Genomic DNA, 111861 nt, shown 5'->3' on the forward strand with positions numbered 1-111861 from the left:
AAGAACGTGATGATGCCGGGATACGGCTGGCGCATGCCAACCTTTAGCATGTTCTCGAAAAGCAAAAGGTAAAGAGCCGCCATCGCGGTGCCCAGCAGCACGGGGGAGTCCCACACCGCGCTCCGTTGTCGCCATAACCAGCCGAGTGTCCCGAGCAGCAGCACAATCAAGGGCAACATGGCGATGAAGCCGAAGTTGTACAGCGCGTCGAGCCAGTAGTTGTGCGCGCTCGGGTGTAGCACACGGTCGGGCGGCGTCGCATGCCCCAGCAGAAACGCCCTCGGTGTTTCAACGATGCCCGCCGCATAGAAACGCCAGTGCGTCATGCGGGTCGCGCCAGCCGCGGGCGATGTCGTCTCCGCTCTTTCAAGGTACGGCGCCAACTTGTTGTGCCATTGCAGGGTATCCCGAGGCCCGTTTTCGTCGCTCAACGACCGCGACAGCACGCCCGTTTCGGACAAAGCGATGTAAGCCACTGCGACCACTGCGGCAAGGCCCATGGCTACGCCAGCGCGGCGGTCGATGCGAACCCGCCGTAGGTGCGTTAACGCAAAACACAACAGGCAAACCGCGGTGCCTAGCACCGCGCCCCAGGAAAGTGAAGCCACGACATAGACCATCGCTACGGGCAGCAAGATCGCCAACCCGACGCGGTACTTGAGGCTGGCACCCCACAAAGACTGGCTTGTCATCATCAACAGCGCGACGATGACCATGGGGACGTACTGGAGGTGCTGGTAAATGCTGAAGAAAAACACCTTCGGGTGCAGCAGCGTGTAGCCCTGAAGCCAGGTGGCAAGCAGTTGGGCGGGGAGGATCAGCAGCAACACCCACAGCGCGGTGCGTTCAAACACGGTGGCCGGTGTACAGGCGCCAAACATCTGACCGAGGACCAGGCCAAACATCGGCAGGAGAAACTGGGCCAGCAGAATCAGCTTGGCCCCCTGTTGCGCGGGATTGCCTTGCGCGACCGTGAGTGAGGTGGTCACGAAAAGCAGTGCCGTAAAGAACAGCACGGCCATGCTGGTGCGTGCGGCGGTGTACTTGCCCAGCAGCGCGATACCCGAAAACAGGGCCAGGATCGACAAGGGCAGCGGCAGTTTGAGGATGCTTCCGCCGGCATCGAACACGAACGCCGGGTCCCGGAACAAGCCGCCTTTGATCTGAACGAAGACGGGGACGAGCAGCAGGAACGCAATACACCATGGGACGATGCGCGATTGCGTCAAGGAGGCGCTTCGCTGCCGCAAGCCCACGCCAGCAAGGAACGCCAGGCTGAGGCATCCGCTCAATCCATACAAGCCCGCGAGCGCACCGGGTCCCAGGACGTAGAAGAGGAACGGGACGCAAGTGGCGATCAGCACATTGGCCAGCAGGTCGGGGCCGAAGACGTCATCGCCGCCAGCTTGCTGGATGAGGCGGGTCCGAATGGCCGCTGCCACGCTCATGAGTGCCCCACCCGCGATCGATAGGCCCACGGTGATCCAGAACAGGGGCGCACGGCCCATGCCGTTCAACCACGCCGGTTGCATCCACGCGACTGCGCTCAAACCCAGGCCCGCCAGCAGCATGGTGGTCGGAACCAGCAGCAGCCACTTGGGCAGCTTGTTGCTGCCATAGCGATGGGCCAGGGTGGGTGCCAAGGCCTGCCCGTAGATGGTTGGAATCAGGCCACCGATGGCGAAGGCGGTGAAGAGGTCGCCCGCCGCCGCCTTGCCGGCGAGCAACACGATCGAGATACGAAAGACATAGACGCTGGTGCCGATGATGGCCGTGGAGCCAAAGTGGGGCAGCAGAGTCTTCAGCGAGAAGCGCTCCCCGTCTTTGCTGAGGGAGAGCTGCGCCTGGCGTGTCGCGAGGAGCGGAGCAAGGGCCCAAGGCAATGCGCAGAGCGCGAGGCTCCAGTCAAGAACGAGTGGCAGCAGGCACAGCATGAACGCGCCGGACTCCGCCATGATGGTTTGGCCGGGGATGGCGAACCGATGCTTCTGCTCGTGGCGTGCCAGGCCGATCTCGCCGAACCACTCCGATGCCCGCCGAAGGATGAGCACGACGGCCAGTGCAGCGCTTGCATCGCCGACCCCAACGCTGAGCACATAGGCTGTGGCGGACAGAGGCACAAGCAGCCACAGACGCGTTCTTAGCAGGCGCGCCGCTGCCGACCCGGAACCATCGGCAAGAATCAGGTTGCGCGCGTTGGCGGAAAACGCATAGAAGAGCGCAAGCGTGGCGCCTTGGACAAGGCCGATGTTGGCAGCGATCTCCGAGTGGCCGGCGACGCCGAACACCAGGAGCAGTGCCGTCATCGAAAACGAATTCAGCAAGGCGGCCATCGGAAAGATGAGCAGCGCACGTCGCGGTGCGTTGCCAGCGGTGGGTTTACCAGCAGACTCCATCGTGTTGATTGGTTAGCGAGAGACGTGAGGCGGTTGCATCCAACGCCGCGCCATCCAGTCCGCCACGGCAATAAGCAGCACGTTCAGCAATACCGTGCCAAAGAGCAGGTGGGATTGACTTGGAACATAGCCAAAACTCGCGTACCGAAAGGCCACGACCTGGGCCAGCAAGGAGCACAGCACCCAGTTTTGACCAGCCAACCGATACGACAGGAACTCGAACAGCGCAGCCACCAGTCCGAGCAGAAAAAGCCCGGCGAACAAGAAGGCCATCGAGCCGGGGTAGTAAAAGAACGCGATGACGCCGGGAAGGGATACGAAATGGTGCTTGGTCTTGTCGATCGCCGGCTCGTTATAGGGTGAATCGATGAAGTAGCGGTCGAAGAGACTGAGCTGGCCCTCTTGAAATTTTTCTTGCCATGCTTCCTTCCATAGGGACCAGCCCAGTCGCTGGGAAGAGGACACGGCCATCACGCCCTCAATGCCAACCCACCGATCAATGAACAGAGGCCCTGTCATCTTCTTCGCGCTTTCGGCAAAGTCCTTGGTGTCGTAGGCGAGCGTGGGCGTTGAGGACTTCGCCGTGGGAAGCTCGTAAATTTCCCCCAACACGCTGCTGGCGCGCAGGTAGTTGACGCTGAGCACGGACGCCGCAAACAAGGCCGCGAATGTGATCGACGCCACGGCCACGGTGCGCAGCGGCAGGCGCAGGTTCATGCCCAGCACGGTGCGCAGGCCGCCGAGCCCTAGGGCGGCGGAATTGAGGACCATGCCGCGGCTGAGCAGAGAGACATTGGACGTAAAGCACTCCATCAAAGGCGGGAAGATCGCCACCATGGACACGTTTCGCTGAAGTTCAATCTCAAACCGGATGATCAGCGCCGCCATCGAGGACAAGCCGAATTGCAGCAACCACTTGTAGATGCCGTTTAAACCAAACGGCAGCACCGTTTGCGTCACCATACCCCTCTGGTAGATGCCCAGCACGATGTTGCTGACACCAACGCCGAGCACCAGTACCACGAACAGCGCAATGCAAGTCTTTCGGTAGGTCCGGTAGAGTTCGAACAGCCCCTGACCAGTGCATGAAAGTGGTGTCGCGGGGTAATGAAAGAACCGCTGCCTGACGAAGCTGGCCAACAGCAGACCACCAAAACCCCACGAGGCCACCGTCAGGGCATGATCAAATGCGGCGCCCGAACCGTCAAAGGCGCCGACCGATTCATGAAACTGACCCGCGGTGAAAGCCACGCGCAGCGACAGCTTCAGCCAAAAGCCCAGCCACAGGAAGATGCCGATGAAGGTGTCGAAATAGATGGCCTGGCGACGAAACCCGATGAATAGCAGCGCGTTTGCTGTCAGCGTGAACACCGCGTAGACGATCCAGTGGCCCTCGTAGTGGGTACCTGCCACAAGAGCCAGCCCCAGGCAGGCCAGGGCGAACAACGAGGCAAAAATTCGGATCATGGGTATTCAGGCTCCCGACACGGTGCAGCGCAAATGCGCTCCCTGGCGCTGTCTTCGGCCGTGATGAGAACGGATTTTACGTGGGGGGTCACTTGCTGGCGGACTGCGGCGGCGTGGTTGCGCCTATGACCTCGCTCAAGAAGGCCGCGCCGGACAACACGGGCCGCGGCGCCTGGTTCTGCCGCAAAAAGCGGCTCACGGCGCGCGCGATGGACAAAGGTGAGTTGGGGTCGAACGACTCGGCGGGTGTGACTACGTCGCGCACGTAGTCTTTCTCGGATGCGAGGATGGGCAGACCCCGTTGCGCCGCTTCAATGAGCGGAAGCCCGAACGATTCCAGCGTCGATGGGTAGATCAATGCGCGCGATCGCTGGTAACAACGCGCCATGTCGGTGGGGGCCACTGTGCCGAGGTTGGTGATCCTCAGGCCATGGCGCTCTTGCGCTTGTTGCAGATGGTGGAGCAGCGCCGTGTGTTTTTTGGGGTCCAGCGTCAGGCACAGAGAGGGGAACGCGCCCTGTGTTCCAAGCAAGGTCCACGCATCAATTAACTGACGGTGGTTCTTGTGAGGCTCGCCAGAGGCCACATAGATGAAGTCAAATTCAGGCGGCTCGACCCGGCCGGGGTCGGGCGTCGATGGGGTTTCGGTCGGGATGAACGGGAACACGCGAGCCACAACGCCGGTTTCTCGCAGGAGTTCATCCGCCATGGACGCGGTCTGCACGTAGACCTGCATCGCTGCTGTGTCCAGGCGCTGAGAAAACCAATATCTCTCCAGCCTGATGCGCCAGCGATCCCGCCAAGCAAATGCGCGCAAGTCCCGTTGTCCAAAGAGGTAGCGGTTCTGCAGAAACACGACCACCCGCCCCTTGTTGCGAAACAAGGGGGGCAGGTTGCCAAAACACAGCACCGTGTCGCCGGGCTGACTGAGCCGCCGGACGCGCCTTTCGGCGTTCCATCGCCCCAGCAAAGTGGGCCGAAAGCGCTCGAGGACGAGATTCGGCGGCAGGCTCGAGGTGTCTAGCCGCGCATCAAGCAACGCAATGCTGTCCTGCGCGGCGGCGGCGTTCAGCACGGACAGCAGCAAGGTGCGTCCGCCGCCATGATGAACGTTGGGCGCGTGAACGATCAGCGTCACGCGGTCTCCTTGGGCCTGGCAAGGACCAGCAGGGTTTCCCCCCCCATCAGGCGCGCGCCCAGGTCGTGATTGACGGCGTAGACCGCCCGACGCAGCAGGCCCGCGAGCCGGGTTTTGAACGATCGGCGGGGGGCATTGAGCGAAGCGCCGGTGTAGCGGGCCTCCACGACTTCGTAGCCGCATTCCTCGAGCATGGCCAGGGCCAGCCCGCGCGTGAAGTAGTGCAGGTGACCGACTTTGCGGCGCACGTGCAACAGGGGGCGCTCGCGCAGCACGCTGATGGCCGAGAGGTCAAGCGGGATGTGGAACACGGTCCACGCAGTTCGCTCGCGCAGGCCCGCGAGAAAGGCGAAGGGATCTCCCAGGTGCTCGAGCACGTCGAGCATCAACGTCAGTTCGGGCGTAGGGCCGTCGCTGGACAGGTAGTCACCCAGGGTGAAGCGGATGCCATCGGCTCGGCGCTGCTCCCACAGCGCGGGCAAACCGGGGGCGATGTCGAAACCCTGCAGATCGGCCTGCGGCAGTTGGGCACGCAGCGCAGACAGCACGCCGCCCGCGCCGCAGCCCACCTCGACCACGCTGGCCGGCGCCAGGCCGTGGCGCGCCAGCAAGGCGAGGACCTGCTGGGCCTTCCAGGGCGAATCGGCGCTGTCCCAGTCGGGGTTCTGCTGCGCGTAGTCGCCTTCGGTGTAGCGGCGGGTGACGGGGTCGTGGCTCATGGGTTTCGGGCGGAGAGGCCGGAGCGCAGGACCCACAACAATCGGTGACCTGCGCGATTGAACAAGGCATTGCTTAGCAGGCGCAGCGCCCGCACGGACAGCACGCGCGACCAGGATTGGGACCATGCCGCACGCACGGAGCGGGCCGCCGCGCCCCAGCGGCCCGCTCGCAAATGCAGTTGCGCGCTGATGAGGTGCGCATGGGCCAGCGCTTGCGCTCCCTGGGCCACGATGTCTGGCGCCACGCCCGGCGTGCGCAGCAGGCTCTCGATGATGGTGACGGGCTCGGCGGCGCGTTGTGGCGTGGTGGGCGCGAACGACTGGGAATGGTCATGCACCCGGAAGCCAGCCAGCGGCCGCTCGACGTGAACGAAGCGCCCCCGCAGCCCCAGGCGCAGCCAGAAATCGTAGTCGGGCATCTGCCGCAGGGCGGGATTCCACGGGCCGGTCGCCTCATAGGCATCCCGGCGGAAGAAGGCGCCCGGTCCGGGCGGGCATACCACGTCGACGAACATGGCACGGTAGTCGTAGGGAGGTGCCTTCACCTGCCGCACGGGGCGCGACTGCGGGTCGAGCAGGTGGTAGTCGCAGTAGGTCGCCACGGCCTGCGGGTCGGCCTGCAAGGCGGCCACCGCGGCGCTCACCGCGCCCGGGGCCAGCGTGTCGTCGGCGCTCAGGTAGCCGAGGATGGAGCCTTTGGCCATGGCCCAGCCCTTTTCCAGCGTGCGCGCCTGCCCCATGTTGGCGTGCCGTTCGCGCACGAAGTCGCCGTCCATGCGCGCCAGCACCTCTGGCGTATGGTCGGTCGATCCGTCATCCAGCACGATCAACTCCAGCGGCGCGTGATCCTGCGCCAGCACGCTGCGGATCGCCTCGGCCAGGTAGTCGCCGTGGTTGTAGGCAGGGATGACGATGGATACCAATGGGGCGGACTGACTCACTTCGGGGCTCCGTGTGGCAAGACCTTCCATTCGCCAGGACGGGTTTCGACGCATTGTGGCGGCTGTGCCGTCACGGCCGGCGGCACGCGATACACCACGACATTGCCGTATTCGACGACGTGGTGCACGGGGGCCTGCGCTTGCAGCAGGCGGCCGAGCAACTCGCCGTGGGAGTCGCGCTCCACCACGATGTATCGAAAGCCGCCCGCCTGCAGGGCCGCCAGCACGTCGTTGGCCTTGCGCACGCCCTCCTTTTCGGCCCGGCTGGCCTGGCATTGCAGCTGGTCTGGACGCAGCCAGTAGCCGTAGTAGGCGGCCAAGAACACACGCTCGCCGGGCTGGCCCTCGGTGGCCAGGGCGGATAAGGGTTTGCAGGACTCGCTGGCTTTGAGGCAGCGCTCGGCTCGGTGGGTCAGCAGCAGGTAAAGATTGTGCGGGCCCGAGCGGACCTTGCTGACGGTGAAATAGAGTGCCAACGCCAGCAGGCCCAAGGCGCCCAGGCGCAGCCACCAACGCCGATCGGCCAGCGCCGCCTCCGCAGTCAGCGACGCCAGGGGCGCGAACAACAGGAGCGTGGCGAGTATGTAGCGCGGCGCGAGCACCGAGGGCCGTATGAGCGCCCAGGCCAGGGTGGACAGCAGGGCGGCCAGGGTCACGGCGATCACGGGGCTGTCGAGCAATGGCTCATCGCTGGCGCGGCGCCGGCGCACGAACCAGGTCAGTGCGGGCAGGCCCAACAACAGCAGGGAGACGCCACCGCCCTGCATGGGGTAGTCGCCGAACACCAGCGCGTAGGGATAGGTCAGCAGGATTTCTCGAGTCACCTCGGGGCTATGCCACACCTGATTCAACCAGGCGCCTGCTTCGCCCATGCCCAGGAAGGGCGCCAGGGGTGCGCCGTACAACACCCCGTTCTTGAGGCTTTGGGGCAGCCAGGCCAGCGCCGCCCAGGCGCCCAGCACGAGGCCGGTGCGCAAGAGGCCGCGGGTGTCATAGGCCCGTTCCTGCCCGCGGTGCTGCCACATCAGCAGCACCAGCATGGCCACACCCAAGCTCAGCACGTACGAGAACTTGGCGACGGTGGCGCTGCCGGCCATCAAGCCGGCCCAGGCCAGGGCGCCTGTGCGCCCATTCGCCGGTGTGTCGCTCAGCAGCCAGTACAGGGCAGCCAGGCCGAAGGCAGCACCGAACAGGTCCACCTTGCCGTCGAACACGTACAGCGTGAAGCTTGACGAGGAAATCAGGATGGTCCAGGCCATCCAGCGCGCCACCAGGCCACCGCCGCAGCGGCGCACGATGCCCGAGAGGAACACCCCGCAGGCCAGCGCCACCGGCCAGACGAAGAACTTGGCGGCGGCCGTGCCTTGCCAACGCATCAGCACGGCATAGTGCAACTCTGCTGGCAGGCCGATGCTGGAGAAGGGCTCGTAGGTACCGCGCATGGGCTCGAGCACGCCGCTGCTGGCCATGATCTGCGCGTAGGCGAGGTAGAAGGCCTCGGCGTCGCCCGTGGGCGGCATGGTGAGTGCCGCCAGTGCCAGGCACAAGAAGAACAGCACCACCACCGCGGCCAGGCCGCGCATCGGCCAGTTGAGGCGCCAGACGCTGTCCCAGGCCTCGCGCAGCATCGCTTGGGCTGGTGCGAGGCGCGGGCGGCTGAGGAACAAGGCCAGCCAGCCCAGGGCCAGCGCGACACCGACCGGCACGGGTCGCAACTGGCCCATGAGACCCAGCACGGTGAACACCGCATTGAAGGCCATCAAACCCGCCAGGAACTGCGTGGCCAGGTCCACCCACGCGTCCGAGGTTTGGGTCGCTGGCCGTGCGGGACCAAGCCGGCCCAAGGCCCATTGCACGGCCCGACCCGCCCCTACGCAGGCCAGGGCGTGCGCGGTGGTGACCGGCACCGCCAGCAGCAGCGTGGCCAGGGTGACGGTGGGGTGGGCGCTCATGGTTTGTCCTCGGGGAGGCGCTCGGACGCAAGGTCCGGCGCTTCGACGTCGCGCGGCGACGCCACGGCCGGTCGCGCCAGGAAGCACAGCGCGCCGATCAGCGAAGACCCGAGCAAGGTCACCAGGTGCAGCAGCACGACGAAAGCCAAAGCCTGGGGGCCGTGCACCTGCAGCATCCCCAAGGCCGCCACGCCAAAGAACTCGTAGGTGCCCACGAAGCCGGGGGACGCCGGCACCATGGTGCCAATGGCGATCAGCAGCAGCACGAACAAGGCGTTGCCGGGTGCCAGGTCGAGACCCAGCGCGCGCGCGGTGAGCCACACCAGGGAGACCTCCAGGGTCCAGATGGCCAGTGTGAGCAGCAGGAAGCCAACGAAGCGCCCTGGGCGAAAGCCGCCCGCGATACCCGCCAGCGCGGATTGCAGGATCTCGCGGGCGCGCCCCGCGGCGCGATCGGGCAGGCGCCGCAGCAGCCGCGCGTGCAACCAGGGCAGGAAGCGTTCGCCCATGGTGTGAGCGGCCGTGAGTGCGGCGATGGCCGTGGCGGTGATCGCGGCCACCACCACGCCGGCCTGCTTGAGCCAGGCCGGGATCGCGGGGTAGGACAGCAAAACCAGCGACAGCAGCGCCAGCATGAACGCCAGGTCGACGGTGCGTTCAACGACCAGGGTGGCAAACACCTTGGTTCGCGACATCCGCTCGGTGCGGCCGAGCTCCAGCGCGCGGGCCAGGTCGCCAGCGCGCGCCGGCAGCACGTTGTTGAGCAGGTAGCCGATCATCAAGGCGCGAAACCCTGGCCACCAGCGCACCGGCGGATCATGCTCGACCACCAGCCGCCAGCGCTGGGCGCGCAGCGCGAAAGACGCGATCAGCAGCAGTGGCAGGGGCGCGAGCACCCAGGCGTTCGCGTGCGCGAGCGTGCGGACCACCGCCCCCAGGTCGAAGTTGCGCATCAACCAGATGATCGCGACCAGGCTCACCGCCAGGCCGGCCATGGTCAGGGCGTGTTGTCTCCAGCCTCTCATGACCTGCCTTGCCGCTGGACCAGTCCCTTGAGCAAGGACGCCATGTCGCGGGCGACCTTGGGCCAGTTCATCTGCTCCTGCACGAAGCGGCGTCCGCCGGTGCCCACGCGGCGGCGCAGGGACTCGTCGCCCAGCAAGGCGCGCAGACGCTGCGCGATGGCGGATGGGGCGGGGTCGGTGCATTGCACCAGGTGCTCGCCGTCGACCAGGGTGGCGGTACCCAGCAGATCGAGCGGCGTATTGACCACCGTCGGCACGGCCAGCAGCATGGCCTCGATGGTGGCCGTGCCCATGCCCACGTAGCGCCCGGTGAGCGAGGAGAACAGCAGGTCGGCGGCCTGCATGTGCGTGAGCACCTCGTCGTGTGGTCGCTCGCCCAGGAACTCGACGCGCTCGCCCAATCCCAGGCTGTCCGCCAGGCGCGGCGCCTCGTCGTAGTAGACGTGGCCCACGATGCGCAGCTTCAGCGTGGGGAACTCGGGCGCCAGTTCGGCGAAGGCCTTGACCAGGGGCACGAAGCTGCGCTGTTCGCTGACCGCGCCCACACCGAGTATGAGGCCTCGGTACGCGTGGTCATTGGAATACCGCGCCAGCGCCGCGCTGTCGCCCGCCACGCCGTAGTTGACGATGTGCGTCTTGCGCAGCACGCGCTCGCCCTGCACGTCCGACAGGTACTGGCGGATCTGCGTGTCCCAGGCCACCACCGCGTCGCAGAACGGAAACACGCCCCGCCCGCAGATGAGCCGGTCGAGGCGGTTGAGCAGGCGGTCGCGGCGCGGGTTGAGCGACTGCAGCTGCGTGCCGACCGAGCAAACCAGTGGTGCGCGCACACGCCAGGCGGCGAATGCGGCGGGAAATGCGATGTCCAGGTAGTGGTTCACCAGCAGCACCGCATCGGCCTGGAAGCGGCGGGCGATGCGCGCCAGCCGCCACCAGTTGAGCGGGTTGGGGGCACACAGCTGGTAGTGCTTGAAGAAGCCGGCCAGCGGCAGGCGCCAGGCCGGCAGGCGATGCACGGACAGCCCGTCCTCGACGGCGTGCGACGGCGAGGCGCCCAGCGTGACGATCTCCACCGCATGCCCCTGGCGCTGCAGTTCGGTGGCCAGGTTCTGCGTGTAGAAAGCGGTGCCGGTGCGCATCGGCGGATACATGCCGCCCACCACGAGGATCCTCATGCCGCGGGTCTTTCCCGCGCGGGCACGCCGGCGACCACGGCCCCGGCTGGCACGTCGCGCACCACCGCGCTGCCCAATCCCACGAGCGCAGCTTCGCCGATGCGGATGTCTTCGCGCACATTGCAGCCGCAGCCCAGGTAGGCGGCCCGTCCCACGTGCACACGGCCGGAGAGGTTGACGCCGCTGGCCAGGATGCCGAAGTCTTCGACGCACACGCCGTGGTTGAGCACGCAGTTGGCCAACACCGTCACGTGGCGGCCAAGTCGTACGTGAGCCAGGAGCACCACGTTCGGGTAGACGATGCAAGCTTCTCCGATCTCGGCGCTGCCGGCCACGACAGCGCGTGGGTGCACCAGGCTGGCAAAGGGCAGGTCCGCCAGTCCCTTGGCTTGCAGCAGTGCCTCGCGACGCGTGTTGCTGCGCGGGCTACCCAGGCAATCGACCAGGCGACCGTTGCCCAGCAACTGCGGTGCGTCGCCCAAGCCGCCGAGCACCGGCACGCCAAAGCGCGACGAGCCGCGCGCCAGGGCGTCGTCGAGCAGGCCGCGCACGCGGTAGCGCGGGGCTTCGCGGTTGATGTCGTCGACGATGGCGAGCACGTCGGCACTGGTGCCGCCGCCGCCCACCAGCACGAGGTCGATCAGGTCATCAGATGGCATTGCTGCGGTACCAGTCGGCCGTCCGGCGAATGCCTTCCTCCAGGTCGACCTTGGCCTTGAAGCCCAGCAGCTCCGCGGCCTTGCGGGTCTCGGGGATGCGCAGTTCGATGTCGGCCGACAGCGGGGGCTTGAACACGATCTCGGACCGCGAGCCGAGCACGCGGCAGACGGCCTCCGCGAGGCCGAAGATGGTGGTCACGGCGCGCGCATTGCCGACGTTGAAGGATTCACCGATGGCCTCGGGCCGCTCCAGCGCGAGCATCAGGGCATCGACCATGTCGTCGACGAAACACCAGGCGCGGATCTGAGAGCCGTCACCGTAGATGGAGATAGGCTCGTTGCGCAGCGCCTTGCGAATGAAGATCTGGATCGCGCCCTCCCCGGTCTGGCCCGGGCCATAGATGTTGAAGGGCCGCAGCGTTACCACGGGCATGCCGTGCTCGCGGAAGTAGGCGTGCGCCAGGTGCTCGCCGGCGAGCTTGCTGACCGCATACACCCAGCGCGCCTCGCCGGCCGAGCCGGCGACGGCGTGGTTCTCTTCCGTCACGCGGTAGGCCATGCTGCCGAAGACCTCGGAGGTCGAAAACTCGATCACACGGTCCTTCACGCCCGCTTCCTGCGCCGCGCGCAGCACGTTGGCGGTGCCGATCATGTTCACTTCCATGGTCTTCACGGGCGACTTGATCACGGTGTCGATGCCGGCGATGGCGGCCGCGTGCACCACGATGTCGGCACCCGTGACCACCCGTTTCACCGACGCGGGGTCGAGGATGTCGCCCTGCACCAGCGACACGTTGGGGTGCTGTGCGCCACCGGTGTGCTGGATCGTGTTGCGCGCCAGGTTGTCGAACAGCGTCACGCGGTTGCGGTCGGCCAGGCGGCCGGCCAGGGTGGAGCCGATGAAGCCGGCGCCGCCGGTGATGACGATGTGTTTTCCCTCGATGGCCATGCTGGTCTTTCTAAAGCGAGCGTTGGCGGGCCAGGGCCCGCATGATTTGTGAAACTTGGTGGCGATCGGCAGCGTCCGTGCCCAGCGCCACGGCCAGGCCCAGACACAGGCACCACAGGGCGCCCTTGCTGGCCAGTGTGGCCGGGTCCCACAGCGTGGGGGTGGCCGGCCAGGCCATGCCCATGAGCACCAGTGCCACAACCAGTGCCAGCGAGAAGGCGATTCTGGGCGCCCGGTAAGGCACGGTGAACCAGGGACGACCCAAGACCAGGTAACCTGCAAAAACGAAAGCGGGCGCGATCGTAGCAGCGAGGGCTGCGCCGAGCAGCCCGAACCAGTGCGTGAGCAGCAGCGCGGCGGCCAGGTTGACCAGCGCGCCTGCCACGTTCAAGAAGGCCACGCGGCCGGTGCGCTCTCCCAGGAACAGGCCGGGTGCGAAGACGTAGAGCGTCGAGAACATGGCGCCCAGCGTCAACAGAGGCAGCACCGCGCTGCCTCCATGAAAGGCTGGACCGGTCAGCGTGCCCATGATCGGCCCTGACAGCAGGGCGATGCCGCCCACAAGTGCCACCATGGCCACCAGATACCAGCGGCAGATGCGTCCGAGCGTGACCGCCGTGCCGGGTTCGCGCCAGTGGCGAAACACCAATGGCGACAGAGCGGCCTGCAGGCCCACGGCCAGGATCGACACGACCGAGGCGAAGCGCGCCGTGACCCCGTAGACGCCCAGGGCCTCCAGCCCCAGCAGTTCGCGCACCACGATGCGATCGATGAACAGATTGCCGAACACCGCCGCGCCCGACAACACCAGGGGCAGCGAGTAGCGCAGCATGGTGCGCAGCCGATGCACGTCGAACACGCGTGACAGCAGGCCGCCTGCGCGCGATAGCGACACCCCCGCCCCCAGCAGTGCGCCGGCCAGCTGTCCCCAGAACACGCCGGCAACGCCCAGGTCCTGCACCGTCACCAGCCAGATGCCCACCAGCGCGCTGCCCAGCGCATAGGCCATGGCGGCGGCGACATAGGAGCCGGGCCGAAACTGCCAACGCAACAGGTCCTGCACGATCACGAACACGCCGTTGACGGCGATCGCGCAGGCGGCCAGTACAAGGGTCTGAGGCGGAGCCTGCCCCGCGAGCAGCCACTGGGCCAGTCCGTCGGCGAAGGCGGTGACAGCCAGCGCGAAAACGGCATAGGCCAACGCGGCAAAAGCGACCGCCGTGCTGGCCAGTGCGCGCCGGGCGGACTCATCGGGCGCGTCGGCGATGTAGCGCGCCATGCCTTGCGATATCTCGAGCGCGATCGTCAGGTTCACCAGCGCGCCCGCGATGGCGACGGTTTCCACGACCCCGTACTCGCCCGAGCCCAGCGCCCGCGAGTACACAGGGATCAGAAAGATCTGGAGCCCCCGGACAAGCAGGGTCGAGAGGCCGTAGAGGAGGGTGTCCCGGCCGAGTCGCTGCAGGCCCATCGTGGTCCGTTCAGTGCCGCGTCTCGCGCACGAACGCCATCAGCATGTCGCGCAGCGCTGGGTTGTGCTCAAGCAACAGGGCTTGTTCACCGTGTCGGGCGACGATTGCCTGCACGATGGCGCGGATGCGGTCGCCGGACAGGCCGCCACCCAAGTGATATAGGTTGCGATGTGGGTCGTTCCACCACGACTCGGGAGCACGGCATTCGAGCAATTGCAGGTACTTCGCCGCCACGCTTCTCGGGGTCCAGGCCTCTAGCACGAATCGGCGCATCTCCTCACCTACCTGGCGCCGGTACTCCGCATCCACCACCAGCCTTTCGATCGTGGCCTGCATCTGGTCGGGCGTGGTGAAGCAGGTCGGCGGAATGGTTTCTGGGGGCATGTCACGGCGCACATTGGCCGCGTAGTAGCCCCCCATGACCACCGGCTTGCCGAAGCGGGCCGATTCCGTCGCAAAGCCCGCCATGGGGGTGTCCGCCCACTGGCCATCCACCACGAAGTCGCAGGCCTGAAGTTCCTCCAGTACGCGCAGGTGCGGTTGCCCAGTCATGACGATGAAGTCGATGGGCAGGCCCCGTTCGATCAGCTCTTCGATAAGGCGGCGCGTGATGCGGGTGCCGCGGCCGACCATGTCGGAGGTCGCGTGCAGGATGCGCACCCGGCCGTCGGGCGTGCGTGGCTCGGGCAAGCGTGTGTCCGGGGGCGAGAACGGAATGCCCACAGCCGCAAAGTTGACGAATGGCTTGTCCAGCAGTTGAGCGAACCCGGGGCCACAAACCACGGTGTGCGCATGGCGTTCGATCCATCTCACGTCGCGGTGGCGAACCGCGGTCGCGGACACATAGGCATCGATGAGCTCGTCGTCGAGCGGCGGCGGGTCGAGGTCGGTCTGCCGCGTGGCGGCGTGTCGCTCCTGGTAGAACGATCCGTCGAGGTAGGCGGGGCGCGCGTCGGTGCCATGCAGCACATAGATGACCCGGCGTCCCAGCCAGCGCAGCACAGGCAGGTCCCAGAACCTGAAAAAACTGGAACCGCCGCCCATGATGAAGACATCAAAACGCCGCACCGCCCACACGAACAGGATCACCCGTGTGAGCGTCACTGGCACCAGCCAGGCCCGGCGCCGCCAGTGCGCCGCTTCGGGCACCGCTACGCGTCGCTTAACGAAGAAACGCGCCAGGCGAGCCGGCCAACCCATGTCCTGCGCTTCGTCGTAGGCGAACCGGTGGGCCTGGATGGGGATGTGCACGCACTCGATACCCAGTTCTGCAAATCCTTTGCGCAATTGGGCGTAGTAGCCGGATACCTCGGTCAACCCCAGGAAGATGCGCGGAGCGCGCTGGTGCGTGGACGGAGAACGGCTCATCGCTGTGTGCTCTCCGATCTTGCGTCGTCTGGCGGGGGGGCGTTGTCGTCCATGACCAACTGCACGCGCTCACCTTCGCGGGTGATCGTGCGCCCGATGCGGCGTGCTGGCACCCCAGCCACGATGGTGTTGCTGGGCACGTCGGAAGTCACGACCGCTCCGGCCCCAACCACGCAGGCATTGCCGATCGTCACGCCTTTCAGAATCACGGCGTGCGAGCCGATGAAGCAGTGATCGCCGATCGAAACGGGGGCGTAGTCATAGGGCTCCACGCCGCCCGACAGGCACCAGCGCACCGAGTCGTGCGTGAGGATCTGCGTGCCGACCGAGATGGAACAGTGCCGGCCGATGCGGATGCCCGCCGTGCCATCGATGGAGCAGAAGGGTCCGATCCAGGTGTGGGCTCCGATGTCGACTTTGCCCGCCAGCGTCGTGGAGTTGTAGATGGTCACACCGTCTTCGCCGCTCCAATACTTGCCGCGCTCCTTCCACTCGAAGAGGTCTTCGTAGAAGGGGTTGATGCGCTGGTAGGTGGCGTGTGTGTGATCGCGCAGTTTGCCGTGCAGCGAGCGCAGCGTGTCGAGCAGCCGCTTTTCCTCGTCGCTCAGGTCCATGCCATGTCTCCTTCCAGATCCATTGCCGGGCTGTGCTTCAGCGCATGTTGGGCCGCTTCGGCGAGGCTCATGCCTCCCAAACGGGCCCGCGCCATCACCTGGCCCACCTTCACGCCGGCGGCGAACAAGTCCATTACCGAATAGGGCCCCAACTCGGATGGCATGTACGACATGAAACCGGGGGGAGCCATGCGTTCCGGGTAGACCGAGATGCCGTGGGCCTCCAGGTGGTCGCGGTCCACGCGGCCGGACACCACGCCAACGCCCGTGGTGTTGGCGGCAACGAGTTGCTGCGTATCGATCAGGCCTGAGGGCCCCACCAGAAGCCGGTGGTCCGCGTGTTCGGCAACGATGATGTAGGTGGCCCACTGCGCGGCTTGCGCGGCCTCGGCCGGTGAGCAAGTGGGCGCGATGCGCCGGCACGCGATCCCGAGGCGCTGGAAGCCGTCTTCCATGGGTTGTGCCAGCGTGTACTGATCGCCTATGACGAGGATGCGGTCATCCGCTACCGAGGCCTTGTGGCTCATGGCGAGGTGCATGGCGGTGAGAAAGCTGTAGGGCCGCAGATCACAGGGTGCCTCGTGTTCGTTGGTGCCCATGATGAGGATGCCGCGCTGCCGCGCGACATCGAGGTCGATCTCGCCGGGACGTAGCTCCCATGGCTCCCACATCAGGGGCAGCACGGCGGTGGGCTTCATGCGGTTCAGGAACGCCGCGTCGAAGGGGCGCAGGTGCCCGCTGTTGGTGACGATGTCGGCGGCGGCGATGTCGTGGTCCGATAGGCTGGTGCGGAACTCCCAGCGTTCATCGAGCCCTGCCGCGGCATAGACCGCCCGCATGGAGGCTTCGACTTCCTGCGTGCTGGCGTACCGGCTGTTGCGGCAATAGGCGATCACGCGTTCGGCGCCGCCGAGCAACGCCATCATGGGGTTGAACAGGTACGTGCCTGAGGCCGCTTCGGTCAGGATGGTGAGGCCACGGCAGTCGATGTCGTATTTCTGTACGAGCTGCTGCGCATACTTTTTCGCGCGCGCGGGTGGAATGGGCATGGGCGGGGCAGGGATCAACGAAGCAGGGAGGACAGCCAGGTGCGCGCGCCATCGCCGTCGAACCGCAGTCGCCGCAAGGCATTCGGGTCGCCGGCGTGCGGGCGGGACGCGCCGTAGCGATCAAGGCTCTCGGCATTCAGGAACAGATGAATGGGGTGGAAGTTGTAGACACGCAGTCCACCACCGCTTGCGAGAAGCTCGGTGTCCAGATGGAAGCTCACCGCTGACATGGCGCGCTGGAACAGAAGGCCATCGTCCGCGAAATGCACCGGCGCTTCCACCAGGCCATTGAGCTGGCGAAAGGGGTGGATGTTCGCATCGCCGAACATGAGGTAGTTGCTCAGGTGCGTGACGCCAGCTTCTCGGTAGAGCTCCAGCCAGCGCCCGGAGGTGGTCATGGCGTGGCTGCGCAGCACCTTGGCCTCGGGCACTACGCGTGCCAGGTCCATCACGATATCGCGGGCCGAGCGCAGTGCCTCGCCACTGAGCAAGGGGTCGAAGTTGGGATGCAGCCCCAACTCGAACAGGGGATTGGCCCGCAGACGCGCCAGCAAGGGTGTGTCGTGTGTGACGAAAAAGCACGCCTTGATGGCCGCCCGCTCTATCAGGTCGATGGTGTCTTCGAGCACGGCGTCGTGCGCCCAGTCGATGTCGATAGACAGCACGCGCTTGCCAGTCCAACTGCTCGCTCGCGCGGGATCAATGTCGCGGAAGTGGATGAACTCAGCCATCGGAATACGCCAGGCCGATACCGTCGCGGCCGAATCGGTTGCCGTTGTAGAGCATGTAGAGCCGATCGCCGTGACGGATCACTTCCATCTTGTCGATCGCTTCGCTGTCCCATCCGCTCTCGCTCACTTGCAGGCAGTGGTCCGCTTGGCGCGTCCAGGTCACCCCGTCCAGGCTTTCCGCGTAGCCGCATCGGTAGCCGACATCGCGTCGTTTGACGGGGAACCACGCACGGTAGCGGCCGTGGTGCTCGTCGATAGTCATGCGCGAGATGTTCGTCTCGTCGTCTTGCAGCGGCAACGCCACTTCACCCGAGCGTGTCCACTCGATGCCGTCTCGCGAGCGGGCGATCTTGATGTCGTACCAGGAGCTAGCCCCCCCCGCGGTGAACTCGAACTTGAAGCCGGAGAGGTAGTACATCAACCACTCGGGGCCTTGGCGGATGACGGTGCCACCAGACACCATCCAGGGGTCGAAACGGCTGCGTTGTAGGATGGGCGCGGGGGAGTGTTTTCTGAACGTCTGTCCACCATCCCGGCTGATGGCCAGGCCGATGGCAGCATAAAACAACGGATCTTTCTTGCCGGTGTTCCAGCCCAGGTAGTAAAGGTAGAGGTCGCCGTTGTCGGCGCACGCGATACTGCAGGCCTGTACGCCGTGGTCGTCGAAGAGCCCCCAATCGCCAGGCACCAGCACCGGTTCGCGCGCGGGGTTCGAGGTCACTCCGGTCGCCAGGTCGATGTCGAAGTGGCCCACATGGGCGCGGTTGTTCTCATCGCGCGAACTGAAAAAGATGCGGTACCGGCTACCGCCGAGAGGTAAACGCGTGGGCAGCGCCGCGTGGCTGGCCTGCCAGGGCAGTGTGGAATCGGGCCGGTAGATCAGCCCTTGCTTGGTCCATTGCATGGCGCTTGCGCCTTCCTTCCTGTCAGGAGCGGCCGTACAGGTAATTCGACACCCCCTGAACCTGCCCACCCACCATTTCGTGAATGCGGTGAACGGCCAGTTGGCGATAGCCGAAGCGACGCATGTGGGCGCTCAAGCGTGGCTCGAGCGCGTCCTCGGTTTCGATCAGCACTTGGCGCAGTCCGCCCGATTGCAGGAGTCCCTGGGCACCCTCGAGCACAGCAAACTCGGCGCCGTCCACGTCCACCTTGAGGTAGTCAGGGTGGGGCAGGCCATAGCGCTCGATTAGCGAGTCGAGGGCGTCGGCCAGGCAGGGCTGCGCGTACATCACACCGCGTTCCACCAGGCCAGCGCGTTGATCGGCACCACTGAACTTTCCATGTGCGCCCTCGTAGGGCAGATCCGGCGAGACCAGTTCGATCAGTGCGGGCCGGTCGGACAGAGCCAACTGCAAAGCGGTGAAGGGGCGTTGAATCCGATCCTGGTTCAGCACGCGGTTCTTGCTCATAAGGCCAAAGTTGAGCGCGTCCGGCTCGAAGGCCACCACCGTGCTGGCGCGCGCGATGGCTGCATACAGGGCGAACAGGCCGTTTGATGCGCCCACGTCGTAGAAGCAGGCGCCTGCGGGAAAGGCATCCATCCAGGCAATGGTGTCTGGCTCGATGTCGAAGAAGCGCTCGGCGACGATGGCCGACAGCCTGTTCGGCGTGGCCAGGCGCATCGACCCGGTCGGCAGGGAAACTTCCATGTCCTGCGTCAAGGCGGGGCCGCGCAGGAGGTCGACGGGGTCATGGGCTCGCAGGCCCAGGGCGTCAAGCCGTTGGGACATCGCTCGCCAGGCCAGCCCGGCCACGAGGATGCGGCTGAAGCTGTGCTGCCGCTCGAGCGCTTGCTCGGCCGAGCAGATGGTGATGCCCTCGTGCATGCCGCCGGCCTTTCCGTCATCGATGATGCAGATGACGGGGAGGTCGGGCCGCTCGCGCTTCAGGGTGTCGAACACGAACCGGCCGACAGCACCAAAGCCGTAGAGCGCGATCGGCCCGGGAGGAATGGCGCGCAGGTCGGTGATCATGCGAAGGCGGCCTTGAGCTGCTCCGGCGTCGGAAAGTCCGGCGTGACCAGTTCCTGCTCGGGGCGGTAGACGGCGTAGGGGTGAGGCATGCCGCGATCGATGAAAGTCGACTCAGCGGCGTCGTTGTATCGCACGTGGATCGACCATCGGATGGCCTGCGTCACGTTGTTGCCCGAGCGGTGCACGGCGAAAGCCGAGAACACCACGAGATCGCCGGCCTTGACTTCGACCGGAACGAAGGCCTCGGCTGGCGCGACCGAGTTGGGAATGTGCCGATACCAGGTGTCTTTCTCGGTGGGGGCCAGGCCCTGCAGGTGGCTGCCGGGGATGAATTCGATGGCGCCCAGGCTCACGTCGATGTCGACGAGTGGTACCCAGATCACCACCGAATTGAGGCTGCCCTGCATGCTGCGCCAGTCCTGATGAGACGGCGTTTTGTAGTGTCCTTCGATCTTGGCCAAGTGGCGCGAGTTGAAGTAGATGATGGGCTTCACGCACACGATGGGCATGGTCAGACCCAGGCGCTGCAGCAGCTGGGTGATCCGCTCGGATACGACGAAGCGGTGCATGCCAAGGATGTGCTGCGCCGCGCGCGCGGCGCCGATGAAGTCCTGGTAGTTGGCGTTGAACAGCGCATAGAGTGCGTCTGCGAACCCCTGCTCGCCGTGGCCCTGTTCCACGATGCGGTTCTTGCCAAACATTTGCCGAAACACGGCCTGGGCTTCCTGGCGGATGGCGTTGACCTCCGCCGGGTCGACGGCATTGGGAAGGCAAACGAACCCGTCGCGCTTGTAGGTATCGATGATGTCCATGGGGCGTTTGTGGACCGGGGTCCGTGGAGCAAAGGGGGAGCGTGCTTACTTGCGGACAAGGATTGTCCACTCATACAGCGGATAGTCGTGCAGCAGCGCCACCTGGCGCGAGTAGTTGCGCTTGCAATGGTCGAACCAGAACAAGGGGTCGCCGTAGAACAGGTGGGGCTCTTGCCAGTCCACGTAGGTCGACAGCAGATTGAAGGCGAAGCCCTTGCGCGAATGGCGGTGCATTTCGTCGAGCTTGCCCAGGATGAACCGCTTCCACTCGTCTTCGCTGGCTTCGAAGCGCACGTTGAAGGTGCCCGAGACAAATGTGTAGTCGGCCTCGGTCTCTAGCGTGGTGCTCTGACGCAGGTCCAGTTCGCCCTGGAACCCGCCGAGGCGGGCGCGAGCGGTGTCGAGCATCTTTTCGCTGAGGTCGTAGCCGTGATAAGCGCTGACCTTCATTCCCCGCTCCAACAAATGGTCGAGGTGCGCGCCATAGCCACAGCCATAGTCGTTCACGCTGAAAGGCTGGGCGCCGGCGTCGACGACCGAAGTCAGCTTTTCAAACCGCAGGCGCTGCGACTCGGGCGTGTTCCAGCCCACGGCCGTGGAGACGGGGCCATTGCGCTCGAGGTTGTCGCTGTAGAGCTCGCTGATGCGAGACAGAGGCTTGGACAGGTCCACTCAGAACTCCAGTTGGTCGCTCGTCTTGGGGAAGGCCTTGGTGGCACTGGGCACGAACACCTCGCGTTCGCGGGTATCGCGAGCAATAACGGCGCCCGCGCCGATGAGGTTTTCGGCGCCGATGCTCAGGCTGTCATGCAGCGTCGAGTTGACGCCGAGAAAACTGTTGTCACCGATCTTGCAGGAGCCGGACACCACCACATGCGACGAGATAAAGCAGTGGTTGCCGATGCTCGAGTGGTGACCGATGTGGTTGCCGCTCCAGAGAATGGTGTTGTTGCCGATCTGCACGTGGGGCTGAATGACGTTGTTCTCGAAGATGAACACGTTCTCGCCGAAGCGGTTGCTGCTCCAGGTTTTGACGTTGGGGGCGATGAAGGAGGCGAAGGAATAACCCCGGGCCTTCAGTTCCTCATAGGTCGCTTGCCTGAGTTTGTTCATCTTGCGGTAGCCGATGGCCACGAAGACGTCGACCGCACCCGGTGGGTGGTGACGATCGAGCTCCTCGACCGTCACGATGGGCAGTCCGCCGAACGTGTCTTGGTTCTTGTATTGCGCGTGGCAGGCGAAAGCGCGCACGCGGTAGTCGGTGTACTCGTGGAAATAGTCGCGCACCACCTCGGCGAACAGCGCGGTGCCCACGACGACCATGTCTTTCATGTTGTCTCCTGGTTCGCCCCGGCAGACGCGAGGGCGGAAAACGGCAAAACGTAGAAGCCGGGGTACTCGCGCAACAAGGTCTCGCGCGTGGCGTTTCGTAGCCCGGCCGAGCGCAGCCGGGTGAAGTAGTGGTAGCGGATGTCCTGGGTGCCCCACTTCTTCTTGAAGGCATACACGCCGTCCTGCGTCAACCAGGTGCCACCCCAGTTCCACTGGCGATAGCCTGCCGCCATGGCGTCCACCATGGCGTCGTGGATCAGAAGGGGCAGGGCTTGGGAGGACCGGTGTTGCTCAACCACGCAGGGCGTGAAGTACTCCACCGTCTGATTGCCGTAGAGCAACAGCAGCGCGGCCACGCGCTCGCCATCGAGTTCGGCCAGGTAAATGGTCCACGCGTCGCGTGGCAGCCACTGGGGAATCTGCTGGAAGAAGCCGAGTCGCTTGGGCAGCCCGCCGATCGAGCGGATGTTCTGGTCATGGGTGGCGTGCAGGAACGCAATGGCCTCGTCCGACTGGGACTTCGAGACCGTCAAACCGCTGCGCTGGGCCTTGCGGATGTTGCGCGGGCGCGGGTCGTCGAACATGGCCATCAGGCTTGCCGGCTGCCGGTCCTCGGGGAAGACCGTGAACTGCCCGATGCGTTCGTCTCGCAGGTCGTGCGGCAGATGGGCCTCATAGAGCGCATGGTCGGCGACCAGTGGGTTGGTGATCAAGGTGGAAGCCACGGCGCCCATGTTCTCGCCGAAGGCGTCGAAGGCGCGCACCACGGCCAGCCAGGCCTGCTGATCGCCATCGGGGACGATGGCACCGCCGTTGCTGCCGTAAAAGGCAAGCGAGTTGACCACAGGGCCCAAGGCGCCGTGCTTGACCAGCAAAGGCAAAGCCGCGCGCAGGCCCGAGGCATCCTGCGCGGTCAGCCAGTAGGGGATGGATTGTGTTTCTGCCGCTACCAGGCCGATGTAGCCGGGGCTGGCGTAGATCAGCGTGCGCGGATCGCGGTAGACGAAGGCCTCGATGGCTTGGTCGCCCGGCCCTTCGATCAGTTGGGTGTGAAGGGCGCTCATGGCAGGGTCGTGGCGAGCCATTGCTCGACGTTGAGCAGCGACCAGATCAGCAGGCGCCGGTTCTGGCGTCCTTCGAGGTGCTCGTTGACGAGACCCGCGACGGCGTCGCGATCGAGCAGGTCGTACAGGCGGGAGTGCCCCCCGAGCAGCTTGCGGCGCACGAAGTCGATGCTCTCGCCTTTGAACCAGCTGGCATCGGGCGAGGAAAAACCCTGCTTCTCGGCTTGTGTGACGCTGGGGGGGATGTGGCGCGCCATCACGTCGCGCAGGATCTGCTTGCCGTCGCGGGTCTTCTCGAAGTACTTGACCGCCTTGCCGCCCGGCTCGTTCTCATTGATGCGCACCACCTCTGCCAGGTTGTTGAGCTTGAGGTTGACCGGGCATTGCATGGCGAAGTCGACCAGGTCGTTGTCCATGAAGGGCACGCGCGCCTCGAGCCCATGCGCCATGCTCAACTTGTCTTCCACAACGAAAAGACCGTGCAGGAAGGTCTTGGCCTCGAAGTACAGCGAGTGGTTGATGTAGTCCTCAGGCCGGTCGAGTTCGTTGTCGTGTGTGAGGAAGACGTCGCGGAAGATGTCGCGCGTCCAGACGTGCTTCACGTCGCTCCAGATCGGCGCGAACACCTTGGAGAGGACCGTATTGGGAATGAGCCGGTGCCAGAACACGTAGTACTGGTCGATGTAGTGCTCGAAGTCCTGGTTGACCACCGCGCGGTAGTAGCGCCATGGATAGCCGCCGAAGAGCTCGTCGCCACCGCCACCAGACAGCACCACCTTCACGAATTTGCTGGCCAGTTGGGCGGCATAGAAGTTGGGGTAGCTCTGCCCCACGCGGGGCTCTTCCAGGTGCCAGGCCAGCCGTGGCAGGCACCGCTCCATGTCGCCAGCCTTGAGCACCATCTCGTAGTGCTCGGTCTTGAAGCGCGCCGACATGGCCTCGGCCTTGACGCGCTCGTCGAAGGCCAGCTCGATGCCCGAGGCCGAACTGAGGTCGAAGCCGCAGGTGAAGGTCTTGAGGTTGGCGAAGGACTGGGCGGCGACCGCGGTGATCGAGCCGCTGTCCATGCCGCCCGACAGGTAGGCGCCCAGTTCGACGTCGCTCACGAGCTGGCGGTTGACGGCCTGGCGGAACAGGCGATCGAGTTCTTCCAGGTATTCCTCGCGCCGGCCCGGACGGTCGGGTTCGCGAAAGCGGTAGTCCCAGTAGCGCGTGCGCTCCAGCGGCGCGTTCGGCTGGCGCAGGTCCAGCGTGGCATAGTGGCCCGCGGGCAGCAGCTGTACGTCCTGCAGCAGGGTGCGGTCGGTGAAGATGTTCTGGAAGGTCAGGTATTCCAACAGCGCTGGCTTGTCCAGTTGGCGCTGGAAGGCGGGATGGGCCAGGATCGCCTTCTGCTCCGAGGCAAACAACAGCCGTCCATTCTGCTGCGCCACATACAGCGGCTTGATGCCGTAGCGATCGCGCGCCAGCAGCAGCCGGCGTTCCTTGCGGTCCCACAGGGCGAGCGCGAACATGCCGTTGAGCCGGACCAGGCCCTCGGGCCCCCAATGGGCCAGGGCGTGCAGCAGTACCTCGGTGTCGGACTGCGAGCGAAACCAGTAGCCCGCCGCCTGAAGCTCGGCGCGCAGCTCGCGGAAGTTGTAGATCTCGCCGTTGTAGGTGATGACGTAGCGGTGGTCGGCGCTGATCATCGGCTGGTGCCCGCCAGGCGACAGGTCGATGATGGCCAGGCGCCGATGCCCGAAGCCTACCGGTCCTTCTATCCAATGGCCTTCACCATCAGGTCCGCGATGGGCAATGGCATCCGTCATCCGTTGCAGGATGACCGGAGACACCGCGTCACCGGAAAGTTCGATGAGACCCGCAATGCCACACATCAGGGATTCGAGCTCCGGACCTGGTCGATCACGTAAGCCTGCTCGGCTTCGCTCATGCCGTGGAACAGGGGCAAGGAGATGCTGCAGTCGTTGGCGGCCCAGGCCTGGGGAAAGTCCGCCGGCGAGAGCTGGTACTTCTCGCGGTAGAACTGCAGCATGTGCACCGCATGGGTGGCCGGGCGGGTGGAGATGCCCGCCTTGAGCAACCGGTCCATCCAGTCGTTGCGGCGTGCGTTGACCCGGGGGATGGACTCGCGCGTGACCGGCTCCGGCTGAAACAGGCAGGGGTAGCTTTGGTAGCCGTGCGTCATGTTCTGCACATGGGCCGGCGTGCGCAGCCAGGGCAGGCCCGCAAAGGCCTCGTCGTAGACCCGCGCCAGCCGTTGGCGCTCGGCCACGATGGCCGCGGCGCGGTCCATCTGGGCCGAGCCAAGAGCGGCCTGGATATCGGTCATGCGCTGGTTGTAGCCGGCGTCCGGGTGGTCGGCCAGCAGGTAGGGGCGTGGGCCCAGGTGGCGCTGCAGATCGCTCATGGCCGCGCCATGGTCGCGCAGACGGCGCAGGGTCACGGCGAGCCCGTCGTCGTCGGTGGTGACCATGCCGCCTTCACCGGTGGTGATGGCCTTGCGCGGGTGGAAGCTGAAGGCTGCGGCGTGGCCGAAGGTGCCGACGTGGCGATCGCCGATGCGGCTGCCGAAGCCGCAGGCCGCGTCTTCCACCACCCACAGCTGGTGCGCGCGCGCCAGGCGGTTCACCCCGTCCATATCGGCCGGCAGGCCGAACAGGTGCACCGGCAGGATGGCGCGCGTGCGCGGCGAGATCTTGGCCTCGAGGTCGGCCAGGTCCAGGTTGAATGTCTCCAGGTCGATGTCGCAGAACACCACCTTGCCGCCCAGGTGCTCGACCACGTTGGCCGTGGCGATCCAGGTGAACGCCGGGACGATGGCCTCGTCACCCGGGCCGAAGCCCAGGGCCGCCAGCGCCAGGTGCAAGCCGGTGGTGCAGGAGGTCACGGCGATGGAGTGCTTGGCGCCGGTGAAGGCGCTCCATTTCTCCTCGAACTCGCGCACCTTGGGGCCCTGCACAAGCCAGCCGCTGCGCAGCGGCCCGAGCACGCTCTGAATTTCTTCCTCGGTGAGTTGGGTGCGCGCGATGGGCACCTGCATGGCGGCGGTGGTGGTGTTCATGGGGTCCTCTTGTGGGTCAGGCGGGCAGTCCGACGGCGGCGCGGCGGGCGGCGACTTCGGCCTTGTGGGCGGCTCGCCAGTCGATGAGTTTGCGCAGGCCTTCGCGCAGCTCGATGCGCGCAGTGAACCCGATCTCGCGCGTGGCCTTCACGGGCGAGCCGATGCGGTTGCGCACCAGCGTGGCCTGACTGCGGGGCGCATAGCGGATGGGCTGCTTGCAGCCGGTGAGCTCGATCAGCATTTCGGCGAGCTCTTTGAGCGAGGTGCGCTGACCCGTGCCAACGTTGTAGAAGCTGTCGACCGCCTCGGCCTTCATGGCGCAAAGGTTGGCCAGACCACAGTCCTCGACCGCCACGAAATCGAAGGCCTCGGAGCCGTCGCCCATGATGGTGGGGCTTTCGCCTTTGTCGATGGCGTCCAGCATCTTCATGATCACGGCGATGTAGGCGCCGTGGTAATCCTGGCGCGGACCATAGACGTTCATGTAGCGCAGGCCCACGAAGTTCAGGCCGTAGCGGTGGTGGAACGAGCGCATCATGGCCTCGCCCGCGATTTTGGTGGCGCCGTAGAAGTTCTGGTTGTTGAACGGATGGTCTTCGGTCATGGGCTCTTCGATGGCGTCGCCGTAGACCGATGCCGACGAGGACCACACCAGGCGCTTGATGCCCTTGGCCACGCAGGCTTCCATCACATTGAAGGTGCCGCGCACGTTCACGTCGAAGGCGGTGCGCGGGTACTCGTGGCACTGCAGCAGCCACAGCGCGGCCAAGTGGAACACGCCGTCGGCGCCGTCGAACGCCGACTGCAGGATGTCCGTTTGCATGATGTCGCCACCGGCCTCGTAGATGCGCACGCGCGGGTCCTTGAGTGCCTCTGCCAGGTTCTCGGCGCGACCACGCACGAAGTTGTCGTAGATCACGATTTCCTTGACGTCTTCGCGCAGTAGGTGGTCGACCGTGTGGGAGCCGATCAGGCCGGCACCGCCGACCACCACGAGTTTCTTGCCTTGGATGTCCATGATGGGTTTCTTGAAGTTCAGGGTTGGGTGGACGCGCAGGCGTCCTGAAGGGCTTCGATCACGCGGTCCTGCACGGCTTCGCTCAGATCGGCGGACATGGGCAGGCTCATGACGCGATCCGCCGCGAAGTCGCTGGCCGGTGTGGGGTGGGGCGGGCACAGGCCGGCATAGGCCGGCTGGCGGTTCAATGGCATCGGGTAGTGCACCGCCGTGGGCACGCCACGCTGTTCCAGTTCTTTTTGAAGCGCAGCGCGCTGCTCCACGAACACGGTGTACTGCGCCCAGACGCAGCTTCGGTCGGCGGGGCGGCCGAGCAGACCGATGGGCAGGCCGCTGGCGCGCAGCACCTGGCCCCAGCGCTCGCCAAGGGCGAGGCGCCGTTCGATCTCCCAGTCGAATCGCTCGAGCTTGGCCAGCACGATGGCGCACTGCAGCGTGTCCATGCGCCCGCCCACGCCGATGCGCGTGTGCACGTAGCGGCGCGATTGGCCGTGCACGCGGATCTCGCGCAGGGCCTGGGCCAGGCCGTCGTCGTTGGTGAAGATCGCCCCGCCATCACCGTAGCAGCCGAGGGGTTTGCTGGGGAAAAAACTGGTGCAGCCCAGAGTGGAGAGGTTGCCGCTGGGGCGGCCACGGTAGGTGGCGCCAAAGCTTTGCGCGGCGTCCTCGATCACCGCGATGTTGCCGTGGCGGGCCGCCACGGCGTTGATGGCGTCCATGTCCGAGGTCTGTCCATACAGGCTCACGGGCATGATGGCTTTGGTGCGGCTGGTGATGCGGGCCTCGATCTGGGTGGCGTCGAGGTTGCAGGTATCCGGCTCGATGTCCACGAACACGGGGGTGGCGCCCGCCAGGACGATCATCTCGGCCGTGGCGGCGAAAGTGAAAGGCGTGGTGATCACCTCGTCGCCGCGCCCGATGCCCAGGGCCATCAGGCCCATCAGCAAGGCCTCGGTGCCGCTGGAGACGGTGATGCAGTGCCGCGCGCCCGTGCGCTCGGCCAGTTTTTCCTCCAGCTCGCGAACCTCCGGCCCCATGATGTACTGGCCGTGTTCCAGCACGGCGTTGATGCGCGCCTGGATCTGCGGCTGCAGCGCGCGGTACTGGGTCTTGAGGTCAATGAAAGGAATGCTCATGGCGAGGGTTCCCGGCTGAGTTGCCGCCCGCTGAGGCGGTATTGCGTGCCCGTGTGCGGGCAGGTGTGGTGGCCGCTGCCCTGCAGGGGCAGCGGAATCGGTTCGCCGTGCTCGCTCATCCAGCCCACCTGGCGGGCCGGCACGCCTACCATGAGGGCGTAGGCGGGAACGTCGCGCGTGACGACCGCGCCCGCACCCACGAAGGCGAACTCGCCGATCGTGGTTCCGCACACCACGGTGCAGTTGGCGCCGAGCGTGGCGCCGCGGCGCACAAGGGTGGGACGGTACTCGTGCTTGCGCTCGACCAGCGCGCGCGGGTTGTGCACATTGGTGAACACCATGCTGGGTCCGCAGAACACCCCTTCTTCCAGGGTGACGTTGTCGTATACGCTCACGTTGTTCTGGATCTTGCAGCGGTCGCCGATCTCGACCCGGTTGCCCACGAAGACGTTCTGGCCGAGCGAGACGCCGCGGCCGATGCGCGCGCCCGCGCACACGTGCACGAAGTGCCACACGCGCGAGCCGTCGCCGATCGTCGCGCCTTCGTCGACGACCGCGCTCGGGTGGACGCTCACGCCGTTCAAGCGGACCGTCCTTTCAGGAAGGGGTGGCCTTCACCGGCGCGCGCCGCCGTGGGGGGGCTGTTGCGGATGGTGTCCACCACTTCGATGCAGGGACGGGCGTCAGCCAGGCCGTAGCCCCGGCCCGCCAGCACCTCGCGGTAGCTGGTGGTGTGTAGGTCGGTGAAGCCCTCGGAAAACTCGAGCTGCTCACCGCTGATGTCGATGTTGCGGAAGGTGGTCTTCTTGCCTTTCACCTCGGCCGGGAGGTCATCGGCGTCGATGGACAGGAACCAGCGCACCCGAGCGCGCTCGTACTCCAGGTAGCCCGCGGCCTTGGCCTCGGCGTTGAGATGCACCTCGTTGCGCAGCGCAGGACCGAAGACGAACTGCAGCATGTCGTAGAAATGCACACCAATGTTGGTGGCCACGCCGAAGGATTTGCGCGGGTCGCCTTTCCAACTTTCCATGTACCACTTGCCGCGCGAGGTGATGTAGGTCAGCTCGACGTCGAACTTGTTGTCGCGGGGCGCAGCCGCCACTTTTTCGCGCAGCTTCAGGATGGCGTCGTGGTGGCGCAACTGCAGGATGTTGTAGACACGACGGCCGGTCTCGCGCTCAACCTCGGCCAGCTCGTCGATCAGGGCCGGCGTCGGCACCAAGGGCTTCTCGCAGATCACGTCACAACCCAGCCGCAGTCCAGCCGCGATGTGGGCGTGGTGCAGGTGATTGGGCGAACAGACGCTCACATAGTGCAGGGCGGTGGCCGGGTCGCGCCGCAGGCGGTAGGCGTGCTCCAGGAAGCGCTCGAAGTCGGTGAAGAACTCGCTCTGGGGCGAAATGCTGTCGATGATGCCGACCGAATCGTTGATGTCGTACGCGACAGACAGGCGGTGACCAAGGTCCTTGATGGCGCGCATGTGCCGCGGGGCGATGTAGCCGGCGGCACCGATGAGGGCAAAGTTTTTCATGGAGTGGGGGCTGTGGTTGGCGCGGGGCTCACAGTCGGAAGACACTGAAGCCGGCTCGCGCCGCTTCGTGCCGGTCGTACAGACTCTTGAGGTCGCCCAGCACGGGCTGCGCGTCCGGGCGACACAGGTGGGCCAGCTGCGTCGGGGTCATCTCACGGAACTCGCGATGACCCACGGCCACGATAAGGCTGTCCACGGGTTCCTGCGCCCGCAGTTCGCCGAGCTCGATGCCGTACTCGTCGCGCACCTCCCGCGCGTCGGCCCACGGGTCGGTGACGACCACCTTGACGTTCCAGCCCTGCAGTTCGCGCACCAGGTCGGCGACCTTGCTGTTGCGGATGTCGGGACAGTTTTCCTTGAAAGTGATACCCATCACGCCCACGGTGCTGCGCGGCACGTCGATGCCGTTGCGAAGCATGCGCTTGATGACGTTGCGCGCGGCGTAGCGCGCCATGTTGTCGTTGATGCGACGCCCGGCCAGGATGACCTGCGGGTTGTAGCCCACCTCTTCGGCCTTGTGCGTCAGGTAGTAGGGATCGACACCGATGCAGTGGCCGCCGACCATGCCCGGTCGAAAAGGCAGGAAGTTCCACTTGCTGCCGGCAGCCTCGAGCACCTCCAGCGTGTCGATGCCCAAGCGCTCGAAGATGACGGAGAGTTCGTTGACCAGGGCGATGTTGAGGTCGCGCTGGGTGTTCTCAATTACCTTGGCTGCCTCGGCAACCTTGAGGCTGGTGGCGGGGAAGGTGCCGGCCGTGATGATGGAGCGGTAGAGCGCATCGACCGCGGCGGCGGCGGCAGGCGTGGAGCCGCTGGTGATCTTGCGGATCCTGGTCAAGGTGTTGACCTTGTCGCCCGGGTTGATGCGCTCCGGGCTGTAGCCGCAAAAGAAATCCTGGTTGAAGCGCAGGCCCGACAGGCGCTCGAGCACGGGCACGCAGACCTCTTCGGTGCAACCCGGGTAGACCGTGGATTCGTAGATCACCAGGGCACCAGGCCGCAAGGCCTTGCCCACGGTTTCGCTGGCCTTGATCAGCGGCGTCATGTCGGGACGGTTGGCTTTGTCCACCGGCGTGGGCACGGTGACGATGAACACGCCGGCCTGTTCCAGTTCCGCAGGGTCACAGCTGTAGCGCAGCTGGTGGGCGTCGCGCAGTTGTTCCTCGCTGCACTCGCGTGTGTGGTCGCGACCGGCTCGCAACTCGGCGACGCGGTGCTCGTTGATGTCGAAGCCGAGCACCGGACGCGAGCGACCGAATTCCACCGCGAGGGGCAGGCCGACGTATCCCAGTCCGATGACGGCGATGAGCTTGTTGTCCAGATTCATGCTGATGGGGCGAGAGGGTGTTCTGCCTGATCCAGGCCGGGGGCTGCGGCGTCCTTGGCCGACAGGATCGGCGGGCCATCCAGTGGCCACGCGATGCCCAGGGTCGGGTCATTCCAACGGATGCTGCGCTCCGCCTCGGGCGTGTAGTAGTCGCTGGTCTTGTAGAGGAAGTCCGCGCTCTCGCTGGTCACGAGAAAGCCGTGCGCGAGTCCCGGGGGGATCCACAGCTGGCGGTGATTGTCCTCGCTGAGCTCGAGTCCCACCCACTGACCATAGGTCGGTGATTCCCGCCGGGTATCCACCGCCACATCGAACACGCTGCCGCGCACCACGCGCACCAGCTTGCCTTGCGCATGCGGGGCCACCTGGTAGTGCAGGCCGCGCAGCACGCCCTGGGCCGAGCGCGAATGGTTGTCCTGAACGAAGCGCACGTCCAGGCCCGTGGCCTCGTTGAAGGCCTCCCGGTTGAAGCTCTCCAGAAAGAAGCCGCGCGAATCGCCGAACACCCGGGGCTCCAGAATGAGCACGCCGGGGATGGCGGTGGGGGTGACCTTGAGTGAGGCGCTCATGCCGGCGAACCTCCGTACACGCGATCCTCCAGCAACCGCATCAGGTACTGCCCATAGCCGTTCTTGCTCAAAGGCTCCGCCAGCCGCCGCAGCTGCGCCGCATCGATCCACCCGTGGCGCCAGGCGATTTCTTCCGGGCAGGCGATCTTCAAGCCCTGACGGTGCTCCAGCGTGGCGATGAACTGCCCCGCGTCGAGCAGGCTGTCGTGCGTGCCGGTGTCCAGCCAGGCGTAGCCGCGCTGCAGGATGCGCACGTTGAGTTGGCCGCGCTCCAGGTAGGCCTGGTTCACGGCGGTGATTTCCAGCTCGCCGCGCGCGCTGGGCTTCACCGAGCGTGCGATGTCGACCACCTGGGCGTCGTAGAAGTACAGCCCGGTGACGGCATAGCTGCTCTTGGGTTTGGCGGGCTTTTCTTCGATGCTCAGGGCCTTGCCCTGTTCGTCGAAGGCCACCACCCCGTAGCGCTCGGGGTCGGTCACGTGGTACGCGAACACGGTGGCGCCGCTGGCCTGGGCGTCCGCGCCGCGCAGCAGGTTCGCCAGGTCGTGTCCGTAGTAGATGTTGTCGCCCAGCACCAGCGCGCTCGGGCCATCGCCCACGAAGTCGGCGCCGATGATGAAGGCCTGGGCCAGGCCGTCGGGGCTGGGTTGCACCGCGTACTGCAGGCGCATGCCCCAGGCGCTGCCGTCGCCCAGCAGCTGCTGGAAGCGCGGCGTGTCCTGCGGCGTGCTGATGATCAGCACCTCGCGAATGCCGGCCAGCATGAGCGTGCTCAGCGGGTAATAGACCATGGGCTTGTCGTACACCGGCAGCAGTTGCTTGCTGATGGCCAACGTGGCCGGGTGCAGGCGGGTGCCCGAGCCGCCGGCGAGGATGATGCCCTTGCGTCGCGTGTGGTTCATGCCGTCCCCAGGTGCTCCACGAGCATACGCCGCACGCCCGCCTCCCAGGCGGGCAGGCTCAGCCCGAAGGCCTCGCGCAGGCGGCGCGTGTCCAGGCGCGAGTTGAGCGGGCGTCGGGCGGGCGTCGGGTAGTCGGCGGTGGCGATGGCCTCGATGTCGCGGACCTTCCACGGCAGCTCGGGCCGCAGCGCGCGGCCTTGTTCGATGGCGTAGCGCGCCAGCCCGTGCCAGCTCGTCTCGCCGGCCGCGGCCACGTGGTAGGTGCCCGCCAGGGTAGGCTTCGCGAGCAGCGAGCGCAGGGCGTGCGCGCTCACGTCGGCCAGCAGTTCGGCGCCGGTGGGCGCGCCCACCTGGTCGGCCACCACACGCAGTTGCTCGCGCTCCTGCGCGAGCCGCAGCATGGTGCGCGGGAAGTTGGCGCCGCGCGCCGCGTAGACCCAGCTGGTGCGCAGGATCAGGTGGCGCGCGCCGCTCGCGCGCACGGCTTCTTCGCCCGCGAGCTTGGTGCGGCCATAGACGCTCAGCGGCGCGGTGGCGGCGCCCTCGTCGCGCGGCGCATCGCCGCTGCCGTCGAAAACGTAGTCGGTGGAGTAGTGCAGCAGCCAGGCGCCGCGCGCGGCGGCGGCGCGCGCCAGGGCGGCGGGCGCCTCGGCGTTGATGGTGTGCGCCAGCGCGGGCTCGGCCTCGGCCTTGTCCACCGCCGTGTGGGCGGCCGCGTTCACGATCGCGTCGGGCGCCACGCGTTCGACCAGGGCGCCCAGGCTGTCGGGGCGGGCCAGGTCCACCGCGCCGGCATCGCTCGGGTCGCGGTCGAAAGCGAACACCTCGCCCAGCGGCGCGAGGCTGCGGCGCAGCTCCCAGCCCACCTGGCCGTTGGCGCCCAGCAGCAGGATCCTCACGCGGCCCCCTGGTACTGCGCCTGCACCCAGTCGCGGTAGGCGCCGCTCTGCACCTCGGCCACCCATTCGGGGTGGTCCAGGAACCAGCGCACGGTCTTGCGGATGCCGCTGTCGAAGGTTTCGGCCGGGCGCCAGCTCAGTTCGGATTCGATCTTGCGCGCGTCGATGGCGTAGCGCCGGTCGTGGCCGGGGCGGTCTTTCACGTGGGTGATCTGCGTGGCGTAGGACTGCCCGTCGGCCCGTGGGCGCAGCTGGTCGAGCAGGGCGCAGATGGTCTTCACGATGGCGATGTTGGGCTGCTCGTTCCAACCGCCCACGTTGTAGGTCTCGCCCACGCGGCCGGCCTCGAGCACGCGGCGGATGGCGCTGCAGTGGTCGCCGACGTAGAGCCAGTCGCGCACCTGCAGGCCGTCGCCGTACACGGGCAGCGGCTTGCCCGCCAAGGCATTGACGATCATCAGCGGGATCAGCTTCTCGGGGAAGTGGAACGGGCCGTAGTTGTTGCTGCAGTTGGTGGTGAGCACCGGCAGGCCGTGCGTGTGGTGCCAGGCGCGCACCAGGTGGTCGCTGGCGGCCTTGCTGGCGCTGTAGGGGCTGTTGGGTTCGTAGGGGTGCCGCTCGGTGAAGGCGGGCGCGTCGGGCGCCAGGCTGCCGTAGACCTCGTCGGTGCTCACGTGCAGGAAGCGGAAGGCCCCGCGCTCGGCCTCGGGCCGCGCGAGCCAGTGCGCGCGCACGGCCTCCAGCAGCCGGAAGGTGCCCACCACGTTGGTCTGGACGAAGTCCTCGGCGCCGTGGATGGAGCGGTCCACATGGCTTTCGGCCGCGAAGTTGATGACCGCGCGCGGCCGGTGCTCGTCCAGCAGGCGCGCCACCAAGGCCGCATCGCCGATGTCGCCGCGCACGAACACGTGGCGCGCATCGCCATCGAGGCTGGCGAGGTTGTGCCGGTTGCCGGCGTAGGTGAGCTTGTCGAGGTTGAGCACCGGCTCGTCGCTGCGTGCGAGCCAGTCCAGGACGAAGTTGCTGCCGATGAAACCGGCGCCGCCGGTGACCAGGATCATTCGAATCGCCTCCCTGTGCGGTGCCGGGTCATCACCGCCCGCCCTGCCGCGTGTTCAGTGGCCGTGCGCCACATGCTCGCCCGCGGCGAGCCTGTAGACCGTGCCGCAGTAAGGGCACATGGCCTCGCCGGTGGTGGCCACGTCCAGGTAGACCTTGGGGTGGCTGTTCCACAGCTTCATGTCGGCCAGCGGGCTGGGGCAGAACACCCCACCGTGCGCGTTGAGGTCCTTGGCCTTGAGTTCGATCACCGCCTTGCTCATGCTGTGCTCCGCTCAGACCTTGGTCAGCCAGTGGGCGTACTTGGGGTTGCGGCCGTTCACGATGTCGAAGAAGGCGCTCTGGATCTTCTCGGTGATGGGGCCGCGCGAGCCGCTGCCCAGTTCGATGCGGTCGAGTTCGCGGATTGGCGTGACCTCGGCGGCGGTGCCGGTGAAGAAGGCCTCGTCGGCGATGTAGACCTCGTCGCGCGTGATGCGCTTCTGGACGATCTCCAGCCCCAGGTCCTTGGCGATGTGGAACACCGTGTTGCGCGTGATGCCGTTGAGCGCGCCAGCGGAGAGGTCGGGCGTGTAGATCACGCCGCCCTTGACGACGAAGATGTTCTCGCCCGCGCCTTCGCTGACGAAGCCGGAGGAGTCGAGCAGCAGGGCCTCGTCGTAGCCTTCGTCGGTGGCCTCGGTGTTGGCCAGGATGCTGTTGGTGTAGTTGCTCACCGCCTTGGCCTGCGTCATGGTGATGTTGACGTGGTGGCGGGTGTAGCTGCTGGTTTTGACGCGGATGCCGCGCTTCATGCCTTCGTCGCCCAGGTAGGCGCCCCAGGCCCAGGCGGCCACGCTCAGGTGGATGGTGTTGCCCTTGGGGCTCACGCCCAGCTTCTTGTCGCCGATCCAGGTGAGCGGGCGGATGTAGCCGCTCTTGAGGCCGTTGGCGCGGATCACGTCCTTCTGCGCCTCGTTCACCTGCTCCACGGTGAAGGGGATCTTCATGCGCAGGATCTTGGCGCTGTTGAACAGGCGCTCGGTGTGTTCCTGCAGGCGGAAGATGGCCGTGCCGTTGACCGTGTCGTAGGCCCGCACGCCCTCGAAGGCCCCGCAGCCGTAGTGCAGGGTATGGGTGAGCACGTGGATCTTGGCGTCGCGCCAGTCCACCAGCTGGCCATCCATCCAGATCTTGCCGTCGCGGTCGGACATCGAGGGAACGGGTGCGCTCATGGGTTTCCTTGGGGTATGGGGGGTATTCGGGTCAACCGGCGATTTTACGGCGCCGCCCGGGGCGCTGGGCCGGCGGGGGCGTCCGTCTCGGGGCGCTTCAGACCCCAGTCCTGCAGCTTGCCGTGGGCGAACCGGGCCTGCACGGAGGCGCCGCCCGGGTCCGTCCAGCGGTAGACCTCGGGCTGCTCGCCTTCAGGGGAGGCCAGCTCACCCAGGGCCCGGGCCAGGCCGATCACGCCGATCAGGGGCATGCCCGCGTGCAGGCGCGAGTTCAGCATCACGGCGCTGTCCACGTGGCCGATCGGGCGCTGGGCGGCGCGGCGCATCACCGCCATCAGGCGCGTGAAATGCAGCAGCAGCCACAGGACCAGGCCGCCGCCGACGGCCGCCACGCCGGCCCAGCCGAACTGCCAGTGGCCCCAGAACAGGAGTGCGGCGCCGATCAGGGCCATGGCGATGCGTCGAAGGTTCATGTCGTTCCAATGTCCGTTGCAGGGCGCGCGATCCGCCGCGCGCGCGTCATTCCAGCCGGCGCACCAGATCCAGCGCCTCTTCGATGCGCTCGACCCCATGCACGGTGAGGCCGTCGAAGGCCTTGTCGTTCTTCTTGGGCAGGTTGGCCTTGGGGACCACCGCCACGGAAAAGCCCAGCTTGGCCGCCTCCTTCAGGCGCTCCTGCCCGCGCGGCGCGGGCCGCACCTCGCCGGCCAGGCCCACCTCGCCGAAGGCCAGGAAGCCCTTGGGCAGCGGCTTGCCGCGCAGGCTGCTGGTGATGGCCAGCATCACGCCCAGGTCGGCCGCGGGCTCGCTGATGCGCACGCCCCCCACGGCGTTGACGAACACGTCCTGGTCCAGGCAGGCCACGCCCGCGTGGCGGTGCAGCACGGCCAGCAGCATGGCCAGGCGGTCGCGCTCCAGGCCCACGCTCAGGCGGCGCGGGCTGGGGCCGCCGCTGTCCACCAGGGCCTGCAGCTCCACCAGCAGCGGCCGCGTGCCCTCCAGCGTGACCATCACGCAACTGCCCGGCACCGGCTGGGCGTGCTGCGAGAGAAAGATCGCGCTCGGGTTGCTCACGCCCTTGAGGCCTTTTTCGGTCATGGCGAACACGCCGATCTCGTTGACCGCGCCGAAGCGGTTCTTGATCGCGCGGATCAGTCGGAAGCTGCTGTGCGTATCGCCTTCGAAATAGAGCACGGTGTCCACCATGTGCTCCAGCACGCGCGGGCCGGCCAGTGCGCCTTCCTTGGTCACGTGGCCCACCAGCACGATGGCCGTGCCCGAGGCCTTGGCCGCGCGCGTGAGGTGGGCCGCGCACTCGCGCACCTGGGCCACCGAGCCCGGGGCGCTGGTGAGCTGGTCGGAATAGACGGTCTGGATCGAGTCGATCACCGCGATGGCGGGCTTCTCGGCGTCCAGCGTGGCCAGGATTTTTTCCAGCTGGATCTCGGCCAGCACCTGCACCTGCGAACCCTCGATGCCGAGCCGGCGCGCGCGCAGCGCCACCTGGGCGCCGCTTTCCTCGCCGGTCACGTAGAGCGTGGGCAGGCCGGCGCGCTGCAGGCTGTCGAGGGCCTGCAGCAGCAGGGTGGACTTGCCGATGCCGGGGTCGCCGCCGATCAGCACCACGCCGCCCTCGACGATGCCACCGCCCAGCACGCGGTCCAGCTCCTCGTGGCCGGTGGGCGTGCGCTGCACGTCCCGGGCCTCGATGCGCGACAGCGGCATCACCTCGCTGGTCTTGGCCAGCGCCGCGAAGCGGTTCTTCGGCGGCGCGCCGCCGCCCTCGGCCACGCCTTCCACCAGCGTGTTCCAGGCGCCGCAGTGCGGGCATTTGCCCAGCCAGCGCGGGCTGGTGCCGCCGCACTCGCCGCAGGTGTAGATCGTCTTGTCCTTGGCCATGAGGCCGGGACTATATCGGCCCGAAGCCCTCGACCAAGGCGCGCGTGATCTCGGCCGCGCCGGCGGTGCGGCAGCCGCTGGCGTTCTGGCCCGACCACAGCGGCGTGAAATCGCTCTTGCCCTGTTTCTCCCAGTGCGCGCGCAGTGGGGCGATGGCCGCGGTGGCCAGCGGGAAGGCGGGCGCGGCCGGGTTCAGCGGGCCGAGCTCGCGCATCACCCGGTTGGGCACGCCGCGCGCGGGCCGGCCGGTGAACAGGGTGGTGAGCTGGGTGTGGCGCGCGGCCTCGCTCTGCAGCACGGCGCGGTGCAGGGCGCTGGTGGTGGCCTCGGGGCTGCACAGGTAGGCCGTGCCCACCTGCACGCCGTCGGCGCCCAAGGCCATGGCCGCGCGCACGCCGGCCGCGTCGGCGATACCGCCGGCCGCGATCACCGGCACGCGCACGGCGGCCTTCACCTGCGGCAGCAGCGCGAAGGTGCCGGTCTGGCGCGTGAGATCGTGGCTGAGGAAGTGGCCTCGGTGCCCGCCGGCTTCCAGGCCCTGGGCGATCACCGCGTCCGCGCCGTGGGCTTCCAGCCAGACCGCCTCGTCCACCGTGGTGGCCGAGCTCAGCACCACCGAACCCCAGGACTTCACGCGCGCCAGCAGCTCGGGCGCGGGCAGCCCGAAGTGGAAGCTCAGCACGCGCGGCCGGAAGGGTTCCAGCGCGTCGGCGGCGGCCGCGCTGAAGGGCAGCCGGCCCGGGCCGGCCGCCAGCGTCGCCGGGTCCAGGCCGATCTCGGCGAAGTAGGGCGCCAGCGCCGCGCGCCAGGCCGCCTCGCGCGCGGCGTCGGGCTCGGGCGGCGTGTGGCAGAAGAAGTTGACGTTGTAGGGCCGCCCGCTGGCGGCCAGCAGGTCCAGCTCGCGCCGCATGGCCTCGGGCGCCAGCATGGCGCAGGGCAGGGAGCCCAGGGCACCGGCCTCGCCCGCCGCCAGCGCCAGGGTCGCACCCTGCGCGCCCGCCATCGGCGCCTGGATCAAGGGCCAGCGCGTGCCCAGCAGCTCGGTGAGTCGGTTCATGGTGCGAGTGTAGGCAGGCGGCAATGTCCCCAGGGCCCGTGCGCGGTCCGGGGCTCAGGCGCCGCCGCGCTCCAGCAGCTCGGCGAACGCCTGCGCGGCGGGCGAGAGCGAGCGGTCGCTCTTGAACACCACGGCGGTGTCGCGCTCCACCAGCGGGCGCACCAGGCGCCGCGCCACCAGTTCGGGGTGCAGCGCGGGCGCGAATACGCTGCCCGGCACCACGGCCACGCCCAGGCCGGCGGCGGCCAGGGCCACCGCGGTGGTGAGCAGGGAGACCTCGTGCGCGATGCGCAATTCCACCCCGGCCGCGCGCGCCGCCGCGTCGATGCGCCGCCGCACGCCGTAGCCCGGGCGCACCGCGATCACCGGCCAGGCCGCCAGCTGCTTCCAGGTGAGTGGCCGGTCCGCGGCAAAGCGCGGGCCGGCGGGCGCGATCGCGGCCAGGTGATCGCGCAGCACCACGCGCTGCGACAGGCCGGGCGTGGGCCCTTCGAGCGTGCCCAGGCCCAGGTCCACATGGCCCGCGAGCACGCGCTCGGCGAACTCGCCGGGCGCGCAATCGTCGATCTGCAGTTCGATGCCGGGGTAGCGGTCCAGGTAGCGGCGCACGGCCGCCGGCAGCAGGGTCTGCGCCACCGTGGACGTGGCCGCGATGCGCAGGCGCCCGCGCTCGCCGCGCGCCAGCGCCGCCATGCCGCCGCTCAGGGCCTGCATCTCGGCCAGCGCGCGCCGCGCGTAGCCGATGGCCTCGACCGCGGCCTCGGTGCGGCGCAGGCTGCGCGTGCTGCGGTCGAACAGGCGCACACCCAGGCGCGCCTCCAGCTCGCGCAGCAGAACGGTCACGGCCGGCTGCGTCAGCGACAGGGCCTCGGCCGCGGCCGAGAGCTGGCCGCTGTCGTACACCGCCACGAAGGCGCGCAACTGGCGCACCGAGGGCAGGCTGCCGAGGTGTGCGGGTTTTTTATGAATCGCCATTGAAGTTTCATTTTTCACGCGGCGCGCGAAGGCCTGTAATTGTCGGCTTTCGTCTGTTGAATGGAGACCAGCATGACCCAGACCCTGCGTGCGCAGGTGCTGATCGTGGGGGCCGGGCCGGTGGGCCTGACGCTCGCCATGGACCTCGCCCAGCGCGGCATCGCCGTGTTGGTGGCCGAGACCCGCCACCGCGGCGAGCCGCCCAATGTGAAGTGCAACCACGTGTCGGCGCGCTCGATGGAGATCTTTCGCCGCCTCGGTGTGGCCGGCGCGCTGCGCGAGGCCGGTCTGCCGGCGGACTACCCCAACGACGTGTCCTATCGCACCAGCTTCACGGGCGATGAGCTTTCGCGCATCCCCATCCCCGCGCGCCAGAGCCGCTACACGGCCACCGGCGGCCCCGACACCTGGTGGCCGACGCCCGAGCCGCCGCACCGCATCAACCAGATCTACCTGGAGCCCGTGCTGTTCGCGCACGCCGAGCGCCAGAGCGGCCTGCGCATCCTCAACCGCACGCGCATCGACGCCGTCGCGCAGGACGAGGCCGGCGTGCGCGCCACCGGCGTGAACCTGGACAGCGGTGAGGCCATCGAGCTGCGGGCCGACTACCTGATCGGCTGCGACGGTGGCCGCTCCCTGGTGCGCAAGAGCATCGGCGCCAAGCTCTCGGGCACCGACGAGGTGGGCCGCGTGCAGTCCACCTACTTCCGCGCGCCCGCGCTGCTGGGCCTGGCCAAGCACGGCCCGGCCTGGGCCACCTTCTCGCTCAACCCGCGCCGCTGTGGCAACGTCTACGCCATCGACGGGCGCGAGACCTGGCTGCTGCACAACTACCTCAAGGCCGACGAGGCCGACTTCGAGTCCGTTAACCGCGACTGGGCGATCCGCGAGATCCTGGGCGTGGGCCCGGACTTCCAGTACGAGATCATCAGCAAGGAAGACTGGATCGGCCGCCGCCTCGTGGCCGACCGCTTCCGCGACCGCCGCGTCTTCATCTGCGGCGACGCCGCGCACCTGTGGATCCCCATGGCGGGCTATGGCATGAACGCCGGCATCGCGGACGCGATGAACCTGTCGTGGCTGCTGGCCGCGCACCTGAACGGCTGGGCCGGCGAGGCCATCCTCGGCGCCTACGAGCGCGAGCGCCAGCCCATCACCGAGCAGGTTTCGCGCTTCGCCATGAACCACGCGCTGGCCCTGCAGGCCCAACGTGAGGGCGTGCCCGCGGGCATCGAGGACGCGGGCGAGGCCGGTGTGGCCGCGCGCGCCCGGGCCGGTGCCGCGCTGTACGAACTCAACGTGCGCCAGTACTGCTGCGGCGGCCTGAACTTCGGCTACTTCTACGACGACTCTCCGCTGATCGCCTACGACGGCGAAGCCGCGCCCGGCTACACCATGGACGGCTTCACGCCCTCCACCGTGCCGGGCTGCCGCACGCCGCACGTCTGGCTCGACGACGGCCGCTCGCTCTACGACGCGCTCGGCCCCGACTACACCCTGCTGCGCCGCGACCCCGGCGTCGACGTGCGCCCGCTCGAGGACGCGGCGCGCGCGCGCGGCGTGCCGCTGCGCGTGCTGGACCTGAGCCCGCGCGAGGCCGGCGCGCTCTACACGACCGCGTTGCTGCTTTCGCGCCCCGACCAGCACGTGGCCTGGCGCGGCGACGCGCCGCCCGCCGATCCGCTCGCGCTGATCGACCGCCTGCGCGGCGCCGCCGTGCCCGCCTGACACCATTCACCCCCAAGGAGACAAGCCATGAACCGCCGCCACGCCCTGACCCAGCTCGCCGCCCTGTGCGCCGCCAGCGCCGCGCCCGCCGCCTTCGCGCAGGCCGACAAGCCCATCACCATCGTCGTGCCCTACGCGCCCGGCGGCACCACCGACCTGCTGGGGCGCATGCTCGCGCAGCAGATGTCGCCCCTGCTGGGCCGCACCATGATCGTGGAGAACAAGCCCGGTGCCGGCAGCGGCGTGGGCGCGGCCCAGGTGGCGCGCGCCGCGGCCGACGGCAACACCCTGCTGGTGGCCACCAGCACCACGCTGGCCATCAACCCCTGGCTCTACAAGCAGCTCGCCTACGACCCGGCCAAGGACTTCGCGCCCATCGGCATGATCGGTGCCGTGCCGCTGCTGGTGGTGGTGAACCCCTCGCTGCCGGTCAAAAGCATCGCCGAGCTGGTGGCGCTGGCCAAGTCGCGCCCCGGCGGCCTGGTCTACGGCTCGGCCGGCAACGGCAGCCCGCACCACCTGGGCGCCGAGATGTTCAAGGCCGCCACCGGCGCCAACCTCAAGCACGTGCCCTACCGCGGCAGCGGCCCGGCCATCACCGACCTGCTCGGCGGCCAGATCGACCTGATGTTCAGCGACATCCCGCCCGCGCTGGGCCATGTCAAGGCGGGCAAGCTGCGCGCCATCGCCGTCACCTCGGCCAAGCGCCAGCCCGCCGTGGCCGAGGTGCCCACCATCGCCGAATCGGGCCAGGCCGGCACCAAGGACTTCGAGGCCGTGGCCTGGCAGAGCCTGGTGGCGCCGGCCGGCACGCCGCCCGAATTCATCAACCGCTGCGCGCAAGCCCTGGGCAAGGTGATGCAGGACCCGGCGCTGCGCGCGCGCCTGGAAGGCGACGGCTTCGAGCCCGTGAGCGCCGCCATGAGCCCGGCGCAGCTGGCCGCCTACGTGCGCAGCGAGACCGAGCGCTGGGGCAAGGTGGTGCGCGCCTCGGGCACCACCATCGACTGACGGCCCCGGCTCGGGAAAACCCCAGAACGGGCTGGGGTAGGCGGATCGGGCGATTTCATTTAACATGTTAAATAAATCGCCATGGACCCGATCGACAAGACCTTCACCCACCGCAACCTCCCGCGCCTGCTGCTGCAGGCGCGGGAGGCGGTGATGCAGCACACGCGGCCCAGCCTGCGCGAGCACGGCCTGAGCGACCAGCAGTGGCGCGTGCTGCGCGTGCTGGGTGAACACGCGCGCGACCCCGCCGGCATCGAAACCGGGCGCATCGCGCGCGAGGCATTCCTGCTGGGCCCCAGCCTCACCGGCGTGCTCACGCGCATGGAGCGCGACGGACTGATCGCGCGCGAGCGCTGCAGCCAGGACGCGCGGCGCACCGTGGTGCGCGCCACGCCGGCGGGCCTGAAGCTGGTGCGCAAACTGTCCGCCACCATTGAGGCGCACTACGCCTGGCTGGAGGAGCGATTGAGCAAGGCGCGGCTCGCGCAGCTCTATGTGTTGCTGGACGAGGTGATCGCCCTCGAAGGCGACGTGGACGACAACCTGGATGAGGAGGCGGCATGACTGCCCATGGATGGGTGCCCCCGGGCACCGTGTACGGCACGCTGCTGAACTTTCGCGGCGAATTCGCCCACTGGCAGCCGCGCATGGGCGACAAGCCCTATGGCGGCGCGCCCAAGGCGCCCGTGCTGTACGTGAAGACGGCCAACACCTTCGCGCCGCATGGCGCCAGCGTGGCCCTGCCGGCGGGCGAGGTGGTCGAGGCATCGGCCAGCCTGGGCCTGCTGATCGGCGAACACGGCGCGCCCACGCACGCCCTGCTGGTCAATGACCTGAGCCTGGCGCACGAGAGTTACTACCGCCCGCCCATGAAGTTCCGCAACCGCGACGGCTTCCTGGGCCTGCCGCTGGAGCCCACGCCGCTGGCGGCGCTGGGCGGCATCGGGGGCCTGGCCGCGCTCGAGCTGGAGCTGCGCCTGCACGGCGTGCACCAGCAGACCACCGCGCTCAAGGACCTGGTGCGCGACATCCCCACGCTGCTGAAAGACGTCGGCGAATTCATGACCCTGCGCCCCGGTGACGTGCTGCTGATCGGCAGCGAGGTGCTGGCCGACGGCACGCGCCCGCGCGTGGCCGCCGGCGACGCGGTGGAAATCAGCGCACCGGGCCTCAAGCCGGTCCTGCAGCGCTTCGTGGCGGAGGAGGCGAGCGACGCCGGGCCGCCCCCCGTCGCGAGGGCCCCCTCGGGGGGCAGCGGCAGCGCCTTGGCGCAGAGCGTGGGGGCACGATTCTCATGAAAAGAGCCCGCATCGCCTGGGCCGGCGCGGTTCACGACGCCATCGAGCGCGACGGCCAGCTGGAGCTGCTCACGCCCGCCTTCAAGGGCCGCCGGGTTGCCGCCGACGAGGTGGTCTGGCTGCCGCCGCTGGCGCCCGTGCCGCGCCCGCGCACCGTGTTGGCCCTGGGCCTGAACTACGCCGACCACGCCAAGGAACTCGCCTTCAAGCCGCCCACCGAACCGCTGGCCTTCGCCAAGGGCGAGGCCTCGCTCATCGGCCACCGGGCGTTCACCGTGCGCCCGGCCGGCGTGGCGTTCATGCACTACGAGTGCGAGCTCGCGGTGGTCATCGGCCGCACCGCGAAACACGTCAAGCGCGGCGACGCGATGGACTTCATCGCCGGCTACACCGTGGCCAACGACTACGCGATCCGCGACTACCTGGAGAACTGGTACCGCCCCAACCTGCGCGTGAAGAACCGCGACACCTGCACGCCCATCGGCCCCTGGCTGGTGGACGCGGCGGACCTGCCCGACCCCATGAACCTCGCGCTGCGGACCACGGTGAACGGCACCGTCACCCAAAGCGGCAACACCCGCGACATGGTGTTCGACGTGCCCACGCTGATCGAGTACTTCACGTCCTTCATGACCCTGCAGCCCGGGGACCTGATCCTCACCGGCACGCCAGACGGCGTGGTCGACTGCCAGCCCGGCGACGTGGTGATCACGTCCATCGAGGGCGTTGGCGAACTGCACAACACCATCACCGCCCCCACGCTTCCCTAGGCCAGCCCCCATGACCATTCAGCATCTCATCAACGGCAAGGCCGTCACCAGCGCCGCCACCTTCGAGACCATCAACCCCGCCACGCAGGAAGCCCTGGCCGAGGTCGCCGCCGGCGGCGAGGCCGAGGTCAACGCCGCCGTGCAGGCCGCCAAGGACGCCTTCCCCGCCTGGGCGGGCCGTCCAGCCACCGAGCGCGCGGCCATCATGCGCAAGCTGGGCGAGCTCATCGCCAGGCACGTGCCCGAGCTCTCGCGCACCGAAACCGACGACACCGGCCAGGTGATCTCGCAGACGGGCAAGCAGCTGGTGCCGCGCGCGGCCGACAACTTCAGCTACTTCGCCGAGATGTGCACGCGCGTGGATGGCCACACCTACCCCACGCCCACGCACCTGAACTACACCCTGTTCCACCCGGTGGGCGTGTGCGCGCTCATCAGCCCCTGGAACGTGCCCTTCATGACGGCCACCTGGAAGACCGCGCCTTGCCTGGCCTTCGGCAACACGGCCGTGCTGAAGATGAGCGAACTGAGCCCGCTCACCGCCGCCCGCCTGGGCGAACTCGCCCTGGAGGCGGGTGTGCCGGCGGGCGTGCTCAACATCGTGCACGGCTACGGCAAGGACGCCGGCGAGCCGCTGTGCTCGCACCCCGACGTGCGCGCCATCAGCTTCACCGGCTCCACGGCCACGGGCAACCGCATCGTGCAGAGCGCGGGCCTGAAGAAATTCAGCATGGAGCTGGGCGGCAAGAGCCCCTTCGTGGTCTTCGAGGACGCCGACCTGGACCGCGCCCTGGACGCCGCCGTGTTCATGATCTTCAGCAACAACGGCGAGCGCTGCACCGCGGGCAGCCGCATCCTGGTGCAGCAGAGCATCTACGCCGACTTCGCGCAGAAGTTCGCCGAGCGCGCGAAGAAGATCGTGGTGGGCGACCCGCAGGACGACAAGACCATCATCGGCCCCATGATCAGCAAGGCCCACCTGGCCAAGGTCAAGAGCTACATCGAACTGGGCCCGAAGGAGGGCGCCACGCTGCTGTGCGGCGGCCTGGACCGCCCAAGCTACGCGCCCGAACTGCCGGGCCGCGTGAAGGCCGGCAACTATGTTTGGCCCACGGTGTTCGCCGACGTGGACAACCGCATGAAGATCGCGCAGGACGAGATCTTCGGCCCGGTGGCCTGCCTGATCCCGTTCAAGGACGAGGCGCACGCCATCGAGCTGGCCAACGACATCCAGTACGGCCTGTCCAGCTACGTCTGGACCGAGAACCTCGGCAAGGCGCACCGCGTGGCGGCGGCCATCGAGGCCGGCATGTGCTTCGTCAACTCGCAGAACGTGCGCGACCTGCGCCAGCCCTTCGGCGGCACCAAGGCCTCGGGCACCGGCCGCGAGGGCGGCACCTGGAGCTACGAGGTGTTCCTGGAGCCCAAGAACGTCGCGGTGTCGCTGGGTTCGCACCACATTCCCCACTGGGGCATCTGAGATGGCGCGCGCGGTTGCCGCGCGCGCACACGGCACAAGGAGACAGCCATGGGCAAGTTAGCACTGGTCGCCAAGATCACCCACGTTCCCTCCATCGTCCTCAGCGAGATCGATGAAGGCCCGCGCAAGGGCACGCGCCAGGACGCGATCGACGGCCTGAAGGCGATCGGCCAGCGCTGCCGCGACATGGGCGTCGACACCTTCATCGTGTTCGACACCCACTGGCTGGTGAACGCCAGTTACCACATCAACTGCGCCAAACACTGGCAAGGCAACTACACCAGCAACGAGCTGCCGCACTTCATCAGCAACATGCCCTACGCCATCCCCGGCAACCCGGCGCTGGGCAAGCTGCTGGCCAAGGTGGCCAACGAGTGGAAGGTGGACACGCTCGCGCACGACGGCACCACGCTGGCGCCCGAGTACGGCACCCTGGTGCCCATGCGCTACATGAACCCCGACCAGCACTTCAAGGCGGTGTCGGTGTCGGCCCTGTGCATGGCCCACTACCTCAACGACAGCGCGCGCCTGGGCTGGGCCCTGCGCCGCGCCATCGAGGACGAGTACGACGGCACCGTCGCCATCCTCGCCAGCGGCTCGCTCAGCCACCGCTTCGCACAGAACGGCCTGGCGCCGGAGTACGCCTTCAAGCTCTGGAGCCCCTTCCTGGAAACCATGGACCACGAGGTGGTGCGCATGTGGCAGAGCGGCGAATGGAAGGCCTTCTGCGAGATGCTGCCGGAGTACGCGGTCAAGGGCCACGGCGAGGGCTTCATGCACGACACCGCCATGATGCTGGGCGCGCTGGGCTGGAGCGAGTACGACGGGCATGGCGAGGTCATCACGCCGTACTTCGGCGCCTCGGGCACGGGCCAGATCAACATCGTCTTCCCGGTCACGCCGGTCACGGGCAAGGCCATTCCGCAGCCCCAGGCCTCCTCGGCCCAGGGCTTCCAGGCCGTCTCGCGGCTCTGAGGGGCGACGCCATGCCCCACCTCGTCATCCTCTACAGCGGCAACCTCGACCGACCCGAGGCCGAGGGCGGCTCCGACATGCGCGCGCTGTGCCGCGCCCTGGCCGACGCCATGCTCACCATCCACGACGAAGGCGGCCGCCAGGTCTTTCCCACGGGCGGCACGCGCGTGCTGGCCTTCCCGGCCGCGCACTGGGCCATCGCCGACGGCGGCGACGCGGGCGAGGCCGCCGGCATGGGCCGCGACTACGCCTTCATCTACCTCAACCTGCGCATGGGCCGCGGGCGCAGCGCCGCCGTGCAGAAGCGCTCGGGCGGCGCGCTCGAGGCCGTGGCGCGCCAGCACTTCGCCGAGCAGCTGAGCCGCCGGCCCATCGGCATCACCGTGCAGGTCGACGAAGGCCCCGAGGTCTTCGACGCCAAGATCAGCTCCCTGCATCCCCTCTTCACGCCCCTGCGATCGACCTGACCATGCTCGACGACGCCACCCTCCAGCAACTCGCCGCCGAACTCGACGAGTCCGCGCGCACGCGCACGCCGCTGCGCCACTTCTCGCAGCGCTTTCCCAGCATGACCATCGACGACGGCTACCGCGTGGGCCGTGCCTGGGTGGCGCTGCAGCGCGGGCGCGGCGACCCGGTCATCGGCCACAAGATCGGCCTGACCAGCCGCGCCATGCAGATCTCCAGCCAGATCGACGAGCCCGACTTCGGCACCCTGCTGGGCTCCATGAAGCTGGTGGCGCGGGCGGGCGAGGAGCTGGAGATCCCGGTGAACCGCTTCCTGTCGCCGCGCGTGGAGGTGGAGCTGGCCTTCGTGCTCAAGCGCGCGCTCTCGGGCCCGGTGACGGTGGAGCAGGTGCTGGCCGCCACCGAGTACGTGACGCCCGCCATCGAGATCATCGACGCGCGCATCGAGCAGTTCGACCGCGACACCAAGAAGCCGCGCAAGGTCTTCGACACCATCAGCGACAACGCGGCCAACGCCGCCATCGTCATCGGCGAGGGCGATGCCCGCTACCGCGCGGACCCGCTGAGCACCGACCTGCCCTGGTGCGGCGCCGCGCTCAAGCTCAATGGCGCGGTGGAAGAGACCGGCCTGGCCGCCGGCGTGCAGGGCCACCCGGCCATCGGCATCGCCTGGCTGTCGGAAAAGCTCGCGCCCTGGGGCGAGACCCTGCAGCCCGGGCAGATCGTGCTCGCTGGCTCCTTCACGCGCCCCGTGCCGGCCAAGGCCGGCGACCGCTTCGAGGCCGACTACGGCCCGCTGGGCGTGTTGCGCTTCCGCTTCGTCTGATTTTTTTGCCATGCAAACCCCCACCAACGTTTTCAAGCAGGCCCTGGCCGAGGGCCGCGCGCAGATCGGCCTGTGGGCCGCGCTGGCCAGCGCCTACAGCACCGAACTCATCGCCGGCACGGGTTACGACTGGCTGCTGCTCGACGGCGAACACGCGCCCAACGACGTGCGCAGCACGCTGGCCCAGCTGCAGGCCGTGGCCAGCGCCCAGCACGGCTTCGGTGACCAGCGCTCGCACCCGGTGGTGCGGGTGCCCGTGGGCACCGGCGATGTGGGCACCGCGCTCATCAAGCAGTACCTGGACATCGGCGCGCAGACCCTGCTGGTGCCCATGATCGACACGCCCGAGCAGGCCGCCCAGGTGGTGGCCGCCACGCGCTACGCGCCCCAGGGCGTGCGCGGCATGGGCAGCGCCCTGGCGCGCGCCTCGCGCTGGCAGGCGCACGCGCGCTACGTGCACGAGGCCGATGAACAGGTCTGCGTGCTGGTGCAGGCCGAGACCGTGACGGCCATGAAGCACCTCGACGCCATCGCCGCCACGCCGGGCGTGGACGGCGTCTTCATCGGCCCCGCCGACCTGAGCGCGAGCATGGGCCACCGCGGCAACGCCGGCCACCCCGAGGTGCAGGCCGCCATCGCCGACGGCATCCGCCGCATCCGCGCCGCGGGCAAGGCCCCGGGCATCCTGGCCACCACCGAGGCCGGCGCGCGCCAGTGGCTGGACGCCGGCGCGCTGTTCGTGGCCGTGGGCGCCGACAGCATGCTGCTGGCGTCCGCCGCCGCGCAGCTGCTCGCCCGGTTCAAGGGCCCGGTGGAGCAGGGCCCGAACACCTACTGATCCCCACCCCGAACCACACAGCAGAAGGAGACAAGACATGAACGCCGCCCTGCAAACCAGCACCGTGCTGCCACCCGGCATGCACGCCGACGAGTGGGCCGCGCGCCTGGAGCTCGCCGCCTGCTACCGCGTCTTTGCCATGCTGGGCTGGACGGAGATGATCTACAACCACATCACGCTGCGCCTGCCCGACAGCGTGACCGGGGGCGAGAAGCACTTCCTCATCAACCCCTTCGGCCTGCACTACAGCGAGGTCACGGCGAGCAACCTGGTGAAGATCGACCTGCAGGGCAAGGTGCTCGACGGGTCCACCCACCGCATCAACCCGGCCGGCTTCGTGGTGCACGCGGCCATTCACGACGGCCTGGAAGGCGCGCACTGCGTGATGCACACGCACACCACGGCCGGCGTGTCCGTGGCCTGCCTGAAGGACGGCCTGCAGCAGACCAACTTCTACACCGCGCAGCTGCACGGCCTGGTGGCGTACCACGACTTCGAAGGCATCACCATCCACGCCGACGAGGGCCCGCGCCTGCTCCGGAGCATCGGCGACAAGCCCGCGGTGATCCTGCGCAACCACGGCCTGCTGGCCTGGGGCGGCACGCTGCCGCAGACCTTCGCCATCCTCTGGACGCTGCAGCGCGCCTGCGAGATCCAACTCGCCACCTTCAGCATGGGCGGGCCGCAGGCCGCGATCCCGGTGTCCGAGGCCATCGCCGCCAAGTGCACGCGCGACTCCTTCCAGTTCGACCCCAAACACGGCGCCGGCCGCGACGTGTTCGACGCCCTGGTGCGCCAGGTCGACCGCATCGATTCGAGCTACCGGGCATGAGCGACACGATGAACCTGCGCACCGAGATCCGCAGCGTGGCCATTGTCGGTGCCGGCGCCATCGGCGGCTGGCTGGGCACGCGCCTGGCGCGTTCGGGCCGCCCGGTCAGCGCGCTGGCGCGCGGCGACACGCTCGCCGCGCTGCGCGCGCACGGCCTGCGTCTGCAACAGGGCGGCGAGCTGCTGCAGGCGCCGGTGCGCGCGTCCGAGCGGGCCGACGAACTCGGCGCGCACGACCTCGTCATCCTCGCGGTGAAAGCGCCGGCGCTGCCCGGCATCGCGCCCGCCATCGGGCCCTTGATCGGTCCCGGCACGGTGGTGCTCACGGCCATGAACGGCGTGCCCTGGTGGTTCTTCGAAGGCTTCGGCGGCGCCTTGCAAGGCACGCCGCTGCCCGTGGTGGACCCGGGCGGCGCCATGGCGCGCGCCGTGCCCGGCCGCCATGTGCTGGGCGGGGTGGTGCACGCCAGTTGCTCGCTCGACGCGCCCGGCCTGGTGCGCCACCACTTCGGCAACGGCCTGCTGGTGGGCGAGCCTTCCGGCGAGCCGAGCGCGCGCGCCCAGGCCGTGGTGGCCGCGCTGGGCGAGGCCGGCGTCGAGGCCAAGCTGTCGCCGCAGATCCAGAAAGACATCTGGTACAAGCTCTGGGGCAACATGACGGTCAACCCGGTGAGCGCCATCACCGGCGCCACCACCGACCGCATCCTCGAAGACCCGCAGGTGCGCGGCTTCATCAGCGCGGTGATGCTGGAGGCCAAGGCCATCGGCGCAAGGCTGGGTATCCCCATCGACCAGCAGCCCGAGGACCGCCACGCCGTCACGCTCAAGCTCGGCGCCTTCAAGACCTCCATGCTGCAGGACGTGGAGGCCGGGCGCCCGGTGGAGCTCGACGCCCTGGTGGCCGTGGTGGCCGAACTGGGCCGCCTGACCGAGGTGCCCACCCCCTTCACCGAGGCGCTGCTTGGCTTGGCGCGGCTGCGCGCGCGCACCCTTGGCCTGTACCCGGAAACGGCGTAACGCGCGCCGGCAGGGTTAGTCCGCTGGCGCGGCGGGCGGGCGTGTTTCCAGAATGGGTGCATGCCCGCCATCTGGTCCTTCGATGCCCCCGCGCCCGGCCAGGCCCTGAGCCCGGCCGCGGTCTCGGCCCTGCTCGACTGCGCGAGCGCGCCGCCCAGCGCCGCGCGGCTGCTGCGCGCCATCGACACGGTGGTGCCGGTGGAATACCTCTCGCTCGTCAACTTCCGGCGCGACACGCCCGAGCTGATCGAAGGCAGTTCGCGCCATCCCCCCGAAGGGCAGGGCCGTGACGTGGTGGCCGAGTGCTTCGCCATCTACCGCCGCAGCTACTGGCGCGCCGACGCGGTGATGCGCCTGGCCGACCGCGTGTCGCAGCGCCCGGCGCGCGAGGTGGCGGTGCTGCACTGCCGCGCCGACGAGTTGCCGGTGGCGGGCTGGCGCAACGAGATCTACAAGCGCGAGCGCCTGACCGAGCGCTTCACGCTGCTGCACGCGCCGGCGCGCGGGGCCGTGCAGGCCATCCACCTGTACCGCGACGAGCGCCAGGGCCTGTTCCGGCCCGATGAGATTCAGCGCCTGCTGGGCCTGGCACCGCTGCTGCGGCAGGCGCACCAGGCGGCCCTGAACGCCGACGGCGTGGCGGCGGACCGCGAGGCGCAGCTGGCCTTGTCACAACAGCGCCTGGCGCGGTTGGTGCCGGCACTGTCGCCGCGCGAAGCCGAGGTGGTGGCGCGCATCGCCCACGGGCTCAGCGCGGACGGCATCGCGGCCGCGCTGGACGTGGCGCCGTCGACCGTGGTGACGCTGAGAAAGCGGGCCTACGCCAAGCTCGCCGAGGCGGGGCTGCCGGCGGACCGGCTGCGGCTGGCGCGCTGGCTGGGCTGAAAAGGCGCCGCCTGCCAGCGGCGCGGGGTGGGCATCTGCAATCCCCCGTCCATCCCCTTCGAAGGGGACAGGCCGCCCCCCGGCGCCACCTAGCATGGCTTTCCCATCCCCACGAGGAGGAGACAAGGCCATGTGGCTGCGCAACTGCTGGTACGTCATCGCCTGGGACCACGAGATCCCGCCGGCCGATTCCCCCACCCTGTTCACGCGCACCGTGCTCGGCGAGCCGGTGCTGGTCTACCGCACGCAGGCCGGCGAACTGGTCGCCCTGGAGGACCGCTGCTGCCACCGGCACGCGCCGCTGTCGGTGGGCCGGCGTGAAGGCGATTGCGTGCGCTGCGGCTACCACGGCCTCAAGTTCGATCGGATGGGCCAGTGCGTGGAAGCCCCGGGCATCGAGATCATCCCGGCCAAGGCGAAGGTCAAGCGCTACCCGCTGGTGCTGCGCAACAAGTGGGTCTTCGTGTGGATGGGCGACCCCGCGCTGGCCGAGGACGCGCTGCTGCCCGACAACTTCAGCTGTGACTCGCCCGACTGGCAGAACCAACCCGGCTACCTGCACTACGACACGCCTTACCTGCTGATCTGCGACAACCTGCTCGACTTCTCGCACCTGAGCTACGTGCATGAGAAGTCGCTCGGCGGCTCCACGCGCATCGCCCAGGCGCGCCCCAGCATCGAGCCCGTGCCCGGCCCGAACGCCGATTGGCCGCAGCTGGGCATCAAGGTCTCGCGCCTGGTGAACGACGTGCCGGCACCGCCCTTCTACCAGCGCTTTCGCCGCTTCGACACGAACCTGGACCGCTGGTTCGTCTACGAATTCCTGCTGCCCGGCACCTTGCTGATGCACTCGGGCGGGCGCCCCACGGGCAGCGCGCCCGATGCGACCGGCCCCTCGGTGCGCCTGCATTCCTGCCAGACGCTCACGCCCGAGACGGCGACCACCACGCACTACTTCTTCCAGCAGTCCCACCCCACGGGCGAAGGCGATCAGGCCGTCACGCAGAGCATCTACGACAGCCTGATCGGCGCCTTCAACGAGGACCGCGACATGATCACCGCGCAGCACCGCAACATCCAGCACAACCCCACGCTGTCCATGCTGCCCTTGGCCATGGACGCCGCGCTGATCCAGTTCCGCCGCCTGCTCGAAGCGCGCGTGCGCGCCGAGCAGCAGGCGCAGCAGACCCCTTCCCCCACCCAACCGGCCGCCCTGGCCTGAGCCGACACCACGGAGACAGACACATGACCCGCCAGACCTTCCGCCTCGCCCCGTTCGCCGCCGCCGCCCTGTTCGCCGCCAGCGGCGGCGCGCTCGCGCAGACCGTGCTCAACGTCTCCACCTGGCTGCCGCCCGCGCACGGCGCCACCATGGCGCAGAACCAGTGGTGCGAGGCGGTGGAGAAGGAGACCAAGGGCAGCGTGAAGTGCCACCTGCTGCCCAAGGCCGTGTCCGCGCCGCCCGGCACCTTCGACGCGGTGCGCGACGGCCTGGCCGACGTGTCGTACACGGTGGACGGCTACACGCCCGGCCGCTTCATCTTCACGCAGGTGGCCGAGTTCCCCTTCCTCGGCGACACCTCCACCGCCACCAGCGTGGCCTACCAGCGCATCTACGACAAGTACTTCGCCCCGCTGGGCGAGCACCGTGGCGTGAAGACCCTGGCGGTGTTCACGCACGGCCCGGGCATCATCTTCACGGTCAAGCAGCCCGTGACCAGCGCGGCCGAGGCCGCCAAGCTCAAGTTCCGCATCGGCGGAGGCAACATCAATGAGCTGTCCAAGCTCATGGGCTGGAACACCACGCTCAAGCCCGCCACCGATTCCTTCGAGCTGCTGTCCACCGGCGTGATGGACGGCACCTTCTTCCCCGACGAGTCGCTGCAGTCCATGCGCCTGGGCATGGTGAGGTACGCCACCACCTTCCCGGGCGGGCTCTACAACACCAGCTTCGTGTTCATGATGAACCAGGCCAAGTTCGATTCGCTCAAGCCGGAAGAGAAGGCGGCGATCACCAAAGTCTCGGGCGAACACGCCGCGCGTTTGTTCGCCGCCGGCTGGGACCGCACCGACGCCGCCTCGCGCAACATCCAGAAGACCACCGGCGTGCAGCGCCAGATGGCCAACGAGGCTTTCGTCAACGACGTGAAGGCCAAGCAGGCCCAGCTGGAAGACAAGTGGGTGGCGGCGGCCGAGGCGCGTGGCCTCAAGAACGCGCGCGCGGTGCTGGCGGAGTTCCGCGCGGAGACGCAAAAGCTGAAGTGAGGCAGGACCGGGCCGGTTGGCGGGACGGGCGAGGTCGAGGAGGTGCTGTGGCGCACCCCGCGGCTTGCAAGGCGTGCGTGCTCGGCACGCCGGACGCCGATCGCCGCGTCCTCCTGAACGGTCGGCCTTGGCGCAGGCAGCGCGCAGGGCCTTGCGCTAGCGGCGAAAAGCGGCCATCCGGGTGGAAAGGATCTCGACCAGGCTGGCCACCGCTTCGGGTAGCTTGCGTCCGGCACGCACCAGCAGGTGCGCGCAAGCATTGCGCAGTTGTGGGTCCAGCAGCTCGACGGCGGCCAGCCGCCCCTCGCGCAGGCCCGGGTACTCGCGGCTGATCTCGACCGGTGCGATGAGCATACCCAGGCCGGCGTTGGCGAAGCCAAAGCGCAGGTCGGCCGATTCGGTCTCGAGCTGTATGTGCAAGCGAAACCGCTCGTTCGCTTCTATCTGCGACAGCGCATGCCGCAGCGTGTAACCCTCGGGGTGCACCGCGGCCGGAACGTGGGCAAGTTCGCGCAGCCACTTCGGTCCACGCACCTCGGCGTATTCGGGCACTGGCAGCAGCGCGTGCATCTTTCCGGGGACCACCATCAGCGACTCCAGCCCTTCAGTCGCGGGAGGATCGAACAACAGGCCGATGTCGGCATCACCCTGGAACAGGCTGTCCAGGATGTCGCGCGCCGGGCCGATGGCCACGCGCCAGGTCACCAAAGGATGCGCGGCGGCGAACGCGCGCAGACCGTTTCGCATCAGATCGGCTTCCCAGCCTGAGCCGCAGATGATGCGCACTACGCCCTCATGGGCGCCTTGCAGACGCAGCAGCCGCGCGCGCAGGTCCGCCTCGCTCTGTGCGAGGTGCAAGGCATGCTCCAGCACGACCCTGCCGGCCTCCGTGGCTACCACGCCTCGTGGGATGCGTTCGAGCAGCGGGGCGCCGTAGTGCTCCTCCAGGTCGGCGATCTGCCGACTGATCGCGGAGGCCGCGACATACAGTTGATCCGCCGCGCGACGGATCGATCCGGTGCGCACGACCGTGAGGAAGTAGCGGAGGGCTCGCTCAGAGGACATGGCCAATGATGCAATGCGCGAAGGGTGGCAGACAAGCGCAGTGTGCGCTGGAGCCATCCGCGTTCCTCAAACGGCAACACCCGTGCTGAATTCGATGCTTGTGGCCCACGCGGCCGCACCGGAAGATGCGCTCGCATCCCATTCAGCAAAGGAACCGCGTGACACCCGACGAGCTTCTCGAACACGGCATCAGGACCCGCCGTGAGGTCCTGGGTATTGACCTTCCACCGCCCGCCGCGGGCACCGAGGCATTCTTCAACGCATACGCAGACAGCGTCTTGCGCTGGTGCTGGGGCGAGGTCTGGAACCGCCCCGGCCTGGACCGGCGCTCGCGCAGCGTGGCCACGTTGGCCATCCTGGTGACGCTTGGAAAGCAGGAAGAGCTTCGCCTGCATGTGCAGGCGGCATTGCGCAACGGCCTGTCGGCCGAAGAAATTCGCGAAGTTGTCCTGCACTCCACGGTTTATGCCGGCGTGCCGGCGGGCGGCAGCGCGTTTCAGACGGTGCTGGCCACCCTGAAAGATCTGGGCGAGCTGTCCAAGGAGGCGTCATGAACGGCGCGCGACACGGTGCCCTGTCGGGCGGCGTCGGCTTCGTTGGCCTGGGCAGCATGGGTTGGCCGATGGCCGCCCGTCTGCAGGCCGCCGGCTTTGCGCCATGCGTTCACGATGCGCTGCCGCAGCGGGCGCGCCTGCTGGCCGAGCAGACCGGGTGCTGCGCGGTCGAGCGACTCGACGACCTCGCCCGTCGCTGCCGAAGCATCGTCCTGATGCTGCCGAGCAGCCTGCAGGTGGAAGAGGTCGTCGAGGCGCTGCGACCCGGCTTGGCCGAAGGCGCGTTGGTCATCGACATGAGCTCGGGTTCGCCATCGACGACCCAGCGCCTGGCGCATTCGCTTCGGTCCGTCGGTGTCTCGCTGGTCGATGCGCCGGTGTCGGGAGGCCCGGCGCGCGCCGCCACGGGAGAACTGACGGTCATGTTCGGTGGTGGTTTGGAGGACCTGGCGCGCGCGCGGCCCCTGCTCGACGCGATGGGCACGACCGTGCACCACGCTGGCGCCGTCGGCGCCGGGCAAACGGTGAAGGCCTTGAACAACCTTATGTTCGCCAGCGGCGTGCTGATCACCGTCGAGGCCATGCTCATTGCACAGCGCGCCGGTCTCGATCCCGCGACACTGGTCGACGTGGCGAACTGCTCGTCCGGCGAGAACTTCGCGACGCGCTTTATGGCCAAGCAGCAGATCCTTTCGCGCAGCTTCCATCCGGCGTTCCGCCTGGACCTGATGTTCAAGGACCTGACGATCGCAGCCGATCTGGCGCGTGAGACCCGAACGACCGCGCCCTTCACGCTGCAATGCCGGGAGACCTGGTCGGCCGCCCTGGGGTTGCTTGGCAGCGGGCACGACAACTCGGCTATCGCGCGCTACTGCGAAATGATCGCCGGTGACGAACTGGTCTCCGAGGCCGTCACGGGCTGCTCGGTGCCGAGGGGGTGACGCCATGGCCTCCAACCGCTTCTTCATCGGCGGCGCCTGGGTCGTGCCGCGCAGCCCACAGACCCTCACCATGGTCGACCCCGCCGACGGCCGGGTCACAGGCCAACTGCCCGTGGCCGATGCACAGGACGTGGACGCCGCCGTTCGCGCGGCGGCCGCTGCCTTTCCGGCCTTTTCCCAGGTGTCCGTGGCCGAACGGCTGGCCATCCTCGAGCGCACGTTGTCCCTGCTGGCGAGCCGGCAAGAAGACCTGGCCCAATCGATCTCGCGCGAGATGGGGGCGCCGATCACGGTCGCGCGCCAGTGGCAGGCCACGATCGGCCTGGAGCAGTTGCGCGAACACATCGCGGTACTGCGTGCCTACCGCTTCAGCCATGTACAGGGCCGTTCGACGCTGGTGCGCGAGCCGATCGGCGTTTGCGCTCTCATCACACCATGGAACTGGCCGCTGAACCAGATGGTGCAGAAGGTCGCCCCGGCGATTGCTGCAGGCTGCACCATGGTGCTCAAGCCCAGCGAGGCGACGCCGGGCTGTGCCGACATCCTGGCCGAGGTGTTGGTCGAGGCCGGCTTGCCGGCCGGGGTGTTCAATCTTGTCCACGGCACGGGGGCGTTGACGGGCCAGGCGCTGGTCAGCCACCCGCTCGTGGACCTGGTGTCCTTCACCGGCTCCACCCGGGGCGGAATCGCGGTCGCGAAGGCCGCGGCGGACACGATCAAGCGCGTGTCGCAGGAACTGGGGGGCAAGTCGCCCTGCCTCGTGCTGCCCGATGGCGATCTCACCACCGCAGTGTCGTGGGCGGCCGAGTTTTGCTTTTTCAACAGCGGGCAGTCGTGCAACGCGCCGACGCGCCTGCTGGTGCCGAGAGCCCGAATGGCAGAAGCCGCTGCGCTGGCGCGCCAGATCGCCGAGCGGCAACGCGTCGGGCATCCCGCATTGGCGGACACGACCATCGGACCGGTGGTCAACCGGGTCCAGCGCGAGCGCATAGAAGCCCTGGTGCGCAGCGGTCTCGACGAGGGCGCAGAACTCGTCGCCGGTGGGCCCGACTGTCCGCCCGGCCTGGAGGCGGGGTGCTTCGTCCGGCCTACGGTGTTCGCGAACGTCGATCCGGGCATGCGTGTTGCTTGTGAGGAGATCTTCGGCCCGGTGCTGTCCATCCTGGCTTATGACAGCGTCGACGAGGCGGTGGATATGGCCAACGACTCCGAGTACGGCCTGCATGCCTTCGTGTTCGGTGCCGACGCGGCACGAACACGCTCGGTCGCCACCCGACTGCGCGCCGGCCAGGTCGGCCTCAACGGTGCTCCGATGGACTGGAGCGTGCCCTTCGGCGGCTACCGGCAGTCCGGCAACGGGCGCGAGGGCGGCGTGGCTGGGCTTGAGGAGTACCTCGAGATCAAGGCGATCGTTGATGTGGCGACCTGAGCCTGTGGCCACCGACCCGATCGCGATGCGCATCGACGACGACATCGGTGCGAGGATGCTTGCTTGGCGCCACGACTTCCACGCGCACCCGGAGACCGCATTCGAGGAGCATCGGACCTCCGCCATCGTCGCGCAGGCGTTGCGACTGATGGGCCTGGACGTGACGGTGGGGTTGGCCCGCACCGGCGTCGTGGCGACGCTGTCGAACGGCGAGGGGCGCACCATCGGCCTGCGCGCCGACATGGACGCGCTGCACCTGCAAGAGCTGGGCGCACGGCGGTACGCCTCGCGCTGCGCCGGCAAGATGCATGCGTGCGGACACGACGGCCACACGGCCATGCTGTTGGGTGCCGCCGAGTACCTCGCGCGTCACCGTAGCTTCCAGGGCACGGTGCGTTTCATCTTCCAGCCGGCCGAGGAGACCGAGGGCGGCGGGCGCGAAATGGTCCGCGAGGGGTTGTTCGACCGCTTTCCCTGCGATGCCGTCTATGGCATGCATAACTTTCCCACGCTGGCGCGTGGCCGCTTCGCGCTGCGCAGCGGAACCATGTCGGCGGCGCTCGACACCTTCGAGATCGGTGTGACCGGCAAGGGCTGCCATGCGGCCTTGCCAGAACTCGGCGTCGACGCCATCGTGGCGTCGGCCCAGCTCGTGGGTGCCTTGCAAGCCCTGATCAGCCGGCGCATCGGCGCGAGCGAAGCGGGTGTACTGAGCGTGACGCAGATCCATGGGGGCGACACCTGGAACGTGCTGCCCGAGACGGTGGTGCTGCGCGGCACCGTGCGCAGCCTGGGGGCGTCCGTGCAGCAAGCCATCGAGAGTGGCATGCGCGCCGTCTGCGAAGGTGTGGCACGAACCAGCGGTACGCAGATCGGGCTCGACTACCGACACGGCTATCCCAGTGTCGTCAACACCGAGCGCGAGGCTGGTTTGGCGGCCTCAGCGGCGGCGCGTCTGGTCGGCGCGAACAACGTCGACACGGCCATGGTGCCCACCATGGGGTCGGAGGACTTCGCTTTCATGTTGCAGCGCTGCCGCGGCGCCTGGATAACCATCGGCGCTGGCGAAACGGGCAACGACCCGCCGGTGCACAGCCCCTATTACGACTTCAACGATGCGATCCTGCCGCTCGGCGCCGCCTATTGGGTAGCGCTGGTGCATGCCGAGCTGGGCGGACGTCCCAACCCCTGAGAGGAGACACCAACCATGCCACCATCGATCACCGCGACCCGGGCGCCCTTGCGCACGGCCGCGCCGCCGCATCTGTTCGCGCTGTACGGCGCGCTCGCCATATCGGTTCTCGCCAGCGAGTGGATCGGCAACGTGTCCGTGCCGCTCGGCGTCACCAAGGTCACCCTGTTTCCCTTTCTCTGGGCGTTGCTTATCGGCGCGGCGTTCAGCGCGATGTACCACCGACAGCAGCGCGGTGCTGCGGCGGCCATCCAGACCGAGCAGCGCGCTTCGCGGATGGTCCAGATCGTGATCCTGCTGTTCGTGGCCAAGCTGGGCTTCATCGTCGCCGACAATCTGTCCAAAGTGATCGAGGCCGGCTGGATCCTGTTCTTCCAGGAGATCGGCAACTTCGTCGGCACCCTGTTGATCGCCATGCCCGTGGCGCTGTTGCTGGGCATTCAGCGCGAAGCGGTGGGCGCCACATTCTCGATTGGTCGCGAGGCCGGCGTGGCCATCATTGCCGAGCGCTACGGCATGAATTCGGCGGAAGGCCGCGGCGTGTTGGCCGAGTACATCACCGGATCGGTTTTCGGCACGCTGTTCATCGCGCTGTTCGTGAGCTTGGTCGCCAGTCTGGGCCTCTTCGATCCACTGGCGCTGGGCATGGCGGCGGGCATCGGCTCGGGCAGCATGACGGCGGCTGCGGTGGGCGCGCTGTCCAGCCAGTTCCCCGACCGGGCCGGCGAGATGCAGGCCCTCGCCGCGGCCAGCAACATCATCACGACGGTGATTGGCACCTACATCATGTTGTTCGTGTCGCTGCCGCTGGCGAACTGGCTGTATGCGCGACTGCGGCCCTGGCTGTACCGCGCACGGCCGGCCCAGGACGCGCCCGCGGCGTCCTCGGCGGATGACGTGGCGGACGCGATCGCCGACATCCGCGAGGATGAGATCCCGTCCTTGGGCGCCGTCGTCTCCACACTGGTGATCGCGTCGGCCGTGGCGCTGGTGGGCAACCAGATCGCGGGCAAGATTCCCGTGCTCGACGCCTTGCCTGGAATGGCGGTGGTGATGGCGGTCACCCTGGCGGGCATGGGGCTGGGCAGGGCGTTCCGGCGCACCCATGTGCCGACGCTGTTCTGGGTGTCATTGGTGGGCATCGCGGTCGGTTACCCCGGCACGGCGTGGGCCGGCGCACTGGTGCCCCTGGTCGCCAAGGTGGGCTTGCTGCCGCTGGTCACGCCGGTGCTGGCGCTCGCGGGGTTGGCGCTTGCCAAGGACTTCCCGGTGCTGCGGCGGCTGGGTTGGCGCATCGTGGTCGTCTCGCTGCTGGCGAATGCGGGGGCCTTCCTGGCCAGCGCCGTGATCGCGCAGGCCTTCCTGTGATGCCCCGGTGTCGACGAGCTTTCCTGCCAACCCGCGGGCGAGCCGGAATGGACGCAGCATGAGCGAAACAGACATGAAGGAGCTGATCCACCGTTACCTGCGCGCCTATCAGGGCTTCGACCTGGAGGGCATGCTGGCGCTCTTGTCGCCGGACGTCCGTTTCGAAAACCATTCGGGCGGGCAACTGACCCACGCCACGGACGGGGTACAAGCGTTCCGGGCGCTCGCAGAGCAATCCATGCTCCAGTTCGCCGAGCGCGAACAACGCATCGTCCGGCTGCGGTTTCAGCAGGACGCCGCAGTGGCCGATGTGGCGTACCGCGCCAGGCTGGCCGTCGATCTGCCCGGTGGCCCATCCGCTGGCGCGGTCCTGGCCTTGCGGGGGCGCTCGGAGTTTTCCTTCAAGGCGGGGCGGATCAGCCGCCTCGTCGACCGCAGCTAGAGGACGCGGCGGCGGCCATCGCGCGGGCGGGGCGCTGGCCGCTGTCGATCGCCGAAGGCATCGCCATGCTCACCCACGCGCACGACACCCTGCCGCCCAACAACTGCTTCTCCTTACGGGCCCCCCGGTGTGGCGACACGCGCGTTCGGGCCCGCTGGCTCAGCGGAGGGACGGGGCCCAAGCCCGGTCAGTACGGGGAGGCCAACCTGCGCACCTGCCTGGGTTCTGCGTCCTGTGCCCAGCGCGTCGGAGGCGCGGGCCTGCGCGCGGATCGCGCCCAGTACCCCTGCGCCTGACCGCACGGCTTGATAGGTCGCGTGATGCACACAGGCCGCTTTCCTGGCCTGCAATGGCCTTAGCCCCCCAGCGCGGGAAACAGCTTCACCAGCCCCGCCGCCATCACCTCCACCGACAGGGCCGCGAGGATCAGGCCCATCAGGCGCGTCATCACGTTGATGCCGGTCTGGCCCAGGCCGCGCGCGATGGGCTCGGCCAACGCGAAGCAGACCGCCGTGGCCAGGGCGATGACCACGCCGTAGCCCACCAGCATGGCGTGCTGGAAGAAGGTTTTGGCCTGGTCGGCGTAGATCACCACGGTGGACATGGTGGCCGGACCGGTGAGCAGCGGAATGGTCAGCGGCACCACGGCGACGCTGGTGCGCGGGGAGTCGGCGCTGAGGTCCTGATCGGTGGTCTTGGCCTCGGCCGGGCGCGCGTTCAGCATGGACAGCGCCGAGGTCAGCAGCAGCATGCCGCCGCCGACCTGGAAGCTGGCCAGCGAGATCGAGAAGAACTCCAGGATCTGCAGGCCCACCAGCGCGCAGGTGGCGATCACGGCGAAGGCGCTGAAGGCCGAGATCATCACCGTGCGCTGGCGCTGCTGGCGGCTGAAGCCCTGCGTGTAGTGGATGAAGAACGGCACGATGGCCAGCGGGTTGACGATGGCCAGCAGGGTGATGAGGGGTTTGAAGTCCATGGCGGCGGCGGATGAGCGCGCCGCATTGTGGCCGCCTTCAGGCCGTTTGGGCAGGGTGCCTCAGCCGGAACATGCCGTAGCCTTCCATGCGCAGCACCGGCTCGCCGTGCTGGTTGACCATCTCCCAGACGGTGCGCACCAGGCCCACGTCGGGGCGCTTGCCCATCACGCGTTTCTCGGTGATGGTGTGCTTGAGCGTGAGCGTGTCGCCGGGGAACACCGGCTTGAGCCACTTCAGGCTGTCCAGGCCCGGCGAGCCCAGGCTGGAGGTCTCGTGCAGGAAGTTGGTGACCATGAGCCGCATGGCCATGGCGCAGGTGTGCCAGCCGCTGGCGCACAGGGCGCCGAAGACCGAGTCTTTGGCGGCCTCGGGGTCCAGGTGGAAGGGCTGCGGGTCCCACTGGCTGGCGAAGGCCACGATCTCCTCGGCCGTGGGCGAGAGGCTGCCCAGGTCGCGCGTCTCGCCGACGCTCAGGTCTTCCCAGTACAGCTTGATGGGGGTTCGGCCGCCGGGCCGCCCCAAGGCCGAACGCGCCCCCTCGGGGGGCGGCGACCCGTGCAACGGCGGAGCGTGGGGGTCGTCCATTACCGGGCTCCGGACACGTCGATCAGGCTCATGGTGGTGTAGCTCGCGGCGTCGGACAGCAGCCAGACGATCAGGCTGGCCACCTCGTCGACCTGGCCGCCGCGCTGCATGGGCACCTGCGGGGCGAGCTCGCGCAGGCGGTCGGGCCGGCCGCCGCTGGCGTGGATGTCGGTGTCGATTAAGCCCGGGCGCACCGCGTTGACGCGGATGTTCTCGGCCGCGACTTCCTTGGCCAGGCCCAGGGTGAACGTGTCGATGGCGCCCTTGGACGCCGCGTAGTCCACGTACTCACCCGGCGAGCCCAGGCGCGCGGCCGCGCTGGACAGGTTGACGATGGCGCCGCCCGAGCCGCCGTGCCGGGGGCTCATGCGGCGCACGGCCTCGCGGGCGCAGAGCAGGCTGCCAATGACGTTGATGTCGAACATGCGCCGCCAGCGCGCCACGTCCATGTCGTCGAGGCGCGCGCGCCGGTCCACCACGCCGGCGTTGTTCACCAGGCCGCCGAGGCGGCCGAGTTGGGTGTCGACCTGCTCGAACAGGCGCAGCACCTGGGCCTCGTCCGCCACGTCGGCCTGCACGGCCATGGCGCGCCCGCCGTCGGCGCGGATGGCGCGCACCACCTCGTCGGCCGCGAGCGGGTTCGCCGCATAGTTCACCGCCACGGCCCAACCCGCTTTCGCGGCCAGCCGGCAGGTGGCCGCGCCGATGCCGCGCGAACCGCCCGTGACCAGCAATACCTTGTCGCCCATTCCCGATCTCCTGCAACAGCCATTGCGCTTGCCGTACAAGGACAGCTTCGTCCTCGAACGAGGTCCATTACAACAGCCAAACGGAGACGGCATGCGTCGCACGGTCGACTACTACTTCGCCACCATGAGCCCCTGGGCCTACCTGGGACACGAACGCTTCGTGCGCCTGGCCAGCGCCGCCGGCGCCGAGGTGCGCGTGCGGCCCATGGACCTGGGCAAGATCTTTCCGCTGTCGGGTGGCTTGCCGCTGGGCAAGCGCGCGCCGCAGCGCCAGGCCTACCGCCTGGTGGAACTGCGCCGCTGGAGCGAGTGGCTCGGGCTGCCGCTCAACCTGCACCCGAAGCATTTCCCGGTGTCGGGCGACGCCTCGTGCCGGCTGATCAGCGTGGTGGCCGAGCGCGACGGCACCGAGGCCGCGCTGCGGCTGGCGGGCGCGGTGCTCGCGGCCGTGTGGGTGCAGGAGCGCGACATCGCCGACGCCGACACCCTGGCCGTTCTGCTGCACGAATCTGGCCTGGACGCCGCGCGGCTCGCACAATCGCAGGCCGAAGAAGGCCGGGCCCTGGCCGACGCCCACACCCAGGCCGCCATCGACGCGGGTGTCTTCGGCGCGCCGGCCTACGTCATCGATGGTGAGGTCTACTGGGGCCAGGACCGGCTCGACTTCGTCGAACGCCGCCTGCAGGCCTGATCATCGGTCCATTCCACACCCACAAGGAGCCAGCGCATGAGCGAAACCATCACCCTCAAGGCCGCCGACGGCCATGCCTTTCCCGCCTACATCGCCCGCCCCGCCGGCCCGGCCAAGGGCGGTGTCGTGGTGCTGCAGGAAATCTTCGGCGTCAACTCGCACATCCGCTCGGTGGCCGACCGCTACGCCGCGGCGGGCTACTTCGCCGTGGCGCCCAGCACCTTCTCGCGCATCGGCAAGGGCGATCTGGAGATCGGCTACACCGAGGCCGACATGAAGGAGGGCATGGGCCTGAAGGCCGCCGTGGAGGCGCTGCCCGCGCCCGGCGTGATGCCGGACATCCAGGCCGCGATCGACCATGCCGCGCAGGCCGGCAAGGTCGGCATCGTGGGCTACTGCTGGGGCGGCCTGTTGACCTGGCGCGCGGCCTGCACGCTCAAGGGCCTGAGCGCGGCCGCGCCCTATTACGGCGGCGGCATGACCACGCCCGAGGAGGCCGCGCGAAAGCCCCAGGTGCCCGTGATGGCGCACTTCGGCGACCAGGACCACTGGATCCCGCTCGACACCGTGGAGGCCTTCAAGAAGGCCCAGCCCGGCGCCACCGTGCACGTCTACCACGCCAACCACGGCTTCAACTGCGACCAGCGCGGCTCGTACAACGAAGCGGCCGCCACGCTGGCGCGCGAGCGCACGCTGGCCTTCTTCGCCCAGCACCTGGGCTGACATGGCGCAGCCCCGCCGCGCGTCGCGCGTCGCCCCTCGAGGGGGCGGCACCCGCGGCTCGGCCCAGCCGGTTCCGCGGCGCCGCTGGCTGGGGCTTGTGCTGGCGGGGGTGGTCGGCAGCGCCGCCGCGCAGTACCGCGGCCCCCTGTTCGACGCCCACCTGCACTACAACGTCGAGGCCTGCGGGCACGCCGCCGCGCCCGGGCCCGAGTGCCCATACCCCCTGGTCGATGTGCTGGACCGCCTGCAGCGCAACGGGGTGCGCGCCATCCTGGCCAATTCGCGCCCCAACGACGGCACGCGCGCCCTGGCCCAGGCGGGCGAGCAGGCGCGGGCCGCTGGCGTGGCCGTGGTGCCCTTCGTGCGGCTCTACCGCGACCGCGCCGACTACAACAACTGGTTCCGCGACCCGAGCATCGTGGACATGGTGAACGCCGAGCTCGCGCGCGGCACGCCCGCCGGCCCCTACCGCGGCCTGGGCGAATTCCACCTGTACGACAGCGCCAACGCCGATGGCCCGGTGGCCAGGCAGCTGATGGCCCTGGCCGATCAGAAGGAGCTGGCCATCCTCGCCCACGTGGACGACGTGGCGGTGGAAAAGCTCATGGGCCACACGCCCTCCAAGGGCCGCCAGACGCGCCTGATCTGGGCGCACACGGGCATTGGCGGATCGTCCGTGGCGCGCGTGGACGCGCTCTTTGCGCGCTTTCCGCGGCTGCACGGCGAGCTGTCCTACCGCCCCGGCCTCACCTGCGGCGAGGGCACGCTCTGCCCCGAGTGGCGCGCGCTGCTGCTCAAGTACCCCGACCGCTTCCTCATCGGCTCGGACACCTGGGTCAACCAACGCTGGCTGCAGTACGACGGCCTGATGCAGGGCTACCGCGCCTGGCTCGGCACGCTGCCGCCCGAGGTGGCGAAGAAGATCGCCTGGGACAATGGCGCCGCGCTGTTTGGCCTCACCGAACCGGGCCCCCGATGATCCGACTGCACTTCTACCCCAGCACCGCGGCCATGGTGCCGCACATCCTGCTCGAAGAGCTCGGCGTGCCCTACGAGCGCCTGCTCATCGACCGCGAACACGGTGCGCTCGATTCGCCCGCCTACCGCGCGCTCAACCCCAATGGCCTGATCCCCGTGTTGGAGGACGGCGACTTGGTGCTCTATGAAACCGCCGCCATCGGCCTGCACCTCGCCGACACGCACCCCGAGGCGAAGCTGATGCCCGCCCTGGGCACGCGCGAGCGCGCGCACGCCTACAAGTGGCTCATGTGGCTCACCAACACCCTGCAGGCCACGCTCATCGTCTACTTCTACCCGCACCGCTGGGTGAACGAGGCGGGCGGCGCCAGCGAGGCCGAGGTGAAGGCCGTGGCCAAGCGCCGCGTGGGCGTGCTGCTCGACCGGCTCGACGCCGAGCTGGCGCGCCACGGCGGCCCCTGGTTCCTGGGCGAGGCCCATTCGCTGCTGGACGCCTACGCCTTCACCCTGTGCCGCTGGACGCGGCACTTCTCGCCCGATTCGCCGGTGCGCCCCGCGCGCGAGCGGCCGCACCTGGGGCCTTACCTGCGGCGCGTGCTGGAGCGCCCGGCGCTGCGGCGCGTGATGGCCAACGAAGGCCTGGCCGAGCCCTACGTCTGAACCTCAGCGGCCCGAGGAGCGCAGGTAGCGCTTGCGCCAGAAATAGACGCTGAGCGCCACGGCCACGAAGGCCATCGAGCCCATGGCCCACCAGAAGCCCGTGCGCTCGTGCACGAACGGGATGAACTCGAAGTTCATGCCGAAGATGCCGGCGATGAGGTTCAGCGGCAGGAACACGGCGGTCAGCGCGGTGAGCGTGCGCATGATGTCGTTGGTGCGGTTGCTCTGCGCCGAGAAGTGCATCTGCACGGCGGTCTCGGCGTTCTGCTCCAGCCGGCGCACGTGGTGCACCACGCGCTCGATGTGCTCCAGCACGTCGCGGCTGCGCACCTTCAGCAGCTCCAGCCCACGCTGCCCGCCGATGGCGTCCAGGGGCTCCCAGTCTTCCAGCGCCTCGATCCAGTCCTGGATGGCGCTGCGCTGGTCCTCGCAGATTTCGTCGAGGTTGTGCAGCGAGATGCGCGCGTCCAGCAGCGAATTCCAGTTGGTGAAGCGCGTCTTGGGCTGCAGCAGCTCGGACTGCCAGTGGTCGAGCTGGCGCGTGAGTTCGCGCCGCAGGTCCAGGTAGCCGTCCACCATCTGGTTGACGATGCGCAGCATCAGGTCGGCCGGGCTGGTGGGCAGGCCGGCGCCGGCGGCGCGCGGCGCCACGCCGGCGCTGGCCAGCAGGCGCGCCGAGTACTGGTCGAGCACGCCGCAGCCGGCCGGGTGCACGGTCACCAGCACGCGGTCGAACACCGCGAAGCCCACGGGGCTGGTGTCGATGCGCCGCAGCACCGGCGGGCCGCTGCGCTTGACGGGTTCGGTGAGCACCGCGCCGGGCTGCGACATGTCGGTCTCGGCCTGTCCCGCGGCCAGGCGGCGGAACACCAGGATGTCGTACTGCGAGGTGTAGTCGTAGTGCGAGGGCAGCTGGTTGTTGAGCAGGTCGCTCACGTGCAGGTCCACCAGCGTGGTGCCGCACATCACCTGCAGCGCGGCCTGCACGTGGCCGTGCTCCAGCTCGAATTCGCGTCGGCCGCAGGCCACCCAGAGGAAGCCGCGCGCGGGCAGCAGCATGGGCAGCCCGGCGGTTTCGCTCACCGACCCGGGCTGCACGTGAAAGACCCGCATCGCCCGGTCCGCCTCAGCCGCGCAGCAGCCGCGCGGCGTCGCGCGCGAAGTAGGTCAGCACGCCGTCGGCGCCGGCGCGCTTGAAGGCGAGCAGGCTTTCCATCATCACGGCGTCGTGGTCCAGCCAGCCGTTCTGCGCGGCGGCCTTGAGCATGGCGTACTCGCCGCTCACCTGGTAGACGAAGGTCGGCATGGCGAACCCGTCCTTCACGCGGCGCACGATGTCCAGGTAGGGCATGCCGGGCTTGACCATCACCATGTCGGCGCCCTCGGCGATGTCCATCGCCACCTCGCGCAGGGCCTCGTCGCTGTTACCCGGGTCCATCTGGTAGACCTTCTTGTCGGCCTTGCCCAGGTTGGTGGCCGAGCCCACGGCGTCGCGGAACGGACCGTAGAAGGCGCTGGCGTACTTGGCGCTGTAGGCCATGATGCGCGTGTGGATGCGGCCGTCGGCCTCCAGCGCCTGGCGGATGGCGCCGATGCGCCCGTCCATCATGTCGCTGGGCGCCACGATGTCCACGCCCGCGGCCGCCTGCGTCAGCGCCTGGCGCACCAGGATGGCCACGGTCTCGTCGTTGATGATGTAGTTCGCCTCGTCGAGCACGCCGTCCTGGCCATGGCTGGTGTACGGGTCCAGGGCCACGTCGGTCATCACGCCGAGTTCGGGAAAGCGCTGTTTGAGCGCGCGCACCACGCGTGGCACCAGGCCGTCGGGGTTGGTGGCCTCCTGGCCGTCGGGCGTTTTCAGCGCCGGGTCGATCACCGGGAACAGCGCCATCGCCGGGATGCCCAGCTTCACGCAGTCCTCGGCCACGGGCAGCAGCAGGTCCAGGCTCAGGCGCTCGACGCCCGGCATGGAGGCCACGGCCTCGCGCCGGTTCGCGCCGTCGAGCACGAACACGGGGTAGATCAGGTCGGACGGGTGCAGGCGGTGCTCGCGCACCAGCTCGCGCGTGAAGGGGTCGCGGCGCAGGCGGCGCGGCCGGGCGGCGGGGAAAGGGGCGGGATTCTGCATGAGGGCTATTGTGGCAAACGGCCCATGGCCCCGACGCGGGGGCGCCCGGCGTGCCGCTTTCCACGGAAAAGCGAGCTTTTCGACTACACGGGGGAGTACACCCCCTTCAACATGGTGCAAATTTCGTACATGGCCCGACGCAAGGGCTTCCTGGGCGCTCCCGGAGCCCCCGTCTCACCTTCCAGCGGATCACCGACGTGTTGAAACAAACCATGGCCACTCCGAAGAAAAACCAGCCCGAGGCGGCGGGCACTGCGGGCCAGCAGCAGGGCGACGAGCCCTGGTCCCTGGCCCAGCAGTGCGGGGCCTTGCTCGGTTCCGCGGCGGGGCAGATCAGCGACGCGCTGCAGGCGCTGCAAAGCGGCGTCGACCGGCTCCAGGCGCAGGGCCGCCTCGACAAGCAGGAGCAGTGGGCGCTGAGCGTGCCGCTGGAGCGAATCAAGCGGCTCACGGTGGTGATGCAGCAGCTGCAGCGCTTCCACGCGGGGCACATCCGCCAGTCGCACGAGCGGCTCGACCTGGCCGAGCTGGCCGAGGCCTGCCTGCAGGAGCGCCGCAAGGAGTTCGCGCTGATCGGCGTGGACATGCGGCGCAAGCTCAGGCCGGTGGAGGTGCTGATCGACCCCACCGTCACCCACGCCTTCTTCAACGCCCTGGTCGACTGGGCCCTGCCGCTGGGCCGCCGCATCGACGTGCGCGTGGACGTGAACGACTGGCCGCCGCACGCGCGGCTGCAGGTGCGCGTGCATGGCGAGGAGTCGCCTTCGTCGCGCACGCCCGAACTCGACAACATCGACTGGGCGCTGGTGCGCCAGATCGCCGCCTCCGTCGGCGGCATCGAGCTGCAGCGGCGGGTGACGCCCGAGGGCATCACCGCCGTCGCGATGTTCCAGCGCACGGTGCAGGCCATCGACGGGGTGTCGGCCATCGACATCAGCGAAGACCCGTCCTCGGCCTTCAAGACGCTGCAGAACATCTACGCCCTGGTGGTGTCGCCGTCGCTGCAGATCCGCGCCGACGTGCGCGAGGCGCTGCGCGAGATCGGCGTGAACGCCGACAGCGTGGTCGACCTCGACCAGGCCCGCGAGGTGGCGGCGCACCGCATGCCGGGCATCGTGGTCATCGACTCCTCGCTCAAGGGCCCGGCCTTCGAGCAGTTCCGCCGCGGGCTGCTGCGCGAGGCCATGGACATGCCCTTCGTCGAGATTTCCTCGGACGACACCTCGTTCGACATGTCGGGCTTCGGCGAGTTCTCCATGGCCAAGGTCGGCCGGGGCAACATCCGCGAGTCCCTGGGCACGGCGGTGATGTTCGAACTCGCGAAAACGATTTAAGCGGTTGATGTGCGGCCACCAAGGGCCGCCAAAGAGAAGGGCGCCCCAACGGCGCCCTTCTCGCCTTCTGGCGGTGCCCGCCGTCAGGCCGCGGCCTTCACCTTCAGGCGCCAGGCATGCAGCAGCGGCTCGGTGTAGCCGCTGGGCTGCTCCTTGCCTTTGAACACCAGGTCGAGCGCGGCCTGGTAGGCCTTGCTGGTCTTGGCGCGGCCGGCCATGGGCTGGTAGAGCTTGTCGCCCGCGTTCTGTTTGTCCACCTTGGCGGCCATGCGCTCGAAGGTCTCGCGCACCTGCTTTTCGGTGACCACGCCGTGGTGCAGCCAGTTGGCGATGTGCTGGCTGCTGATGCGCAGCGTGGCGCGGTCTTCCATCAGGCCCACGTCGTTGATGTCGGGCACCTTGGAGCAGCCCACGCCCTGGTCGACCCAGCGCACCACGTAGCCCAGGATGCCCTGCGCGTTGTTGTCCAGCTCCTGCTGCTTCTCGGCCGCGCTCCAGTTCGGGTTGGCGCTCACGGGCACGGTGAGCAGGCCGGTGAGCAGGGTGTCGCGTTCCTTGTCGGCGTCGATCTTTTCCAGGTCCTTCTGCACCTCGCTCACCAGCACCTGGTGGTAGTGCATGGCGTGCAGCGTGGCGCCGGTGGGGCTGGGCACCCAGGCGGTGTTGGCGCCGGCCTTGGGGTGGGCGATCTTCTGCTCCAGCATGGCCTTCATGAGGTCGGGCATGGCCCACATGCCCTTGCCGATTTGCGCCTTGCCGCGCAGGCCGCAGGCCAGGCCCACCAGCACGTTGTTGCGCTCATAGGCCTGGATCCAGGCGCTGGCCTTCATGTCGCCCTTGCGCACCATGGGACCGGCCAGCATGGCGGTGTGCATTTCGTCGCCGGTGCGGTCGAGGAAGCCGGTGTTGATAAAGGCCACGCGGCTGGGCGCGGCGGCGATGCAGGCCTTCAGGTTGACCGAGGTGCGGCGCTCCTCGTCCATGATGCCCAGCTTGACCGTGCTGGCCGCCAGGCCCAGCAGCTGCTCGACGCGGCCGAACAGTTCGTCGGCGAAGGCCACTTCGCGCGGGCCGTGCATCTTGGGCTTGACGATGTAGACCGAGCCCTTGCGCGAGTTGCGCAGCGGGTGCTTCTTGTCCTTCTTCAGGTCGTGCACCGCGATGGCGGTGGTGATCACCGCGTCCATGATGCCCTCGGGGATCTCCTTGCCCTCGGGGCCCCACAGGATGGCGGGGTTGGTCATGAGGTGGCCCACGTTGCGCACGAAGAGCAGCGAGCGGCCGTGCAGGCGCACCGCCTTCTTGCCCTTGGGCGCCGTGTACTCGCGGTCGCCGTTGAGGCCGCGGGTCAGCGTCTGGCCGCCCTTGTCGAAGGTTTCGGTCAGCGTGCCCTTGAGGATGCCCAGCCAGTTGCGGTAGGCCAGCAGTTTGTCCTCGGCGTCCACGGCGGCCACGGAGTCTTCCAGGTCGAGGATGGTGGACAGCGCGGCCTCGACCACCAGGTCGCTCACGCCCGCGGGGTCGGTCTTGCCGATGGCGCTGTCGGGGCGGACCTGGATTTCCAGGTGCAGGCCGTTGTGCACCAGCAGGACCGCCGACGGCTTCTTGGCGTCGCCCTGGTAACCCACGAACTGCTTCGGATCGGCGAGCTTGCTGGTGCCGCCGCCGGCCAGCGAGACCACCAGCTCACCGTCCTTCACGCGGTAGCCCGTGGAGCCCACGTGTGAGCCCTTCTTCAGCGGGCAGGTGCGGTCCAGCACGTGGCGTGCCCATTCGATGACCTTGGCGCCGCGCTTGGGGTTGTAGCGCGTGCCCTTCTCGCAGCCGCCGTCCTCGGCGATCACGTCGGTGCCGTAGAGCGCGTCGTACAGCGAGCCCCAGCGCGCGTTGGCGGCGTTGAGCGCGTAGCGCGCGTTCAGGATGGGCACCACCAGCTGGGGGCCGGCCTGCACGGCCAGCTCGTCGTCCACGTTCTTGGTGCTCGCCTTCACCTTGCCGGGGTCGGGCACGAGGTAGCCGATGGTTTCGAGGAATTTGCGGTAGGCCGCCATGTCGCGCACCGGGCCGGGGTTGGCGCTGTGCCAGGTGTCCAGCTCGGCCTGCAGGCGGTCGCGTTCGGCCAGCAGGGCGGCGTTCTTGGGCGCCAGGCCGCGCACCAGGGTGTCGAAGCCCTGCCAGAAGGCGGCGGGTTCGGTGCCGGTGCCGGGCAGCACCTCCTCGTTGATGAACTGGTACAGCGCGGTGTCGACCTGCAGGCTGTGGATCTGGGTGCGTGGGGTCATGCAAGGGCTCCGGAAGAAAAAGCGAAAGGGCGGGTGTCAGAAGAAGTCGAGCACCGCGCGCAGGTGGGTGCCGGTCGCGGTGGGCTGGGTGTCGAGCTGTTCGAAGGGCAGGTTGGCGCGGTTCACCCAGAGGGTCTGGTAGCCGAACCAGGTGGCGCCCAGCGCGTCCCAGGCGTTGCTGCTCACGAAGACGATCTGCCCGCGCGGCAGGCCGGTGGCCTGCTCGCCCAGGGCGTAGAGGGTGGGCGAGACCTTGTAGGCGCGCGCCGCGTCGGCGCTGATGACGTGGTCGAGCAGGCCGTCGAGCCCGGCGCTGCGCAGGGCGATGCCCAGCATCTCCGGGTCGCCATTGGACAGGATGCCCGTGGTCACGCCCTGCGCGCGCAGGGCCTGCAGCACCTCGCGGTTCTCGGGGAAGGACGAGAGGTGGCGGTACTGGTTCATCAGGCTGGCCGCCGCCTCGGCGTAGTCGTCCCAGCGCTCGGCGGCCTGCGGCACCAGGGCCTGGATGGCGTAGCGCAGCGCGCGCTCGGTCAGCTCCCAGAAGGGCCGGTAGTGGGCCGGGTCGCCGCTCATGGTGACCAGGCGCGAGTAGTCCAGCTGGCGTTCGCGCCACAGCACGGCCAGGCGCGCCCCCCGGCCGGGGAACAGCTGCTCCGCGCGCAGGCCCACGCTGTACACGTCGAACAGCGTGCCGTAGGCGTCGAAGAGCACGGCGCGGGGTTTGGCCATGGGAAGGCACTGTATTGCAAACATCGGCGTGCATTGAGACGCTCGCGCGCGATGGATCCATGACTTTTTTGTGTGTAATCTGCGCCTGTTTGCCCAGGAGACCCGATTGAGCCCCGACACCCCCGATACCCTCGATACCCCCGCCACCCCACCCCTGCCGCTCGCCGGCATCCGTGTCGCCGAGTTCTCGCACATGGTGATGGGCCCCATGTGCGGCATGGTGCTGGCCGACCTGGGCGCGGAGGTGATCAAGGTGGAGCCGCCGGGGGGCGACAACACGCGCCGCCTGCTGGGCTCGGGCGCCGGTTTCTTCCCGCTGTTCAACCGCAACAAGAAGAGCCTGGTGCTGGACCTGCAGACCGAGGAGGGCCGCGAGGCCGCGCTGCGCCTGGTGGCCACGGCCGACGTGCTGGTGGAGAACTTCAAGCCCGAGACCATGCGCAAGCTGGGTCTGGACCATGAGAGCCTGAGGGCGCGCTTCCCGCGCCTGATCCACGTCAGCCACAAGGGCTTCCTGCCCGGGCCCTACGACCACCGCACCGCGCTCGACGAGGTGGTGCAGATGATGGGCGGCCTGGCCTACATGACCGGGCGGCCCGGCGACCCGCTGCGCGCGGGCAGCAGTGTCAACGACATCATGGGCGGCATGTTCGGCGCCATCGGCGTGCTGGCCGCGCTGCGCGAGCGCGAGCGCAGCGGGCGCGGCCAGGCCGTGCAGAGCGCGCTGTTCGAGAACAACATCTTCCTGGTGGCCCAGCACATGCTGCAGTACGCGGTGACGGGCGCGCCCGCCAACCCCATGCCGCAGCGCATCTCGCCCTGGGGCATCTACGACGTGTTCACCGCGGCCGGGGGCGATCAGATCTTCCTGGCGGTGGTGAGCGACACCCAGTGGGCCATCTTCTGCAGCGCCATGGGCTGGGCCGACTGGCGGGACGACGCTCGGCTGCGGACCAACAACGATCGGGTGCGCGCGCGCGATTGGCTCATCCCCGAGTTGCGCGCGCGCGTGGCCGAGCGCCCAGCGGCCGAACTGGCCGAGCTGTTCGAGCGCCACGGCCTGCCTTTCGCGCCCATCGCCAAGCCGCACGAGTTGCTGGACGACCCGCACCTGCGGGCCACCGGCGGCCTGGCGCCCATCACCCTGCCGGACGGCGAGCGCGCCGGCCAGACCGTGCAGACCGTGCCGCTGCCCTTCACGCTGGGCGAGCAGCGCCTGCCGGTGCGCAGCCCGCCGCGCCTGGGCGCCGACAGCGCCGAGGTGCTGCGCGCCCTGGGCTACGACGCGGCGAGCGCGGAGCGCCTGTCGCGCACCACCGCAAAGGGCTGAGGGCCGTGGACAAGCTCAAGCAGCTCGAAACCTTCGTTTCGGTGGCCACGCGCGGCAGCCTCACGGCGGCGGCGCGCGCCGAGTCGGTGGCGCCGGCCATCATTGGCCGCCGGCTCGATGCGCTCGAATCGCGCCTGGGCGTGAAGCTGCTGGTGCGCACCACGCGGCGCATCTCGCTCACGCACGAAGGCAGCGCCTTCCTGGAGGACTGCCAGCGCCTCCTGACCGACCTGTCGAACGCCGAGGCGAGCGTGAGCGCGGGCGGCGTGAAGGCCAGCGGGCACCTGCGCATCACCGCGCCGGCGGGCTTCGGCCGGCGCCACGTGGCGCCGCTGGTGCCGCGCTTTCGCGATCTGCACCCGGAGGTGACGGTCTCGCTCAACCTGTCCGACCGTGTGGTGGACGTGGCCGGCGAAGGCTACGACTGTGCGGTGCGCGTGGGCGATCTGCCGGACTCGTCGCTGGTGAGCGTGCGCCTGGCCGACAACCGCCGCCTCTGCGTGGCCGCGCCGGCCTACCTGCAGCGGCGCGGCACGCCCGACACGCCGGCCGACCTGGCGCGGCACGACTGCCTCACCCTGTCCAGCGACGCCTCGCAGACGCGCGGCTGGGCCTTCTCACAGCCGGCCGAGGGCGGCGGGGACGGGCGCGAGATCCACTACCTGCGCCCCGGCGGCCCCATGGACTGCAGCGACGGCCAGGTGCTGCACGAGTGGTGCCTGGCGGGCCAGGGCATCGCCTGGCGCAGCACCTGGGAGGTGGAGGCCGACGTGGCGGCGGGCCGCCTGGTGCGCGTGCTCGACGACTTCGCCGCGCCGCCCAACGGCATTTACGCGCTGTTCCCGCAGCGCAAGCACCTGGCGCTGCGCGTGCGGCTGTGGATCGACTACCTCAAGCACGAGTACGGGCGGGGGGAGTACTGGACGGGGCGCTGAGCGCGGCGGGCAGCAGGGCTTCGCCGCGTCCGGCCCTGCCCAGGCGTTCCCCCGAGCCCGTGCACACGCACGACCACCCGTTGTAGCGCGTCTCATCTTCCCGCCCGCAGGCGTTCGCGTACGCGATCGCCAGGCCGAAGCGCCGGGCCGCCTCGGGCAGGCGGGTTTGCTGCACCGCGTCGTAGCCGACCATGTTGGCCGTGGGCACCAGCGCCGCGTGCGCGCCCGCGGCGGCGAGCTGGCGCAGCGGTTCGTCGTGCTCCACGTCGAAGCAGATCAGCAGGCCCAGGCGCCAGCCGCGCCAGTCGAACCCCGCGGGCGGTGCGCCGCCGGGCGTGAAGCGCAGGGCGTCGCCGTCGCCGAACAGGTGGATCTTGCGGTGCACCGCGAGCAGCGCGCCGGTGCCGTCGATCGCGGCGGCGCTGTTGAAGGGCCGGGCCGCGCCGCTCGCCTCGGGCCAGCCGGTGACGATGCCCAGGCCATGGCGCCGCGCCAGGTCGCGCACCGCCCGCAGCAGCGGGCCGTCGGCCGGCTCGGCGAGCGCGGACAGGCGCGCGGGATCGATCAGGTAGCCGGTGAGGAACATCTCGGGCGTGATGAGCCAGTGCGCGCCCTGGGCGGCGGCCTCGCGCGCGGTGGCGTCGAGCCGCTGGAGCGCTTCGCCGCTGTCGCGGGGGTGCGGCGTCTGCCAGAGCGCCAGGCGCAGCGGCCCCATCGCCTCAGTCTCCCAGCGCCACCGGCCCGATGCCCGGCCAGGCCTCGCAGGGCCCGGGGTTGTCGGCGTGGCTGGCGCCGCCCAGGTGGCGCACCATGCCCGCCACCGCGTTCAGCGCGGTCTGCACGGCGCCCTCCACCCAGGCCGGCGTGAAGGACACGTCGTCGCCGGCCAGGAAGAGGCCGCGCTCGGCCTCGGGCAGGGCCTCCTGCATGAAGTGGCCAACCATGCGGTGGTTGTAGCGGTAGTGGCCCGGCAGCGCGCCTTTGAAGGCGCCCAGGAAGTAGGGGTCGGCCTCCCAGGAGACGCTGATCGGGTCGCCGATCACGTGACTGGCGATGTCCACGTCGGGGTAGATCTGCTTCAGCGCCGACAGCGCCAGCTGCACGCGCCGGGCGGTTGGGTGCGGCAGCATCTTGAGCGCGTCGCTCATCCAGGCGTAGCTCAGGCAGATCACGCCGGGCTTGTCCGGGCCGTTGTCGAACAGGTAGGTGCCGCGCGTGAGCCGGTCGGTGAGCGTCATGCCCATCACCGGCCAGCCGTCGGCGCGCAGGTCGTTCCAGAATGGCCGGTCCACCATGACGAAGGTTTTGGACGATTGCATGTAGCGCGTGCGGTCCAGCGCCATCCAGAGCTTGTGCGAGAACAGCGACTCCTCCACCGCGATCTGCGTGGTGAGCAGCCAGCTCTGGCAGGTGACCAGCACGGCCGGGTAGCGGCGCGTATTGCCGAGCACGTCGGTGACGGCGATCTGTCCGTGCGGCGCGCGCGCGATGGCCGCCACGCCCGGGCGCGGCGCGCCGCCATGCAGCTGGGCGAGCGAGGTGCCGGCCCCCCAGTGCCGCAGTTCGCGGGCTGCTGGCGCGCGCAGCCACAGGCCCTGCGGCACCTGCTGCACGCCGCCCACCACCAGGTGCTGGTTCTCGTCGCAACCGGTGAGCACCACGCGCAGGATCTCCAGCATGGAGTTGGGAAAGTCCGAGTCCCAGCCGCCGGTGCCGAAGCCCACCTGGCCGAAGACCTCGCGGTGGTGGAAGGACAGGCGCTGGAAGGCGCCGGACTGGGCGACGAAGTCGTAGAAGGTGCGGTCGTCCCAGCGCGGCACCAGGGCGTCCCACAGGGCCTTCAGGCGCGGCACGTCGCGCTCGCGCAGGGCGTCCTGCAGGCCGGTGAAGCCGGCGCCTTCTTCCAGCGCGTCGGCCCAGGCCCGGGCCACCTCGGTGAACAGCGGTGGCAGGTCGGCCAGGCGGCGCGCGCGGTGCGTGCGGCCTTCGAGGTCGATCACCGTGCAGCCGGCGGCCGGCGTGAGCGGGTTGGGGAAGGGCGCGGTGGCCAGGCCGAGTTGGTCCACGTAGTGGAAGAAGGCCGTGCCCGAACGCGGGAAGCGCATGCCGCCGAGCTCGGCCACCACGCCCTGGCCGCCCTCGAAGGCCTGGGAGCGCAAGCGCCCGCCCAGGCGCGAGGCCTCGTACACCACGGGCTTGAGGCCCAGCTTCATCAGCTCGTGCGCGGCCGTCAGGCCGGCCATGCCGGCGCCGACGATGGCCACCTCGCTGCCCAGCCGCTCGCGCGGCAGCGCGCCCAGGCCCGCGGGATGGCCCAGCCAGTCGTCGTAGGCGAAGGGGAAGTCGGGGCCGAAGACGGTGACGGGTTTCTTCGATGGCATGGTGCTCAGAACAGCGAAGCCAGCAGCCAGGCGGCCGTGCCCCACATCATGAGCGCCACCAGGCCATCCAGCACGCGCCAGATGTGCAGGGAGTTGAGCCGGCGGCCGGCCCAGAAGGCGGCCGCGCCCAGGGCGGTGAACCAGATCAGCGAACCCGTGGCGGCGCCCAGGCCGAAGACCTCGCTCGCCGGGCCGTAGGCCAGCGAAGCGGTGCCGATCAGCACGGCGGTGTCCAGCCAGGCGTGTGGGTTGAGCCAGGAAAAGGCCAGGGCCGAGAACACCGCCTGGCGGCGCGTGGTGGGCGGCGGCGCCAGCGGCTGGCCCTCCAGCGTGCGGGCCAGCGGCGAGCGAAAGCGCTGAAATGCCTGCCAGCCGTAGACCGCCAGGAACAGCACGCCCGCGCCGATCAGCGCGCCTTGCAGCTTGTCCGACAGGCCGCCGAGCTGGGCCAGGCCCAGCACGCCCAGGGCAATGAGCGCCATGTCGGACAGGGCGCACAAGGCCACCGTGAGCCACAGGTGCTGGCGCTGCAGGCCCATGCGCAGCACGTGCGCGTTCTGCGGGCCGATGGCCATGATCAGCGACAGGCTCAGCACCATGCCGGCGGAGAAAACGGGAAAGCTCAGGGTCATGGATGTCTCGGGTTCGGGTGACAGCGGGGCGCATGGTGCCGCAAAGCCGGCTGATGTTTAATGCAGTTGATTCGAAATCCAATCACTCAAATTTGACTTAAGCAATGCTCGACCCCCGCCCACTGGAAGCCCTGGCCGCCGTGGTGGAGCACGGCGGCTTCGGTCCGGCCGCGCGCGCGCTCCAGCTCACGCTGGCCGCGGTGTCGCTGCGCATCAAGTCGCTGGAAGACCAGCTCGGCCAGCGGCTGCTGGTGCGCGGCAAGCGCGTGCGCGCCACGCCGGCCGGCCAGGCCCTGCTGGGCCACGTGAAGCAGGTGCGGCTGATGGAGGCCGACCTGCTGGCCGGCCTGGTGGGGGGCGAGGCGCGCGCGGGCGAGCGCTGGCAGAGCCTGTCGGTGGCGATCAACGCCGACTCGGTGTCGAGCTGGTTCCTGCCCGCCGTGGCGCCGCTGCTGGCGCGCCAGCGACTGCTGCTGGAGGTGGTGATCGACGACCAGGACCACACCCACGACGCCCTCAAGCGCGGTGACGTGGTGGGCTGCGTGACCACCCGCGCCGACGCCATGCGTGGCTGCGTGGCCGAACCCCTGGGCGTGATGCGCTACCACTGCGTGGCCACGCCCGCCGTGGTGCAGCGCTGCCGCACGCCGCGCGGTGCGGTCTCGCCGCACCGGCTGCTGGCCCAGCCGGCCGTCATCTTCAACCGCAAGGACGCGCTGCAGGACGCCTTCCTGGAGCAGCACATCGGCCTGCGCCAGCCGGCCTACCCGCGCCACTACGTGCCCGCGGTGGAGGCGTTCGAAACCGCCATCGAGCTGGGCATGGGCTGGGGCATGGTGCCCGAGCAGCACCTGCCCAAGCACCCGGCCCTGACCGAACTGCTGCCCGGCGCCACGGTGGATGTGGCCCTGTACTGGCAGCACTGGACGCACGAACCGCCGTCGGCCCAGCGGCTCACGGCCGCGGTGAAGGCGGCCGCGCGCGAGCGCCTGGCCCCGCTGGCGGGTCCCGCGGGCCCGGCCCGGGCCGCCACCTAAAATCGCGCGATGCTCCAGATCCAACAAGACCTGCTCTCGGCCCTGCGCGACGAGCTGGACAAGCTCAGCCCCGGCGCGGGCGAGAAGGCCGCCTTCGAGTCGCCCAAGGTGGCGGCCCATGGCGATTTCGCCGTCACCGCGGCCATGCAGCTGGCCAAGCCGCTCAAGCTCAACCCGCGCGCCGTGGGCGAGCAGCTGCGCGCGGCCCTGCTGGCCCAGCCGGTGTATCAGCGCTGGGTCGAGGCGATCGAGATCGCTGGCCCGGGCTTCATCAACATCCGCTTGAAGCCCGAGGCCAAGCAGCAGGTGGTGCGCGAGGTGCTGTCGGCGGGTGAGGGTTTCGGCCGCCAGCCGGCCAACGGCCAGCGCCTGATGGTCGAGTTCGTCTCGGCCAACCCCACCGGCCCGCTGCACGTGGGCCACGGTCGCCAGGCCGCGCTGGGCGACGCCATCTGCAACCTGTACCAGACCCAGGGCTGGGACGTGCACCGCGAGTTCTATTACAACGACGCGGGCGTGCAGATCAACACCCTGGCCACGTCCACGCAGCTGCGCGCCCAGGGCGTGAAGCCCGGCGACGCCGGCTGGCCCGAGTCGGCCTACAACGGCGACTACATCCAGGACATCGCCAACGACTTTCTCGCGAAGCGGACCGTGACGGCCGATGACCGCGCCTTCACCGCCAGCGGCGACGTGAACGACCTCGACGGCATCCGCCAGTTTGCCGTCGCCTACCTGCGCCACGAGCAGGACCTCGACCTGCAGGCCTTCGCGGTCAAGTTCGACCACTACTACCTCGAGTCCAGCCTGTACACCAGCGGGCGCGTCGAGGCCGCGGTGAACCGGCTGGTCGCCAACGGCAAGACCTACGAGCAGGACGGCGCGCTGTGGCTGCGCAGCACCGACTACGGCGACGACAAGGACCGCGTGATGCGCAAGTCCGACGGGTCGTACACCTACTTCGTGCCCGACGTGGCGTACCACATCGCCAAGTGGGAGCGCGGCTTCAGCAAGGTCATCAACATCCAGGGTACCGACCACCACGGCACCATCGCGCGCGTGCGCGCCGGGCTGCAGGCGGCCGACGTGGGCATCCCCGCCGGCTACCCCGACTACGTGCTGCACACCATGGTGCGCGTGGTGCGCGGCGGCCAGGAGGTGAAGATCAGCAAGCGCGCGGGCAGCTATGTCACGCTGCGCGACCTCATCGAATGGACCAGCAAGGACGCGGTGCGCTTCTTCCTGCTCAGCCGCAAGCCCGACACCGAATACACCTTCGACGTCGACCTGGCCGTGCAGCAGAACAACGACAACCCGGTCTACTACGTGCAGTACGCGCACGCGCGCATCTGCTCGGTGCTGGCGGGCTGGGGCGGCGACGCCGCCACGCTGTCCGGTGCCGACCTGTCGCCGCTGGACACCCCGGCCGCGCAGGCCCTGATGCGCCAGATCGCCAAGTACCCCGAGATGCTCAGCGCCGCCGCACGCGACTTCGCGCCGCACGACGTCACCTTCTACCTGCGCGAGCTGGCCGCGAGCTACCACAGTTACTACGACGCCGAACGCATCCTGGTCGAGGATGAAGCGGTCAAGCGTGCTCGCCTCGCGCTCGTCGCCGCCACCCGGCAGGTGCTGCACAATGGCCTGGCCGTGCTGGGCGTGAGCGCGCCGCAGAAGATGTAAGAGCCACCATGAGCAAAAAATCCTCCTCCACCCCTTCGTCGCGCAGCAGCCTGGGCGGCACGTTGGTGGGCTTCATCGTCGGCCTGTTGGTCGGCCTGGCCGCGGCGCTGGCCGTGGCGGTCTACGTGACCCGTGTGCCCGTACCCTTCGTTGACCGCGGCCTGTCGCGCAGCGCCGAGGACGACGCCAAGGAAGCCGAGCGCAACAAGGGCTGGAACCCCAACCGGTCCGTCGGCGGCATGCCCGCCCCGGCGACCCCCGCGCCCGGCAGCGAAGGCGCCATCACCGCGCCAGGCACCGCCGGCACCTTGCCGCCCGCCGGCGCCCCCGCGCCCTCGGCCGACCCGCTGGGCGACCTGGCCCGCTCGCGCACGGAGCAGCAGGCCCCGGCGGCCGCGCCGGCCAAGCCCGGTGCGGCGCCCGCCGAAGCCCCCGCGCCCGGCGCCGACCCCTATACCTACTTCGTGCAGGCCGGCGCCTTCCGCAACGCGCCCGAGGCCGAGGCCCAGCGCGCGCGCCTGGCCATGCTGGGCATCGCCGCCACGGTGGACGAGCGCGAGAACGCCGGCCGCACCCTGTACCGGGTGCGCGTGGGCCCCTTCGCCCAGAAGGCCCTGGCCGACCTGACGATCGAGCAGCTGCAGGTCAACGGCGTCGAGTCGGCCCTGGTGCGCGTGCAGCGCTGACCCGGGCCGGGCGCGCGGGAACTTCCCGCGCCCGGCCAGGCCCCAAACGCTGGTTCATACCCCTTGGAGAGCCATCCCATGCGTCGTCGCGATTTCACCCTGTCCCTGCTCGCCACCGGCACCGCACTGCCGGCCCTGGCCCAGCGGGTCGCCCCGAAAGAGGGCGCCGAGTACCTGCGCCTGGGCAAGCCCGTGCCCGTCGAGGCGCCGGCCGGCAAGGTGGAGGTGGTGGAGTTCTTTGCCTACTCCTGCATCCATTGCTTCAACTTCGAGCCGCTGCTGCAGGACTGGGAGAAGCGCAGGCCCGAGGGCGCGGTGCTGCGCCGCGTGCCGGTGGCCTTCAGCCCGGCCTTCGTGCCCATGCAGCGCCTGTACTACACGCTGGAGTCCATGAACCTGGTGGAACGCCTGCACGCCGAGGTGTTCAAGGCCATCCATGTGGAGCGGCTGCCGCTGACCACGCCGGCGCCGATCACCGACTGGGTGGTCAAGCAGGGCGTGGACCGGGCGAAGTTCTCCGAGATCTTCAACCACGCCGACACGCAGAAGAAGGCCGAGCGCGCCGCGGCGCTGCAGGACGCCTACGGTGTCGAGGGCACGCCCGCGCTGGGCGTCGCTGGCCGCTACTACATTCCCGGCCAAGGGCCCAAGACGCTGACCATCGCCAACTGGCTGATCATGGAAGCGCGCAAAGGGTGATGCACCCCCGCCGCGCTTCGCGCGGCCCCTCGAGGGGAGGGTCTGCGGCCCGGCACTGCGGGTGGCGCCCTGTTTCTGGCGGGCGGTTTGTTAAACCGGGGCGGGTGGGTGTTTAGAATGCATGCAAGTTTCGTGCCCTTGACATGCCACACGCCCTTTCTCCCTTGCACCGCCTCACCCTTGGCCTGCTGACCGCCTGCGCGCTGGCGGGCGCCGCCCAGGCCGAGCAGGCCGACCGGCTCAAGCCCATGAACGCCGAGTCGGACAACCTGCGCTACGACGACGCGCGCCAGCTCAGCATCTTCACCGGCAACGTGGTCATCACCAAGGGCACCATCGTGATCCGCGGCGCCCAGGTCGAGGTGCGACAGGACGCGCAGGGCCACCAGTTCGGCGTCGTGCTGGGCAGCCCGGGCTACTTCAAGCAAAAGCGCGAAGGCCTCAACGAGTTCATCGAGGGCGAGGCCAAGCGCATCGAGTACGACAGCAGCGCCGACAAGGTGCGCTTCATCGGCGACGCCGTGCTGCGCCGCTACCTGGGCACCCAGCTCAACGACGAGACGCGCGGCAGCGTGATCGTCTACGACAACCGCAGCGAGGTGTTCACCGTCGAGAGCAGCCCGGCCGGCGCCACGCCCGGCAATCCCTCGGGCCGGGTGCGTGCCACGCTCACGCCGGTGCCGCGCGAAGGCCAGCCCGCCCCGGCGCCCGCGCCCGCCCCCACGCCGCTGCGCCCGTCGGGTGAGCTCGGCGGAGGACGCCCGTGAGCGCCAGCGAGTCGCCCTCGACCACCTTCCCCGAAACCCAGTTGCTGGCCACCAGCCGGCTGGAGGCCACGGGGCTGAAGAAGTCCTACGGCAGCCGCCTGGTGGTCAAGGACGTTTCGCTCGCCGTGGACAAGGGCGAGGTGGTGGGCCTGCTGGGCCCCAACGGCGCCGGCAAGACGACCTCCTTCTACATGATCGTCGGCCTGCTGCGCGCCGACGGCGGGCAGATCCTGCTCGACAACCAGTCCATCGAGCGCCTGCCCATCCACCGCCGCGCGCGCCTGGGCCTGGGCTACCTGCCGCAGGAGGCCTCGATCTTCCGCAAGCTCACCGTGGCGCAGAACGTGCGCGCCGTGCTGGAGCTGCAGGTGGACGCGCGCGGCCGCCCGCTGAGCGCCGCCGCCATCGACGAGCGCCTGGACACGCTGCTGCGCGACCTGCACGTGGACCACCTGCGCGATTCGCCCGCGCCGGCGCTGTCGGGCGGCGAGCGCCGCCGCGTCGAGATCGCGCGCGCGCTCGCCACCGATCCGCGCTTCATCCTGCTCGACGAGCCCTTCGCCGGCATCGACCCGATCGCGGTGATCGAGATCCAGCGCATCATCGGCTTCCTCAAGTCGCGCGGCATCGGCGTGCTCATCACCGACCACAACGTGCGCGAGACCCTGGGCATCTGCGACCGCGCCTACATCATCAACGACGGCCATGTGCTGACCAGCGGCACGCCGTCGGACATCGTCGAGAACGCCGACGTGCGCCGGGTCTACCTCGGCGAGCATTTCCGGATGTGATGAAGCAGAGCCTGTCGCTACGCGTCTCGCAGCACCTGGCGCTGACGCCCCAGCTGCAGCAGTCGATCCGCCTGCTGCAGCTTTCGACGCTGGAGATGGCGCAGGAGGTCGAGCAGATGCTCGACGAGAACCCCTTCCTGGAACGCGCCGACGAAGGCCTGGAGCGCGAGGAATTCGGCCTGGCCGCGACCGATGCGCCGGTGAGCGCGGGCGAGCAGATCGCCGACGCCGCGTCCGCCGCCGGCCCGGGCGCCGACGCCGGGGAGGGGCGCAACGAAGACAAGGCCAGCGCCACCGACGGCGACGCGGTGGAGGCCAGTGTGGACGGCGCCTCGCCGGTGGAAGAGAGCTGGGACGGCGACGGCACGGTGGAGATGGCGCCCGACGACAGCGAGTGGGGCGGCGACGCGCCGCCGCGCGGCAGCGGCTCCGGCGATGACGAAGAGACCGCCAGCGCGGCCGACCTCGCGCGCGCCCTGGTGTCGCTGCAGGACCATTTGCACGAGCAGGCGCGCTGCCTGCGCCTGTCCGAGGCGGATGCTGCCGCGCTGCACTTCCTGATCGAATCGCTGGACGAGGACGGCTACCTCGCCGACCCGCTGCCCGAACTCGCGCTGGCGCTGCTGCGCCTGCAGGGTGAGGCCACCGCCAAGGCCGACCCGTCCGACGCCGCCGCCACCGAACGCCTCGACGCGGCCGAGCAAGGGCTGCGCACCGCCCTGCAGCTGCTGCAGCACATGGACCCGCCCGGCGTGGGCGCGCGCGACCTGGCCGAGTGCCTGAAGCTGCAGATCCTGGAGCTGCGCAACACGCCCGAGGCGCGCGCCGCGCTGGCGATCTGTGGGCAGCCGCTGGAGCTGATCGCCAAGCGCGACGTGCGCAAGCTGGTGCAGCTGTGCCGCGCCGACGAGGACACCGTGCGCGGCGCGCTCGCGCTGATCGCGCGGCTGGAGCCCAAGCCCGGACGCCGCTTCGCGGACGTCGAGCGCAACATCGTCGTGCCCGACGTCATCGTCACGCGCGCCGGCCGCGGCTTCAAGGTGGTGCTCAACCCCGACGTGATGCCGCGCCTGCGCGTGCACGACGTGTACGCCAACGCCATGCGCCAGAACCGCGGCGGGCGCGATGGCGGCGAAGGCGGCCACGCCGCCATGCAGCAGCGCCTGCAGGAGGCGCGCTGGTTCATCAAGAACATCCAGCAGCGCTTCGACACCATCCTGCGCGTGTCCAGCGCCATCGTCGAGCGCCAGCGCAACTTCTTCATGCACGGCGAGCTCGCCATGCGCCCGTTGGTGCTGCGCGAGATCGCCGACGAACTGGGCCTGCACGAATCCACCATCAGCCGCGTGACCACGGCCAAGTACATGGCCACGCCTTTCGGTACCTACGAACTGAAGTACTTCTTCGGCTCCTCGCTGGGCACCGAGACCGGCGGCAACGCCTCCAGCACCGCGGTGCGCGCGCTGCTCAAGCAGTTCATCGCTGCCGAGGCGCCGGCCAAGCCGCTGTCGGACAACCAGCTCTCCGACCTGCTCAAGGAGCAGGGCATCGAGTGCGCGCGCCGCACCGTGGCCAAGTACCGCGAGGCCATGCGCATCGCCCCGGCCAACCTCCGAAAATCGCTTTGAACCAGCTCCAGCTCTTTCTCCCCTGCGCCGCCGGCGTGGAGGACTTTCTCGCCGCCGAGGTGCAGCGCATCACCGGCATCGGCGCGCTGCAGCGCTCGCGCGGCGGCGTCTCGCTCGAGGCCTCGTGGCGCGACGCGCTGCGCCTGAACCTGCACAGCCGGCTCGCGCAGCGCGTGCTGGTGCGCCTGTGGCACGGCCCCTACCGTGCCGAGCAAGACCTCTACGCGGCCGCCGCCGAGGTGGCCTGGGAGATCTGGTTCACGCCGCGCCAGACCATCAAGGTCGAACTCACCGCGCAGCACAGCCCGCTCAAGAGCCTGAACTTTGCCGCCCTCAAGATCAAGGACGCCGTCTGCGACCGCTTTCGCGACAAGCGCGGCGAGCGCCCCAGCGTGGACACCCAGCGGCCCGACGTGCGCCTGTTCGGCCACCTCACCGCCGAGACGCTCACGCTCTACATCGACACCACCGGTGAGCCGCTGTTCAAGCGCGGCTGGCGCGAGGACAAGGGCAACGCGCCGCTGAAGGAAACCCTGGCCGCCGCCATGATCGCCGCCACCGGCTGGGACGCGCAGGCGCGCGAGGCCGCCACGCTGGCCGAGGTGCCGCCGCTGGCCGACCCCTGCTGCGGCAGCGGCACGGTGCTCATCGAGGCCGCGCAGATCGCGCTGAACATCGCCCCGGGCGGCCAACGCCGCTTCGCCTTCGAGAAGCTGCTGCCCTTCCAGCCGCACGTGTGGCAGGGCCTGCGCGACGAGGCGCGCGCGGCCGAGCGGCCCTGGCCCGCCGGCCAGGCGCCCATCGTCTTCGGCAGCGACGTGGCCTTCCGCATGGTCGACTTCGCCCGGCGCAATGCCGAGCGCGCGCGCGTGGCCCAGGCGATCGAGCTGCGCGGCGGCGACGCCCTGCAGCGCCTGCCGCCCAGCCCGCGCGCGGGCGTGCTGCTGCTCAACCCGCCCTATGGCGAGCGCATCGCCGCCGCCGGCGTGGCCGGGCGCAACGCGGCCGAACGCGCCAACGGTGCCGGCGCCGAGCGCGGGGGGCGCGAACAGGCGCGCGACGAGGACGGCCAGGCCGCCGACGCCTTCTTCGAGCGCCTGGCCGCGCACTGGAAATCGCACTACGCCGGCTGGACCGCCTGGCTGCTCACGCCCGACCTGAAATTGCCCGGCCGCATGCGCTTCAAGGAATCGCGCCGCGTGCCGCTGTGGAACGGCCCCATCGAGTGCCGGCTGTTCCGCTTCGACCTGAAGGCCCGTCGGAATGACGCGGTCTGACCCAGAAACGCCAGGGAGCCGGCTGTGCCGGTCCGTCGGCGTTGCCCCCTCGGAGGGGTCGCGCGAGGCGCGGCAGGGGGGGGCTCTTGCTCTGGTCGTCATCGACACCAACGTCGTGCTCGACCTGTTCGTCTTCGACGACCCCGCCGTGGCGCCGCTGCGCGCCGCGCTGGTGCAGGGCCGCGTGGCCTGGATCGCCAGCGAGGCCATGCGCGAGGAGCTGCGGCGCGTGCTGGACTACCCGCACCTCGCGCGCCGCCTGGGCGGTGGCGGGCCCGATGCCGTGCTGGCCGCGTTCGACCGCCACGCGCGGCGCGTGGCGCCTGCCGCCAAGGCCGCGTTCACCTGTCGCGACCCGACGACCAGCGCTTCATCGACCTGGCCGTGGCGCATGGCGCCGCGCTGCTCAGCAAGGACGCCCATGTGCTGGCGCTGGCGCGCCGCCTCGCGGGCATCGGCGTGCCCGTGCGCCGCGCCTGGGCGCCGAGCGCTGAGGGGGCCGTGGCGTGAGCGCCTGGCCCGTGGCCGCGCTGCTCGCGCTGTTGGCGGGGCTGTCGCCGGCCCGGGCCCAGGACGCGGCACGCTGCGGTCCCGTGGGGCCGGCTGGCCAGCAGCGCTGTGCCTTGCCCGACGGCTCCAGCCTGCTGCGCGTGATGGGCGCGGACGGCCGCCGCGCCCTGGTGCTGTTGCGCCGCTGGGCCGACGGCAGCCTGGCCGAACTGCGCTGCGCGCCCACCAGCCTGCTGCCCGAGGACCGCGAGCCCTGCGGCCATGGCGGCGCGCTCGCCGAGGTCACGCTCTACCGCGAACCCGGCAAGCCGCTGGGCACCGTGAGCCACCGGCGCGGCGTGCTGATGCGCCAGGTGATCGTGAACCCGCAAGGCGGCGTGGTGCGCAGCGAGGAGCTCGTCGAGGACAGCGGCGGTCCCGACCGCCGCATCAAGCGCGTGTACTACCCCTCGGGGCAGTTGCGGCACGAGATCGACCTGGCCGAGCCGCCGCCCGAGCAGTACCACGGCCGCGAGGGCGTGGGCCGCGAGTTCGCCGAGTCGGGCCAGTTGACGCAGGAGGTGGAGTGGGCCGCGGGGCGCGAGCGGCGCATCCGCCAGTGGCACCTCAACGGTCAGCTCAAGATGGAGCAAACCATCCGCCGCCTGGGCCGCGACGAGCTGCGCGAGACGCGCAGTTTCTACGAGGACGGCGCGCCGGCGGCGCTCAACCGCGAGCGCAACGGCCGCCTGTTCGGCTGGCAGCAGTACCACGCGCCCGGCGGCGCGCTGCAGCGCGAGGAGGAATACGGGGAGCGTGGCCTGCTGCTGCGCCTCAGGCTCTACGACACCAGCGGCCGGCTGCTGCGCGACGAGCGGGTGAACGAGGACCCGTCGAGCAGTTGAGGCTGGGGGGCCAGTTGGGCTGGCTGGCCCTCTCGCTTGTGTTGCTGACTTGCTGGCGTCGGCTTCGCATGGGCCGCCGGTGTGGGTGCCCGTTCTCCGGCCCACGCTCGCGGTCCACCACCTGGGTAGGCCTGCGTTGTCTCTTCAACACCGCTTCGGCGCTCGGCCTCTGTGGCAGCCGCGAATGGGGCCTGCGCCCGGGCACCCACACCGCCGTCCCCGAAACGGGCGGGCCGGCTAAAGAAGACCGGACATCCTTCGAGCGTTGATCGCTGGCCAAATGGAATCTGACCCCGATTTCGCGCTGTGGCCCCGATGTCCTTGGTCTGCTCGCGTGTCACTCTCGACGGATGGAGGGGTTCGCGGGCGCAGGCCCCATTCGCGGCTGCCACAGAGGCTGAGTGCCGGCACGGTGTTGATGAAACAACGCAGGCCTACCGGGGTATGCGCCCGCGAGCGTGGGCCGGAGAACGCGGACCCCGCCAGCCGTCAGCGCGAAGCCGTCAGCGCGAAGCCGTCAGCGCGAAGCCGTCAGCGCGAAGCCGTCAGCGCGAAGCCGTCAGCGCGAAGCCGGCGAGCGAAGTCACCGAGCGAAGTCACCCAGAGAAACTGCCGCGTGCAGCCATCAGCGCAAGGCCGCCGGTGCGAAGCCCGCCATGGACGCAGACCAGCCGGCTCAAGCCTGAGCGAAGGTGTCGGCCCGCGCCCGCCGCCACCAGGTGGTGAACACCGCGTGCTCCCCTTGCGCGTCGTCGTCCAGCAGCGCACCCGGCGAGGTGGTGGGCAGCAGGTGGGCCAGCAGGCGCACCTCGTTGTCGCTCACGCGGCGCACCAGGTGGTGCGCGCTGATCTCGCCCGGGTGCTGCAGGCCGGCGGCCTGAACCAGCTCCTTCAAGGCCTTGAGCGTGTTCTGGTGGAAGCGCCACACCCGCTCGGCCTTGTCGGGCACCACCAAGGCCTGCTGGCGCACCGGGTCCTGCGTGCTCACGCCCGTGGGGCAATGGCCGGTGTGGCAGGTCTGCGCCTGCAGGCAGCCCAGCGCGAACATGAAGCCGCGCGCGCTGTTGCACCAGTCGGCGCCGATGGCCAGCGCGCGCGCGATGTCGAAGGCGCTCACCACCTTGCCCGCGCAGCCGATGCGGATGCGATCGCGCAGGTTCACGCCCACCAGGGTGTTGTGCACCAGGCGCAGGCCCTCCTGCAGCGGCGCGCCGACGTGGTCGGTGAACTCCAGCGGCGCCGCGCCGGTGCCGCCCTCGGCGCCGTCGACCACGATGAAATCGGGCGTGACGCCGCTCTGACGCATGGCCTTGACGATCGCGAACCACTCCCAGGGGTGGCCGATGCACAGCTTGAAGCCCACCGGCTTGCCGCCAGAGAGCGCGCGCAGCTTCTGGATGAAGGCCATCAGCTCCAGCGGCGTGGAAAAGGCGCTGTGCGCGGCCGGCGAGATGCAATCCACCGCCTCGGGCACGCCGCGCGCGGCGGCGATCTCGGCCGTCACCTTGGCGCCCGGCAGCACGCCGCCGTGGCCGGGCTTGGCGCCCTGGCTCAGCTTGATCTCCACCATCTTCACCTGCGGGTCGAGCGCGTTCGCGCTGAAGCGCTCCTCGCTGAAGCGGCCCTCGTCGTCGCGGCAGCCGAAATAGCCCGAACCGATCTCCCAGATCAGGTCGCCGCCGTGCAGGCGGTGCCAGGCGGAGATGGAGCCCTCGCCCGTGTCGTGCGCGAAGCCGCCGCGCTGCGCGCCCGCGTTGAGGGCCTGGATGGCGTTGGCCGAGAGCGCGCCGAAGCTCATGGCCGAGATGTTGAACACGCTGGCCTCGTAGGGCTGGGTGCAGTCGGGCCCGCCGATGCGCACGCGGAAATCGTGGGTGGGCAGGCTGGTCGGCGCGATCGAGTGGTTGATCCACTCGTGGCCGTTGCTCAGCATGTCGAGCTGGCTGCCGAAGGGGCGCTTGTCGGTCTCGCCCTTGGCGCGCGCATACACCAGGCTGCGCTGCGCACGCGAGAAGGGTTGGGCCTCGGTGTCGCTTTCCAGAAAGTACTGGCGGATCTCGGGCCGCACGAACTCCAGCATGAAGCGCAGGTGACCGATCACCGGGTAGTTGCGCAGCACCGAGCTGCGCGTCTGGCGCAGGTCCCACAGGCCCACCAGCGTGAGCGCGCCGAACAGCAGGAACCAGACGCCGCCGACGCCGAAGGCGACCAGGGCGAACAGGCTCAGCAGGGCGACGAAGGCGCACAGGCCCAGGGCCGTGTAGCGCACGGGATAGAGAGCGTTGAGTCGGTCAAGCATCGGCGTTCGTCGTCTGGTCGAAGGGGGAAAAATCCTGCGTCTGCATTATTGGGGCGTGTTTTGAACAAGCGAACAATGACTTGAATCCCCACACCGCACGCGCCCAGGCAGGCGACGCGGGGTCGGTGTCCCAGGGCCTGCCGCGAAGGATGTCGCCATGTTCCCGATCATGATGGACGAGCCCGATTCGATGACGGTCGCCCCCAGCGTGTGGCAAACCCTGCAGAACGCCTGGCGCAGCGTGTACGAGGCCCCTGCGCCCGCCACGCACCTGGAGCCGGCGGAGCGGCCGCCGACGCCCAGCGCGCTGGCCTCGCTGGCCATGGGCACGGTGGACCCGTCGGGCCAGACGCACCACTGACACGGCGTGAGGGCGCCCCCCACGGGGCCCGCGCCGCGCCCGGCGGCGCGGTGGGCGGCACTACACTGGCGGCCCTTTCCCGCCCGAGCGCCTCCCGATGACCCCCGACAGCGACAGCCCCCTGCAAGCCAGCGATTTCGACGAACTCGACGCCATCCTCGTCGACCTCGCCTCGCGCGACGACGCGGTGCCGCCCTGGGAATTCCTGGAAGGCGCCATGGCCGCCCTGATCTGCACCCGCCGGCCCATCGAGGCGAGCGAATGGATGCCCGCGCTGTTGGGCACCGGCCCGCTGCCCACGGTGCCGCACGGCGACGGCACCCACTTTCCCAGCACCGACCGTTACGAGCGTTTCATGGTGCTGTGGGCCCGCCGCGAGGCCGAGGTGCGCGCCGCCCTGCTGGCCGACGTGAACAGCCTGGCGGACGAGCGCAGCTACCACCCCGAGCTGGTGGACCTGCGCGGTGCCGTGGCCGCCATGCCCGAGGCCGAGCGGCCCAACACCGACGGCGAACCCCTGCCCGCGTTCGGCCAGGCCTGGGCTGAGGGCTTCCTGGCCGTGGTGGAACTCTGGGAAGACGATTGGGTACCGCCGCGCGACAAGGAAACCGCCGGCTGGATCCACGACGCGCTCGACACCATCGCCGCCGTGGCCGAAGACGACCGCGGCACGCCCGAGCTGAACCTGCACGAGGAAGAGGCGCCGCCCAGCGTGAGCCAGGCCCGCCTGGACGAACTGGACGCCGCCATCTGGGCCGTCTACGAGCTGCGCCGCATCTGGGCCAGCCTGGGCCCGCGCAGCGAGCCGGTGCGCCAGGCCGCCACGCCCGGTCGCAACGACCCTTGCCCCTGCGGCAGCGGCAAGAAGTACAAGAAGTGCCACGGGGCCTGAGGCCCGCGGCGAGCGGGGCCGCAAGGACCCGTGCGGCCGTGTCAGCCCAGGACCTCGAACGGTCCGCCCTTGTCGATCGCGCGGCGGTAGGCCGGACGGTCGTGGATGCGGCGCAGCCAGTCCATCAGGCGCGGGCGTGAGGCGTTGAGCCCGCCGCGCGCGGTGGCGGCCTCCACCGGAAAGCTCATCTGCACGTCGGCGGCGCTGAAGGACTGGCCGGCGAACCAGGGGCTGCCGGCCAGCTCGGCTTCCAGGAAGTCCAGGTGCTGCGTGAGGTTGGGCGTGATGAAGCGCGCCTTCACCATCGCCGAGATGGCCTTGGCCACCGGCCGCACGAGCAGCGGCGCCTTCTCCACCCGGTCGAACACCAGCTTGAGCAGCAGCGGCGGCATCAACGAGCCTTCGGCGTAGTGCATCCAGTAGCGGTAGCGCAGGAACTCCGGCGTGCCGGGCTCGGGCCGCAGCCGCGGCCCGTGGCGCTCCACCAGGGTTTCCAGGATCGCGCCCGATTCGGCCAGCACCAGCGCGCCATCCACCACCACCGGTGACTTGCCCAGCGGGTGCACCCGCTTGAGCTCGGGCGGCGCGAGCAGGGTCTTGGGGTCGCGCTCGTAGCGCACGATCTCGTAGGGCAGGCCCAGCTCCTCCAGGAGCCAGAGCACGCGCTGCGAGCGCGAGTGGTTGAGGTGGTGGACGCGGATCATGCTCAGTCGAGCAGTTCCTTGGGCACGTTGCCGCCGTTGGCGGCGATGTGGGCGAGCACGTTCTTGTGCAGCCAGACGTTCATCTTGGCCGAGTCGTTCATGAACTCGTCGGGGCAGTAGAGCTCCTTGGCCAGTTCCTTGCGCGCCTGCAGGCTGCTGTCCATGTCGAGCAGCTTGAGCAGGTCGACGATGGAGGTGCGCCAGTTGAGCTTCTGCGGGTTGGCCGCCGCGCGCTTTTCCATCTGGGCGACCACGTCCACCATCGCGATGGGGTTGACCACGGCCGGCGCGGGCGCGGCGGCGGCCGGGGCCGGGCTGGGCGCCGCCACCGGGGCGGGCGCTGGCGCGGCGGCGGGCGGCGTGGCGGCCTGGGCGGTGGACAGTCCGAGCTTGTCGAGGATGGTGCTGAAGAATCCCATGGCGGTCTCCTGAGGTCGTTGGTCGGCCGGCCAGTATAGGAGGGGGGTATGACGACGGGGCGTCCATCGCCCCTTTCGAGGGGGCGCCATGGCCCCGGGCCGGCTCAGGATCGCAGATCGAAGGCCGCCTCGGCCACGCCCACGCCGTTCACCCGCAACTCGACGCGGTGGCGGCCTGGGTAGAGTCGGCGCGTCGTCACCTCGCGCAGCGAATGCGCCTTGTCGAGCTCACGCGATTCGCCGGGCGCGAGCTCGATCTTCCAGCCCTTGAAAACCTTGGGCGACGCCGACCCATTGGCCTTGACGTGGTGCACCGCGTAGTCGACCACCAGGGTCTGCGGGCCGCGCGCGAGCGAACGCAGCCGGGCCTGCAGGCGCACCTGGCCGCCCACCGCCACCGCCGCGGGGGCGATGCGCAGCGTGGCCTCGCCGTCGAAGCCATGGCTCAGGCCCCAGGCCGCGAGCGTGGGCGCGTGGCCGGCCTTGATGAGCCCGCGGCTGGCGTGGCGTAGCAGGGCCTCGCGGGCCGCATCGGCGCCCACGCGGTGCTCGCGCACCCAGTCGGCCACGCGTTCGGGGTGGTCCTTGGCGATGTCGTTGAGGTGGTTGGCCACGCTGCGGCGCACATAGGCGCTGGTGTCGTTCTGCAGCGCGCGCAGCAGCGGCAGCGTGGGCGCGGGGTCGGCCACCAGGGCCTGCAGGCGCAGGCCCCAGGGCAGGCGCGGGCGGCTGCCTTCGCTCACCAGCCGGCGCACGTGGGCGCTGGCGTCGCCGGTCCAGCGCGACAGCAGCGGGAACACGAGCCCGGGGCGCTGCGCGATGAAGGGGCGGATGGCGAACTCGGCCGTGAAGCGCTGCGTGAGCTCGCGCAGGCAGAGCAGGGCGCGTTCGGGCTCGTCCAGGCCCGCGCGCGCCACCCATTCGCCCGCGCCCCACAGCGCCCAACCGCCCACGCCCTGCGGTGGCAGGCCTTGAAGTCCCACGGGCTCGCCCTCGGTGTCCAGCGCCAGCGGCGGCGCGAGCGCGGCCTCCAGCACGCCGCAGGCGCGGTCGAAGTCGGTGGGCAGGGTGGCCTGCAGCGCGTCGGCCAGGCGGTGCGCGCGGGCCTTGAACTCCAGGCCGTCCTGGCCATCGAGCGCGATGGCCGAGAAGCGCTCGGCGTCGAAGCCGCGCCAGGCGCGGCGCAGGTGGCGCGCGGTGTGCGCCACGGTGTCGGGGTTGATGAGCAGCTTGAAGGCTTCGGCCATGCGCGGGTCCTGGGGGTGTCAATCCAGCCGCTGCAGCAGGCCGGCCAGGGCGTGCCGCACGGCCTGCGCGCGCACGGCGGCGCGGTCGCCGTCGAAGCGGCGGTGCTCGCTGGCCACGCCGGCTGGCGTGCACCAGCCGAACCACACGGTGCCCACGGGCTTGTCCGCGCTGCCGCCCGTGGGACCGGCGACGCCGGTGACCGCGAGCGCGCAGCGCGCCGCCGAATGGGCCACCGCGCCCGCGGCCATGGCGCGCGCCACGGGCTCGCTCACCGCGCCGTGCGCGGCGATGAGCGCGGCGGGCACGCCCAGCGAGTCGGTCTTGGCGGCGTTAGAGTAGGTGACGAAGCCGCGCTCGAACCACTCGCTGGAGCCGCTGAGTTCGGTGCACGCGGCGGCGATCAGGCCACCGGTGCAGCTTTCGGCGCTGGCCATCATGGCGCCGCGCGCGCGCAGGCGGGCGGCCAGTTCGGTGACGAGGTCGAGCGTCGCGGCGTCCATGCTCAGAAGCGCCAGAGCGCGATGACCAGCAGCGTGCACAGCGCGGCCGCGAAGTCGTCGAGCAGGATGCCGAAACCGCCGCGCGGGCCGAAGCCCTTGAAGGCTTGGTCGGCCCAGGCCATGGGGCCCAGCTTCACGGCGTCGAAGAAGCGGAACAGCGCGAAGGCCACGAGCTGCGCCCAGAAACCGGCGGGCGCGATCAGCCAGAGCACGAGCCAGAAGGCCACCACCTCGTCCCACACGATGTGGCCCGAATCGGCCACGCCCAGGTGCCGCGCGGTGACGGTGCAGGCCCACCAGCCCAGCAGCGTGGCCGCGGCGAGCAGCAGGCCCCAGCTGCTGTGCGGCAGCAGGGGTTCCAGCACCAGCCAGGCGACCCAGGCCCACAGCGTGCCCGAGGTGCCCGGCGCCAGCCGCGACAGGCCCGCGCCCGCGCCGAGGGCGATGAAGTGGGCGGGGTGGGCGAAGAGGAAGCGCCAGGTCGGGCGGGCGGGGGCGTCGGAGGGCATCGGTCGATGATAGGTGGGCGGCGCGTCCAGGCGGTTCAGCCCGCGCTGCCGCGCGCTTCGTCTTCCAGCGCATCCAGGAAGACCCGCACCTTGGACGGCACCAGCCGCCGGCCGGGCAGCAGGGCGTAGATGCGCAGCGGCTCGCAGGTCCATTCGGGCAGCAGGCGCACCAGCGCGCCGCTGGCAACGGCCTGTTCGCAGAAGGTGGCCGTGATGCGCGCCACGCCGAGCCCGGCCTTGGCGCTGGCCAGGCGCAGGCTGGCGTTGCCGCTGCGCATGCGCGGGGTGCGCATGTCCACCTGCACCGGCTCGCCGCCGGGCCCCTGGAAGCTCCAGAGGGCGTCGTCGTTGCCGGCCAGCAGAGGCAGGTCGTTGAGGTCCTGCGGCGACTTCAGCGCGGGGTGCTCGCGCACCAGCTCGGGCGAAGCGAAGAGGCCGCGCTCCAGCGAGTACACGCGCCGCGTCACCACGGTGGCGGGCGCGAAGCTGTGTTCGATGGCGGAGAACACGATGTCGTAGTGGCGCTCGAACAGCGCCACGCGTGCGTGCTCCACGTCGAGGTGGACCTTGAGTTCGGGGTGCGCCTTCATCACCGCGCAGGACACGCTGGCCAGGTGGTGCGCGCCGAACTCGTAGGGCGCGGCCACGCGCAGGGTGCCCTGCACCTGCGAGCTCTTGGTGACGGCCTCGGCGGCGAACTCGCGCAGCTGGGCCAGCGGTTTGGCTATCTCTCGGTAGAGCGCCTCGCCTTCATCGGTGAGGCGCAGCTGGCGCGTGGTGCGCTCCAGCAGCCGCGCGCCGATCTGCGCCTCCAGCCGCGTCACCGAGGCGCTGAGGCTGGACTTGGGGCGGTCGGTGGCCCGCGCCGCGGCCGTGAATCCGCCGTGGTCCACGACCTGGCAGAAAGCGTCGAAATCTTCCCAATGCATTGTTCAGGTTCGCGAACACAGAAGCCAGGGCAGCCTGTTTATCGCCAGCCGCCCGCTGCCTAGGATTCTCACCCATCGACAACGCATGACGCACCGCTGGTGCATGGAGAGACAGGGTGTTCCTGAAGAACTGCTGGTACGTGGCCGCCTGGGACCACGAATTGATCGACGGCAAGATGCTGGCGCGCACCATCCTGGAAGAAGCGGTGCTGCTCTACCAGTCCGAAAGCGGCAAGGTGGTGGCGCTGCAGGACCGCTGCTGCCACCGCGGCGTTCCGCTGCACCTGGGTCGCCGCGAGGGCGACTGCGTGCGTTGCATGTACCACGGCCTGAAGTTCGACGCCTCGGGCAAGTGCATCCAGATCCCCGGCCAGGAGGTGGTGCCACCCAAGCTGGGCGTCAAGAGCTACCCCGTGGTGCTGCGCGACCACCTGGTCTGGATCTGGATGGGCGACCCGGCCCAGGCCGACCCCGGCGACATCATCGACTTCCCCTACCTGCGCGACCCGCAATGGAAAGGGGTGCCCGACTACCTCCACTACGAGGCCAACTGGCTGCTCATCGTCGACAACCTCAGCGACTTCGCGCACCTGGCTTTCGTGCACACCAAGACCCTGGGCGGCTCGGAGGAGTACGCCTACGTGACCAAGCCGGTGGCCATCGAGCGCCTGCCACGCGGCTTCCGGGTGGAGCGCTGGCACATGAACGCGGCGCCGCCCCCGTTCCACCGCAAGGTGCTGCCCGCCGCCGAGAAGGACCTGCCGGTCGACCGCCGCAACATCGGCCACATGCACGTGCCGGGCATCTTCTTCCTGGAGTCCATGTTCTCGCCGGCCGGCAGCGGCTCGGAAACCGGCAACCGGGAGGGCAGCCGCGAGTACCGCAACTGCCAGTTCATGACGCCGGAGACCCGGCGCACCACGCACTTCTTCTGGACCTACCTGAACAACTTCGAGGGTGAGGACGCCAATGTCTCGCGCTCGCTGCACCAGAGCCTGATCGAAGGCTTCATGGAGGACAAGCACCTCATCGAGGCGCAGCAGAAGGTGCTGGACGCGGATCCGGGCTTTCGCATGCTGGCCGTCGCGGCCGACGCGCCGCTGTCGCACTTCCGCTGGACCTTCGACAAGCTGGTGGCCGGGGAACGCGCCGCCGAGAGCGCGGTGGCCGTGCGGATGGCCGCCCCGGCCGCGGGTGCGGGACAGCCCGCGTGACGGGGCCGGTGGTGGACGCGGCGAAGGGCCCCGCGATGGCCCAGGCGCCGGGCGAGCTGAGCCTGCGCATCGCCGACATGGGCGCCGAGGCGCGCGACGTGCTGCGGCTCGAGCTGGTGGACCCGCGGGGCGGCGACCTGCCGGTGTTCGAGCCCGGCGCGCACCTCGACGTGCACCTGCCCAACGGCCTGGTGCGCCAGTACTCGCTGGCCAACGACGCGCGCGAGCGGCACCGCTACGTGATCGGCGTCGGGCGCGCCGCGCCCGGGCGCGGCGGCTCGGCCTGCGTGCACACCGAGTTGCGGCCCGGCATGGCGCTGCGCTGCGGCGCGCCCGTCAACCACTTTCCGCTGGTGCCCGATGCGCCGCGCTACCTGTTCATCGCGGGCGGTATCGGCATCACGCCCATCCTGTCCATGGTCCGCTGGTGCGAGGCCGCGGGTCGGCCCTGGCGCCTGGTGTACGCGGCGCGCAACCGCTCGCGCCTGGCCTTCTACGAGGACCTCGCACCCTTCGGTGGCAAGGTGCAATGGCACTGCGACGACGAGGCCGGCGGCCCGCTGCCGGCGGCGCGCCTGGTGGCCGGGGCCGGTGCCGGCACGCACATCTACTGCTGCGGCCCGGCCCCGCTGATGGAGGCCGTGCGCGACGCGCCCGGGGCGGTGCCGGCGGCGGAGCGGCACTTCGAGTGGTTCGCCGCGCCGCAGCGGTCCGAGCCCGACGCCGCGGCGGGGGGCTTCTGGGTCGAGCTGCGGCGCAGCCAGCGGCGCTTTCACGTGCCGCCCGAGCGCAGCATCCTGGAGGTGCTGGAGGCCAACGGCCTGTCGATTCCTTTCTCTTGCCGCGAGGGCCTGTGCGGCACCTGCGAGACCGCCGTGTGCGAGGGCGAGCCCGAGCACCGCGACTACGTCTATCCCGAGTCCGAGCGGCCCGGACTGCGCCGCCTGCTGGTCTGCGTGTCGCGTTCGCGCACGCCCGGGCTGGTGCTCGACCTCTGAGCGGCTTCCATTTCCCCCCCCACCACGACAAAAAGGAGACATCCCCATGAGCGTTTCACGCCGCCGTTTCTGCCAGGCCAGCGCCACAGGGTTGGCGATGGCCGCCTGGCAGCCGCCCCTGCAGGCCCAGACCCCGACGCCGGAGACGGCCAAGATCCTGATCGGCTTCGCGCCGGGCGGCACCATCGACCTCGTGGGGCGCCGCGTCGCCGAGAAGCTGCACCCGGGTTACGCGAAGGCGGTGGTCGTCGAGAACCGCACCGGCGCGGGCGGGCAAATCGCCGTGCAGGCGGTGAAGAACGCCGCACCCGACGGCGCCACGGTGCTGCTGACCCCCGCCTCGCCCCTGGGCCTGCACCCGCACACCTTCCGCCGCCTGCCCTACGACCCGGTGCGCGACGTGGTGCCCGTGTCGGCCGCGGCGGCCTTCGACTACGCGCTGGCGGTCGGCCCCCAGGTACCGGTCAGCGTGAAGAGCGTGCCCGAGTTCCTGGCCTGGTGCCGGGCCCACCCGGCCAGCGCCAATTTCGGCTCGGCCGGTACGGGCTCAGCGGCCCACTTCATCGGCGCCTCGCTGGGCAAGACCGGCCAGGCGGATCTGCGCCACGTGGCCTTTCGTGGCTCGCAGCCCGCCATCACCGACCTCATCGGTGGCCAGATCGCCGCCGTGGTCGGCCCCACCGGCGAGTTCATGTCCAACGTGAAGGCTGGCAAGTGCCGGCTGCTGGCCACCAGCGGCCCGCAGCGCGGCCGCTTCACGCCCGACACGCCCACGCTGGCGGAGCAGGGCATCGCCGACCTGAAGTACCTGGGCTGGTTCGGCTTCTACCTGCCCGCCGCCGCGCCGGTCGACACCGTGCAGCGCCTCAACGCCGGTGTGCGCCAGGCGCTGGCCGCGCCCGACGTGGTCGACGGGCTGGCCTCGCTGTACATGGAGCCCTTCCCCAACAGCCCCGCGCAGTTGGCCACGCTGCTGCGCGAGGAGTCGGCCTTCTGGGCCCGCCTGGTCCAGCAGATCGGCTTCACGCCGGAGGCGTGAAGCATTTCGCCTGCGCAGGGGCCACCCGGCGCGGCGCTCAGGCGAAATGGTCGAAGCCGCGCGCGCGGATGGTCAGGTCGCGGCCCAGCGCATCGAGCACCCGCCACCCCGGCGCTGCCCGCAGGCGCCCGATGCGCGTGACCGCCACGCCGGCACCGGCGCCTGCCGCCAGCACGGCCGCGTGGGCCGAAGGGTCGGCGGTGAACAGCAGCTCGTAATCGTCGCCGCCGGCGAGCAGGCAGTCCAGGCGGTGCGCCTCATCCAGATCGCGCAAGGCCGGTGCCACTGGCAGCGCGGCAGCGTCGATCTCCGCGCCCAGGCCGCTGGCCTGCAGGATGTGGTCGAGGTCGCCGAGCAGGCCGTCGCTGAGGTCCAGCGCGGCGCGCACGCCCTCGGTGGCGGCCAGGGCCTGGCCCAGCGCCAGGCGCGGCGTGGGGCGGTCCATGCGGTCCTGCACCACGGCCAGCTCGCCGCGCGCCCAGGGCTCGCCGCGCCGCAGGGCCAGGGCCAGGCGGGCCTCGCCGGTGCGCCCGCTGAGCCAGAGCTCGTCGCCCGCCCGCGCGGCGTCGCGGCGCAGCGCGCGCCCGGGCCGCACCTCGCCGAACACGGTGAGGCTGAGCGTGAGCGGGCCGCGCGTGGTGTCGCCGCCCACCAGCGGGCAGTGGTGCGCATCGGCCAGCGCGAACAGGCCGCGCGCGAAGGGCGCGAGCCAGGCCTCGTCGGCCGCCGGCAGGGCCAGCGCCAGCGTGAAGCCCAGTGGGCGCGCGCCCATGGCGGCCAGGTCCGACAGGTTGACCGCCAGCGCCTTGTGGCCCAGGGCCTCGGGCTCGGCGCCGGCGAAGAAGTGGCGGCCTTCGACCAGCATGTCGGTGCTGACGGCGAGCTGGTGGCCGGGCGTGGGCTGCAGCAGGGCGCAGTCGTCGCCCACGCCCAGCACCACGGGGCCGCCGGCCGGCGCGGCGCGCGCGAAGTGGCGCGCGATCAGTTCGAACTCACCCATGCGCGGAAGGCTCGGCGGCTTCGTCGTCCGGGCCCGGGCGCTCGCGCGGCGGCAGCAGGAAGCTCAGCGGCGCGGAGCGCAGGCGCCGGCGCATGGCCTGGCGGATCAGCTGGCGGTTGCCCGTGCTGATGGCCTGCGCGCGCAGCGCCAGGCGGAAGGCCAGGTAGAAGCTCACCGTGAGGTTGAGCGGGCCGACCACCAGCACGCCCGCCACGGCCCACCAGAAGGCCGGTTCGCGCAGCACCTCCAGACCCAGCGAGAAGCCGGCGGCCGCCAGTTGGCCGGCCGAGAGGGTGACGTGGCGCACGTCCAGGCCCAGGCCGAAGAACTGCGCGAACACCGGCACCAGGCCCAGCATGAAGCCCAGCGACACGTTGGCCGCCAGGCCCGAAACGTTGGCGCGCGCGAAGCCGGCCCAGCGCGCGGCGCGCGTGCGGCCCAGCACACGCGTGAAGCGCGGGTTGTGGGCGATGGCGGAGTCCAGCTTGTGGAAGACGAACCAGTTCTCCACCCAGCCCGCGATGATGCTGCTGGCGAACAGCAGCACGCCGGTGAAGGCGGCGAACAGCGCGGTGGGGCCGAGCAGGCGCAGGTCGTGCAGCACGTGGCGGGCCTTGTCGGCGCCGATCATGGCCTCGCCGCCCAGGAACCACAGCAGCGAGCTGATCAGCAGCACCGTGGGCACCACCATGCCGACGTTGCCCAGGATGGCCGCGATCTGCGAGCGGAACAGGTTGGCCACCTCGTCGACGAAGCGGCGCACCGCGCCCGTGGCCTTGATGTCGCGCAGCTTGGCCACCATGGCCGGCGCGGTCACGGCGGGCTGCTTGGTCGCCACCGTCCATTGCAGCAGCATGATCAGCACGAAGCAGGCCGCGTAGTTGAAGCCGGCCGCGAAGCCGCCCCAGAAGGCCGACAGCCCCACGCCGTAGAGCGCGAACTTGATCCAGGTGGTGAAGCCCAGCACGAAGCCGCCGCCCGCGGCCTTGCCCAGCATTTCCTTGTACTCGGCGGCGTTGCGGGTGATGTAGTGCTCGCCGCTTTCGGCGCTGCGCTCGGCCACCTTGGCGGCCGTGAGGTGCGAGCTGGCGGCGATGAGGGCGCGCACGCTGCGGTTCTCGATGCCGACCTGCACCAGGTCGGCCAGCAGGGCGGCGTTGGCGCGGCCGGGCTGGGCGGCCAGCAGGCAGTCCAGCAGCTGCTTGATGCGCACGATGCGCTCGCGCAGCTGGCGCAGGCGGAACACGATGCCCACCGATACGCCGTGCTCTTCCAGGTGCTGGTAGACGGTGTAGGCCGCGTGCCGGCAGGCGTCGAGCTGGCCGCGCAGGCGCTCGGCGGCCTGCTCGGCCTCGGCGCTGCGCGGGCCGTGCACGCGCAACTCGCGGCGCAGCGCCTCGAACACGCCGGGCAGTTCGTGGAAGGGGCGCTCGGCCTGCGCCTCGGCCGACATGCGGATGCGGATCTCGGAGGCGAAGCCGGTGGCGCTGACCTGGCTGGTGCAGAAGGTCAGCGCGTCCAGCAGCGACTGATTCCACACATCGGTGCCGCGCTCGGGCGTGAGCGCGGCCAGCCGCTCCAGCGTGGCCGTGTCCAGCGCCTTGATCCAGCGCACGTCGAAGGGCGAGGGCAGCAGCAGCGAGAACAGCTCGGCCAGGTCGCGCGTCTCGGGCGTGCCGGGCAGCAGCTTGCGGCGCAGGCGGTGGCCGAGTTCGCTCAGGAAGGCGGTGCGCGGCGCGAAGCCGAAGTCGGCCAGCAGCGGGGTGATGTCGACGCCGGCCACGAAGGCGCGCAGCCAGGCGTGCCAGCGCTCGCGCAGCGCCGGGTCGGCCTCCAGCGCGCCGACGAACAGGCGCACGCGCGAGAGGGCGGCGGCCACGTCGATGGCGTCGCCACGCACCCAGGCCAGCGCGTCGGCCAGCCAGAGGTGGCGCTGCGCCAGCGGCGCCTCGGGCGCCATCGTGTCGAGGAGCTGTTGCAGGTCCATGCGGGCCGGGGGCGCGGGGGGCTTCAGTGCAGCACGCGCGTGGCCTGCGCGCCACCAGCGCCGCCCGCGCGCAACTCGAACTCGGGCACCGCGGCCTCGAAGCGTTCGCCGTCCTCGGCCACGCAGAAGAAGCTGCCGCGCATGGCGCCGGTGGGCGTGCGCAGGCGGGTGCCGCTGGTGTACTGGAAGGACTCGCCCGGGCGCAGCAGCGGCTGGTGCCCCACCACGCCCAGGCCCTTCACCTCTTCGGTGTGGCCGTGCGCGTCCTCGATGATCCAGTGCCGCGAGATGAGCTGCGCGGGCGCCTCGCCGTGGTTGGTGATGGTGATGGTGTACGCGAAGGCGTAGAGCTCTTCCTCGGGCGCGGACTGCTCGCTCAGGTACTGAGGCTCGGCCTCGCAGGTGAAGAGGTACTTGGGCATGGGCGGCATGTTACCTGTGGGCCGCGCGCGCCGCCGGGGCAGAGCCCCCACGCTGCGCACTTCGTGTCGTCGCTGCCCCCCATGGGGGCGCAGGCCTCCCTGGGAGGCGGCCCGGCGGGAGGCCTGAGACAATGCCGGGTTCCGATTCCGCCGCCCAACGCCCGCCATGACCACGTACCGCATCGCCCCCTCCATCCTCTCCGCCGACTTCGCCCGCCTGGGCGAGGAGGTGCGCCAGGTGGTCGCCGCTGGCGCCGACTGGATCCACTTCGACGTGATGGACAACCACTACGTGCCCAACCTCACCTTCGGGCCCATGGTGTGCCAGGCCCTCAAGCCGCACGCGAAGACGCCCGACGGCACACCGGTGCCCATCGACGTGCACCTGATGGTGCAGCCGGTGGACGCGCTGGCCCAGTCCTTCGCCGACGCCGGCGCCGACCTCATCAGCTTCCACCCCGATGCGAGCACCCACGCCCACCGCAGCGTGCAGGCCATCAAGGCGCGCGGCGTCAAGGCCGGGCTCACCTTCAACCCCGCGGCCTCGCTGGACGTGCTGGACTGGCTGATCGACGACATCGACCTGATCCTGATCATGAGCGTCAACCCCGGTTTCGGCGGCCAGGGCTTCATCGACTCGGCACTGCGCAAGGTCGAGGACGCGCGCCGGCGCATCGAGGCCAGCGGCAAGGACATCCGCCTGGAGGTGGACGGCGGCATCAAGCCCGACAACATCCGGCGCGTGGCCGACGCCGGCGCCGACACCTTCGTGGCCGGCAGCGCGATCTTCGGCAAGCCCGACTACCGGGCCGTGATCGAGCAGATGCGGGCCGCGCTGGCGTGATGCGCGGCATCCGCGCGCGGCCGGGCGCCGGGCCGCGCCCCAGCCCAGCCGGCCCCCCCGGGGGGCAGCCACCCGCGCAGCGGTGGAGCGTGGGGGCACTGATCGTCGACCTCGACGGCACGATGGTCGACACCCTCGGCGACTTCGACGCCGCGCTCAACGCCACCCTGCGCGATCTCGGCCGCCCGGCCGTGGCCCGCGCCGACATTCAGCGCATGGTGGGCAAGGGCTCGATGCACCTGATCCGCGCCGCGCTGCGGCACGGTGGGCTGGACGAGGCCGGCGCGCAGGCGCGGCTGGACGAGGCCTGGGCCAGCTACCAGCGGCACTACGCCGTCGCCAACGGCGCGCACAGCACCGTCTACCCCGGCGTGGTGGAGGGCCTGCAGGCCCTGCGCGGGCGCGGCCTGGCGCTGGCCTGCGTCACCAACAAGCCGCTGGCCTTCGCGCGCGATCTGCTGCACGCCAAGGGCCTGGCGCCGTTCTTCGCGCAGGTCTTCGGCGGCGACAGCTTTGCGCGCAGCAAGCCCGACCCGCTGCCCTTGATCGAAACCTGCCGTGCGCTGGCGGTGGCGCCCGCGCGCACGCTGATGGTGGGCGATTCGCAGAACGACGCCCTGGCCGCGCGTGCGGCGGGCTGCCCGGTGGTGCTGGTGAGCTACGGCTACAACCACGGCGAGCCGGTGCGCGGCGTGGACGCCGACGCCTACCTCGACCGGCTCGACGAGCTGCCGGCGCACCTGCTGCCCTAAATCAGTAGAGCAGCCGGCCCTCGGCGGTGGCCACGCCAATGTCGACCCACTGGCTGCCCTCGTTGCCCTTGCTGAAATCCACGCGGAAGCCGCCGAGGTCGAGTTCGCCCATGCGGCGCAGGGCCTCGGCCAGGCCGGTGGGGGTGAGCGGGCGGGCGCGGCGCGCGGCCTCGGAGAAGACCTGGGCCGTCACATAACCTTCGAGGTGGAACGGGGTGTAGGTCTTCACCTCGGGGTGCGAGCGCTGCATCGCCGCGCGGAAGGCGCGCTGCAGCGGCGAGGTCACGCCGTTCGGGTTGGGGAAGGTCTGGGCGATGCCCACGCCGCGCGCGCCCGCGCCGGCCAGGGCCTTGAGCGCCGGCGCCGGCAGGTAGGACAGCGAGAACAGCTGCTGCGAGACGCCCGCCGCGCGCAGCGCGGCGATGCTCTGGCCCATGAACTTGGGCGAGCCGATGACCATGGCCGAATGCGGGTTGCGCGAGGCGATGGCCTGCGCGGCCTTGGTGATGTCGGCCAGCTCCGTGCCCGACTCGGCGCCGATGATCTCCAGCCCCGTGCCCTGCGCGGCCGCCTTGGCCGAGGCCAGGCCGGACGAGCCGATCGGGATGTTCTGGTACAGCACGCCCATGGACTGCACGTTCAGCGCGCGCGCATGCGACACGATCTTGCGGATCTGCTGGTCGTCGCCGGCGCGGATGTGGAACAGCTTGGGGTGGCCGGGGTCGCGCAGCACGGCGGCGCCGGGCACGGCGTTGATGACCACGAGGTCCGTGCTGTCCAGCAGCTTGCTGTCCAGCATCTGCTTGAGCGTGGCCGAGCCCAGGGGCGTCAGCAGGGCCAGGGGCTTGCGCGGCATGGCCTCGGCCAGGCGGGCCTTGAAGCCGTCGAAGGTGTAGGTGTCGTCCAGCCGCAGCAGCTCCACCTTGCGGCCGGCGATGCCGCCCTTGCCGTTGAGGTCGTTGAAGGCGGCCGAGGCCCCTTCGTGCAGCTCCTTGGCGTCCGGCGCCGGCAGCACGGTGAACGGGCCGATGTGGGCGACGACCAGGTCGCTGGATTCCTGGGCCCGCGCGATCAGCGGGACGGCGCCAATGGCGGCGGCTTGGAGGACGTGACGGCGGCGCATGGGTCTCGGTGACGGGGTGGAACGAAGGAAACCCCGTACCGTACCCAGGATGCCGCCGCCCGTCGCGCGGCGAGGCCGTTTCGGGGGATGGCCGGCGCTCAGCCCGTTATGGGCGGTTGCCGGTGCGGGCTTTGCCCAACAGCGCGTCCTTGAGTTGCCAGTCGGCCGGCTTGGGGCCGAGCCAGATGCGCAGCAGCGCGTCGAAGAACTCCGGCTCCTTGAAGGGCTCGCCCTCGATCTGCCCGCGCACGGTCAGCACCGCGCCCGTGCCCGGCACCCAGTCCACGGTGAAGGTGTCGCCCTTGTTGAGCTTCTTGTGGGTGGCGAAGATCTGGCTCATGCGCATCACGCCGGGGATGAGCTTGGAGAAGGCCGCGCGGTCCATGTTGTCCTCCATGCCGCGCGAGAACAGCTTGCCCAGCTCGGCCGCGTCGATGTCGCGCAGCATGGTGATGCCGATGCGCTTGGGGCCCATGCTGGCCAGCACGCTTTCGGGCGTGTCGGCCTTGGCCGTGAGGTACAGGCCCGCCGTGTAGACCTGGAACACCGCCTTGTAGCGCACGCCCGCGCCATTGAGCACCAGGGGCTTGCCGGCCACGGTGATGCGGTCTTCCAGCGGCACGCCGGCCACGTCGACGGTGGCGGCCCAGGCCGCGAAGCCGCTGCAGAACAGGGCGCCGGCCAGGGCCAGCGCGCGCCAGGGAAGGGTCCGCATCGGGTGCATCCAAAAAAGTGAACGGTCGTTCGATTTTTGGAATTGTCCCCGCGCCGCCGGCCTCGGTCCAGCGGGTAAGGCTCTAGAACGAAAGCTTGGCGGCGTGATCCGCCGCACGCTCTATGGGCCCGTCGCGGGGCTTTGATATAGTGCGCCCACCATGTTTCGTCCCTGCACGCTCACCCACGGCTCTCTGCCGCGCCTCTTCGGCGGGGGAGCCTGGCCCTGGCGCAAGCCAGCCTGAACGTGCACCCCTCCCCCCGCGGGGACCGGCCGGGCGCCTGAGCGCCGCCGCTCCCCGCAGCGCCTCCCGGCAGCCCGCCTGCCGGACCGATGGAACCCCCCGGCCGCCACCCCCCACCGCTTCGCGGCGGCCCCGGACGGATGGAACGAACATGATCACCGAACTGGAATTCAAGAGCCTGGCCCAGCAGGGCTACAACCGCATCCCGCTGATGCTCGAGGCCTTTGCCGACCTCGAAACGCCGCTCTCCCTCTACCTCAAGCTGGCCCACGGCCGTGGCGATGGCCGCCACAGCTTCCTGCTCGAGTCGGTGGTGGGCGGCGAGCGCTTCGGGCGCTACAGCTTCATCGGCCTGCCCGCGCGCACCCTGCTGCGCGCCAGCGGCTTCGGCGCTGCGGCCAAAACCGAGGTGGTGCGCGACGGCGAGGTGGTCGAGACTGCGCACGGCAACCCGCTGGACTTCATCGCCGCCTACCAGCAGCGCTTCAAGGTGGCGCTGCGCCCCGGCCTGCCGCGCTTTTGCGGCGGCCTGGCTGGCTACTTCGGCTACGACGCGGTGCGCTACGTCGAGAAGAAGCTGGAAGCCGGATGCCCGCCCGACACCCTGGGCTGCCCCGACATCCTGCTGCTGCAGTGCGAGGAACTGGCGGTCATCGACAACCTCTCGGGCAAGCTCTACCTCATCGTCTACGCCGACCCGGGCCAGCCCGAGGCCTACAGCGGCGCCAAGAAGCGCCTGCGCGAACTGAAGGAAGCGCTCAAGTACTCGGTGAGCGCGCCGCAGGTCAAGCCCACCCAGCACCACCCGGCCGAGCGCGGCTTCGCCAAGGCCGACTACCTGGCGGCGGTGGAGCGCGCCAAGGGCCTCATCGCGGCGGGCGACTTCATGCAGGTGCAGGTGGGCCAGCGCATCCAGAAGCGATACACCGAGTCGCCGCTGTCGCTCTACCGCGCGCTGCGCTCACTCAATCCCTCGCCTTACATGTACTACTACCACTTCGGTGACTTCCAGGTGGTGGGGGCGAGCCCCGAGATCCTGGTGCGCCAGGAGCACACCGAGGACGGCCAGAAGATCACCATCCGCCCCCTGGCCGGCACGCGCCCGCGCGGCGCCACGCCCGAGAAGGACAAGGCCACCGAAACCGAACTGGTCAGCGATCCCAAGGAGCGCGCCGAACACGTCATGCTGATCGACCTGGCGCGCAACGACATCGGTCGCATCGCCAAGACCGGCAGCGTCAAGGTCACCGAGGCCTTCGCGGTGGAGCGCTACAGCCACGTCATGCACATCGTGAGCAACGTCGAGGGCATCCTGAACGAGGGCATGACCAACATGGACGTGCTCAAGGCCACGTTCCCGGCCGGCACGCTCACGGGCGCGCCCAAGGTGCATGCCATGGAACTCATCGATCAGCTGGAGCCGGTCAAGCGCGGCATCTACGGCGGCGCCTGCGGCTACCTCAGCTACGCCGGCGACATGGACGTGGCCATCGCCATCCGCACCGCCATCGTCAAGGACCAGGTGCTGTACGTGCAGGCCGCGGCCGGCGTGGTTGCCGACTCGGTGCCCGAGATGGAGTGGAGAGAAACCGAACACAAGGCGCGCGCGCTGCTGCGCGCCGCCGAACTGGTGGAGGAGGGACTGGAATGAGCGCGATCATGAACGACGCCGGGCCGTCCCAAGGCGTTCAAGCTCCCTTGGGGGGCAGCGACCCCCGCCCAGCGGGGGAGCGTGGGGGCTTTCGTGTCCTGATGGTGGACAACTACGACTCCTTCACCTTCAACATCGTGCAGTACCTGGGCGAGCTGGGCGCCGAGGTCGAGGTGGTGCGCAACGACGAGGTCACGCTCGATGAGCTGCAGGCGCGGCTCGACGGCGGTCGCATGGACCGGCTGGTGATCTCGCCCGGCCCTTGCTCGCCGGCCGAGGCCGGCATCTCGGTGCCCGCCATCCGCCACTTCGCGGGCCGCCTGCCCATCCTGGGCGTGTGCCTGGGACACCAGAGCATCGGCGCGGCCTTCGGCGGCACCATCGTGCGGGCCAAGGAACTGATGCATGGCAAGACCAGCGAGATCAGCACCACCCAGCGCGGCGTGTTCGCCGGCCTGCCCGAACGCTTCACCGTCAACCGCTACCACTCGCTGGCGATCCGCCGCGAGGACTGCCCGGCCGAGCTCGAGGTCACGGCCTGGACCGACGACGGCGAGATCATGGGCGTGAAGCACCGCACGCTGGCGATCGAGGGCGTGCAGTTCCACCCCGAGAGCATCCTCACCGAGCATGGGCACGCGATGCTCAAGAACTTCCTGGAGCAAGCGCCATGAACACCGTCGATCTCCGCAGCGACACCGTCACGCAGCCCACGCCCGCCATGCGCGAGGCCATGATGGCCGCGCCCCTGGGCGACGACGTGTTCGGCGACGACCCCTCGGTCAACGCGCTGCAGGAGAAGATCGCCGCGCTCACCGGCAAGGAGGCCGCGCTGTTCATGAGCAGCGGCACCCAGAGCAACCTGTGCGGGATGATGGCCCACTGCGGCCGCGGCGACGAGTACATCGTGGGCCAGAACGCGCACACCTACCGCTACGAGGGCGGCGGCGCGGCGGTGCTGGGCAGCATCCAGCCGCAGCCGCTGGCGCAGGACCCGCAAGGCCTCATGAACCCGGCCGACGTGCGGGCCGCCATCAAGCCGGACGACCCGCACTTCGCGCGCACGCGGCTGCTGTGCCTGGAGAACACCTGGAACGGTCACCCCATGCCGGCTGCCTATCTGGACGAGATGGCCGAGCTGGCGCGCGACCACGGGCTGGCCCTGCACCTCGACGGCGCGCGCGTGTTCAACGCGGCGGTGGCCGACGCCGGACCGGGCGGCGACGTGGTCGCGGCGCTGCGCGCCATCACCGGCCGCTTCGATAGCGTCTCGGTGTGCTTCAGCAAGGGCCTGGGCGCGCCCGTGGGCTCGGCGCTGTGCGGGCCGCGCGAGCTGATCGAGCGCGCGCGCCGCTGGCGCAAGATGGTGGGTGGTGGCCTGCGCCAGGCGGGCCTGCTCGCGGCGGCGGCTTCGCACGCGCTGGACCACCACGTGAACCGCCTCGCCGATGACCACGCGCTCGCGCAACGGCTGGCGCAGGGCCTGGCGGCCATCGAAGGCCTCACGGTGCGCTCGGCGCAGACCAACATCGTCTTCGTCGACGTCGCGAACGGCCGCGGCCCCGACCTGCTCGCCCACCTGGAGCGCCAGGGCGTGCTGGCCACCGGCCTGATCGGCCTGCGCTTCGTGACCCACCTGGGCGTGGACGCGGCGGGCATCGAGCGGGCGCTGGCCGCCGTGCGCGGCTTCTTCGGCCAGGCCCCTTCGGGCCAGGCGCCGCGCCCGAGCGGCACCGCGGTTTACTGAACCGGAGCGAAGCCATGCCCGACCTGCCGCAATTGCTCCTGTTCGTCGCGGCCGGCTGGCTGCTCAACCTCACGCCCGGGCCGGACGTGCTCTACATCGTGAGCCACGGCCTGCGCGGCGGCGCGCGCGCCGGCATGGTGGCCGCGCTGGGCATCGTCGGCGGCTGCTTCGTTCACGTGTTCGCGGCCGCCGCCGGCCTGAGCGCACTGCTCGCCACCTCTGCCACGGCCTTCACGGTGGTCAAGTGGATCGGCGCGGCCTATCTGCTGTGGATGGGCGTGAAGCTGCTGTTCTCGCGCACCGGCCGCCTGAACCTGGCCGATGGCCCGCCGCCCGAGGCCGACCTGTGGGCGGTGTGGCGCCGCGGTTTCCTGACCAACGTGCTCAACCCCAAGGTCGCGCTGTTCTTCCTGGCCTTCGTGCCGCAGTTCATTCGGCCCGACGCGGCGCACCCGGCGCTGAGCTTCCTGCTGCTGGGCGTTCTGTTCAACCTCAACTCCCTGCCCATCAACCTGGGCTACGCCTGGCTGGCCGCCTGGGCCGCGCGGCGCCTGCACACGCTGCAGCGCGCCATGGGCTGGATGGACCGCGCCGCGGGCGCTCTGTTCATCGGCTTCGGCCTGCGCCTGGCCTTCACCGACCACCCTTCTTCCCGCGCCTGAGGAGACGCCACATGCAACGCATCCACCACATCACGCCGCAAGAGGCACTGCAGCGCACCATCGAGCACCGCGAGATCTTCCACGACGAGATGCTGCACCTCATGCGGCTCATCATGAGCGGCGAGATGTCGCCTGTGATGATGGCTGCGCTCATCACCGGCCTGCGCGTGAAGAAGGAAACCATCGGCGAGATCACCGCCGCCGCGCAGGTGATGCGCGAGTTCTCCACCAAGGTGCACGTGGCCGACAAGACCCACCTGGTCGACATCGTCGGCACGGGCGGCGACGGCTCGCACACCTTCAACATCTCCACCTGCAGCATGTTCGTGGCCGCCGCCGCCGGCGCGCGCGTCAGCAAGCACGGCGGGCGCAGCGTCTCCAGCAAGAGCGGCAGCGCCGACGTGCTGGAAAGCCTGGGCGTCAACATCAACCTCACGCCCGAGCAGATCGCGCGTTGCATCGAACAGGTGGGCGTGGGCTTCATGTTCGCGCCCAACCACCACCCGGCGATGAAGAACGTCGGGCCGGTGCGGCGCGAACTCGGCATCAAGACCATCTTCAACATCCTGGGCCCGCTCACCAACCCGGCGTCGGCGCCGAACATCCTGATGGGCGTGTTCCACCCCGACCTCGTGGGCATTCAGGTGCGCGCGCTGCAGCGCCTGGGCGCCGAGCACGCGGTGGTGGTCTATGGCCGCGACGGCATGGATGAGGTGTCCCTGGGCGCGGCCACCATGGTCGGCGAACTCAAGAACGGCGAGATCGTGGAATACGAGATCCATCCCGAAGACTTCGGCCTGACCATGGCCAGCAATCGCGCGCTGCGCGTGGAGACGCCCGAGGCCTCGCGGGCCATGCTGCTGGGCGTGCTCGAGCGCCGCGACGACCCGGCCTTCAAGGCTGCGAGCGAGATCGTGGTGCTCAATGCGGGCGTGGCGCTGTACGCGGCCAACGTGGTGGCGGACGTGGAGGCGGGCATCGCGCTGGCGCGGCGCACGCTGGATTCGGGCGCGGCGCTGGCCAAGCTCGAGCAGCTCAAGGCCTTCGCGGCCGCGTGAAGGGGCGGGCATGAGCGACATCCTCGACAAGATCGTGGCGGTCAAGCACCAGGAGGTGGCGGCCGCGAAGAAGAAAAAGCCGCTGGAGGCCATGCGCGCCGATGCCGAAAGCCGCGTGCTCACGCGCGACTTCGTTGGCGCCTTGCGCGCCAAGGTCGCCGCCGGCCAGGCCGCGGTCATCGCCGAGGTCAAGAAGGCCAGCCCCAGCAAGGGCGTGCTGCGCGAAGACTTCATTCCGGCTGACATCGCGCAGAGCTACGCCGAAGGCGATGGCGCCATCGGCGCGGCCTGCCTGTCGGTGCTGACCGACCGCCAGTTTTTCCAGGGCTCGGCCGACTTCCTCAAACAGGCGCGCGCGAGCTGCGTGCTGCCCGTGCTGCGCAAGGACTTCATGGTCGACCCGTACCAGGTCTACGAAGCGCGCGCCATGGGCGCCGACGCCATCCTGCTCATCGCGGCCTGCCTGGACGACGCGCGCATGGCCGAGCTCGAGGCCATCGCGATGGGGCTGGACATGGCCGTGCTCGTCGAAGTGCACGACCGCGAGGAGCTGCATCGCGCGCTCAAGCTCCGCACGCCGCTGCTGGGCATCA

Annotated in this window: 112 protein-coding genes and 1 pseudogene (2 of these 113 only partly in view); 52 read left to right on the top strand and 61 right to left on the bottom strand. The window is 69.5% G+C overall.

What is annotated here, in order from left to right; genetic code table 11:
- The 38 genes from JNX00_RS01350 to JNX00_RS01535 all read right to left on the bottom strand — a co-directional run.
- Positions 1-2333: the 5' portion of a hypothetical protein gene (locus JNX00_RS01350; protein WP_204743862.1), read on the bottom strand. 76 nt of this gene lie to the left of the window's left edge; 2333 of the gene's 2409 nt are visible here — the first part of the coding sequence; its start codon is at positions 2331-2333; the stop codon falls past the left edge of the window.
- A gap of 75 nt (positions 2334-2408) precedes the next feature.
- Complete coding sequence (locus JNX00_RS01355) at positions 2409-3863, bottom strand: hypothetical protein (protein ID WP_204743863.1); 1455 nt, start codon at positions 3861-3863, stop codon at positions 2409-2411.
- An 88-nt stretch (positions 3864-3951) separates the two neighbouring features.
- The gene (locus tag JNX00_RS01360) at positions 3952-5001 is read right to left on the bottom strand and encodes a glycosyltransferase (protein ID WP_204743864.1); all 1050 of its coding nucleotides are present in this window, start codon (positions 4999-5001) and stop codon (positions 3952-3954) included.
- Positions 4998-5720 (bottom strand): methyltransferase domain-containing protein, encoded by a 723-nt coding sequence (locus JNX00_RS01365; RefSeq protein ID WP_070400220.1) that lies wholly within the window; start codon positions 5718-5720, stop codon positions 4998-5000. The genes JNX00_RS01360 and JNX00_RS01365 overlap by 4 nt, the downstream gene beginning before the upstream one ends.
- The gene (locus JNX00_RS01370; RefSeq protein ID WP_175442873.1) at positions 5717-6661 is read right to left on the bottom strand and encodes a glycosyltransferase; all 945 of its coding nucleotides are present in this window, start codon (positions 6659-6661) and stop codon (positions 5717-5719) included. The genes JNX00_RS01365 and JNX00_RS01370 overlap by 4 nt, the downstream gene beginning before the upstream one ends.
- Positions 6658-8613, bottom strand: a complete 1956-nt coding sequence (locus tag JNX00_RS01375; protein WP_204743865.1) for a hypothetical protein — start codon at positions 8611-8613, stop codon at positions 6658-6660. The genes JNX00_RS01370 and JNX00_RS01375 overlap by 4 nt, the downstream gene beginning before the upstream one ends.
- On the bottom strand, positions 8610-9638 hold the full coding sequence (locus JNX00_RS01380) for a lysylphosphatidylglycerol synthase transmembrane domain-containing protein (RefSeq protein ID WP_204743866.1): 1029 nt from the start codon (positions 9636-9638) through the stop codon (positions 8610-8612). Before JNX00_RS01380 ends, JNX00_RS01375 begins: the two co-directional genes overlap by 4 nt.
- Positions 9635-10813 carry a glycosyltransferase family 4 protein gene (locus tag JNX00_RS01385; RefSeq protein WP_204743867.1) on the bottom strand — a complete coding sequence of 393 codons (1179 nt, stop codon included), beginning with the start codon at positions 10811-10813 and terminating at the stop codon, positions 9635-9637. Before JNX00_RS01385 ends, JNX00_RS01380 begins: the two co-directional genes overlap by 4 nt.
- Positions 10810-11472 carry a hypothetical protein gene (locus JNX00_RS01390; RefSeq protein WP_204743868.1) on the bottom strand — a complete coding sequence of 221 codons (663 nt, stop codon included), beginning with the start codon at positions 11470-11472 and terminating at the stop codon, positions 10810-10812. Before JNX00_RS01390 ends, JNX00_RS01385 begins: the two co-directional genes overlap by 4 nt.
- Entirely contained in the window at positions 11462-12421 is a 960-nt protein-coding gene (locus JNX00_RS01395) for an NAD-dependent epimerase/dehydratase family protein (protein WP_070400225.1), read from the bottom strand. The genes JNX00_RS01390 and JNX00_RS01395 overlap by 11 nt, the downstream gene beginning before the upstream one ends.
- A 10-nt stretch (positions 12422-12431) precedes the next feature.
- On the bottom strand, positions 12432-13892 hold the full coding sequence (locus JNX00_RS01400) for an oligosaccharide flippase family protein (protein ID WP_204743869.1): 1461 nt from the start codon (positions 13890-13892) through the stop codon (positions 12432-12434).
- A 10-nt stretch (positions 13893-13902) separates the two neighbouring features.
- A complete protein-coding gene (locus JNX00_RS01405; RefSeq protein WP_204743870.1) occupies positions 13903-15261 on the bottom strand; it encodes a hypothetical protein in 1359 nt (452 codons plus the stop codon).
- Positions 15258-15875, bottom strand: coding sequence for an acyltransferase (locus JNX00_RS22465; protein ID WP_204743871.1), 618 nt, complete (start codon positions 15873-15875; stop codon positions 15258-15260). Before JNX00_RS22465 ends, JNX00_RS01405 begins: the two co-directional genes overlap by 4 nt.
- Complete coding sequence (locus JNX00_RS01415) at positions 15866-16924, bottom strand: hypothetical protein (RefSeq protein ID WP_070400229.1); 1059 nt, start codon at positions 16922-16924, stop codon at positions 15866-15868. Before JNX00_RS01415 ends, JNX00_RS22465 begins: the two co-directional genes overlap by 10 nt.
- A gap of 14 nt (positions 16925-16938) precedes the next feature.
- Entirely contained in the window at positions 16939-17655 is a 717-nt protein-coding gene (locus JNX00_RS01420) for a hypothetical protein (RefSeq protein WP_070400230.1), read from the bottom strand.
- The gene (locus JNX00_RS01425; protein WP_204743872.1) at positions 17648-18559 is read right to left on the bottom strand and encodes a hypothetical protein; all 912 of its coding nucleotides are present in this window, start codon (positions 18557-18559) and stop codon (positions 17648-17650) included. The genes JNX00_RS01420 and JNX00_RS01425 overlap by 8 nt, the downstream gene beginning before the upstream one ends.
- Before the next feature lie 22 nt (positions 18560-18581).
- Entirely contained in the window at positions 18582-19631 is a 1050-nt protein-coding gene (locus tag JNX00_RS01430) for an FkbM family methyltransferase (protein ID WP_070400232.1), read from the bottom strand.
- Positions 19628-20443 carry a phytanoyl-CoA dioxygenase family protein gene (locus JNX00_RS01435; protein ID WP_204743873.1) on the bottom strand — a complete coding sequence of 272 codons (816 nt, stop codon included), beginning with the start codon at positions 20441-20443 and terminating at the stop codon, positions 19628-19630. Before JNX00_RS01435 ends, JNX00_RS01430 begins: the two co-directional genes overlap by 4 nt.
- A gap of 45 nt (positions 20444-20488) precedes the next feature.
- Positions 20489-21115: a class I SAM-dependent methyltransferase gene (locus JNX00_RS01440; protein ID WP_204743874.1), complete on the bottom strand. Its 627-nt coding sequence runs from the start codon at positions 21113-21115 to the stop codon at positions 20489-20491.
- Positions 21116-21775: an acetyltransferase gene (locus JNX00_RS01445; protein ID WP_070400234.1), complete on the bottom strand. Its 660-nt coding sequence runs from the start codon at positions 21773-21775 to the stop codon at positions 21116-21118.
- Positions 21772-22839 (bottom strand): GNAT family N-acetyltransferase, encoded by a 1068-nt coding sequence (locus JNX00_RS01450; RefSeq protein ID WP_204743875.1) that lies wholly within the window; start codon positions 22837-22839, stop codon positions 21772-21774. The genes JNX00_RS01445 and JNX00_RS01450 overlap by 4 nt, the downstream gene beginning before the upstream one ends.
- Complete coding sequence (asnB, locus tag JNX00_RS01455; protein WP_204743876.1) at positions 22836-24716, bottom strand: asparagine synthase (glutamine-hydrolyzing); 1881 nt, start codon at positions 24714-24716, stop codon at positions 22836-22838. Before asnB ends, JNX00_RS01450 begins: the two co-directional genes overlap by 4 nt.
- Positions 24716-25903: a DegT/DnrJ/EryC1/StrS family aminotransferase gene (locus JNX00_RS01460; RefSeq protein WP_239478229.1), complete on the bottom strand. Its 1188-nt coding sequence runs from the start codon at positions 25901-25903 to the stop codon at positions 24716-24718. The genes asnB and JNX00_RS01460 overlap by 1 nt, the downstream gene beginning before the upstream one ends.
- A gap of 16 nt (positions 25904-25919) precedes the next feature.
- Entirely contained in the window at positions 25920-26921 is a 1002-nt protein-coding gene (locus tag JNX00_RS01465; RefSeq protein ID WP_204743877.1) for an NAD-dependent epimerase/dehydratase family protein, read from the bottom strand.
- A 17-nt stretch (positions 26922-26938) separates the two neighbouring features.
- A complete protein-coding gene (locus JNX00_RS01470; RefSeq protein WP_204744975.1) occupies positions 26939-28051 on the bottom strand; it encodes a DegT/DnrJ/EryC1/StrS family aminotransferase in 1113 nt (370 codons plus the stop codon).
- 2 nt (positions 28052-28053) lie between these two features.
- Positions 28054-28632, bottom strand: coding sequence for an acyltransferase (locus JNX00_RS01475; protein ID WP_204744976.1), 579 nt, complete (start codon positions 28630-28632; stop codon positions 28054-28056).
- A 5-nt stretch (positions 28633-28637) separates the two neighbouring features.
- Entirely contained in the window at positions 28638-29588 is a 951-nt protein-coding gene (locus JNX00_RS01480) for a Gfo/Idh/MocA family oxidoreductase (RefSeq protein ID WP_204743878.1), read from the bottom strand.
- 28 nt (positions 29589-29616) lie between these two features.
- The gene (locus JNX00_RS01485) at positions 29617-30915 is read right to left on the bottom strand and encodes a nucleotide sugar dehydrogenase (protein WP_204743879.1); all 1299 of its coding nucleotides are present in this window, start codon (positions 30913-30915) and stop codon (positions 29617-29619) included.
- On the bottom strand, positions 30912-31484 hold the full coding sequence (gene rfbC, locus JNX00_RS01490) for a dTDP-4-dehydrorhamnose 3,5-epimerase (protein WP_204743880.1): 573 nt from the start codon (positions 31482-31484) through the stop codon (positions 30912-30914). Before rfbC ends, JNX00_RS01485 begins: the two co-directional genes overlap by 4 nt.
- Positions 31481-32386 carry a glucose-1-phosphate thymidylyltransferase RfbA gene (gene rfbA / locus JNX00_RS01495; RefSeq protein ID WP_204743881.1) on the bottom strand — a complete coding sequence of 302 codons (906 nt, stop codon included), beginning with the start codon at positions 32384-32386 and terminating at the stop codon, positions 31481-31483. The genes rfbC and rfbA overlap by 4 nt, the downstream gene beginning before the upstream one ends.
- Positions 32383-33285: a dTDP-4-dehydrorhamnose reductase gene (gene rfbD, locus JNX00_RS01500; RefSeq protein WP_204743882.1), complete on the bottom strand. Its 903-nt coding sequence runs from the start codon at positions 33283-33285 to the stop codon at positions 32383-32385. The genes rfbA and rfbD overlap by 4 nt, the downstream gene beginning before the upstream one ends.
- A complete protein-coding gene (rfbB, locus tag JNX00_RS01505; protein ID WP_204743883.1) occupies positions 33282-34346 on the bottom strand; it encodes a dTDP-glucose 4,6-dehydratase in 1065 nt (354 codons plus the stop codon). The genes rfbD and rfbB overlap by 4 nt, the downstream gene beginning before the upstream one ends.
- A gap of 54 nt (positions 34347-34400) precedes the next feature.
- On the bottom strand, positions 34401-34607 hold the full coding sequence (locus JNX00_RS01510) for a zinc-finger domain-containing protein (RefSeq protein ID WP_204743884.1): 207 nt from the start codon (positions 34605-34607) through the stop codon (positions 34401-34403).
- A 12-nt stretch (positions 34608-34619) separates the two neighbouring features.
- On the bottom strand, positions 34620-35558 hold the full coding sequence (locus JNX00_RS01515) for a branched-chain amino acid transaminase (protein ID WP_070400248.1): 939 nt from the start codon (positions 35556-35558) through the stop codon (positions 34620-34622).
- 44 nt (positions 35559-35602) lie between these two features.
- A complete protein-coding gene (locus JNX00_RS01520; RefSeq protein WP_070400249.1) occupies positions 35603-36031 on the bottom strand; it encodes a glycerate kinase in 429 nt (142 codons plus the stop codon).
- A 46-nt stretch (positions 36032-36077) separates the two neighbouring features.
- Positions 36078-37457 carry a DNA repair protein RadA gene (gene radA / locus JNX00_RS01525; RefSeq protein WP_070400250.1) on the bottom strand — a complete coding sequence of 460 codons (1380 nt, stop codon included), beginning with the start codon at positions 37455-37457 and terminating at the stop codon, positions 36078-36080.
- A 10-nt stretch (positions 37458-37467) separates the two neighbouring features.
- The gene (locus tag JNX00_RS01530) at positions 37468-38514 is read right to left on the bottom strand and encodes a nitronate monooxygenase (RefSeq protein WP_070400251.1); all 1047 of its coding nucleotides are present in this window, start codon (positions 38512-38514) and stop codon (positions 37468-37470) included.
- 54 nt (positions 38515-38568) lie between these two features.
- The gene (locus tag JNX00_RS01535) at positions 38569-39489 is read right to left on the bottom strand and encodes a LysR substrate-binding domain-containing protein (protein WP_070400252.1); all 921 of its coding nucleotides are present in this window, start codon (positions 39487-39489) and stop codon (positions 38569-38571) included.
- Between the two features lie 72 nt (positions 39490-39561).
- On the opposite strand from JNX00_RS01535, the gene JNX00_RS01540 reads away from it, so the two are divergent.
- The 15 genes from JNX00_RS01540 to JNX00_RS01610 all read left to right on the top strand — a co-directional run bounded on the left by JNX00_RS01540 (position 39562) and on the right by JNX00_RS01610 (position 53881).
- Positions 39562-41217 carry an FAD-dependent oxidoreductase gene (locus tag JNX00_RS01540; protein ID WP_204743885.1) on the top strand — a complete coding sequence of 552 codons (1656 nt, stop codon included), beginning with the start codon at positions 39562-39564 and terminating at the stop codon, positions 41215-41217.
- 27 nt (positions 41218-41244) lie between these two features.
- Complete coding sequence (locus tag JNX00_RS01545) at positions 41245-42228, top strand: tripartite tricarboxylate transporter substrate binding protein (RefSeq protein WP_070400254.1); 984 nt, start codon at positions 41245-41247, stop codon at positions 42226-42228.
- An 81-nt stretch (positions 42229-42309) separates the two neighbouring features.
- Positions 42310-42792 carry a homoprotocatechuate degradation operon regulator HpaR gene (gene hpaR, locus JNX00_RS01550; RefSeq protein ID WP_070400255.1) on the top strand — a complete coding sequence of 161 codons (483 nt, stop codon included), beginning with the start codon at positions 42310-42312 and terminating at the stop codon, positions 42790-42792.
- Positions 42789-43526 carry a fumarylacetoacetate hydrolase family protein gene (locus tag JNX00_RS01555; protein WP_239478230.1) on the top strand — a complete coding sequence of 246 codons (738 nt, stop codon included), beginning with the start codon at positions 42789-42791 and terminating at the stop codon, positions 43524-43526. Before hpaR ends, JNX00_RS01555 begins: the two co-directional genes overlap by 4 nt.
- Positions 43523-44296: a fumarylacetoacetate hydrolase family protein gene (locus JNX00_RS01560; RefSeq protein ID WP_070400256.1), complete on the top strand. Its 774-nt coding sequence runs from the start codon at positions 43523-43525 to the stop codon at positions 44294-44296. Before JNX00_RS01555 ends, JNX00_RS01560 begins: the two co-directional genes overlap by 4 nt.
- Before the next feature lie 10 nt (positions 44297-44306).
- Positions 44307-45776, top strand: coding sequence for a 5-carboxymethyl-2-hydroxymuconate semialdehyde dehydrogenase (gene hpaE, locus JNX00_RS01565; RefSeq protein ID WP_070400257.1), 1470 nt, complete (start codon positions 44307-44309; stop codon positions 45774-45776).
- A 48-nt stretch (positions 45777-45824) separates the two neighbouring features.
- A complete protein-coding gene (gene hpaD / locus JNX00_RS01570) occupies positions 45825-46751 on the top strand; it encodes a 3,4-dihydroxyphenylacetate 2,3-dioxygenase (protein WP_070400258.1) in 927 nt (308 codons plus the stop codon).
- A gap of 11 nt (positions 46752-46762) precedes the next feature.
- Entirely contained in the window at positions 46763-47218 is a 456-nt protein-coding gene (locus tag JNX00_RS01575; RefSeq protein WP_204743886.1) for a 5-carboxymethyl-2-hydroxymuconate Delta-isomerase, read from the top strand.
- Between the two features lie 2 nt (positions 47219-47220).
- Positions 47221-48045 carry a 2-oxo-hept-4-ene-1,7-dioate hydratase gene (gene hpaH, locus JNX00_RS01580; protein WP_116958890.1) on the top strand — a complete coding sequence of 275 codons (825 nt, stop codon included), beginning with the start codon at positions 47221-47223 and terminating at the stop codon, positions 48043-48045.
- Positions 48046-48055: 10 nt separating this feature from the next.
- Positions 48056-48883 (top strand): HpcH/HpaI aldolase/citrate lyase family protein, encoded by an 828-nt coding sequence (locus tag JNX00_RS01585; RefSeq protein ID WP_070400261.1) that lies wholly within the window; start codon positions 48056-48058, stop codon positions 48881-48883.
- A 37-nt stretch (positions 48884-48920) separates the two neighbouring features.
- Complete coding sequence (locus JNX00_RS01590) at positions 48921-49715, top strand: class II aldolase/adducin family protein (protein WP_070400262.1); 795 nt, start codon at positions 48921-48923, stop codon at positions 49713-49715.
- Positions 49712-50731 (top strand): 2-dehydropantoate 2-reductase, encoded by a 1020-nt coding sequence (locus tag JNX00_RS01595; RefSeq protein WP_239478231.1) that lies wholly within the window; start codon positions 49712-49714, stop codon positions 50729-50731. The genes JNX00_RS01590 and JNX00_RS01595 overlap by 4 nt, the downstream gene beginning before the upstream one ends.
- Positions 50732-50791: 60 nt before the next feature.
- A complete protein-coding gene (locus JNX00_RS01600) occupies positions 50792-51616 on the top strand; it encodes a LuxR family transcriptional regulator (protein ID WP_204743887.1) in 825 nt (274 codons plus the stop codon).
- A gap of 130 nt (positions 51617-51746) precedes the next feature.
- Positions 51747-52838, top strand: a complete 1092-nt coding sequence (locus JNX00_RS01605; RefSeq protein WP_204743888.1) for an aromatic ring-hydroxylating dioxygenase subunit alpha — start codon at positions 51747-51749, stop codon at positions 52836-52838.
- Between the two features lie 23 nt (positions 52839-52861).
- Positions 52862-53881, top strand: coding sequence for a TRAP transporter substrate-binding protein (locus JNX00_RS01610; RefSeq protein ID WP_204743889.1), 1020 nt, complete (start codon positions 52862-52864; stop codon positions 53879-53881).
- 156 nt (positions 53882-54037) lie between these two features.
- Here JNX00_RS01610 and JNX00_RS01615 read toward each other — a convergent pair whose 3' ends face one another.
- Entirely contained in the window at positions 54038-54946 is a 909-nt protein-coding gene (locus JNX00_RS01615; protein ID WP_204743890.1) for a LysR family transcriptional regulator, read from the bottom strand.
- Between the two features lie 158 nt (positions 54947-55104).
- Between JNX00_RS01615 and JNX00_RS01620 the strand changes: the two genes are divergently transcribed.
- The 6 genes from JNX00_RS01620 (at position 55105) to JNX00_RS01645 (ending at position 60872) form a co-directional block, all read left to right on the top strand.
- Complete coding sequence (locus JNX00_RS01620) at positions 55105-55500, top strand: carboxymuconolactone decarboxylase family protein (protein WP_204743891.1); 396 nt, start codon at positions 55105-55107, stop codon at positions 55498-55500.
- Complete coding sequence (locus JNX00_RS01625) at positions 55497-56441, top strand: NAD(P)-dependent oxidoreductase (RefSeq protein WP_204743892.1); 945 nt, start codon at positions 55497-55499, stop codon at positions 56439-56441. Before JNX00_RS01620 ends, JNX00_RS01625 begins: the two co-directional genes overlap by 4 nt.
- A 4-nt stretch (positions 56442-56445) precedes the next feature.
- A complete protein-coding gene (locus JNX00_RS01630; RefSeq protein ID WP_204743893.1) occupies positions 56446-57870 on the top strand; it encodes an aldehyde dehydrogenase family protein in 1425 nt (474 codons plus the stop codon).
- 25 nt (positions 57871-57895) lie between these two features.
- Positions 57896-59062, top strand: coding sequence for a M20 aminoacylase family protein (locus JNX00_RS01635; RefSeq protein ID WP_204743894.1), 1167 nt, complete (start codon positions 57896-57898; stop codon positions 59060-59062).
- Positions 59063-59077: 15 nt separating this feature from the next.
- Positions 59078-60430 carry a DUF3100 domain-containing protein gene (locus JNX00_RS01640; protein WP_204743895.1) on the top strand — a complete coding sequence of 451 codons (1353 nt, stop codon included), beginning with the start codon at positions 59078-59080 and terminating at the stop codon, positions 60428-60430.
- Positions 60431-60503: 73 nt separating this feature from the next.
- On the top strand, positions 60504-60872 hold the full coding sequence (locus tag JNX00_RS01645) for a nuclear transport factor 2 family protein (protein ID WP_239478232.1): 369 nt from the start codon (positions 60504-60506) through the stop codon (positions 60870-60872).
- 355 nt (positions 60873-61227) lie between these two features.
- On the opposite strand, the gene JNX00_RS01650 is transcribed toward JNX00_RS01645, so the two are convergent.
- The 3 genes from JNX00_RS01650 to JNX00_RS01660 are packed head-to-tail and all read right to left on the bottom strand — an operon-like array spanning position 61228 to position 63183.
- Positions 61228-61848, bottom strand: coding sequence for a MarC family protein (locus JNX00_RS01650; protein ID WP_070400266.1), 621 nt, complete (start codon positions 61846-61848; stop codon positions 61228-61230).
- 37 nt (positions 61849-61885) lie between these two features.
- A complete protein-coding gene (locus JNX00_RS01655; protein ID WP_239478233.1) occupies positions 61886-62434 on the bottom strand; it encodes a MaoC family dehydratase in 549 nt (182 codons plus the stop codon).
- The gene (locus JNX00_RS01660) at positions 62434-63183 is read right to left on the bottom strand and encodes an SDR family oxidoreductase (RefSeq protein ID WP_204743897.1); all 750 of its coding nucleotides are present in this window, start codon (positions 63181-63183) and stop codon (positions 62434-62436) included. Before JNX00_RS01660 ends, JNX00_RS01655 begins: the two co-directional genes overlap by 1 nt.
- Before the next feature lie 91 nt (positions 63184-63274).
- Here JNX00_RS01660 and JNX00_RS01665 point away from each other — a divergent pair, with 91 nt between their 5' ends.
- From JNX00_RS01665 to JNX00_RS01680, 4 genes are read left to right on the top strand one after another with little or no spacing between them, the layout of a single operon-like run.
- Positions 63275-63874, top strand: coding sequence for a 2-hydroxychromene-2-carboxylate isomerase (locus tag JNX00_RS01665; RefSeq protein WP_070400269.1), 600 nt, complete (start codon positions 63275-63277; stop codon positions 63872-63874).
- Between the two features lie 36 nt (positions 63875-63910).
- Entirely contained in the window at positions 63911-64597 is a 687-nt protein-coding gene (locus JNX00_RS01670) for a dienelactone hydrolase family protein (protein WP_070400270.1), read from the top strand.
- Position 64598: 1 nt separating this feature from the next.
- Complete coding sequence (locus JNX00_RS01675) at positions 64599-65576, top strand: amidohydrolase family protein (RefSeq protein WP_204743898.1); 978 nt, start codon at positions 64599-64601, stop codon at positions 65574-65576.
- Positions 65573-66235 (top strand): glutathione S-transferase family protein, encoded by a 663-nt coding sequence (locus JNX00_RS01680; RefSeq protein ID WP_070400271.1) that lies wholly within the window; start codon positions 65573-65575, stop codon positions 66233-66235. Before JNX00_RS01675 ends, JNX00_RS01680 begins: the two co-directional genes overlap by 4 nt.
- Before the next feature lie 3 nt (positions 66236-66238).
- Here the strand turns inward: JNX00_RS01680 and JNX00_RS01685 are convergent, their stop codons facing one another.
- Together JNX00_RS01685 and hemB are read right to left on the bottom strand one after the other, a co-directional pair.
- Positions 66239-67348: a magnesium transporter CorA family protein gene (locus JNX00_RS01685; RefSeq protein ID WP_070400272.1), complete on the bottom strand. Its 1110-nt coding sequence runs from the start codon at positions 67346-67348 to the stop codon at positions 66239-66241.
- Between the two features lie 13 nt (positions 67349-67361).
- Positions 67362-68363: a porphobilinogen synthase gene (hemB, locus tag JNX00_RS01690; RefSeq protein WP_070400273.1), complete on the bottom strand. Its 1002-nt coding sequence runs from the start codon at positions 68361-68363 to the stop codon at positions 67362-67364.
- Positions 68364-68575: 212 nt separating this feature from the next.
- Here hemB and JNX00_RS01695 point away from each other — a divergent pair, with 212 nt between their 5' ends.
- On the top strand, positions 68576-69697 hold the full coding sequence (locus JNX00_RS01695; protein ID WP_204743899.1) for a hypothetical protein: 1122 nt from the start codon (positions 68576-68578) through the stop codon (positions 69695-69697).
- An 83-nt stretch (positions 69698-69780) separates the two neighbouring features.
- On the opposite strand, the gene JNX00_RS01700 is transcribed toward JNX00_RS01695, so the two are convergent.
- Entirely contained in the window at positions 69781-71979 is a 2199-nt protein-coding gene (locus JNX00_RS01700) for a malate synthase G (protein WP_070400275.1), read from the bottom strand.
- Positions 71980-72015: 36 nt separating this feature from the next.
- Positions 72016-72711, bottom strand: a complete 696-nt coding sequence (locus JNX00_RS01705) for a haloacid dehalogenase type II (RefSeq protein WP_070400276.1) — start codon at positions 72709-72711, stop codon at positions 72016-72018.
- A 106-nt stretch (positions 72712-72817) separates the two neighbouring features.
- On the opposite strand from JNX00_RS01705, the gene JNX00_RS01710 reads away from it, so the two are divergent.
- Together JNX00_RS01710 and JNX00_RS01715 are read left to right on the top strand one after the other, a co-directional pair.
- Positions 72818-74041, top strand: coding sequence for a CaiB/BaiF CoA-transferase family protein (locus tag JNX00_RS01710; RefSeq protein WP_204743900.1), 1224 nt, complete (start codon positions 72818-72820; stop codon positions 74039-74041).
- Between the two features lie 5 nt (positions 74042-74046).
- Positions 74047-74976: a LysR family transcriptional regulator gene (locus JNX00_RS01715; RefSeq protein WP_070400277.1), complete on the top strand. Its 930-nt coding sequence runs from the start codon at positions 74047-74049 to the stop codon at positions 74974-74976.
- Here the strand turns inward: JNX00_RS01715 and JNX00_RS01720 are convergent.
- The 3 genes from JNX00_RS01720 to JNX00_RS01730 are packed head-to-tail and all read right to left on the bottom strand — an operon-like array spanning position 74933 to position 77989.
- Entirely contained in the window at positions 74933-75691 is a 759-nt protein-coding gene (locus JNX00_RS01720) for a nitrilase-related carbon-nitrogen hydrolase (protein ID WP_070400278.1), read from the bottom strand. The genes JNX00_RS01715 and JNX00_RS01720 overlap by 44 nt on opposite strands.
- 4 nt (positions 75692-75695) lie before the next feature.
- The gene (locus JNX00_RS01725; RefSeq protein ID WP_204743901.1) at positions 75696-77357 is read right to left on the bottom strand and encodes an NAD(P)/FAD-dependent oxidoreductase; all 1662 of its coding nucleotides are present in this window, start codon (positions 77355-77357) and stop codon (positions 75696-75698) included.
- A 5-nt stretch (positions 77358-77362) separates the two neighbouring features.
- A complete protein-coding gene (locus tag JNX00_RS01730; protein WP_070400280.1) occupies positions 77363-77989 on the bottom strand; it encodes a LysE family transporter in 627 nt (208 codons plus the stop codon).
- Positions 77990-78093: 104 nt separating this feature from the next.
- Here JNX00_RS01730 and JNX00_RS01735 point away from each other — a divergent pair, with 104 nt between their 5' ends.
- From JNX00_RS01735 to JNX00_RS01780, 11 genes and pseudogenes are all read left to right on the top strand, one after another.
- The gene (locus JNX00_RS01735; RefSeq protein WP_070400281.1) at positions 78094-79026 is read left to right on the top strand and encodes an HTH-type transcriptional regulator ArgP; all 933 of its coding nucleotides are present in this window, start codon (positions 78094-78096) and stop codon (positions 79024-79026) included.
- 9 nt (positions 79027-79035) lie between these two features.
- Positions 79036-80709, top strand: coding sequence for an arginine--tRNA ligase (gene argS / locus JNX00_RS01740; RefSeq protein WP_204743902.1), 1674 nt, complete (start codon positions 79036-79038; stop codon positions 80707-80709).
- Positions 80710-80717: 8 nt separating this feature from the next.
- The gene (locus tag JNX00_RS01745) at positions 80718-81395 is read left to right on the top strand and encodes an SPOR domain-containing protein (protein ID WP_070400283.1); all 678 of its coding nucleotides are present in this window, start codon (positions 80718-80720) and stop codon (positions 81393-81395) included.
- A gap of 78 nt (positions 81396-81473) precedes the next feature.
- On the top strand, positions 81474-82094 hold the full coding sequence (locus JNX00_RS01750; RefSeq protein ID WP_070400284.1) for a thiol:disulfide interchange protein DsbA/DsbL: 621 nt from the start codon (positions 81474-81476) through the stop codon (positions 82092-82094).
- A 143-nt stretch (positions 82095-82237) separates the two neighbouring features.
- Positions 82238-82861, top strand: a complete 624-nt coding sequence (lptA, locus tag JNX00_RS01755; protein ID WP_204743903.1) for a lipopolysaccharide transport periplasmic protein LptA — start codon at positions 82238-82240, stop codon at positions 82859-82861.
- A complete protein-coding gene (lptB, locus tag JNX00_RS01760) occupies positions 82858-83652 on the top strand; it encodes an LPS export ABC transporter ATP-binding protein (protein ID WP_070400286.1) in 795 nt (264 codons plus the stop codon). Before lptA ends, lptB begins: the two co-directional genes overlap by 4 nt.
- Entirely contained in the window at positions 83652-85280 is a 1629-nt protein-coding gene (locus JNX00_RS01765; protein WP_070400287.1) for an RNA polymerase factor sigma-54, read from the top strand. The genes lptB and JNX00_RS01765 overlap by 1 nt, the downstream gene beginning before the upstream one ends.
- Positions 85277-86557, top strand: coding sequence for a THUMP domain-containing protein (locus JNX00_RS01770; RefSeq protein ID WP_204743904.1), 1281 nt, complete (start codon positions 85277-85279; stop codon positions 86555-86557). Before JNX00_RS01765 ends, JNX00_RS01770 begins: the two co-directional genes overlap by 4 nt.
- Positions 86544-86855 (top strand): annotated as a pseudogene (locus tag JNX00_RS22560) (PIN domain-containing protein); the annotation flags it as partial. The gene JNX00_RS01770 and the pseudogene JNX00_RS22560, both read left to right, overlap by 14 nt.
- A gap of 86 nt (positions 86856-86941) precedes the next feature.
- Entirely contained in the window at positions 86942-87067 is a 126-nt protein-coding gene (locus JNX00_RS22565) for a hypothetical protein (RefSeq protein ID WP_345774095.1), read from the top strand.
- A complete protein-coding gene (locus JNX00_RS01780; RefSeq protein ID WP_204743905.1) occupies positions 87064-87951 on the top strand; it encodes a hypothetical protein in 888 nt (295 codons plus the stop codon). Before JNX00_RS22565 ends, JNX00_RS01780 begins: the two co-directional genes overlap by 4 nt.
- Positions 87952-88627: 676 nt before the next feature.
- On the opposite strand, the gene JNX00_RS01785 is transcribed toward JNX00_RS01780, so the two are convergent.
- Positions 88628-90250 (bottom strand): FMN-binding glutamate synthase family protein, encoded by a 1623-nt coding sequence (locus JNX00_RS01785; protein WP_070400290.1) that lies wholly within the window; start codon positions 90248-90250, stop codon positions 88628-88630.
- Positions 90251-90407: 157 nt separating this feature from the next.
- Here JNX00_RS01785 and JNX00_RS01790 point away from each other — a divergent pair, with 157 nt between their 5' ends.
- Together JNX00_RS01790 and JNX00_RS01795 are read left to right on the top strand one after the other, a co-directional pair.
- On the top strand, positions 90408-90611 hold the full coding sequence (locus JNX00_RS01790; protein WP_070400291.1) for a hypothetical protein: 204 nt from the start codon (positions 90408-90410) through the stop codon (positions 90609-90611).
- A 97-nt stretch (positions 90612-90708) separates the two neighbouring features.
- Positions 90709-91503, top strand: a complete 795-nt coding sequence (locus JNX00_RS01795; RefSeq protein WP_204743906.1) for a UPF0149 family protein — start codon at positions 90709-90711, stop codon at positions 91501-91503.
- Positions 91504-91544: 41 nt separating this feature from the next.
- Here the strand turns inward: JNX00_RS01795 and JNX00_RS01800 are convergent, their stop codons facing one another.
- From JNX00_RS01800 to JNX00_RS01825, 6 genes are all read right to left on the bottom strand, one after another.
- Positions 91545-92207, bottom strand: a complete 663-nt coding sequence (locus tag JNX00_RS01800; protein ID WP_204743907.1) for a glutathione S-transferase — start codon at positions 92205-92207, stop codon at positions 91545-91547.
- A 2-nt stretch (positions 92208-92209) separates the two neighbouring features.
- Positions 92210-92626, bottom strand: coding sequence for a DUF3597 domain-containing protein (locus JNX00_RS01805; RefSeq protein WP_070400293.1), 417 nt, complete (start codon positions 92624-92626; stop codon positions 92210-92212).
- A gap of 104 nt (positions 92627-92730) precedes the next feature.
- Positions 92731-93873 carry a DNA alkylation repair protein gene (locus JNX00_RS01810; protein WP_204743908.1) on the bottom strand — a complete coding sequence of 381 codons (1143 nt, stop codon included), beginning with the start codon at positions 93871-93873 and terminating at the stop codon, positions 92731-92733.
- Between the two features lie 18 nt (positions 93874-93891).
- The gene (locus tag JNX00_RS01815) at positions 93892-94374 is read right to left on the bottom strand and encodes a CinA family protein (RefSeq protein WP_204743909.1); all 483 of its coding nucleotides are present in this window, start codon (positions 94372-94374) and stop codon (positions 93892-93894) included.
- 2 nt (positions 94375-94376) lie between these two features.
- On the bottom strand, positions 94377-94883 hold the full coding sequence (locus JNX00_RS01820; RefSeq protein ID WP_204743910.1) for a phosphatidylglycerophosphatase A: 507 nt from the start codon (positions 94881-94883) through the stop codon (positions 94377-94379).
- A gap of 35 nt (positions 94884-94918) precedes the next feature.
- A complete protein-coding gene (locus tag JNX00_RS01825) occupies positions 94919-95812 on the bottom strand; it encodes a LysR family transcriptional regulator (protein ID WP_070400297.1) in 894 nt (297 codons plus the stop codon).
- A gap of 116 nt (positions 95813-95928) precedes the next feature.
- Here JNX00_RS01825 and JNX00_RS01830 point away from each other — a divergent pair, with 116 nt between their 5' ends.
- From JNX00_RS01830 to JNX00_RS01840, 3 genes are read left to right on the top strand one after another with little or no spacing between them, the layout of a single operon-like run.
- Positions 95929-97026 (top strand): aromatic ring-hydroxylating dioxygenase subunit alpha, encoded by a 1098-nt coding sequence (locus tag JNX00_RS01830; protein ID WP_204743911.1) that lies wholly within the window; start codon positions 95929-95931, stop codon positions 97024-97026.
- A 35-nt stretch (positions 97027-97061) separates the two neighbouring features.
- Positions 97062-98024: a PDR/VanB family oxidoreductase gene (locus JNX00_RS01835; RefSeq protein ID WP_239478234.1), complete on the top strand. Its 963-nt coding sequence runs from the start codon at positions 97062-97064 to the stop codon at positions 98022-98024.
- Between the two features lie 46 nt (positions 98025-98070).
- Positions 98071-99063: a Bug family tripartite tricarboxylate transporter substrate binding protein gene (locus JNX00_RS01840; RefSeq protein WP_204743912.1), complete on the top strand. Its 993-nt coding sequence runs from the start codon at positions 98071-98073 to the stop codon at positions 99061-99063.
- A 37-nt stretch (positions 99064-99100) separates the two neighbouring features.
- Here the strand turns inward: JNX00_RS01840 and thiL are convergent, their stop codons facing one another.
- The 3 genes from thiL to apaG are packed head-to-tail and all read right to left on the bottom strand — an operon-like array spanning position 99101 to position 102472.
- Positions 99101-100063, bottom strand: a complete 963-nt coding sequence (gene thiL / locus JNX00_RS01845; RefSeq protein WP_204743913.1) for a thiamine-phosphate kinase — start codon at positions 100061-100063, stop codon at positions 99101-99103.
- Positions 100056-102050: a site-specific recombinase gene (locus JNX00_RS01850; protein ID WP_070400302.1), complete on the bottom strand. Its 1995-nt coding sequence runs from the start codon at positions 102048-102050 to the stop codon at positions 100056-100058. The genes thiL and JNX00_RS01850 overlap by 8 nt, the downstream gene beginning before the upstream one ends.
- A gap of 23 nt (positions 102051-102073) precedes the next feature.
- Positions 102074-102472 (bottom strand): Co2+/Mg2+ efflux protein ApaG, encoded by a 399-nt coding sequence (apaG, locus tag JNX00_RS01855; RefSeq protein WP_070400333.1) that lies wholly within the window; start codon positions 102470-102472, stop codon positions 102074-102076.
- 166 nt (positions 102473-102638) lie between these two features.
- Here apaG and rpe point away from each other — a divergent pair, with 166 nt between their 5' ends.
- Entirely contained in the window at positions 102639-103316 is a 678-nt protein-coding gene (gene rpe, locus JNX00_RS01860) for a ribulose-phosphate 3-epimerase (RefSeq protein ID WP_204743914.1), read from the top strand.
- Positions 103317-103405: 89 nt separating this feature from the next.
- Positions 103406-104068, top strand: a complete 663-nt coding sequence (gph, locus tag JNX00_RS01865) for a phosphoglycolate phosphatase (RefSeq protein WP_275564520.1) — start codon at positions 103406-103408, stop codon at positions 104066-104068.
- A 1-nt stretch (position 104069) separates the two neighbouring features.
- Here the strand turns inward: gph and JNX00_RS01870 are convergent, their stop codons facing one another.
- Entirely contained in the window at positions 104070-105191 is a 1122-nt protein-coding gene (locus JNX00_RS01870) for an ABC transporter substrate-binding protein (RefSeq protein ID WP_070400305.1), read from the bottom strand.
- Positions 105192-105297: 106 nt separating this feature from the next.
- Positions 105298-105906, bottom strand: a complete 609-nt coding sequence (locus JNX00_RS01875) for a chalcone isomerase family protein (protein WP_070400306.1) — start codon at positions 105904-105906, stop codon at positions 105298-105300.
- A 395-nt stretch (positions 105907-106301) separates the two neighbouring features.
- Between JNX00_RS01875 and trpE the strand changes: the two genes are divergently transcribed.
- The 6 genes from trpE to trpC form a co-directional block, all read left to right on the top strand.
- On the top strand, positions 106302-107801 hold the full coding sequence (trpE, locus tag JNX00_RS01880; protein WP_204743916.1) for an anthranilate synthase component I: 1500 nt from the start codon (positions 106302-106304) through the stop codon (positions 107799-107801).
- Between the two features lie 101 nt (positions 107802-107902).
- Positions 107903-108475, top strand: coding sequence for an aminodeoxychorismate/anthranilate synthase component II (locus tag JNX00_RS01885; protein WP_070400308.1), 573 nt, complete (start codon positions 107903-107905; stop codon positions 108473-108475).
- Positions 108472-109548: a low-specificity L-threonine aldolase gene (ltaE, locus tag JNX00_RS01890; RefSeq protein ID WP_070400309.1), complete on the top strand. Its 1077-nt coding sequence runs from the start codon at positions 108472-108474 to the stop codon at positions 109546-109548. The genes JNX00_RS01885 and ltaE overlap by 4 nt, the downstream gene beginning before the upstream one ends.
- Positions 109549-109562: 14 nt before the next feature.
- On the top strand, positions 109563-110210 hold the full coding sequence (locus JNX00_RS01895; protein WP_204743917.1) for a LysE family translocator: 648 nt from the start codon (positions 109563-109565) through the stop codon (positions 110208-110210).
- 11 nt (positions 110211-110221) lie between these two features.
- Entirely contained in the window at positions 110222-111268 is a 1047-nt protein-coding gene (gene trpD, locus JNX00_RS01900) for an anthranilate phosphoribosyltransferase (protein WP_070400311.1), read from the top strand.
- A 10-nt stretch (positions 111269-111278) separates the two neighbouring features.
- Positions 111279-111861 carry the 5' portion of an indole-3-glycerol phosphate synthase TrpC gene (gene trpC, locus JNX00_RS01905; RefSeq protein WP_204743918.1) on the top strand. Its footprint extends 218 nt past the window's final position, so the window shows 583 of its 801 coding nt (coding positions 1-583); the start codon lies at positions 111279-111281; its stop codon lies off the right edge, out of view.

It is taken from the genome of Hydrogenophaga sp. YM1 (genome assembly GCF_016903055.1).
GTDB classification, from domain to species: Bacteria; Pseudomonadota; Gammaproteobacteria; order Burkholderiales; family Burkholderiaceae_C; genus Hydrogenophaga; species Hydrogenophaga borbori.

Bases quoted from the DNA above. Each gene is read 5' to 3' on its own strand.
- JNX00_RS01355 (WP_204743863.1), bottom strand. From the start codon at position 3,863: ATGATCCGAATTTTTGCCTCGTTGTTCGCCCTGGCCTGCCTGGGGCTG.
- JNX00_RS01365 (WP_070400220.1), bottom strand. From the start codon at position 5,720: ATGAGCCACGACCCCGTCACCCGCCGCTACACCGAAGGCGACTACGCG.
- JNX00_RS01375 (WP_204743865.1), bottom strand. From the start codon at position 8,613: ATGAGCGCCCACCCCACCGTCACCCTGGCCACGCTGCTGCTGGCGGTG.
- JNX00_RS01380 (WP_204743866.1), bottom strand. From the start codon at position 9,638: ATGAGAGGCTGGAGACAACACGCCCTGACCATGGCCGGCCTGGCGGTG.
- JNX00_RS01385 (WP_204743867.1), bottom strand. From the start codon at position 10,813: ATGAGGATCCTCGTGGTGGGCGGCATGTATCCGCCGATGCGCACCGGC.
- JNX00_RS01390 (WP_204743868.1), bottom strand. From the start codon at position 11,472: ATGCCATCTGATGACCTGATCGACCTCGTGCTGGTGGGCGGCGGCGGC.
- JNX00_RS01395 (WP_070400225.1), bottom strand. From the start codon at position 12,421: ATGGCCATCGAGGGAAAACACATCGTCATCACCGGCGGCGCCGGCTTC.
- JNX00_RS01400 (WP_204743869.1), bottom strand. From the start codon at position 13,892: ATGGGCCTGCAGCGACTCGGCCGGGACACCCTCCTCTACGGCCTCTCG.
- JNX00_RS01405 (WP_204743870.1), bottom strand. From the start codon at position 15,261: ATGAGCCGTTCTCCGTCCACGCACCAGCGCGCTCCGCGCATCTTCCTG.
- JNX00_RS22465 (WP_204743871.1), bottom strand. From the start codon at position 15,875: ATGGACCTGAGCGACGAGGAAAAGCGGCTGCTCGACACGCTGCGCTCG.
- JNX00_RS01415 (WP_070400229.1), bottom strand. From the start codon at position 16,924: ATGCCCATTCCACCCGCGCGCGCGAAAAAGTATGCGCAGCAGCTCGTA.
- JNX00_RS01420 (WP_070400230.1), bottom strand. From the start codon at position 17,655: ATGGCTGAGTTCATCCACTTCCGCGACATTGATCCCGCGCGAGCGAGC.
- JNX00_RS01425 (WP_204743872.1), bottom strand. From the start codon at position 18,559: ATGCAATGGACCAAGCAAGGGCTGATCTACCGGCCCGATTCCACACTG.
- JNX00_RS01430 (WP_070400232.1), bottom strand. From the start codon at position 19,631: ATGATCACCGACCTGCGCGCCATTCCTCCCGGGCCGATCGCGCTCTAC.
- JNX00_RS01435 (WP_204743873.1), bottom strand. From the start codon at position 20,443: ATGGACATCATCGATACCTACAAGCGCGACGGGTTCGTTTGCCTTCCC.
- JNX00_RS01445 (WP_070400234.1), bottom strand. From the start codon at position 21,775: ATGAAAGACATGGTCGTCGTGGGCACCGCGCTGTTCGCCGAGGTGGTG.
- JNX00_RS01450 (WP_204743875.1), bottom strand. From the start codon at position 22,839: ATGAGCGCCCTTCACACCCAACTGATCGAAGGGCCGGGCGACCAAGCC.
- asnB (WP_204743876.1), bottom strand. From the start codon at position 24,716: ATGTGTGGCATTGCGGGTCTCATCGAACTTTCCGGTGACGCGGTGTCT.
- JNX00_RS01460 (WP_239478229.1), bottom strand. From the start codon at position 25,903: ATGAACACCACCACCGCCGCCATGCAGGTGCCCATCGCGCGCACCCAA.
- JNX00_RS01465 (WP_204743877.1), bottom strand. From the start codon at position 26,921: ATGGACATCCAAGGCAAGAAACTCGTGGTGGTCGGCGGTGCCGGCCTG.
- JNX00_RS01480 (WP_204743878.1), bottom strand. From the start codon at position 29,588: ATGAAAAACTTTGCCCTCATCGGTGCCGCCGGCTACATCGCCCCGCGG.
- JNX00_RS01485 (WP_204743879.1), bottom strand. From the start codon at position 30,915: ATGAATCTGGACAACAAGCTCATCGCCGTCATCGGACTGGGATACGTC.
- rfbC (WP_204743880.1), bottom strand. From the start codon at position 31,484: ATGAGCGCCTCACTCAAGGTCACCCCCACCGCCATCCCCGGCGTGCTC.
- rfbA (WP_204743881.1), bottom strand. From the start codon at position 32,386: ATGAACCACACGCGACGCAAGGGCATCATCCTCGCCGGCGGCTCGGGC.
- rfbB (WP_204743883.1), bottom strand. From the start codon at position 34,346: ATGATCCTGGTCACCGGCGGCGCCGGTTTCATCGGCAGCAACTTCGTC.
- JNX00_RS01510 (WP_204743884.1), bottom strand. From the start codon at position 34,607: ATGAGCAAGGCGGTGATCGAACTCAAGGCCAAGGACCTCAACGCGCAC.
- JNX00_RS01515 (WP_070400248.1), bottom strand. From the start codon at position 35,558: ATGAGCGCACCCGTTCCCTCGATGTCCGACCGCGACGGCAAGATCTGG.
- JNX00_RS01520 (WP_070400249.1), bottom strand. From the start codon at position 36,031: ATGAACCTTCGACGCATCGCCATGGCCCTGATCGGCGCCGCACTCCTG.
- radA (WP_070400250.1), bottom strand. From the start codon at position 37,457: ATGGCCAAGGACAAGACGATCTACACCTGCGGCGAGTGCGGCGGCACC.
- JNX00_RS01530 (WP_070400251.1), bottom strand. From the start codon at position 38,514: ATGAACCGACTCACCGAGCTGCTGGGCACGCGCTGGCCCTTGATCCAG.
- JNX00_RS01535 (WP_070400252.1), bottom strand. From the start codon at position 39,489: ATGGCGATTCATAAAAAACCCGCACACCTCGGCAGCCTGCCCTCGGTG.
- JNX00_RS01540 (WP_204743885.1), top strand. From the start codon at position 39,562: ATGACCCAGACCCTGCGTGCGCAGGTGCTGATCGTGGGGGCCGGGCCG.
- JNX00_RS01545 (WP_070400254.1), top strand. From the start codon at position 41,245: ATGAACCGCCGCCACGCCCTGACCCAGCTCGCCGCCCTGTGCGCCGCC.
- hpaR (WP_070400255.1), top strand. From the start codon at position 42,310: ATGGACCCGATCGACAAGACCTTCACCCACCGCAACCTCCCGCGCCTG.
- JNX00_RS01555 (WP_239478230.1), top strand. From the start codon at position 42,789: ATGACTGCCCATGGATGGGTGCCCCCGGGCACCGTGTACGGCACGCTG.
- JNX00_RS01560 (WP_070400256.1), top strand. From the start codon at position 43,523: ATGAAAAGAGCCCGCATCGCCTGGGCCGGCGCGGTTCACGACGCCATC.
- hpaE (WP_070400257.1), top strand. From the start codon at position 44,307: ATGACCATTCAGCATCTCATCAACGGCAAGGCCGTCACCAGCGCCGCC.
- hpaD (WP_070400258.1), top strand. From the start codon at position 45,825: ATGGGCAAGTTAGCACTGGTCGCCAAGATCACCCACGTTCCCTCCATC.
- JNX00_RS01575 (WP_204743886.1), top strand. From the start codon at position 46,763: ATGCCCCACCTCGTCATCCTCTACAGCGGCAACCTCGACCGACCCGAG.
- hpaH (WP_116958890.1), top strand. From the start codon at position 47,221: ATGCTCGACGACGCCACCCTCCAGCAACTCGCCGCCGAACTCGACGAG.
- JNX00_RS01585 (WP_070400261.1), top strand. From the start codon at position 48,056: ATGCAAACCCCCACCAACGTTTTCAAGCAGGCCCTGGCCGAGGGCCGC.
- JNX00_RS01590 (WP_070400262.1), top strand. From the start codon at position 48,921: ATGAACGCCGCCCTGCAAACCAGCACCGTGCTGCCACCCGGCATGCAC.
- JNX00_RS01595 (WP_239478231.1), top strand. From the start codon at position 49,712: ATGAGCGACACGATGAACCTGCGCACCGAGATCCGCAGCGTGGCCATT.
- JNX00_RS01600 (WP_204743887.1), top strand. From the start codon at position 50,792: ATGCCCGCCATCTGGTCCTTCGATGCCCCCGCGCCCGGCCAGGCCCTG.
- JNX00_RS01605 (WP_204743888.1), top strand. From the start codon at position 51,747: ATGTGGCTGCGCAACTGCTGGTACGTCATCGCCTGGGACCACGAGATC.
- JNX00_RS01610 (WP_204743889.1), top strand. From the start codon at position 52,862: ATGACCCGCCAGACCTTCCGCCTCGCCCCGTTCGCCGCCGCCGCCCTG.
- JNX00_RS01615 (WP_204743890.1), bottom strand. From the start codon at position 54,946: ATGTCCTCTGAGCGAGCCCTCCGCTACTTCCTCACGGTCGTGCGCACC.
- JNX00_RS01625 (WP_204743892.1), top strand. From the start codon at position 55,497: ATGAACGGCGCGCGACACGGTGCCCTGTCGGGCGGCGTCGGCTTCGTT.
- JNX00_RS01630 (WP_204743893.1), top strand. From the start codon at position 56,446: ATGGCCTCCAACCGCTTCTTCATCGGCGGCGCCTGGGTCGTGCCGCGC.
- JNX00_RS01635 (WP_204743894.1), top strand. From the start codon at position 57,896: ATGCGCATCGACGACGACATCGGTGCGAGGATGCTTGCTTGGCGCCAC.
- JNX00_RS01640 (WP_204743895.1), top strand. From the start codon at position 59,078: ATGCCACCATCGATCACCGCGACCCGGGCGCCCTTGCGCACGGCCGCG.
- JNX00_RS01645 (WP_239478232.1), top strand. From the start codon at position 60,504: ATGAAGGAGCTGATCCACCGTTACCTGCGCGCCTATCAGGGCTTCGAC.
- JNX00_RS01650 (WP_070400266.1), bottom strand. From the start codon at position 61,848: ATGGACTTCAAACCCCTCATCACCCTGCTGGCCATCGTCAACCCGCTG.
- JNX00_RS01655 (WP_239478233.1), bottom strand. From the start codon at position 62,434: ATGGACGACCCCCACGCTCCGCCGTTGCACGGGTCGCCGCCCCCCGAG.
- JNX00_RS01660 (WP_204743897.1), bottom strand. From the start codon at position 63,183: ATGGGCGACAAGGTATTGCTGGTCACGGGCGGTTCGCGCGGCATCGGC.
- JNX00_RS01665 (WP_070400269.1), top strand. From the start codon at position 63,275: ATGCGTCGCACGGTCGACTACTACTTCGCCACCATGAGCCCCTGGGCC.
- JNX00_RS01670 (WP_070400270.1), top strand. From the start codon at position 63,911: ATGAGCGAAACCATCACCCTCAAGGCCGCCGACGGCCATGCCTTTCCC.
- JNX00_RS01675 (WP_204743898.1), top strand. From the start codon at position 64,599: ATGGCGCAGCCCCGCCGCGCGTCGCGCGTCGCCCCTCGAGGGGGCGGC.
- JNX00_RS01680 (WP_070400271.1), top strand. From the start codon at position 65,573: ATGATCCGACTGCACTTCTACCCCAGCACCGCGGCCATGGTGCCGCAC.
- JNX00_RS01685 (WP_070400272.1), bottom strand. From the start codon at position 67,348: ATGCGGGTCTTTCACGTGCAGCCCGGGTCGGTGAGCGAAACCGCCGGG.
- hemB (WP_070400273.1), bottom strand. From the start codon at position 68,363: ATGCAGAATCCCGCCCCTTTCCCCGCCGCCCGGCCGCGCCGCCTGCGC.
- JNX00_RS01695 (WP_204743899.1), top strand. From the start codon at position 68,576: ATGGCCACTCCGAAGAAAAACCAGCCCGAGGCGGCGGGCACTGCGGGC.
- JNX00_RS01700 (WP_070400275.1), bottom strand. From the start codon at position 71,979: ATGACCCCACGCACCCAGATCCACAGCCTGCAGGTCGACACCGCGCTG.
- JNX00_RS01705 (WP_070400276.1), bottom strand. From the start codon at position 72,711: ATGGCCAAACCCCGCGCCGTGCTCTTCGACGCCTACGGCACGCTGTTC.
- JNX00_RS01720 (WP_070400278.1), bottom strand. From the start codon at position 75,691: ATGGGGCCGCTGCGCCTGGCGCTCTGGCAGACGCCGCACCCCCGCGAC.
- JNX00_RS01725 (WP_204743901.1), bottom strand. From the start codon at position 77,357: ATGCCATCGAAGAAACCCGTCACCGTCTTCGGCCCCGACTTCCCCTTC.
- JNX00_RS01730 (WP_070400280.1), bottom strand. From the start codon at position 77,989: ATGACCCTGAGCTTTCCCGTTTTCTCCGCCGGCATGGTGCTGAGCCTG.
- JNX00_RS01735 (WP_070400281.1), top strand. From the start codon at position 78,094: ATGCTCGACCCCCGCCCACTGGAAGCCCTGGCCGCCGTGGTGGAGCAC.
- argS (WP_204743902.1), top strand. From the start codon at position 79,036: ATGCTCCAGATCCAACAAGACCTGCTCTCGGCCCTGCGCGACGAGCTG.
- JNX00_RS01745 (WP_070400283.1), top strand. From the start codon at position 80,718: ATGAGCAAAAAATCCTCCTCCACCCCTTCGTCGCGCAGCAGCCTGGGC.
- JNX00_RS01750 (WP_070400284.1), top strand. From the start codon at position 81,474: ATGCGTCGTCGCGATTTCACCCTGTCCCTGCTCGCCACCGGCACCGCA.
- lptA (WP_204743903.1), top strand. From the start codon at position 82,238: ATGCCACACGCCCTTTCTCCCTTGCACCGCCTCACCCTTGGCCTGCTG.
- JNX00_RS01765 (WP_070400287.1), top strand. From the start codon at position 83,652: ATGAAGCAGAGCCTGTCGCTACGCGTCTCGCAGCACCTGGCGCTGACG.
- JNX00_RS01785 (WP_070400290.1), bottom strand. From the start codon at position 90,250: ATGCTTGACCGACTCAACGCTCTCTATCCCGTGCGCTACACGGCCCTG.
- JNX00_RS01790 (WP_070400291.1), top strand. From the start codon at position 90,408: ATGTTCCCGATCATGATGGACGAGCCCGATTCGATGACGGTCGCCCCC.
- JNX00_RS01795 (WP_204743906.1), top strand. From the start codon at position 90,709: ATGACCCCCGACAGCGACAGCCCCCTGCAAGCCAGCGATTTCGACGAA.
- JNX00_RS01800 (WP_204743907.1), bottom strand. From the start codon at position 92,207: ATGATCCGCGTCCACCACCTCAACCACTCGCGCTCGCAGCGCGTGCTC.
- JNX00_RS01805 (WP_070400293.1), bottom strand. From the start codon at position 92,626: ATGGGATTCTTCAGCACCATCCTCGACAAGCTCGGACTGTCCACCGCC.
- JNX00_RS01810 (WP_204743908.1), bottom strand. From the start codon at position 93,873: ATGGCCGAAGCCTTCAAGCTGCTCATCAACCCCGACACCGTGGCGCAC.
- JNX00_RS01815 (WP_204743909.1), bottom strand. From the start codon at position 94,374: ATGGACGCCGCGACGCTCGACCTCGTCACCGAACTGGCCGCCCGCCTG.
- JNX00_RS01820 (WP_204743910.1), bottom strand. From the start codon at position 94,883: ATGCCCTCCGACGCCCCCGCCCGCCCGACCTGGCGCTTCCTCTTCGCC.
- JNX00_RS01825 (WP_070400297.1), bottom strand. From the start codon at position 95,812: ATGCATTGGGAAGATTTCGACGCTTTCTGCCAGGTCGTGGACCACGGC.
- JNX00_RS01835 (WP_239478234.1), top strand. From the start codon at position 97,062: ATGGCCCAGGCGCCGGGCGAGCTGAGCCTGCGCATCGCCGACATGGGC.
- JNX00_RS01840 (WP_204743912.1), top strand. From the start codon at position 98,071: ATGAGCGTTTCACGCCGCCGTTTCTGCCAGGCCAGCGCCACAGGGTTG.
- thiL (WP_204743913.1), bottom strand. From the start codon at position 100,063: ATGGGTGAGTTCGAACTGATCGCGCGCCACTTCGCGCGCGCCGCGCCG.
- JNX00_RS01850 (WP_070400302.1), bottom strand. From the start codon at position 102,050: ATGGACCTGCAACAGCTCCTCGACACGATGGCGCCCGAGGCGCCGCTG.
- apaG (WP_070400333.1), bottom strand. From the start codon at position 102,472: ATGCCCAAGTACCTCTTCACCTGCGAGGCCGAGCCTCAGTACCTGAGC.
- rpe (WP_204743914.1), top strand. From the start codon at position 102,639: ATGACCACGTACCGCATCGCCCCCTCCATCCTCTCCGCCGACTTCGCC.
- JNX00_RS01870 (WP_070400305.1), bottom strand. From the start codon at position 105,191: ATGCGCCGCCGTCACGTCCTCCAAGCCGCCGCCATTGGCGCCGTCCCG.
- JNX00_RS01875 (WP_070400306.1), bottom strand. From the start codon at position 105,906: ATGCGGACCCTTCCCTGGCGCGCGCTGGCCCTGGCCGGCGCCCTGTTC.
- trpE (WP_204743916.1), top strand. From the start codon at position 106,302: ATGATCACCGAACTGGAATTCAAGAGCCTGGCCCAGCAGGGCTACAAC.
- JNX00_RS01885 (WP_070400308.1), top strand. From the start codon at position 107,903: ATGGTGGACAACTACGACTCCTTCACCTTCAACATCGTGCAGTACCTG.
- ltaE (WP_070400309.1), top strand. From the start codon at position 108,472: ATGAACACCGTCGATCTCCGCAGCGACACCGTCACGCAGCCCACGCCC.
- JNX00_RS01895 (WP_204743917.1), top strand. From the start codon at position 109,563: ATGCCCGACCTGCCGCAATTGCTCCTGTTCGTCGCGGCCGGCTGGCTG.
- trpD (WP_070400311.1), top strand. From the start codon at position 110,222: ATGCAACGCATCCACCACATCACGCCGCAAGAGGCACTGCAGCGCACC.